Below are 110,285 nucleotides of genomic sequence, written 5' to 3'. Positions count from 1 at the left end.
GACGTCTTCATGGAGAACTACAAGGTCGGCGATCTCAAGCGTTACGGCCTCGACTACGAGACCATCAAGGCGATCAACCCCGGCATCATCTATTGCTCGGTCACCGGCTTCGGCCAGACCGGGCCCTATGCGCCGCGCGCCGGCTATGACGCCATCCTGCAGGCGATGGGCGGCCTGATGAGCGTCACCGGCCACATGGACGGCGAGCCGGGCGAGGGCCCGATGAAGGTGGGCCCTTCGATCGTCGACTACATGACCGGCATGAACACCTCGATCGGGATTCTCTCCGCGCTGTACCATCGCGACGTCAATCACGGGCAGGGCCAGCACATCGACGTCTGCCTGTTCGACACCGTCATCGCGTCGCTGTCGCACTGGCTGCAGATCTACCTCGTCAACGGGAAGACGCCGCCGCGGCGCGGCACCTGGGGCAATGGTGGCATGCCGGCCGGCGTGTTCCGCTGCACCGATGGCGAATTGATGCTGGTGGTGGGCAATGACGGCCAGTTCCGGAAGACCTGCGCCGTGCTCGGCGAGCCGGAGCTGGCGAACGATCCGCGCTTCCTCAAGAACAACGACCGCGTCGTGCACGGCAAGGAGATCATGGCGATCTTCGCCGGCCTGTTCCTGAAGCAGCCGGTCGCCTATTGGCTGGAGAAGCTGGAGGAGGCCGGCGTGCCCTCGGGCCCGATCAACAATTTCGAGCAGGTGTTTTCCGATCCGCACGTGCAGTCGCGCGGCATGCGGGTGAAGACGCAGCACAAGTTCGAGCCCGAGCTGTCGCTGATCCGCAACGCGCTGACCCTCTCGGGCACCCCCATCACCGAATACCGCGCTCCGCCTCTGCTCGGCGAGCACACGACGGAGGTGCTCGGCGGCAAGCTCGGCTATGATGCGGCGAAGATCGACGAGCTGAAGCAGCAGGGGATTATCTAGCCCCTTTCTTCCCCCAAGGCGAAAGGGCAGCGACGCCCGAGCTTGCCTGAGGTATGCGGGCCATCCCCAGATAAGTCCGGTCCGTAGTCGCACCGGCTTCCGCTTTGCGCGCGACTCTGATTCGATCTCTCCACGGAGTTCGGGGAGGGAAGTGCATGTCCTACACGATCGGGTTTCAGGCCAAGAACCAGAAGTCCATTCTGGCGACCGAGGCGGCCACCGCCAATCAGGCCGTCGCCATCATTGCCGCGCTGCGGCAAAGTGCCGACGAAATAAAGTTCATCCGCTCGCCGCAGGAAGGCGAGATGGGCATCGAGATGCTGCTGCTGCTCGCCAAGGAAGAGGCCGACGAGATGCCGCAGCGGGCGTGATCCCGCGGCTGCCACCATACTTCGATCGAAAGCGAACCATGCCGGCTGCGAGATGAGGTAGCCAGGTATCGTTCTCGCCTCGAGCCGAAGGTGGCCGCATGAAACGCGAAGCGCTCCGCGTCGAACCGATCTCGACCTTTCTCCACCGCCGCAACGCCCCGGTCTCGCCGGTCACGCGCGCCGGCGGCATGATCTTCGTCTCGGGTCTGCCGCCGTTCGATCCCGAGACCGGCGAGATCATCTCTATGCCGATCGAGCGCCAGAGCGAGCTCGTCATGGAGCAGCTGAAGCTGTGCCTTCAGGCGGCCGGCGCCTCGCTCGACAACGTCATGAAGTGCAACGTCTACTGCACCTCCACAAGACACTTCGCCGCGTTCAATACAGTCTATGCCCGCTATTTCCCTGACGATCCGCCGGCGCGGATCTTCGTCTGCACGCCCGAATGGTTCGGCCCGTTCGACGTCGAGATCGACTGCATCGCGATGATGTGAGGTCAGCGCGCCGCGACCTTCGCCGCCGGCTTGGTCTCCGCCTTGCCCGCCGTCAGCGCCATCGTCGCCACGCTGACCACGCGCGCGACCACGTCCTCGACGTCGTCGAGGTCGCATTTGCCTTCCGACAGCTTGGTCAGCCGCTCGCTCTCGCGGATGGTGTGATGCGCCATCGCGAGCGCGAAATTGAGGCCCCAGTAGATGTCGACGTCGCTGCGCTCGGGCAGGGCGCGGCGCATGGCGCCGGCGAATTTCCGCAAATGGTCGATTTCGCGGTTCTTGATGCGGCGGATCGGCGGCACGGACTCGATCGAGGCGCGGATCATGAAGCGTGCGGCGGTCGAGCGCTGGTTCTCAGGGCCGAGGCAGCCGCGCAGCGTCGGCCCGACCAGCGCGCGCAGGATCACCTCGATCGGCGCCCGGCCGCCGCCTTGCTCTTCCGCCGCCTTCAATTCGCGCAGGCGCTCGCGGTTGGTGGCGATCGAGCGGGTGACGAATAATTCCGCGATGAGTTCGTCCTTCGAGCCGAAATGATAGTTCACCGCGGCGAGGTTGACGCCGGCCTCCGCGACGATGTCGCGCAGCGTCACGTCGCTGAAGCCGCGATCGGCATAGAGCCGTTCGGCGGCGGTCAGAATGGCAGACCTCGTATGATCGCTGGCCATGGTTCTTTTCCCGTCGTTCCGGGTGACGCGCGCCGTCGAGTCCGGAATCTCGCGCCACATTTCGAGATTTCGGGTTCAGCCCTGCGGGCTGCCCCGGAATGACGTCGTGAGCGAGGGAGTTGCAATTCAAACGCTTGTATGAAACTATCGTTTGAAGGCCGGAGATGTCAATCCGCAATCGGGACTCGTTCGCAACTCGAGTCTGGTTCCGAAGCGTCCGCGAGCCCGCGCTTGCGGACCGCACGCAACGGGAGGACAGTCCGGCGCAAACAGCCCCGCGAAGCAGCAGGCTCGCACAAGAGAGACGAGGAGCGTCCCATGGATTTCGATCTGTCCCCCAAGCAGAAGGAATGGCTCGACCGCGTGCGGTCCTTCATGGCCAAGCACGTGCGCCCGGCGGTGCCGATCTACGACCAGCAGGATCACAGCGGCGAGCGCTGGAAGGTGATCCCGATCCTGGAGGACCTCAAGAAGAAGGCGAAGGCCGAAGGCCTCTGGAACATGTTCATGCCGCCGTCCGAGCATGAGGACGACGAATTCCGCGGCGCGGGACTGACCAATCTCGAATACGCGCTGCTGTCGGAGGAGATGGGCCGCATCAGCTGGGCCTCGGAAGTGTTCAATTGTTCCGCGCCCGACACCGGCAACATGGAAGTGTTCATCCGCTACGGCAGCAAGGAGCAGAAGCGCAAATGGCTGCGCCCGCTGATGGACGGCGAGATCCGCTCGGCCTTCCTGATGACGGAGCCGGCAGTGGCCTCGTCGGACGCCACCAACATCGAAACCCGCATCGAGCGCGATGGTGACCACTACGTCATCAACGGCCGCAAATGGTGGTCGTCCGGCGTCGGCGATCCCCGCTGCAAGATCGCGATCCTGATGGGCAAGACCGATTTCAAGGCGGCCAAGCACCAGCAGCAGTCGCAGATCCTGGTTCCGCTCGACACGCCCGGCATCAAGGTCGAGAAGATGCTGCCGGTGTTCGGCTTCGACGACGCCCCGCACGGCCACGCCCAGGTGCTGCTCGAGAACGTGCGCGTGCCGAAGGAGAACATCCTGCTCGGCGAAGGCCGCGGCTTCGAGATCGCGCAGGGCCGGCTCGGTCCCGGACGTATCCATCACTGCATGCGCACCATCGGCAAGGCCGAGGAGGCACTGGAGAAGATGGTGAGGCGGCTGTCCTCCCGCACCGCGTTCGGCAAGAAGATCGTCGAGCACTCGGTGTGGGAGCAGCGCATCGGCGAAGCCCGCACCAACATCGAGATGACGCGCCTGCTCTGCCTCAAGGCCGCCGACATGATGGACAAGGTCGGCAACAAGACCGCGCAGGCCGAGATCGCCATGATCAAGGTCGCAGCGCCCAACATGGCGCTGAAGATCATCGACGAGGCGATCCAGGCCTTCGGCGGCGCCGGTGTCTCGGACGAGGCGGGGCTTGCCAAGGACTACGCCCACATCCGCACGCTCCGTCTCGCCGACGGTCCGGACGAGGTGCACAATCGCGCCATTGCCAGACTTGAGGTTCGGAAGTATGCCAACTCTCCCAATCACTAAGCGGGGGAGCCCTGCGGTGCTCCTGACTTGAAGAAACGACGGGACATGATCCAATTGCGGTAACCGCTTGACGCAAGTGCGTCAGCGGTTACCGATTAGGATCATGTTCGGACTGAAGAGGGAGCGTCATCGTGGCTGACGGCGTCAGGAAAGACGAAGAGTTTTCGGGCACCAAGCCGGTCGAGGAGCGGCATCGTTTCGACGAGCTGCGCCTCGAAGCGTGGATGCGCGAGCACGTCGAGGGTTTTGAGGGGCCGCTGGTCGTGCTCCAGTTCAAGGGCGGTCAGTCCAACCCGACCTATCGCCTCAACACGCCAAACCGCTCCTACGTGATGCGCCGCAAGCCGTTCGGCAAATTGCTGCCGTCGGCGCACGCGGTCGATCGCGAATACCGGGTGATCGCGGCGCTCGGCAAGCAGGGCTTTCCGGTCGCGCGCGCCTATGCGCTGTGCCAGGACGACGGCGTCATCGGCGCCGCCTTCTACATCATGTCGATGGAGGAGGGGCGCGTGTTCTGGGATCCGACGCTGCCGAGCCAGACGCCGGACGACCGCCGCAAGATCTTCACCAGCAAGATCGAGACGCTGGCGAAACTGCACATGTTCGATCCCACCGCGATCGGCCTCGGCGACTTCGGCAAGCCCGGCAATTATTTCGCGCGCCAGATCGACCGCTGGACCAAGCAATATCGCGCCTCCGAGACGCAGCACATTCCGGAATTCGAGAAGGTCGCCGAATGGCTGCCGAAGACGGTGCCGGAACAGGCGCGCGTCTCGATCGTGCACGGCGATTATCGCCTCGACAACATGATTTTCCACGCGACGGAACCGCGCGTGCAGGCGGTGCTGGACTGGGAGCTGTCGACGCTCGGCGATCCCATGGCCGACTTCACCTATCTCTTGATGCAGTGGATCATGCCGGGCCTCGACGGCGCCGATCTCAAGGCGCTCAACATCCCGAGCCTGGAAGAGGCGGCGCAGATCTATTGCAACGTCACCAGGATGACGGTGCCTGATCTCAACTGGTACTTCGCCTACAATCTGTTCCGTCTCGCCGGCATCACCCAGGGCATCGCCGGCCGCGTCCGCGACGGCACCGCCGCCAACGCCAAGGCGCTGGAATCCGCCAAGCGCACCGTCCCGCTGTCGCAGGCGTCGTGGCAATACGCGCAGAAGGCGGGCGCGGTGTAATGACGACGAAGGCGCGGCTGGTGGCCGCGCCTTTCGCTTTCAGGAGTTCGTCATCCCGCACATTCCTGTCATTGCCCGCGAACCGTCACTCAGCCTGTCACAGGAATTCACCTCGGAACCGCGCGCATGATCGATCACGCCACCCTCATTGCCTACATTCTGATCGTTCTCGGCTTCGTCTTCATTCCTGGCCCCGCGACGCTGCTCACGATGGCACGGGCTGCAAGCTCTGGAACGAGGGTCGGCATTGCCACGGGCGCCGGCATTGCTGCGGGTGACGTGATCCACACCAGCATGGCGATTGTCGGCCTTTCCGCCATCATCGCCACTTCGGCGCTGCTGTTCAGCCTCGTCAAATATGCGGGGGCGGGCTTCCTGATCTACCTCGGCATTCGCGCCATGATCGACAAGACGCCGATCGGCCTTGATGGCGGCGCGCCGGCGATCACTGCGGGCCGCGCATTCCGGCAGGCCATGCTGACCGAGGTGCTCAATCCCAAGACGGCGCTGTTCTTTCTTGCCTTCCTGCCGCAGTTCGTCCGGCCGGAGCACGGTTCGGTCACCATTCAACTGGCGATACTCGGCATCGTCTTCGTGCTGCTCGGCTTACTTAGCACCGTCGTATTTGCCGTTGGCGCCGGCCGTCTCGACAATCTCTTGCGCCGCCATCCGGCCGTCGTGAAATGGCAGGGCAAGGTGGTCGGGACCATCTATTGCGCCGTCGGCGTCCGGCTGGCGTTGCAGGAGCGCTGAGGCGTCGCGCACGCGCTCGCTTGCGTAGGGTGGGCAAAGGCGCGTAGCGTCGTGCCCACCAGCTCTCCGTGATGACAGCGAATCGGTGCGCTCTTCGAGCTACGGCGGACAAGCCGCTTTGCGACCCTACGGCAACCTATGCCGCGGCCTTCGCACAATGCGCGATCAGCCGCTCCACGAAGCCTGCGCATTTCTCCAACTCGGCCATCTCCACGAACTCGTCCGGCGTATGCGCCTGCGCGATCGAGCCCGGGCCGATCACGACGGACGGGATATTGGCCATGCTCGCGAACAGGCTCGCCTCGGTGCCGAAGGCGACCTTGGCGTGGTCGTTGCGTCCGGCCAGGCTCTTGGCCAGCGTGACGATCGCGGCGTCGGCGGCGGTGTCGAGGGCGGGATAGTCGAGGATCTCCTCGAAGCCGATGCCGCAATCCGGATGCCGTGCCTTCATCGCCGGCTCGAGTTCTGCCTTGGCCCAGGCGACGATCGCATCCGTCACCTCGCGCGACTCGGTGATGCCGATGCCGCGGCATTCGAACTCGACCGCGCAAGTGTCCGGCACGATGTTCAGCGCGGCGCCGCCGTGGACGATGCTGGTGAGCAGCGTCGAATGCGGAACGTCGTAGAGGCTGTCCGTCGCGCGCATGGCCGCAAGCTTGTCGGCGCGGCGGCGGATCTCGACGATCAGCTCGGCGGCGTACTCAATCGCGTTGACGCCGTCGGGCGCGATCGAGGAATGGCGGGCAAGTCCGCGAAAGGTCGCGCGCACGCCGTGCTTGCCCTTGTGGCCGATGATCACCTTCATCTCGGTCGGCTCGCCGATGAAGGCGCCGATCGGCCTGATCTTCTTTTTCGCGACGATGCCGAGCATCGGCCGCACGCCGACGCAGCCGATCTCCTCGTCATAGGAGATCGCCAGGTGAATCGGCGTTGCAAGCCTGGCCTCCACCATCTCCGGCACCATGGCGAGGCATACCGCCACAAAGCCCTTCATGTCGGTGGTGCCGCGGCCGTAGAGCTTGCCGTCGCGCTCGACCAGCTTGAACGGATCATGGCTCCAGTCCTGGCCCACGACGGGCACGACGTCGGTATGGCCCGATAGCACGAAGCCGGGACGGTCCTCGGGGCCGATCGTGACCCACAGCGAGGCCTTTTGCCCGGTTGCGTCGACGATGCGCTCGCCCGTGATGCCGAATGCGGCGAGGTAGCTCTCGATATGGGCGATCAGCGGCAGGTTGGTGCGGTCGCTGACGGTGTCGAACGACACGAGGTCGGCGAGGAGTTTTCGAATACGATCGGGTCTTGAGCTCGGCATTGTCTCATTCTGTCAGGGGATATGGAGCACGGAATGCTTGCAGGAACCATACCAACGTGATGGCGGGATGGGCAAATCAACATCTCGACCGTCATTCCGGGGCGATGCTCAGCATCGAGCTATGGTGCGCAATTGCGCACCTGAGAATCCATCGGCCCACATCATCCATCGCGAAATGGATTCGGAATTCGCGCCTTCGGCGCGCCCCGCAATGACGACGGAGGCTACCAGCCCTTGCGGTGCCCGGCGGGCGAAACACCCGAGCCCTAGGTCAACGCCCGTCGCCGAAAATATTCCGCTTTACCGAATTTCGGAAATGGCATATGTGTCGCCGCAACCCGGCCCAAGGAAGAGGGGCGTATCGCGATCGTCACGAACGCGGGCCGGGCGGCGGTGGACGCCGATGGCATCGGCGCGAAGGGTTTTGCAGGGCGGGCAACCGTGAGCAAGGCCGTCGCGCACACGACCGGTGCAATCGGCGTACGGCAAAATCGTGTGGTCCTGGCGCCCGGGGTCTGTGCGCCAAGTGTTGCGGTGATGTGGCGGCCCGACCGGGCCCGCGCATCGATCAGCCGCAAGACGACGGGGGCAATAGTGCAACGCTCCCCGGGGAGAGCACGACATAAGCCGTTCCAACCACTGCGCAGGGAAGGCCGGGATGTCTCCGGTTGCCCTGTTCTCCGCTATGCAGCAGCACACGCAGTCTGCCCTTGGCATGGCGGTCCATGGGAGCCAACCGGCTCCCGGCCTTCCCTGCGCCTTCTTTCAATTCAGAGGGCGAAGCGACAAGCAAAGCTCGGGCGAACAAGCCGCGAGGATGCGATCCCACGTCAATCATTCACCGACGCTCTCATGCCCCGGACGCAGCGCAGCACGAAGTGATGCGCTGCTGAGCCGGGGCCCATGCAGCAGCGAGCCAGCGGCCTGCTGGGTCCCGGCTCTGCGCAGCAGCGCAAGAGCGCTGCAGCGCGTCCGGGACACGAGACCTGGGCTATACCGGCTTGCCCGTATACGGCATCGACGCGGTGAGGCCGCCGTCCACCGGGAAGGCCTGGCCGTTGACATACGAAGCCTCGTCGCTGGCGAGGAACAAGCCCATCGCGGCGAGCTCGTGTGGCTGGCCGGGGCGCTGAAGCGGGTTGAGCTGGCCGATCTTGCCCTGGGTGCCGCGCTCCTTGGCGCGGTCGAAGATCGGCTTGGTCATGCCGGTCTCGATCAGGCCAGGGCACACCGCGTTGATGCGCACGCCGGTGCCGGTGAGCGAATAGGCGGTGGTCTGCACCAGGCTGATCACGCCCGCCTTGCTCGCCGCATAGGGATGCCCGCTGGCGCCGGCCTTGAGGCCGGCGACGGACGCGGTCAGCACGATCGCGCCGGACTGCTGCTTCACCATGTGCGGCATCGCATGTTTCACCGCGAGGAACGGCCCGATCAGATTGATGCGGAGGATCTCCTGCCAGTGCTCCACGGTCTGCTCGGCCAGCGGAACGAGCCCGCCCGAGATGCCGGCATTGGCCCAGATCACGTCGAGCCGGCCATGCGTCTTCACCGCCTTGTCGATCATCGCCATGACGTCCTTTTCCGAGCCGGCATCCGCGATCATGGCTTCCGCGACGCCGCCGGCCCTCTTGATCTCGTCGACGGTCTCCTTCACCGCCTCGGTGCGATCGACCGCGACCAGCTTGGCGCCTTCCCTGGTGAACAGCGCTGCGGCGGCGCGGCCGATGCCGCTGCCGGCGCCGGTGATGATGACGGATTTGCCTTGCAGGCGGCCCATGCGATTCTCCCTCGTGGTGCCTCGCGCGGCGCTTGCCGCGCGATGGAATTTCAAACAAGATTTCAAACGGTAAAGTGTATTGAGACAGGTTCGCTCCTGACGTACAGCGACATCAGACGGGATGGAAGGGTTTCGATGGCAGGTGCAGACAAGCCCAATGTGGTCGTCACGCGATGGTGGTGGGTCCGACACGCGCCGGTGCGCAGCGACGGCGGCAACATCTACGGGCAGAGCGACATCGCCTGCGACACCAGCGATACCTACGTGTTCAACGCCGTTGCCAAGGTGCTGCCGCGCAAGGCGGTGTGGTATTCGAGCAATCTGATGCGCACGCATCAGACCGCCGAGGCGATCTGGGCGGCGGGTTATCCGAAGCCTGCGTCGATGCCATGGGAAGCGGATCTCGCCGAGCAGCATCTCGGGAAATGGCAGGGCATGAACCGCGCCGCGTTCATCGCCAGCCGCCCCGTCGGGTCGAGCTGGTTCGCCGACATCAACGAGCCCGCGCCCGGCGGCGAAAGCTTCATGGATCTCTACAACCGTACCCGTCGCACCATCGAGCGGATCAATAATGAGGCGGCCGGACAGGACATCATCGCGGTCGCCCATGGTGGCACGATCAAGGCGGCGCTGGGACTCGCGCTCGACGGCCAGCTGGAGAAGGCGCTGTCGTTCGACATCGACAATTGCTCGATCACCCGGCTCGACCATTTTGCCAGCCCCGAGCGCACGCTCTGGCGGTTGCCGATGGTGAACCAGCAGCCGTGGATTGCGGATGCTGCGCACGCGGCGATGCACCAGCCGGCGGGGCCGGAAGTCAAGAAGCTGGCGTGAGTTAAGCTGTCATTCCGGGGCGGTCCGCAGGACCGAACCCGGAATCTCGATACCAAGATCAATCTGGGAGAGACACATGACCTTGTTCGACATGAAGGGGAAAGTCGCCGTCATCACGGGATCGACGCGCGGCATCGGGCTTGCGATCGCCGAGCGCATGGCCGAGCATGGCGCCAAGGTCGTGATCTCCTCGCGCAAGGCCGACGTCTGCGAGCAGGTCGCCAAGGGCATCAACGACAAGTTCGGAAAAGGGACCGCGGTCGCGGTCGCCGCCAACATCTCGTCGAAGGAGAACCTGCAAAACCTCGTCGACGAGAGCAACCGCGCCTTCGGCAAGATCGACGTGTTGGTCTGCAACGCCGCCTCCAACCCATATTACGGTCCGCTCGCCGGCATCTCCGACGATCAGTTCAGGAAGATTTTGGACAACAACATCGTCGCCAACAACTGGCTGATCTCGATGGTGGTGCCGCAGATGATCGAGCGCAAGGACGGCTCGATCATCATCGTCTCCTCGATCGGCGGATTGAAAGGCTCGACCATCCTCGGCGCCTACGCGATCTCGAAAGCCGCCGACATGCAGCTCGCGCGCAATCTCGCCTGCGAATATGGCCCGCACAACATTCGCGTGAACTGCATCGCGCCCGGCCTGATCAAGACGGACTTCGCGAAGGCGCTGTGGGACAATCCGGAGAACCTGAAGGCCTCGACCTCGCGCTCGCCGCTGCTGCGCATCGGCATTCCCGACGAGATCGCGGGCGCGGCGGTGTTCCTGGGATCGAAGGCCGGCGACTTCATGACCGGCCAGACCATGGTGATCGACGGCGGCGCGACGATCAGTTGAGGCGATAGAGCGTCGAGGCGGCACCCCAGCCCACCCAACAACCGGTGTCATCGCCCGCGAAGGCGGGCCATCCAGTACTCCGTAGCTGAAGTTGTGTAAACGAACTGCCGCCGCGGAGTACTGGATGCCCCGGTCAAGCCGGGGCATGACAGTGTTTGTGGAGAAGCAGCGCCGCGCGTTAGCGCGGACCTCACTCCACCGCCGCGTAAACCAGATCCCGCACCAAGGTCCGCGTGTAGTCGCGCTGTCCCGGTCCCTGGCTCATGAACACCGCGAACAGATCCTCCTTCGGATCGATCCAGAAGAACGTGCCGGCGATGCCGCTCCAGAAATACTGGCCGACGCTGCCGGGGAACGGCGCGATGCCGGCCTCGCGGCGCACGGCGAAGCCGAGACCGAAGCCGTGGCCGGGCGAGAGCAGGGTGCCGTTGGTCTGAACGTGCGGCCCGAGGTGATCCGATGCCATCAGCTCCAGCGTCTTGCGCCCGATGATCCTGTTGCCGTCGAGCGTGCCGCCGTTGCGCAGCATCAGGCAGAAGCGGGCATAGTCCATCGTCGTTGAAACGAGACCGCCGCCGCCGGACTCCATCACCGGCTGCTCCAGCATGTTGAACAGCGCGACCTTGTCGCCGGTCCAGGGATCGGCCGCGAACGGCTCGGCGAGCCGGCCGGCATTGGCCTCGGAGGTCGCAAAGCCGGTCTCGGCCATCTGCAACGGGGCGAGCACGCGCTCGGTGAGGAAGGCGCCGAGCGACTTGCCGCTGACGACCTCGATGATGCGGCCGAGGATGTCGGTGGAGCGGCTGTAGTTGAACTCCGCGCCGGGCTGGCAGACCAGCGGGAAGCTCGCCACCAATGCGGCATGCTCGGCGTTGCTGATCTTGCGGCTGCGGACGCGGGACTCCTGATAGAGCTTGTGCACGGGGCCGTCGCCCTGGTGCTCGTAGGTGAGGCCCGAGGTGTGGCGGAGCAGGTCCTGCACCGTCATCGGCCGCGCCGGCGGCACCAGATCCAGCTTGCCGTCCTTGACGATGCCGACCTGCTGGCTGGCGAATTCCGGGATGAACTTGGCGACGGGATCGCTGAGCAGGAGGCGGCCGTCCTCGACCAGCGCCATGACGGCGACCGACACGATCGGCTTGGTCATCGAGAAGATCCGGAAGATCGAATCACGGGCCATCGGCGCGGCGGCCGCCGGGCTCTGCCTGCCGAGCGCCTCGAACCAGCCGACCTGGCCGCCTCTCGCCACCAGCACGGTGATCCCGGGAACGGTTCCCTTGTCGATCTCGCGCTTGAAGGCGTCCGACATGGCCTGCAGGCGCGGACGTGACAGCCCGAGCGTCTCCGGGCGGGCCTCCGGCAGGGGCGAGGTCGACGGCGCGATGTTGGCCTGTACGGCGGCTGGAGCGGTCGCTGTGGCGGTCATGGGCACTCCCGGTTGCTTCTTGATTATCGGCAATGGACTGTGGCCCAGAAGCCCCGGCACAAACAAGCGAAGCCGGCGCGGTTCACCCTTGCAATCCGGCCGCTCTCTGTGCTTGAAAGCGCGCCTGATCCCAAGGCGACGCGGGGTCTGTAGGAGTGTAGCTCAATTGGTAGAGCACCGGTCTCCAAAACCGGGGGTCGCAGGTTCGAGCCCTGCCACTCCTGCCAGATAATTCAATGGCTTAAGCGCCTCTTGTCTCGACAGAGGCCGACCTGGACCTCAGCCCTCGCCCAAATGGGTCAACCTCCCCAAGATTCCGGCAAAGCGGTTGTTGACGATGGCCGCGATCGATGTGTCCGCTGCCCCCTTGTCCAAGGAGCAAGTTGAGCTGGTGCCCCGAGCGAGGCCCGCCGGCTCTGGCGGGCCTTATCCATGCGGACGCAGACCCTAGTAGCGGTCGTAATAGCCTGGCGGGTACCTGTGCCGGTGCGGCCGGTAATAACCCTCGGGGGCATAATGTCTCGGCGTCGGCCTCACATAGAGGCCGGGGGCGTGCTGGCCGTTGGGATAGCAATAGCCGTTCGAATAGTTGAAGTCATAGCCCCGCGGACACCAGCCGTTTCTTCCCGGGAACTGGACTTGTTGAACCAGAGGCTCCTGGGCGGGCGCGGCCGATACTGGTCCAAGGGTACTCATCGCCAGCACCACGGCTTGAATAAGCACAGTTTCTCTCCCTCTTTGGTCGATCCTGTAACGAAGGGCCAGGACGCGAGTTCCGGTAAGGGAGCTTATAGCGCCCTCACGCGCAACGGCTGTTGAACGGTATATTCACCTGCCGTTCAGGCGAGGAGCGCGGGCGAGGCGTCGCCTAGCGCGCCGGGACCCGCCCTGCGCCGCGGGGAAGCTGGCTGAGATCGACGTCCCGGATGGGAACGCGGCGCAGCAGCGAGACGATGGTGCCGCCAAGCTCGAAATAGGTGCGCAGCCGCAGCGCACGGGATGACCCCTTCAACTCCGCGTTCAGGCTCACGGGCACCTGCACGTAGCTGAGGCCGAGCTGGAGCAGCGAGATCAACGCGCAGATCTGATAACCGTAGCCGTCGGTCTTCACCGCGATCTGGCGCAGCCATTTCACGGGGTAGACGATCATGCTGTGGTAGTCGGACAGCCAGAAGCCGAACAGGCAATTCAGGATGAACCGCAGCGAATGCGATTGCAGCGAGCGGTTGACCGAGCGGTCCGACTGGTTGTCGCGATGGGTAATGACGAGGTCGGCGGCGCCCGCTGCCTTGAACATCCGGGCAATACCTTCGTTCTGGAAGGCGTGATCGCCGGGAATGAGCGTGATGGCTTCGAATTTCGCGCGCGACAGGGCGTATTCGAAGCCTGCACCGACGCCCCGCCTTTCGGCGTTGTGCTGCACGATGATGCGCGGATCGCCGGCGGCGAATTCGTCCATGATCGCGCCGGTGGCATCGGTGCTGCCGTCGTCGATCAGGAAGATTTCGAAGTCGTCGAGCAGCTCGCAGGCGAGCGGCAGGACGCCGCCAATGGTGTCGGCGATCTTGTCCTGCTCGTTCAGAGCAGGGATGACGATGGTAAGCCGCTTTGCCGCCCTGGAAGGTGTCATCTCTAGCTGCCTGTTGCCGGCCCCTTTCGACCGGCGGCCCCCTGACGCAACTCTAGGTCATAAGGTCTGGGCGAACAATAAGGCCCCCGCAGATTAGACCTGCACAACCGGCACGAAACCGGTGATGTGTGTATTTCCCGCAACTAGTCGGAAAAATCGTAGAGACTGGTGTCGCCGATGCCGAAAGCGCGGCGCAGATGCCCGACGCGGGCTGCCATGGCCCGGCCGGCGGCCGTCGCGGCGAAGTGCGAGTCGAGCGGCTCGACCAGGCCGCCGTCGACCAGGTTCCCTATTCGTCCCTGGAACAGAGCTGGAACCTGCCGTTCGGCGATGTCGGAAAGCGGTGCGCTCCGCCGCGGCCGGTCGACGAGACCAAGCAAAATCTCCAGGGACACCGATTTGTACACTGCGCCAAAAGCGAAGACGTAAGCCATGACGCAAAACCCGAAGATCGACGCAGCGTCCCAATACCTGAATTGCGCGACGACGAAGATTCCGAGCATGACGCCCAGACCATGCGTGACGATTGCGGCGATCGCGAGCAGGGTTACGGGTGCAACCGTCCAACCGCGCGCGCGGGCTATCAGCTGCAAGGCGGGCGACAGCAGGGCGAAGCTAACCGCGGCGAGGAGTCCGACAATGAAGGACATCGTGGTTGCTCACCCAAGCCCGGTCGACAGGCGAACCAACTTGACGAGGCGCGCGACGGCGACACCTCTTGCCGTCGGAGCCAACTTGCCGTCCGCGGTGATCACCAGCCTCGCACCGACCAGGAGCTTCAGGCGATTGTGCGTGAAGGTGCCGAGATCGCCGCCCTGCATGTAGGCCACGGCCCATTGCTCGAGGGTTAGTGGACGGCCGGCCTTGACCAGTGCCGTGAGCAGCGTCAGCGTGAAGCCCCAGGCCAGCAGGCTGAACAGGATGTAGAAAAACATCATCGCAGTCGCCAGCAGGAACAGGCCGCCAAGCACGTCGTCGAAATGGCGTTGCCCGGGAAGCGCGATACAGGCGATCGCGTAAAGGGCCATGACACTGAGGCAGCCGAGCCGGAAGCGGCGACCTGATCCGCCGGTGGCGGCGATGCGCGCATAGCACAGCAGCAACAGCGGCAGCGCAAGACTGAGACCAATCGCAGCGGCTTGCGCGGGGCCCGGTAGCATGTTCATTGCGGAAAATCGTCCCGGACGCCTCTCGGTCCAGCCAGTGCGAAATTCTATAGGAGGTCGCATTTTTCCGGTCAAGGGAGCCCGTCGGCGCGCCCTTGCGGACCTCACCCGGGCATGCGAATCCTTGTCGGCGATACCGTTCCTCCCTCCGAGATGCCCCATTGCCGCGTGCGATCGTCGTCCTCCTTGCCGTCTTGTTGGCTGCGCATGCACCGATGCTCCTGAACGACGGTCTCTTCATGGACGATTGGCTGGTGCTCAAGCCGCGTCCGGACTATTTCATCGATATCGACTTCCTGCTGAACGGCGCCGGTCACCCGATCTTCTACAGCTACGACAGGTTCGCGAACTGGACGGGAGCACCGGTCGCCGTGATGGTCTCGCTGGCGTTTGCCGGGATTGTCTTCGGTGCGACATCGCTGGCGTTGACCGCAAGGCGTCTCGGTCTGCTCGACCGCGCCGAGGCGGTCGGTTTCGCGTTGAGCGTCTGGACCTATCCCGGCTACCAACTCTGGGCCGGCAAGGCGAACGCGGTCTACGTTTTCAGCTTCGGGCTCCTGTTCGTCGGGGCCTGGTTGTTGACGCTGGCCTTCAGTGCCCGTGGTCCGCGGCGCGTGCTGCTTCGCCTCGCCTGTGCGCTCGCGTTCCTGCTCGGTTTCGCGCTCAACTCCACGATCGTGCTTTTTGCCTTCGTGATGCTGGGCCTCTTCGTTGCGATCTGGCGTGGCGGCAACGCCGCGGACGGCTTCGTTCGCCGCAGCTGGCTCGCGGGATGGCGTTGTGCCGCAGGTTATCCGGAGTTGATCGCGCTTCCCTTGATCTACTGGGGCACGCTCAACATCTGGTTCAAGCGGATGGGCGTGTACGCGCAGCACTATGACGCGCATTTCCCGACTCTCGGCGAATTGGCGAGGGGATGGTGGGCATTTTTCGTCGCGGGTTACCGGGACGTTATGGCGAATGCGGTGCGCGCGGCGATCACGATCCCGACGCTTTTCATTGCGGCGGCGGTGCTCGCCGGCATCGTTGTGCTGTTGCTGCGTTCCGACACGAAGCCGGCTGCATCCAGGCTCGCGATCTTTCTGCCGCTCATGCTTGCCGTCATGCTGTTCCTCGCATTGGCATCGCCCTATCTGATCGCCGGCCTGCGGCCGTCGTCCATGCATTTCTACGAGAGCCGTCATCTGCTGATGTTCGGCGTGCCGTCGGCGCTGGCGCTGCTCGCAGTCAAGCGGCTGGTCGAACGCTGGACCAGCCCTCGCTTGGCCTTTGCGGCCGTATTCGGGGCGGGGCTGATCGTGTCGATCGGCATGCTGTGGACCAACTACATCTTCATGCAGGCGAGAACGCTGAAGCAGGAGGCTCTGGCGCGCGATCTTGCCGGTCGGGCCCAGCCCGCGGCGACGGTCTATGCGCTCGACGACGGTTTCTTCGACTACCCCTCACGGCATGTGCCGTTCGGCCTCGCCGAAGTCACCGGCATGCTCCGCCTTGCCTGGGGAAATCAGCCGTTCTTCGGATTTGCACTGCGCGCCGAACGGCCCGACATCCTGCGCAGCATGGACGAAGCGCGCAAGGCTCCGGGAAGCGCCTTCCATCATTTTGATCCGTCGGGACCGCAGGCGACGATCTCCTTCCAGCCGGGGCCGGGAGCAGCACCGAACCCGGTCCTGGTGCGGAAGTACTACGCGTGCCGCTTGCTGGCGCGCTGCGACGTTCCGGAGTTCCTGGCGCAGCTCGCGCAGGTCACCATCAAGCTTGGGCCGATCCCGGGGATCCTGCCGATCGAGAAGAATGCCGCGCCTGAAGCGCGATGAGGATGATTCAGCCGCCAGCCCACTGTTTCCAAACCGTTTCCGCAAGCGCGATGTCGGTGACCGAATCCGCGCCGGAGGCCAGCGGTGTACTTCGCGTGGCGACATCGGAAACGAAGACATCGGCCTGACGCCGGAAGGCCCAGCTCGCACCACCCGTCAACCGCGTGCGTTGACCGTCGCGATCGACAACCACCTCCGCCTCTTGCGCGGCAAAGGGTGGGGGCAGCTCCAGCGTCACCGCGCCGCGTTCGAACTCGATCGTCAGTCCCTCGCGCCAAGCTCCGTCCGACCCGCTGACGAGATCGAGCGTGCAGGCGGTGCCGTCGAAATCGAGAACGATGCGCCCGGCCCCCGAAGCCTCGATCGCGCTTTCGGCGACCGCGGGCGACGATCCCAGAAAATAGCGCGACAGGTTGATGATGTGGCTGAAGACGTTCAGAAAGTTGTCGTAGCCGGGACGTATCGCGCGCGGCATCCAGTCGGGGCCGTCCTGCCAGAGCGCGATTCCGTCCGGTCGCGCTTCGTCCGTCATCACGAAATTATCTTGCGACCGCCCCGTATCGCCGCCGAAGCACCAGCCCTTTGCCCGGACGATGCGTCCGAGCGAGCCGTCATGACGCAAGCGCGTCAGCACCTCAAGCGCCCGTGCCACGCCGGCGTCGTGACGCTTCATGTAGCCGATGCTGTAGACGAGGTCTTGCCGCCGTGCGGCTTCGGCCAGCGACATGGCCTGGGCGGTCGTGTAGGCCATCGGCTTTTCAGAGAGCACGTGCCGGCCGCTGTTGAGCGCGTCCAGCACGATCGGGCCAGTGGCGCGGCGCTTGGTCACGACCACGACGGCGGATACCGCGCTATCGGCGAGCAGCTCCCGGTGCGAGCCGTAAGTTCGCGAGATGCCGAATTTCTGCGCGGCCGCAGCCGCCAGATCCGGCCGGAGGTCAGCGATCGCGACGACGCGACAGGCGGGATTGGCGGCGAAATTGGCGAGGTGGCACATCTGGCCGACCATGCCCGTTCCGATGATGCCAATGCCTGGCCTCAATGGCTGCGCTCCCTCAGCGCTTCCGGATAACGAGGAAATGCGCCGGCTGTCCCCAGATGTTGATGAAGGCCGAATCCGACCGGGCGAGGGCGGCGACGGCGGAGACGTCCCGTCGCCCGATCGCAGCAAAGATGTGATAGAAGCTGTCGAGAGTAGCCGTGATGGCTTCGATGTCGGCCGCGTCGTCGGCGAGAATGTCCGTGGTGCCAATCGTCTCGCGCAAGGAGGCAAGGCCCGCGACGACGCGCGGCAGGCTCTCGCCGAAGGGATCGTCGATCATTGCATCGACGTCACGAACCAGCGCCTCGATCGACGCGGAGATCGCCTGCACGGCATCGGCCTTGCCGACCAGATAGAGCTTTCGCCCGCCGAGGAAGCTCAGGCGGCTGCGATCGAGATGGCGCGCGGCGCGACGCAGCTTCTCGTCACCGGGCAGAACCTTCTTGTGCCAGTAGATGTCGAGGCTGTCGCGGTAGGCCGGCCATGCCGAATGGACGTCGAATCCCCTGTCGTGCGCGGCCGTGCACAACGCGGTCGCATCGAGGAAGTAGCGATGCCGGACGAACGGATTTTCCAGCACATCCATCAGCCAGGATTCGAAGCTGCGGGTGTGCGGAATGCTGTTCCACTTCGCCTCGAACAGCATTTTCGCCGTGTCGAGGGCGGCGTGACCGGTCAACACCTTGCCCGCCGCATGCATCGCCTTGAGCGCGAGCTCGAAGAAGCCGCCATAGCGCTCGTAGTAGGAGACGACGGCGTAACCGTCGGGATTGAGCAGGCGGTGAAAGACGGCAAGCCACTTTTCGCTCGGCTGCACGGTGTAGATGAAACCCTCGGCATCGATGATGTCGAAACGGTGGTCGCTGGTGAAGCCCTCGACGTCGGCCAGCGCGAGTTCGCGAAGACGTCCGGTCAGGCCGAAACGGGTGAAATAGGCCTCGATCTTCGGGTGCGCGAGCCGGTTCGGTTCGGCGAGCGTCATGTTCGCGCCCCAGCCGGCGAACACCAGCGCATTCTCGCCGGAATCGGGGCCGAACTCGAGCACCTCGGCATCGCGAAACAGTCGCGGCGGCAGCACCAGCTTGTCCGAAAACAGCTCGCGCCGCTGGGTGGCATAGGCCTCGAGCTCGCTGGACGATTTGAAGTTCCCGAACGTCGGCAGGACGTCCTGACGTTCGTAATAGTTGAAGAGCTTGTCGTCAGCCATGCCGCGACCCTGCGGCCGCCTCGAGACGGTCGAGCTCGCTCCAGATGTCCGAGGGTGCGAAAATCGAAACGATCTGCAGCGGTCGCTTCACAGTCTCGCGCAGCCGGCTGCTGACCTTGGCCTCGTTCTCCTCGTTCACGGCGAGAAGACAGACCAGCGGCCCGGACTTGCCTGCGAGCTCCTCGGGCGCACGGATTGGAATGCCGGTGCCCGGCAGGAACAGTCCCTGGCGCTCCTTCTGGTCGTCGACGGAGAGATCGACGAGATCGGCCAGCTCGTGGGCGTTGGTGAAGGTGCAGGCGCGGCAGCCGGCGCCATAGATGGCGATCTCCGCGCCGTTGGCGCGGGCCTTCGCCAGAATTGGGCGGAGACGCGCGCCATATTCTCTCGCGCGCTGACCGAATTTCTCGCCGACCCCGGATGGCGCAGGCGGCGGCGTCACTGCGCCCTTGGCACGGCGGGCCGCGACGGCGAGGCTGCCGCCGCTGAAATTGTATGTCTTCACCGACACTGCCTCGAAACCGTGGCGCGCCAGCAGGGCGAGGAGGGTCGGTTCGGTGAAATAGCTGACGTGCTCTTCCCAAAGCACCGAGAGGTCACCCGCGGCTGAGCCGGGCGCGAAATCGGGCACGTCGATGAACAGCAGCCCATCCTCCTTCAGCGCGATCTTCACGCAAGCGAAGAAGTTCTCGAAATCGACGATGTGCTCGAGCACCTGGCGCGATATGACGAGGTCGAACTTGCCGGACTGAGCGACCGCGTCGTGGGCCATGTCCGGGCTGAGCATGTCGGCATAGACCTTGATGCCGCGCTCGCGGGCGATCTTGCCCGACACCGGATTGGGCTCGACACCGACCATGATCTTGGTGCCGCGCTCGCGCAGCTTGTCCATGAACAGGCCGTCGTTGCAACCGATCTCGAACACGGATTGATGCTTGGAGAATTTCGCAATGGTGTCGAGCTCGTCGGCCTGATGCGGCTCAGGCTTCCAGCTGCTGAAGTTGTAGTTGAACTGGCGATACAGAATTTCTGGATCGATCGGTTTGACGATCTGAGGCAGGCCGCAATCGCCGCAGGCCAGCACTTCGAACGGATACCGTTCCTCCTGCTCGTTTCGGCTATGCCGAAGGCGATGCGCGATCGGCATCAATCCGAGGTCGATGACCGGACGCAGGTTGGTCGAGTGGCAAAGGCGGCAATGGTCGGTCACTGGTCTGGCTCTTTGCAGGAACAACATGGGGGCAGAGCCCCGGGTGAAACTCCGAACTGGCTGAAGGCTATATAGTGGCTCAGCCTGCGCCACAATTCCTAAGTTGCCCTGTCCCTGCGCCACCAGCGGCCGGGACAGCGCCGCGCCACAGCAGGGGCGGCTTCGATCGATGGCATCCGGCTCGTCGGGTTGCCGCGGCAGTTCCGTGCGGTTGCACCTCCTTCAGCTCCGCGCAATTACCGCTGATGGAGCGGTGGAGCAGTATCATCCGGTTCGGCGCCGTAAGTCGTACGCTCGGGCGCAAGCAGCCACACAGCGCCCCCGATGAATCCGACAATGAGATTGCCGAGCCCAAGCAGGATGGATATTGCGAGCGCCTTGTCGGATGCGATGCCGACAAGCCCGAGCGCGCCGACCATCGCTCCTTCACGAATGCCCCATCCTCCGATGGAAAGCGGGACGGCGGCCGCCATGATCACCAGCGGTACGAGGACGAATGCGTCGAGTGCGGACAACCCGGCGTCCAGCCCGATCGCCAGGGCATAGGCCGCCGCGATGGTCAGGAGATGAACGACAATAGCCGAACCGAACAAGGCTTCACGTCCTGCTCTCGCGAGTAGCGGAGCCTCGAGCAGCGCCGCAAACTGCATGACCCGGACGGGAAGAATGGCGGTCACTCGGGCCGACAACCGGCTCAACATCATGAGGACAATTGCGCCGGAATATGCGGCAGCGACGATCGCTGCGATGGCAAGCAGCAAGACGTTGTCATGGATGCGCGACATCAGGAACGGCATTCCCGCCAAGATGAGGAAGCCGAGGGTCAGAAGGCCGATGAACCGATCTGCGACGATGCTGCTCAGGGTCTGCGACCACTTGATTCCATGGCGCCGCAACATCCATATGCGGATCGCTTCGCCGCCGGAGGGCAACACCTGATTGAACCAGGCGCTGGCAAGTACGATGCGCCATCCGGCCACCCAATCCAGGGACACGCCGATCGCGCGGAGGATGAGAATCCAGCGGTTGCACAGGGCGAACGTCTGCGCGAACAGCAGCACCATCGCCAGCGCGAGCATGTGTAATTCAACGGCGAGAAGGTCGGCCTTGAGTGACGAGAGATCGAGGTCGCGTGCGACCAGAACGATAATGCCGGCTGAGACCATGAACTTGGTCAGGACAATGATCGTCTTCTTGCCAGGAGGCATCGTCAGCCCGTTCCACCCGTCAGCAGCGAGTCCTTCCCGGCGTCGCGCATCGGCTGGATGCGAGCGGCCGGAGGAGAGCGATCGGGAGCCATAGTATGAGCATTGCTTTGCCTATCGAGCCCCAAGGCCCGACTCTTCGCAGGACGGCGCGGGTAACGCCAGCAGCCAGGCGGTTCCACGTACTCCGGGCCGGCGGCAAGGTGGCCGGTATTCAGCCCTTGCCAAAGGAATCGGCAGATTGTCCTTCAATTGCACGAGCTCGCCGCGACCTTGCGTGGCCGACGGCGCATCCTCGAGGACGGCCCTCATCAGTTCGAGGAATCTGATGCGATCGGGCGGCGGAATGCCGGGCGCAGCGCGGTAGCGCCAGGTCTCTCGGCGTGGAGGGCAGGGAAAGAACTCGAGGTAGGAGACCGTGCAGGCGTCGTTCCGGATAGCCCCGGAACTGTCGAAATCCCCACAATGATCCGTGTACACGAACGACCGCTCTCGATTTTCATCCCGCAGCATCATCTGAGCGACATTCATGTCGGGGGCGCCCAGGCAGCGGGAGCGATACGAGAACAGATGAGGATTCTCTATATGGAGCTTGACGACCTTTGGTTCGGGGTCAGCAAGCAAGGCTGCCCGAACTTGCCGCTGGAGATCCGAGTTGATCAGCCCGTCGTAGAGAAGCCGTTTGGAGTCCTGCACCATGGACAGCGCGAACACGGTGAGCAGGCCGCCAGCCAACCCGGCGCGCAATCGTGCTCCCGGAACCAGCTGGATGAACGTCGCCATCAGCAACAAGACGCCGACCTGCGAGGGAAAGAGCAGTCTGGATTCCCCCCGCATCACGTCGCCATAAATTCCGGTGATGGCGTAAGGCATTGCCCCGAGGAGGGCGATTGCGGCTCCGAGCACCAACAGCAGCATCGCGTTGGCGGACGAGACTAAGCTCCTCAGCAGCCATGGTGTCCAGAACGCGCTCGCGGAGAGCAGAGCGGAGCCGACCATGGCGGCCAATGCCAGAACTGTGGAATTGCGGCTTCCCAGCAGCCCGAACCCGTGGGAATAGGCGTATTCCAGGCCGGTCCGAAAGGCCATGAAATGGGCAACCAGCGCTCTCCGGATGACGACAGGGTCGGACACGAAACTATATTGTCCGGCGTAGTGACCGCTCTTCCCCAGGATCGTCATCCGCAGCACGATGATGGTCGCGACGGCCAACCAAAACGGAGCGAGCCGCGCGAGTGTCCGCGTCCAACGTTCGCCGGGAGATCGCGCCAGCACGACCCGGAGCGGCTCGAGGGCGATCAAGGTCTCCAGCGACAATGAGAAGAACAGGCAGAACGGCGCGGCCCATCGAAGCGCCCGCACTTTCGAATAGGTCAACTCGTACGACAACAAATAGAAGAGCAGGAAGACGTCGTAGACGGCGTTCTGCGTGAGGCGAATGACGTAAAACGGGCTGAGCAGGAAGAGAGCCGCAAACAAGGCAGCTATCGGCTTCGTGTAGGGTGATCTTTGGAGGATGGAGTAGAGCAACACGCCGTTGGCGAGGTGGCAACCCAGACCCGCGAGACGCGCAGCGACGTCCGGCATGTCGGGCAAGAGAACGACGAGCAGCGACATCGGCACGATGAAGCCGGCATGGGCCGCTTCATACAGCACGCGGAAAAGTCCGGGGAGGCCCTCGGTCCAGTAGGTGTAGTAAACGCTCCAATCGTCGCCGAAGACCTCGCGTGCGAACAGTGCGGGCAAGCTCGCACCAAGGGCCAGAACCGCACCGACCCAGACATATCCGATCCCCATTCGCTCGCGCATGTAGGAAAGCGCGGCGTGTGGGATCGTCTTCCAGCGGAAGCCGTTGGGACTGGCCGGCTCGATCATGGCCTCAGGCCCTCGCATCGCGGCCTTGATGTTCGATGACGAGCCTGCCGATCTGCGTGACGTAGTCGCGCACTTCGGCGGCGTTGCTGCCATCGGGCGCCCAGTCCGGAAAAACCGTCCGGGAGGGATCGAACGGACCGGCGGTGGTTTCGTGGAACACCAGCCATTCCGAGGTGATCAGGATCGAATGAAAGACCTTTTCCGGCATGCGGTAGTAGCAGCGCTTGCCCTGGCCGTAGGGCGCCATCTCGAGCACGTCGCGAATGCGGCCGTCATCCTCGAAGATCACGACCTGCGCGGTGCCCTCGATGACGTGAAACGATTCCGGTTTGCCGAGATGCTTGTGGGGCCGCACATAGGCCTCCCGATGGTGCACGATCAGCATCTCGTGCAGGCCGGATGAGGGATCGGGGTGCGTGCACAGCCGGCTGCGCAGACGCGGATTGCCGGCGGCGATGCGTTTCAGCTCCGCGATCGTGGCGTCATCCGCCGTGACGATGGCATCGTCAGAATAATACACTTCGGGATTCTGCGCGCGCAGCGAGGTCGGCCGGCGCAGGCCCGTTGCCTCATTCGAAGAAGATGAACCCATGGTCGCCCCGGTACCCGCATTTGTCGTAGATCCACGCCCAGGTTTCCGGGCCGTGGAAGCTCAGGCAGGTGAGCTGCCAGTAGAGCAGATTGGCCTTCTCGCGCTCGTTGCGGAAGGATTCCACCATCAGGTATTTCGAGGCGCCGCGTCCGACGCGCTCGATCTCGGGCACCGCGCGGAACACGTCCTCGAGCGGAAGGTTGTGCAGCACGCCGAGCGACACCACGAGATCGAAGCTGTGACCGGGGTAGGGCAGCTCGACGGCGTTGCCGACCTGGAGCTGCGGCCGGATCTCCTCCTTGGCATTGGCGATGCCGTACTCGGAGATGTCGATGCCGGCGATGGTAAGGTCGGGGACGAGCTGGGTGAACTCGTAGAGCAAATAACCCTTGCCGCAGCCGACGTCGAGCACGCTCATGCCGGGCTCGATGCCGTAGCGATCGATCAGGGTCTGGGCGAGCGGGCGCCAGCGTCCGTCATAGCGATAGCCGCCATAGCCGTAGCGCCGGTCGCCGTCCCAATAGTCGCGGCCCCATTGCCGCGCGACGGTGGCGGATTCCGCCTTGTCGTGCTCGACCACGCGCTGGACGTAGTCCCGCCTGGTCGAAGCGTGCATCGGCTGGAGCAGGTTGATCTCGCTCATGGGGCTCAACCGGTCCGCGGCATCGTCACAGGATGGTCGCGTATTTGTTGACCAGCAGGATGTCCTCTACGGCCTGGATGTCCTTCGGCGAGGCCAGCGTGATTTCCTCGACGGCTGCGTGGAGGTCGCAGCCTTCGCGCAGCACGCGGTCGTAGATTTCCCGCCGGCGAGCCTCGTCGGGCGGCAGCATGAAGATGCTGTAGAGAATCATTCCGCGCAGCTGCGGCAGCTCGTCGAGAATGTCCTCGAGCACCATGTAGCTGCCGGGCATGATGTGCTCGACGGCGCTGAGCAGGAATTGCAGGTTCTTCCGCCGCGCATAGTCGCGGATCACGATGTTCTGGACGTGCTGCGGGGTGCGGCTGCCGTTCAGCGGCCGGGCGCCGATATAGCCGCGATGGCCGGCTCGCTCAGCCATGGAAGCCTCCCGGCAGCTTGTACTGCATGCCGACCCGGGTCGCCGGGCGCAGCAGGATCGGCTCGAAGAACTCGCCGAAGCGCTTGTCGGCGTAGGGCGACATGATGCTCTTGAAGCGGCAGTTCATGCTCCACCGCGTGCCGGGCTCTTCGTTGACGCGGTTGCCGTGCATCAGGGTCTGGTTGAACAGCATCACGTGACCGTAGGGAATCTCGATGAAGGTCGCGTGCGGCTTGATCGTCTTGTAGAGTTCCTCGGCGCTGCGCAGGCTTGCCATCCGATCCTGCATCTCGCCGTTCAGCGACGGCGGCAGCAGATACATCGCTTTGGTGCGGTGCACGTCGACCAGCGGCACCCACACCACGACCTCGAACGGCGAGTCGCCCGACCAGACGTCGGAATGGGTGGCGAGCAGCGACGAGCTGTCCCCTGGCATCTGGATGCTGAGATTGACGCGGCGCTGCATGCAAAGCTCGTTGCCGACGATGGTCTCGATCGTCGAGCGCGCCAGGCGGAAATAGGTCGGCCGGAACCACGGCTCGGCATTGAGGCCGTTGAAGACGTGCAGCCGCAGCCCGTTGAGATCGTCCACGCTGACCCGCGTATGGATGCCGTCGAGCATCGCATAGGGATCGTTGCTGTGCGGCAGCTTCAGATAGTCCGCCGCAAGCTCCGCAGCGCGCCGCTGGATGCGGTCGAGCCCGGCGCGATCGTCGGCCGGCGTGGTCACGAAGCCGTCGTCGATGAAGCGCTGCGCCAGCTCCTGCTCGTCAGCCTGAAGGAAGTCCGTATCCGTCATGCAAAGTACTCCCGGGCGGTCGCGCAGATATAGCTGATATCGGCGGCCGACAGGAACTGGTTGATGGGAAGCGTGAGGATCTGGTCCGCCTGCCGCTCGGTCACCGGGAACGCGCCGCGGCCATGACCCAGATGCGCCGCCGCCGGCTGCAGGTGGATCGGGATCGGATAGTGGATGGCGGTCTCGATGCCCTTGTCGGCCAGATATTTCTGGAAGTCGTTGCGCCGGTCGGTCTGCACCACGAAGGTATGGAAGGTGTTGAACTCGATGTTGCGGCAGGGCGGAATGAACAGAGGCAGGCCTTCCAGCTCGGCGCGGTATTGCGCGGCGTTGCGCCGCCGGCGTTCGATCACCGAGGGCAGATGACGCAGGCGCACGCGCAGCACCTCAGCCTGCAGCGTGTCGAGCCGTGAGACGATGCCCCATTCCTGGACGTCGCTGCGGTTGATCAGGCCGTGGTTGCGCAGTCTGCGGATTCTGGCCGCGAGATCGGCGTCGGCGGTGACGAGGAAACCGGCATCGCCGGCCGCGTTGAGATTCTTCAAGGGATGGGCGGAGAAGCAACCGAACGTGCCGATGGTGCCGCTCATCCGGCCGTCATATGTCGAGCCGACCGCCTGGGCGCTGTCCTCGATCACCGCGAGCGCGTGCTTGTCCGCGATCGCCATCAGCGGGGTCATGTCGGCCATGCGCCCGGTCAGATGCACCGGCATGATCGCCTTGGTGCGCGCCGTGACCGCGGCCTCGACCGCGGCCGGATCGATGTTCTGGTCCGGCAGCACGTCCGCAAACACCGGCGTGGCGCCGACCGCGATGATCGCGGCGGTCGAGGCCACGAACGAATTCGGGGGCGTGATGACCTCGTCGCCGGGGCCGATGTCGAGCGCCCGCAAGGCCAGGATCAGCGCGTCGGTGCCGGAATTCAGCGTCACCACATGCGGCGAGCCGAGATAGGCCGACAATTCCTCCTCGAGCTTGCCTACCGCCGCGCCGCCGATGAAGTCGCCGCGCTGGAATACACCTTCCACCGCCTGCATGATCTCGGCGCGCTCTTCCTCGAATTGCGCGGGAAGATTGACGTAACCGATGCGCCGGCGGCCGGTGTCAGCGTCCATGGCAGAACTTCCTGACGGTCTCGATGACGCGGTCCTGCTGCGCGCGCGTCAGATGCTGGTCGACGGGGAAGCTGATGACCTCCTTGGCATGGCGGTCGGTGACCGGGAAGGTGCCGGGCGCGTAGCCGAGATGCTTCAGGCCTTCCTGCTGATACAGTGGGATCGGATAGTGGATCTTGGCCTCGATGCCGTTATCCAGGCAGTACTTGTAAAGCTCGTCGCGGCGTTCGGCGAACACCATGTAGAGATGGTAGACGTGCTTCACGTTGGGCCGGCGCGGCGGGACGCGCAGGCCAGGCAGGCCGGCAAGGCCCGCGTCGTAATAGGCGGCATTCTCGATCCGGCGCCGCGTGATCTCGCTGGTTTGACCGATCAGCCAGTTGCCGACGACCGCCTGGAGGGAATCGAGCCGCGAATTGCAGCCGAGGATCGCGATCTCGTCGCGGTTCTTCATGCCGTGGTTGCGGATCAGGCGGAGCTTCTCGTTCATGCCGTCGTCATTGGTGACGACGACGCCGGCATCGCCCCAGACGTTGAGGTTCTTGAGCGGATGCAGGGAGAAGCCGGCCGCGATGCCGTGCGTGCCGGAGCGCTTGCCCGCAAACTCCGACAGGATGCCCTGGCAGGCGTCCTCGACCACGGGCACGTTGCGACGCTTGGCGATCGCCATCAGCTTGCCCATATCGGTGACCTCGCCGGTCAACTGCACCGGCATGATCGCCTTGGTCTTCTCGGTGATCGCGGCCTCGACCTGGTCGACGTTCATGCAGAAGGAATCGTCGCAATCGACCAGCACCGGCCTCGCACCGGTTTCCGCGATCGCACCGACGGTGGCGATGAAGGTGTTGGCGGCGGTGATGACCTCGTCGCCGTGACCGATGCCGAGCGCCTTGAGCGGCAGCTTGAGCGCGTCAGTGCCCGATCCGACGCCGATGGCGTGGCGCACGCCGATCAGCTCGGCAAAGCGCTTCTCGAATTCGGCAACGGGCTTGCCAAGGGTGAAGTCACCGGTCGCAACCAGCCGGCCGATCTCGGCCAGGATCGGAGCGGGGTCGGAGAATTGCTCGAGCAGATAGGAATATCGAACGTCGTACATGTGACCCGTCAGGTGGAATGAAGTTGAGGAGCGGAGCTGCGCGACGCCGCGAGCGCGTGCTCGATCGACGTCGCGATGGCGTTGGCGGACAGTCCGTGCTTCTTCAGCAGCGAATCCTGCGAGCCGTAATTGTGCATGAAGCGGTCCGGCAGCGAGAGCCGGAGCATGGCGGGAAAGCCGGAGCCGAGCCTGTCGATCAGCGTTTCGGCGACGGCGCTGCCGAGGCCGCCGGAGGGCACGTGCTCCTCCAGCGTCGCCACGAGCTTGGTGCCGCGCACCGCCTGGAGCAGCGCCTCGGCGTCGAGCGGCTTCACCGTGTGCATGTGCAGGATGCCGGCGCGAATGCCCTGTGCGGCGAGCTGGTCGGCGGCGGCGATGGCGCGCTGGAGCATGATGCCCGTGGTCACCATGAGAACGTCGCCCGGCGGCCGCATCAGGATGGCCTTGCCGATCTCGAAGCCGTGCTCGGCCTTCGAGACGATGGCGTCGCCGCCCTTGCCCAGCCGGATGTAGATCGGCCCGGTCCAGTCGAGCGTCTTGTCCATCATGCGCGCGGCCTCGTCGGCGTCGCATGGGCAGATCACCGTCATGTTCGGCAGCGCCCGCATGATGGCGATGTCCTCGATCGCCTGGTGGGTGGGGCCGAGCGGCGCGTAGACGAGACCGCCGCCATTGGCGATCAGCCGTACCGGCAGGTTGTGCAGGCAGAGATCGACGGCGACCTGCTCGTAGCAGCGGCGGGTGAGGAATGTCGCGATGGTGTTGACGTAGGGCACGAAGCCCTCCATCGCCAGACCGGCCGACATGCCGATGATGTGCGCCTCCGAAATGCCCTCGATCAGATGGCGCTTGGGAAACTCCTTGCTCATCGCGCGCAGCGTGCCGGCGCCGGGATCGGAGCCGATGTAGAGCACCCGCTCGTCGCGCGCGGCGAGCTTGTGGACCATGTTCATCGCGGTGTTGCGCATGGGGAGCCGATCAAAAATCGCCGACGGCGACGCGAATGGCGTCGAGTTCGCTGTCGGTCAGCTTGTTCTTGTGATGCCAATCGGCGTTGGATTCCGCGGGCGGCAGACCCTTGCCCTTGACGGTATGGCAGATGATCGCGGTGGGTTTGCCCGGAACGGCCGGGACCTGCTTCAAGACGGTGCGCAGCGCGCCGATGTCGTGGCCGTTGAGCTCCTGCACGGCAAAGCCGAAGCTGCGCCATTTGTCCGCGAGCGGCTCCAGCGGCAGGACGTAATCGGTCGGTCCGTAGCTCTGCAGCTTGTTGTAGTCGATCATGGCGACCAGGTTGTCGAGCCCGTGCTTGGCCGCGCCCATGGCGGCTTCCCACACCGACCCCTCGTTGATCTCGCCGTCGCCGAGCAGGACGAAGGTCCGGTAGCTGCGCTCGCGCATGCGGGCGGCGAGCGCAAGGCCGACGCCGATCGACAGGCCGTGTCCGAGCGCGCCGGTCGAGGCCTCGACCCCCGGCACCATGCCGTATTCGGGATGTCCGCCCAGGATACTGTCGGAGCCGCAGAAGCCCTCGAGCTCCGACAACGGGAAGAAGCCGCGATCGGCGAGCAGGGCATAGAGCGCGAGACAACCGTGGCCCTTGCTCAGGATGGCGCGATCGCGATTGGGATCGCGCGGATTTTGCGGGTCGATCCGCAGCACGTCGTCGTAGAGCACGCGGACCATCTCGATCAGCGACAGGGCCGGGCCGACATGGCCGCGTCCCGCGGAGCGGACAGAACCGAGGACCAGGCGGCGCAAGTAGAGACTGCGCTCGTCCAGCGTGCAGGTGAGGGCGGCTTCAGCGTGGGGTGAGATCTGGATCACGTTGGCAAATCGTTTGATGAAGCCGGCGGGCTTTGTCGAGCTGACCGGCAAGGCGGACCGTCAGATCGCCACCTTGCGCAGCCAGAGCGCGCCGGGAGCGGCTTTCGGGCAAATAGGCATTCAGGACAATCAGGCACCAAATCGCCCCGAACACAGGATACAGCACGTCACGGCGGATCGCAAACGCGTCATCCCCGGCTTCGAAAGCGCGCGAGAGCCTCTCGATCAATCGGTTCGCGCTGGCCGCGGGCAGATCGCTGCCTGGGTGAATTGCGGTGTCGGACACGAGCTTGACCGGATCGTCCCACCCGAAATATTCGAAGTCGATGAAGCGCAGCCTGCCGTCTTCGGCGCGCAGCGCGTTGTGCAGCCCGAAGTCCGAGGGGCTCAATGCGCGATGAGCGGGCAAGAGGTCCGCTGCGGGATTCCGGCCGAGTTCCGCATAACGTCGACGGAGGCGTCGAACGGCGGCAGCGGTGGTGGGAACCAGGCTGCCGTCGATGAACGCACGCAGATCCGGATCATGGTCCGCGGCCTTCCTCAATCCGTCGAGGCGCTGCTCGTACTGGGCGACGGCTTGCTCGGGCGAGAAGATGCTGGCCGAGGCGTTCCGCAGGGTCTGCGCACCCTCGGCATCGCGCAATTTCTGCAATTCGATCAGGAAATCGGCCAGCTGGTCGGCATCGTTCTCCTGGGGACGCAGCACCGCCGCGTCACCGTCGAACCATTGATACAGCGCGCAGAATGCATCTGCGTCCTTTGCGATGGGCCGCGGCGTCGACGAGATGCCGTGGCGCGACAGAAACGTGAGCGCGTCGTATTCCTGTCCCAGGCGATCGCGCCCGTCGGACGGATAATGCTTGAGGGCGAGGGGCGGTCCCTTCGCCATCTCCAGCCGAAACACCCGGTTGTTGCCGCCGGACCGCGCCGGTTGAGCGGCAACGACCTGCGCGCCGGCCAGGCGGCTGCCGATCGAAATTGCATCCAGCGCGTTCAGGTCCGGCTCGCTCATGGCGCGAACACCCCGCGGCTGATGTCCGCCCAGCTCGCGATCGGCTCGCAATGGGCGGGATGAGGCGGCCGCGACTGCGTGAACAGGATCGATCGCGTCGCCTTCGGAAAATGCGGCTGCTCGAAGACATCGACGAGATCGTCGATGAAGATATCGAGCTTCAGGCTCGCGAGCCGCTCGACCTTGGCCGCCAGCGTGTCCTCGAAATAAACATTGCCCGCCGCCAGCGCCGTATCGGCGGTATCGACGAGGCCCGCGGCTTTCAACCAGCCGCGCGCGGCCTCGCGCAAGTCGACGCGATCGGGGTCCTGATGGCCGAACTGCGTCTTGTGGCTGACGATGAAGACGCTCGCGCCGGCCCTGCGGCAGCTGGAGAGAAACTCACGGACCCCAGGATAGATCTCGGCGCCGACGATGCCCTTGCCGTAGACGAAGCCTTGCAGCCCCTGCCAGGCCAGCTCGCCGCCGGCGCGGGACCGCAGGAAATCCCGCACTTCGGTCTTCAGCCCCACCCAGCCCTCGGGCACCAGCCCGCGCTGGCGCGCGGCGGCGGCAAAGACCTTGTCGTAGCAGATGATCGTGTTGTCGAAATCGATGCCGATCCGCACGCCGCTCACTTCAGGCTGATGTTCTGCATCATCTTGATGTTGAAATATCGGGGATCGTTGAGCGAGTTCGGCAGGCGGCCGGCCTTGAAGGCGTCCACGAGACCGGACACGGCCTGCTCGATCGTGTGGGTCGGCGCAAATCCGAGCTCGCGGCGGATCTTCTCCGAAGAGACGTGGTAGGAGCGCAGATCGTCGGTCGGCTCGACGGCGACGTCGACGTTGTCTCCGACCACCGACTTGACGATGTCGGCGATCTTCATCAGCGAGTGGTTCTCATAGCCGATGTTGTAGGTCTTGCCGTCGATCTTCGCGTCGTCCTGCTGCAGCAGGAACAGATAGGCCGCCGACATGTCCTGGATGTGCAGGTTGGGCCGCTTCTGCGTTCCGCCGAACACGCGGATGCGGCCGGTGTTGACCGCGAGGTTGGTCAGGATGTTGACCACGACGTCGAGCCGCTGCCGCGGAGCGTAGCCGCAGACGGTGGCGGGACGAACCGTGCAGGTGACGAAGCCGGGCGCCGCCTCTTCGGCGAGGTCGGTCTCGCACATCGCCTTGAACTTGGAGTAGTCGGTGAGCGGCTCGCAGGACAATTCCTCGGTCACCTCGGCCTCGTCCTTGATGCCGTAGACGCTCGACGAGGAGGCGTAGATGAAGCGCTTGATGCCGGCCTTCTTCGCCGCGCGCACCATCGGCCGGAAGCAGTCGTAGTTGATGGACTTGCCGAGCGCCGGGTCCAGCTCGAACGAGGGGTCGTTGGAGATGCAGGCGAGGTGGATCACCGCGTCGTTGCCGCGCAGGGCCTCGTTGACCGCCGCCTCATCGCGGATGTCGCCCTTGATCAGGCGCAGGTTCGGATTGTCGCGAACGGCGTTGAAGACGTCGTCACCGTACATGAAGAGGTCGAGCACCGTGACCTTGTGGCCGGCCGCCAGCAACTGGGGAACCAGCACGCTGCCAACATAGCCGGCGCCACCGGTGACCATCACGTTCCATTTCCGATCAATCACTGTCGTTCTCCAGATTTTCCGTTCGCGCTACTTCAACAACGCGGTGACGAACTTGACCAGGGGTGCCTTTTCGACCGAGTTGCGGTGACCGACGATGCCGACCTTGATCGCGCCCGCCGCATTGCCGATGAAGGCGACGTCCTCGATGTTGCCGCCAGCCGCCACCAGCGGCGCCGTGATCGTCAGGAAGGCATCGCCTGCGCCGACCGTGTCGACCACGGTCTTGGTGAAGGCGGGCACGCGCGCGACGCCGGTCTTCGACGAGAACGGGTAGCAGCCGAAGGAGCCGTGCGTGATGATCATGTTGTCGCAATCGATCTTGCGGTGCAGGCCGTCCTCGATCACCGATGCGATGTCGCTGAACTTGTCGGTGGCGGCCAGCCGCGCTTCCGGCGCGTCGATGCAGATGTAGTCTGCCCGCGGATATTTCGTGATCAGGTTGTAGCCGTGGTTGCCGCTGTTGCTCTGGGCGTTGACCGCCAGGAACTTGGAGTTCGCGATCAACGCCTCGATCGTGCTGGACGCGATCATGCCGTGACCGAAATCGGTGACGATCACGACGTCCGCGGCGCGCACGCGCTCGGTGGTGACGCGGTCGATCTCCTTGCGCGTGGTCTCGTCGAGCGGCGTGTCGTCCATCGTATAGACTTCGAACAGCTTGTGCAGATAGCCCATCTCGACGTAGCGCAATTTGCGGGTCGTCGGACGGCCCTGAATGCGGATCGGCGTCAGCGTGACGTTCGGGCGGACATGCGCGCGAATGAACTCTTCAGGGTAGTCGTTGCCGCCCAGCGTCGTGACGATCTCGACCGACTTGCAGAAGCTCGCGACGTGGTTGGCCGCGGCGATGACGCCGCCGGCAAATTGCTCGCCGTTCTTGAGCAGGGTGGCGACGATGTTCTCCTTCGACGCCTTCCCGAGCGCCGTGACGTATTGGTATTCGTCGATGATGGTATCGCCGACCAGCACGACGTGCATGTCCTGGATCTTGTCGATCAGCTTCAGCAGCCGCTCGGCGCCGCCGCCTTCGCGCACCTTCTGCAGGTAGTCGCGCAAAGGAGGATCGTAGATGTCGAAGTAGCGGTTCAGCAGCGACGACGAGCTGAAGGTCACGTCGCGCGTGAAGACGATTCGTCCGCCATGACGTTCGACGGCCTCGCGCTCGATGGCGATCTTGCCGGTGACGTCGTCCTCGGGATTCTCGTAGTCCGAGCCCTTCACGTAGATGTCGGGGCGCACGGTATCGAGCACCGGTTCGGCACTGGAGGTCTGGTTGATGCCGACCCAGTCGACCGTGCCGAGCGCGGCCAGCATCTCGGCACGCATGTTCTCCGGGAAGATCGGCCGTCCCGGGCCCTTGTTGACGAAACGGTCGGCGGTGATGGTCACGATGACCACGTCGGCCTCGTTGCGCGCCGCCAGGATGTGCCGGACGTGGCCGAGATGCACCAGATCGAACACGCCGTGGCAGAGCGCGACGGTCAGGCCCTTTGCCTGCGCGGCACGCGCCATCTCGCCGAGCTCTTCGATCGTCCTGATCTTGTCGTGCGGTGCCGGATGGACGGCCGGCTTGTCTGTCTGAGGATGAGCCATATGAATTATCCAAAGCGCCGGTAGGTCTCAGATGGCCGCCCGGAAATGATCGAATCGCGGCAACGATATCCCGCGCACCTGTTCAAGAGCTTGCCTTCTGGGCCGAGCCGCTGTCGTCACCGAGATATTTGAACCAGTCCTTGGTGGCGTCGGCGATCTTGTCGACCGTCCACAGCGGCGCGTCCTTGTACTGATCCATCGATTTCAGCATCGTCGCAACGCCGTCCTCGAATTTCACCTTCGGCGTCCAGTTCAGGACCCGTTTGATCTTGGTAATGTCGGCGTAGGTGCAATCGGGCTCGCCCGGACGTTTGGGGATGTGGACCTTCTCGCCGCCGAGAAGCTCGACCAGCCGGTTGACGCTGTAGGTGTTGTCCGAGCCGACGTTGAATATCTCGTGCGAGATATCGGAGTGCGCGGCGGTCACGAAGGCGTCTGCGACGTCGCTGACGAAAGTGAAGTCGCGCGTCTGTTCACCGTCGCCAACCACCGTGAACGGCTTGCCGGCGAGCTTCTGCGCCATGAACACGCCGAACACGGCGCCATAGGTGCCGGTGGTGCGATGGCGCGGCCCGTACACGTTGAACAGGCGGAGCGCGACCGCGGGCAGCTTGTAGACCTGGCACCAGTGCATGACGCACTGCTCGCCGAGATTCTTGGTAAGCGCGTAGGGGTACATCGGCCGGATCTCGGCGCTCTCCGGCGTCGGGTAGGCGTCGGGAATGCCGTAGCAGGACGACGATGCGGCATAGACGAAACGGCGGACGCCGGCGTGCCGTGCCGCCTCGAGAACGTTGACCGTGCCGTCGACATTGGCGCGATGATACGGGATCGGGGACTCGATCGAGGGAACGATGTCGGCCAGCGCCGCAAGGTGGAAGACCCAGTCGACACCGTGGAAATACGGCCTGATCGAGTCGAGGTCGGTGACATCAGCCCGCACCACCTTCAACCGGCTCGAACTGGCGCGCGAGGCCAGGTTTTCCGGGCGACCGATGACGAAGTTGTCGAGCGCGACGACCTCGTGGCCATCGTCGAGGAGGCGATCGACGAGGTGACTTCCGATGAAACCTGCGCCACCAGTGACAATGCATTTCATGGGGAACATCCGTGACGCGAATGCCCAGCGAAACAGGCCGGCCAATGTTGAGTGAAACCCGAAAGCCGACTATCAGCCGCTCGCCGACTTTGCAAGCATTATACCTTTGCAATCCCTGGTGATAGCCGGTATCAGGGCATCATGTTGCAGTCGAGCCGCCAGCCCATGCCTGTCGAGTCCGTCGATCCCGATCACAAGGCTTTCCTCGTCGATTATGTCGGGCGCCTGCATCGCGCGACGGCTGTCGACGACGGCGTTTTTGCCAGCATCTCCGCCACCCGCGCCGTCTGGTTGCGCACACGCGAGCAGGGCGGCCGCGTCATCTTCATCGGCAACGGCGGTTCGGCGGGCATCGCCTCGCATCTGGCGATCGATCTGGCGAAGAACGCAGCGGTGCCTGCGCTCTGCTTCAGCGACGCCAGCATGATGTCGTGCCTCGCCAACGATTACGGCTTCGAGGATTGGATCGCGCACGCCGTGAGATTGAGCGCGCGTGCCGGCGACTGCCTCGTCGCGATCAGCTCGTCCGGGCGCTCGAAGAACATCCTCAACGCGGTTGCGCAGGCGCGGACGATGAAGCTCGACGTGATCACGCTGTCGGGCATGAATGCGGACAATCCCCTGCGCAATCTCGGCGACATCAATTTCTTTGTCGACAGCCGCAGCTACAACATTGTCGAGACGACGCATCAGTTCTGGATGATGGCCGCGATCGACCTTGTCATCGGTCGCGCGGAATATCCGGCATCCTGAGGCGGGCACCCGATGCAGTCGCGGTTCAAGCAGGCGGCCCTGTTTTCGGTAAAGCTGCTGCTGTCGATCGCGGTGCTGGTCTACATCGCGCGCGGTCTCGACCTGCAACAATTGCGCAGCCATCTTGTCTCGGTCGATCCTTTCCTGTTCGTTCTCGCGCTGACGCTGATTTTCTTCCAGACCTTCGTGCTCAACGGCCGGTGGGAGCTGATCATGCGTGCGCTCGGCGTCTCGCTGGACTGGCTCGCGGGCTGGCGCATTCTGATGATCAGCCTCTGGTTCAATCAGGTGTTGCCGTCGTCGGTCGGCGGGGACGCGGTGCGGATCTGGCTGCTGCGCCAGCGCGGCGTGCAGTGGCCGGAGGCGGTCAAGGGCGTCGCGGCTGATCGTTTCACGGCCCTGATCGGACTGATCGTGCTGATGGTCGCCGGATTGCCGTTCCTCACGTCACGCGTGTCCAATCCGGCCGCGATCCTGGCCATCGCCGGCCTGACGCTGGCGGGTGTCGCCGGCACTACTGTCCTGTTGACGCTCGACCGTCTGCCCAAGCGCCTCGTTGCGCATCCGGCGATCGCAAGCTTCGTCCGGTTCGGAGCACTGGTCAGGTTCCTCCTCCTGCAATCGAAGAGTCGCGCTTTGCTGTTCGGATCGGCGCTCCTCATCCATCTCGTGACCGCGGCGGCCTGCTACGCCTTGGCGCGCGGTGTCGGCGCCCAGCTCTCGGTGACGGACGCCGGGGTCCTGATTCCGCCGGTGGTGCTGTTGACCGCGGTCCCGATCTCGATCAGCGGCTGGGGCGTTCGGGAGGGGACGATGGTCGCCTGCCTCGGTCTGGCGGGCGTCCCTTCCGAGCAAGCGCTGTCGGTTTCGCTTCTGCTGGGCGCCATCAGTGTCATCATCGGGCTTGTCGGAGGTGTGATCTGGCTCGCAAGTCCGGAGCGCGGATCGTATTCCGCGGACAACGCCGCCAAGGCGGCGGCGGAGGCCCCCAGCTACGACGGGCTGGGCAGGGAAGTCTCGAGCCAGCCATGACCCGCTCGAGGTCATTGCTGCCGATGTGGTTTTCACGGGGTGGGATTGCCTCACCCGATCGCTTGTCTCAATTTTCGGTTCCACGATGAAAAATCTGTTCTACGTCCGCCAAACCTGCCGCCTCTGCCATTCGGACAAGCAGGAGCTGGTCGTCCCGATGGCCGGCATGCCGATCGGCACACCGAACTTCCAGGTCCCCGACGCCAGCGTCGACGATCCCGTGTTCCGCGCCGCGGTACCGATGGCACTGCATCTGTGCAGGGATTGCGGCCATCTGCAGATTCTCCATGTCGGCAATCCGGAGATCCAGTACCGCAACTACGTCTACACCACCTCGCTCTCGCTTGGCCTGCGAGAGCACTTCGCGGGCTATGCCAACGACGTCGTCAGCCGCTTCGCCATCGCGCCGGGCTCGCTAGTCGTCGAGCTCGGCAGCAACGACGGATCGTTGCTCGGCTTCTTCAAGGAGCGCGGGATGCGCGTGCTCGGCGTCGATCCCGCCGTCGAGATCGCGCGGCGCGCGACGGAGGCGGGGATCGAGACCATCGGCGATTTCTTCACCGATGCGATCGGGCGTCGCATCCTGCAGAGCCACGGTGCGGCGAGCGTCGTGATCGCCAACAACATGATCGCCAATGTCGACAATCTCGATCCCCTGGTGATCGGCGTTCGCGACGTGCTCGCGCCGGACGGATTGTTCGTCTTCGAAACCCAATACGGCGTCGACGTCACCGAGAAGAACCTGCTCGATACCGTCTATCACGAGCACCTGTCGTATTTTAACATCAAGCCGCTGATCCGTTTCTTTGCCCGGCTCGGCATGGAGCTGATCGACGTCCAGCACATCTGGACCAAGGGCGGCTCGATCCGGGTGACCGTGCAGCGCGCCGGGGGCGCCAAGAAACCGTCTGCGGAGGTCGCGCGCTTCGTTGCCGAGGAAGAGCGGCTCGGTGTCGATCAGCCGGCCTATTATGCGCCCTACGTGAAACGGATCGCCGCCATCCGCGACGAGCTGGTCGCGATGGCCGACGCCGCCCATGCGAGCGGTCAGCTCGTCGCCGGCTACGGCGTCTCGGTCGGCACCACGACCCTGCTGCCGCAGTTCGGCCTGGAGAACAAGATCGACTTCCTGGTCGACGACGACCCCAAGAAGGGGAACGTGATGGCCGGCCCGGGCTATGACATCCCGATCCTGCCGCCTGCCGCGCTTTACGAGCGCAAGCCGGCGTTCGTGGTCGTCTTCGCCTGGCGCTATGTCGACCCGATCCGGGCCAAGCACGCCCGCTATTTCGCTGAGGGCGGAAAGTTCGTGGTGCCGCTGCCGGGCGTTTCGACGGTCGACCGGGCCGACTGATACGCTGCGGGAGCCCGCGGTCTCGCCGTGCCGGGGCAGGGCGGATAGGTGGGGACGGACAAGCCTTTGATCCGGCTTGGCTCTGCTCTCCCGCCGGGGGAGATCGGCTCGCCTGGGGCGCGCCCTCTATATCTTGACCTTTGGGCCTATCCGCAGTAGATACCCCGCACTCGCAGCCGGCCCGTTAGACGCGGATCTCCGGCGCGGCTTTGAAATCCCCGAACAATCGAGCCCGGTTTCCGGCTCATCCTTCGAGACAGAGGGCTGGGCCAACGGCGGCTGTTCGGATCCCTGAAATTCATTCGCGTCTGTCGACGGACGTTGGACATCAAAACGATGGCAGTCAGCCCGTTCAAGTTCTTGCAGGAAGTGCGCTCGGAGACCGCCAAGGTCACCTGGCCGACCCGCCGCGAGACCACCATCACCACCATCATGGTGTTCGTCATGGTCGCCGTGGCCTCGATCTTCTTCTTCGCCGCCGACCAGGTCATCCGCGTTCTCATCACCTTCCTTCTGGGCATTCAATGATGGCAACAGCAACCGCTCAACTGTCCGACAAGCGCTGGTACATCGTCCACGCCTATTCGAACTTCGAGAAGAAGGTCGCCGAATCGATCCGCGAGCAGGCCAAGCAGCGCGGGCTCGAGGAGCTGTTCGAGCTGGTGCTGGTGCCGACCGAGAAGGTCACGGAAGTGCGCCGCGGCCGCAAGATCGACGCCGAGCGCAAGTTCTTCCCCGGCTATGTGCTGGTGAAGATGAAGCTGACCGACGAAGCGTTTCATCTGATCAAGAACACGCCGAAGGTCACGGGCTTCCTCGGTGCGGAAAACAAGCCGATGCCGATCTCGGAGGCCGAAGCCATGCGCATCCTGCACCAGGTGCAGGAGGGCGTGGAGCGGCCCAAGGCGTCGGTGTCGTTCGAGATCGGCGAGAATGTGCGCGTGGCCGATGGCCCGTTCGCCTCGTTCTCGGGCGTCGTCGAGGAAATCGACGAAGCGCGCTCGCGCGTGAAGGTCGCGGTGTCGATCTTCGGTCGCGCAACGCCGGTCGAACTGGAATTCGGTCAGGTCGAGAAGGTCTGACCGGGTATTGCGCAAGACTTCGGTCTTGCGCAGCAAGAGGCGTGGGAGGACGAGGGCGGTTGCCAGCCGCCGTTGATCCCGACCACGAACCTGAAACCGCCGGCGATGTGCCGGCACAACAGGAGTGATACATGGCAAAGAAGGTGACCGGATACCTGAAGCTTCAGGTCCCGGCCGGTGCGGCGAATCCTTCGCCCCCGATCGGTCCCGCGCTCGGTCAGCGCGGTCTCAACATCATGGAGTTCTGCAAGGCGTTCAACGCCCAGACCCAGAAGGAAGAGAAGAACACCCCGATTCCCGTGGTGATCACGATCTACGCCGATCGTTCGTTCACCTTCGAGATGAAGACGCCCCCGATGTCGTTCTTCCTCAAGCAGGCTGCCAAGATCCAGTCCGGCTCGAAGGCGCCGGGCCGCGACAAGGCCGGCAAGGTGACCAAGGCGCAGGTGCGCGAGATCGCCGAGAAGAAGATGAAGGATCTCAATTGTGATTCCATCGAATCGGCCATGAAGATGGTCGAGGGCTCGGCCCGTTCGATGGGCCTGGAAGTTGCGGGGTAAGCGGTCATGGCAATCGGAAAGCGTTTGAACAAAGCCCGCGAAGGTGTTGACCGCGAAAAGCTTTACCCGCTCGCGGACGCCATCAAGATGGTCAAGGAGCGCGCGAAAGCGAAGTTCGACGAGACCATCGAGATCGCGATCAACCTCGGCGTCGATCCGCGTCACGCCGACCAGATGGTTCGCGGCGTCGTGACCCTGCCGAACGGCACCGGCCGTACGCTCCGCGTCGGCGTGTTCGCCCGCGGCGCCAAGGCCGATGAGGCCAAGGCTGCGGGTGCCGACGTCGTCGGCGCCGAAGACCTGGTCGAGAAGGTGCAGAACGGCTCGATCGATTTCGACCGCTGCATCGCCACCCCCGACATGATGCCGCTGGTCGGCCGTCTCGGTAAGGTGCTCGGCCCGCGCGGCCTGATGCCGAACCCGAAGATCGGCACCGTGACCATGGACGTCACCGGCGCGGTGAAGGGTGCCAAGGGCGGCTCGGTCGAGTTCCGGGTCGAGAAGGCCGGCATCCTGCAGGCCGGCGTCGGCAAGGCCTCGTTCTCCGAGGAAAAGCTGGTCGAGAACATCAAGGCCCTGGCTGACGCCGTCTCCAAGGCTAAGCCGGCCGGCTCCAAGGGCACCTACATCCAGCGCGTTGCGGTGTCCTCGACGATGGGCCCTGGCGTGAAGGTCGAGCCAGGCACCATCCTCGGCTAAGCCTGAAAATTGCATGAGGTGAGGGGCGGAATTGGGCAACCGATTCCGCCCCTCGTCGTTTGTGGCGGCGCTCACCGGAAGCAACAACAATGGCTGACAAGGTCCTGATCTATTCGCGCTTTCCCAAGACGATGATGACGCCCTTCGCCGAGCGCTTCGAGCTGCTCGACACCGGTGGCAAGCCCGCGCGAGACGTGTTTCCAGCCGAGGAGCTTGGCGGCATCCGCGCGCTGCTGACCGCCGGCAGCTCGCTACTCGGCGCGGAGGCGATGGACCTGTTCCCCAAGCTCGGCGCCATCGTCTGCTACGGCACCGGCTATGACGGCGTCGACCTCAAGGCGGCCGCCGCCCGCAACATTGCGGTCGGCCACAGTCCCGGCGCCAACGCGGCCTCGGTCGCCGACATCGCGATGACCCTGATGCTGGCGGCGACGCGGCGGATCCTGGTCGCGGACCAATATGTCCGCAGCGGCGACTGGGCCGCCGCGAAGCCGTCACCGATGATGCGCCCGCAGGCCGGCATGCCCGGCCGCCGCATCGGCGTCTACGGCATGGGTGAGATCGGCCGCAAGATCGCGGCGCGCTGCGCCGCTTTCGAGAGCGAGGTCGGCTATTTCAGCCGCACCCGATACGATCTGCCCTATCGATATTTCCCGTCGCTGGAGGCACTGGCCGACTGGTGCAGCGTGCTGATGATCGCGGTCCGGGCAGGGGCCGAGACCGAGCACGTCGTCAACGCCGACATCCTCAAGCGGCTCGGCGCGGACGGCTATGTCGTCAACATCTCCCGCGGCTCGGTGATCGACCAGAAGGCGCTGGTGGCGGCACTCACCGACAAGACCATCGCCGGCGCCGGCCTCGACGTGTTCGAGAAGGAACCGCACGCCCCCGACGCGCTGACCGCGCTGCCGAACGTGGTGTTCGCCCCTCATGTCGGCGGCCACACCCTCGAATCGCATGTTGCGATGCGAAATTGTGTGCTGGCGAACCTGACCGCGTTCTTCGCGGGCAAGCCGCTGCCTTACGCGGTCAAATCGGCCTGAATCGGCCCGTTCCAAGCCCGTCCGGCAGCGGATTGGAACTGGTGTGAATTTTGCTCTTGGCAAGCAAGCCCGGAGCGGTTAAAGAACCGCTTCCGGACGTGCCGGCCTCGGCTGGCGCGTTCGTGCACGCATTCCGAAAACCCGACACAGGAGATCATTCCTTTTCAGGACGTCCGTGAGGATTTGCCCGAAAAGGAAGGAGAACCCGTCTGTTGGTGGAATGTGGGCAAGGGTCGGGCGGTTCGCCGGCTGACCCTGTCCTGTCCAAGACTGCAGGCGCCTGGGGGAAATCTCGATTTCTCAACGGCTTAATCGCATGGCCTGCATAGACGGGTGAAGACCGGATTTCACTTCGTATCCAGCTTTAAGGGCTGGTCGCGAAACGGGTCTGGTTCGGACCTCGACACGCCGTGGGCGCCCTCAGGTGCTCCCGGAGGGCAGGCTTTGAATGTCGTCTCGCCCGGCGCGTGTCCGAAGGGGATTTTGGCCCCGAGGTTCAGGTTTTGGGTGGGACGATGGGTGCAACCCGGCGGTCCCACTTTCGCGATGACCGCCAACCGGAGAGAGCTTGCTGTGGAACGAGCGGCAAAAAAAGAGGCGGTCGAACAGCTCAATGAGGTCTTCAAGACCACGAGCGTCGCGGTCGTTGCTCAATATTCCGGCCTCACCGTCGCCCAGATGCAGAAGCTGCGCCAGCAGATGAAGCAGGCGGGTGCCGCGGTGAAGGTCTCGAAGAACCGTCTCGCCAAAATTGCTCTTGAAGGCACTGACGTCGTTGCCATCGGCCCCATGCTGAAGGGACCGACCGTGATCGCCACTTCGAACGATCCGGTAGCGGCGCCAAAGGTCGCCATCGAATTCGCCAAGGCGAACGAAAAGTTCGTCATCATCGGCGGCTCGATGGGGAAGACCGTCCTGAATGTCGACGGCGTGAAGGCTCTTGCCTCGCTGCCGTCGCTTGATGAACTGCGCGGCAAGATCGTCGGCCTCATCGTGGCCCCGGCGACCAAGCTGGCTCAGCTCGCCAATGCGCCCGCGGGCAAGCTCGCGCGCGTCATCCAGGCTCATGCCTCAAAGGGCGAAGCGGCCTGACGCCCTTCGCAAAACTCAAACCCGAACCAGACTTACAGTTAAGGAAACTGAACAATGGCTGACTTGCAGAAGATCGTTGACGACCTCTCGAGCCTCACCGTGCTCGAAGCTGCTGAACTGGCGAAGCTCCTCGAAGAGAAGTGGGGCGTTTCGGCTGCCGCGGCCGTCGCCGTGGCCGGCCCGGCTGGCGGTGGCGCTGCTGCCGCCCCGGCGGAAGAGAAGACCGAGTTCACGGTCGTTCTCGCCAGCGCCGGCGACAAGAAGATCGAGGTCATCAAGGAAGTCCGCGCCATCACCGGTCTCGGCCTGAAGGAAGCAAAGGACCTCGTCGAGGGTGCTCCGAAGCCGCTGAAGGAAGGCGTGAACAAGGAAGAGGCCGACAAGATCAAGGCCCAGCTCGAGAAGGCTGGCGCCAAGGTCGAGCTCAAGTAGGCACTGCTTACTGGCGGGATCCCGGGCGCGCGTCCGGGATCCTGGCCCGTCCTCGGATGGCGGGCCGGATGCAAAAGGCGTGCGACGGAACATTCCGACGCGGGCCGAACACGAAAAAGTGTGGGGATTTGCGGGCTTGACCCTCGAATCTGCACTATTGTCGCCCCATATCGGGTCGGCAGCACGAAAGCGCGGTGGGCAGGGATGCCGGATTTCCCTGTAAGCCGTTGGGAGAGCAGGCTATTTCGGGCTTTTGCAGTCCGTGAACACGATCGTTGTGACGGGCGGGCGCGCAGCAGCGCCCCGCGCGTCGTTTTGCGTTTTGAAGGTCTGAAGAACAGATTCAGGACATTCTCGCCTGAACCTGAGTCTGCGGCCCCCAAAACGGGTTCGAAAAATTCAACCCGGGGAGCGGTGGCAGCCGCGTCCTGGACGGCGCGCCCAGATCGGGCGACGAAAATGAGAGGCCACGATGGCGCAGCAGACATTCACCGGTCGCAAACGCGTTCGCAAGTTCTTCGGACACATCAAGGAAGTTGCCGAGATGCCGAACCTCATCGAGGTTCAGAAGGCGTCCTATGACCAGTTCCTGATGGTCGATGAACCCCAGGGCGGCCGTCTCGACGAGGGTCTGCAGGCGGTGTTCCGCTCGGTGTTTCCGATCTCCGATTTCTCGGGCACCTCGATGCTGGAATTCGTCCGCTACGAGTTCGAGCAGCCGAAATACGACGTCGACGAGTGCCGTCAGCGCGGCATGACCTTCGCGGCTCCCCTCAAGGTGACGCTGCGCCTCATCGTGTTCGATATCGACGAGGAAACCGGCGCGAAGTCGGTGAAGGACATCAAGGAGCAGGACGTCTACATGGGCGACATCCCGCTCATGACGATGAACGGCACCTTCATCGTCAACGGCACCGAGCGCGTCATCGTCTCGCAGATGCATCGCTCGCCCGGCGTGTTCTTCGACCACGACAAGGGCAAGACCCACTCCTCGGGCAAGCTGCTGTTCGCCGCCCGCGTGATCCCGTATCGCGGCTCCTGGCTCGACATCGAGTTCGACGCCAAGGACATCGTCTATGCGCGTATCGACCGTCGCCGCAAGATTCCGGTGACGTCGCTGATGTTCGCCCTCGGCCTCGACGGCGAGGCGATCCTGTCCACGTTCTACAAGAAGATCCTCTACAAGAGGACCAAGGAAGGCTGGCGCGTTCCGTTCGACGCTAACCGTTTCCGCGGCTACTCGACCGTCAACGACCTGATCGATGCCGACACCGGCAAGGTCGTGCTCGAGGCCGGCAAGAAGCTCACCGTCCGTGCCGCTCGCCAGCTCCAGGAGAAGGGGCTGAAGGCGCTGCGCATGTCCGACGAGGAGCTGGTCGGCAACTACGTCGCCGAGGACCTCGTCAATCCGAAGACGGGCGAGATTCACGCCGAAGCCGGTGAGGAGATCACCGACAAGCTGATGAAGTCGCTCAACGAGCAGGGCTACAAGGAGCTGCCGCTGCTCGACATCGACCACGTCAATGTCGGCCCCTATATCCGCAACACGCTCTCGGCCGACAAGAACATGACGCGCGAGGACGCGCTGTTCGACATCTACCGCGTGATGCGTCCGGGCGAGCCGCCGACGCTGGATTCGGCGCAGGCCATGTTCCAGTCGCTGTTCTTCGATGCCGAACGCTACGACCTCTCCGCGGTCGGCCGCGTCAAGATGAACATGCGCCTCGACCTCGATGCGCCGGACACCCAGCGCACGCTGCGCAAGGAAGACATCCTCTCCGTCATCAAGACGCTGGTGGACCTGCGCGACGGCAAGGGCGAGATCGACGACATCGACCATCTCGGCAACCGCCGCGTGCGCTCGGTCGGCGAGCTCATGGAGAACCAGTACCGCATCGGCCTGTTGCGCATGGAGCGCGCGATCAAGGAGCGCATGTCCTCGGTCGACATCGACACGGTCATGCCGCAGGACCTGATCAACGCCAAGCCGGCGGCTGCCGCCGTGCGCGAGTTCTTCGGCTCCTCGCAGCTCTCGCAGTTCATGGACCAGACCAACCCGCTCAGCGAGATCACCCACAAGCGCCGCCTGTCGGCGCTTGGACCGGGCGGTCTGACCCGCGAGCGCGCCGGCTTCGAGGTGCGCGACGTGCATCCGACGCATTACGGCCGCATCTGCCCGATCGAGACGCCGGAAGGTCCGAACATCGGCCTGATCAACTCGCTCGCGACCTTCGCGCGCGTGAACAAGTACGGCTTCGTCGAGACGCCGTACCGCAAGGTCAAGGACGGCCGCGTCACCGACGAGGTCGTGTACCTGTCGGCGATGGAAGAGGGGCGCTACACGGTCGCGCAGGCCAACGTGCCGCTCGACCCGAAGGGCCGCTTCACCGAAGACCTCGTGGTCTGCCGTCATGCCGGCGAAGTCTTGCCGGTGACGCCGGACAAGGTCGACTACATGGACGTGTCGCCGAAGCAGCTGGTTTCGGTCGCCGCGGCGCTGATCCCGTTCCTCGAGAACGACGACGCCAACCGCGCGCTGATGGGCTCGAACATGCAGCGCCAGGCGGTGCCGCTGGTTCGCGCCGAGGCGCCGTTCGTCGGCACCGGCATGGAAGGCGTGGTTGCGCGCGACTCGGGGGCTGCGATCGCGGCGCGTCGTTCGGGCGTGATCGACCAGATCGACGCCACCCGCGTCGTCATCCGCGCCACCGAGGATCTCGATCCGACCAAGTCGGGCGTCGATATCTACCGCCTGATGAAGTACCAGCGCTCCAACCAGTCGACCTGCATCAACCAGCGTCCGCTGGTGAAGGTCGGCGACATCGTCAAGAAGGGCGACATCATCGCCGACGGTCCGTCGACAGATCTCGGTGAGCTCGCTCTGGGGCGCAACGTGCTCGTCGCGTTCATGCCGTGGAACGGCTACAATTTTGAAGACTCGATCCTGCTCTCTGAGCGGATCGTGAAGGAAGACGTCTTCACCTCGATTCACATCGAGGAATTCGAGGTGATGGCCCGCGACACCAAGCTCGGACCCGAGGAAATTACCCGCGACATCCCGAACGTCTCGGAAGAAGCGCTCAAGAACCTCGACGAAGCCGGTATCGTCTACATCGGTGCGGAAGTGCGCGCCGGCGACATCCTGGTCGGCAAGATCACGCCGAAGGGCGAGAGCCCGATGACGCCGGAAGAGAAGCTGCTGCGCGCCATCTTCGGCGAGAAGGCCTCAGACGTCCGCGACACCTCGCTGCGCGTTCCCCCGGGCGTGCAGGGCACCATCGTCGAAGTGCGCGTGTTCAACCGCCACGGCGTCGACAAGGACGAGCGTGCGCTGGCGATCGAGCGGGAGGAGATCGAGCGTCTGGCCAAGGACCGCGACGACGAGCAGGCGATCCTGGACCGCAACGTCTACAACCGTCTTGCCGAGCTGCTCGAAGGGCGGCAGGGCATCGCAGGCCCCAAGGGCTTCAAGAAGGACACCAAGATCACCCGTGCGGTGCTCGAGGAGTACCCGAAGTCGCAGTGGTGGCTGTTCGCTTCGCCGAACGACAAGCTGATGGCCGAGATCGAGGCCATGCGGAAGCAGTACGACGAGTCGAAGAAGGGGCTTGAGCAGCGCTTCCTCGACAAGGTCGAGAAGCTTCAGCGCGGCGACGAATTGCCGCCCGGCGTGATGAAGATGGTCAAGGTCTTCGTCGCGGTGAAGCGCAAGATCCAGCCCGGCGACAAGATGGCCGGCCGCCACGGCAACAAGGGCGTGGTGTCGAAGATCGTGCCGATCGAGGACATGCCGTTCCTCGAAGACGGCACGCATGCCGACATCGTGCTCAATCCGCTCGGCGTGCCCTCGCGCATGAACGTCGGGCAGATCCTCGAGACCCATCTCGGCTGGGCCTGCGCCGGCCTCGGCAAGCGGATCGGCCAGACGGTCGATGCGTACCTGTCGAAGCAGGACATCAAGCCGCTGAAGGAGACCTTGAAGAAGGTCTACGGCGACGACGAGACGATCAAGTCGCTCAACGACAATGAGCTGATCGAGCTCGGCCACAACCTGAGCCGCGGCGTGCCGATCGCGACGCCGGTGTTCGACGGCGCCAAGGAAGCCGACATCGAGGAGATGCTGAAGCTTGCCGGTCTCGACGCCTCGGGCCAGTCGACCGTCTATGACGGCCGCACCGGCGATCCGTTCGATCGCAAGGTGACGGTGGGCTACATCTACATGCTCAAGCTGCACCATCTGGTCGACGACAAGATCCACGCGCGTTCGATCGGTCCGTACTCGCTCGTCACCCAGCAGCCGCTGGGCGGCAAGGCGCAGTTCGGCGGCCAGCGCTTCGGCGAAATGGAGGTGTGGGCGCTCGAGGCCTACGGCGCGGCGTACACGCTCCAGGAGATGCTGACGGTGAAGTCGGACGACGTCGCCGGCCGTACCAAGGTCTACGAGGCGATCGTGCGCGGCGACGACACGTTCGAGGCCGGTATTCCGGAATCGTTCAACGTGCTGGTCAAGGAAATGCGCTCGCTCGGCCTCAACGTCGACCTGCACAATTCCAAGGTGGGACCGGCGCCGACGTCGGAAGCGGCCGAGTAATTCGACCTGTCATGCCCGGCCTTTGCGGCCGGGCACCGGCGCCCCGCCCGAGGCCTTGAGGGCAGGGCGCCTGCTTGAAGTGATTTTCGAATTTGCGGCCGGAGGCGACCGGCACGCGAGGAGAAGACGATGAACCAAGAAATTATGAATCTCTTCAACCCGACGACGCCGGCTCAGGTCTTCGACCAGATCCGGATCTCGATCGCGTCTCCAGAGAAGATTCTGTCCTGGTCCTACGGCGAGATCAAGAAGCCGGAGACCATCAACTACCGCACCTTCAAGCCCGAGCGCGACGGCCTGTTCTGCGCCCGCATCTTCGGGCCGATCAAGGACTACGAGTGCTTGTGCGGCAAGTACAAGCGCATGAAGTACAAGGGCATCATCTGCGAGAAGTGCTCGGTCGAGGTCACGCTGTCGCGCGTCCGGCGCGAGCGCATGGGCCATATCGAGCTCGCAGCCCCGGTCGCCCACATCTGGTTCCTGAAGTCGCTGCCCTCGCGCATCGGCCTTCTGCTGGACATGACGCTGAAGGATCTCGAGCGGATCCTCTACTTCGAATATTACGTCGTGCTCGAGCCGGGTCTCACCGCTCTCAAGGACCGTCAGCTGCTGTCGGAAGACGAGTATCTGAAGGCGCAGGACGAATACGGCCAGGACAGCTTCACCGCCATGATCGGCGCCGAAGCGATCCGCGAGCTGCTCAAGGGCATGGACCTCGAGAAGCTGGAGGCTTCGCTCCGCGTCGAGATGCAGGAGACCGACTCCGACATCAAGCACAAGAAGCTCGCCAAGCGCCTCAAGATCGTGGAAGCGTTCCGCCACTCCGGCAACAAGCCGGAATGGATGATCATGACCGTGGTCCCGGTGATTCCGCCGGACCTGCGTCCGCTGGTGCCGCTCGACGGCGGCCGCTTCGCGACCTCGGACCTCAACGACCTCTATCGCCGCGTCATCAACCGCAACAACCGCTTGAAGCGGCTGATGGAGCTGCGCGCGCCCGACATCATCATCCGCAACGAGAAGCGCATGCTTCAGGAAGCGGTCGATGCGCTGTTCGACAACGGCCGCCGCGGCCGCGTCATCACGGGCGCCAACAAGCGCCCGCTGAAGTCGCTCGCCGACATGCTCAAGGGCAAGCAGGGCCGCTTCCGCCAGAACCTGCTCGGCAAGCGCGTCGACTATTCGGGCCGTTCGGTGATCGTGGTCGGTCCCGAGCTGCGCCTGCATCAGTGCGGCCTGCCGAAGAAGATGGCGCTCGAGCTGTTCAAGCCGTTCATCTATTCGCGGCTCGACGCCAAGGGCCTGTCCACCACGGTGAAGCAGGCCAAGAAGCTGGTCGAGAAGGAGCGGCCCGAGGTCTGGGACATTCTGGATGAGGTGATCCGCGAGCATCCGGTGCTGCTCAACCGCGCGCCGACGCTGCATCGCCTCGGCATCCAGGCGTTCGAGCCGGTGCTGATCGAGGGCAAGGCAATCCAGCTTCACCCGCTGGTCTGCTCGGCGTTCAACGCCGACTTCGACGGCGACCAGATGGCCGTCCACGTTCCGCTGTCGCTCGAAGCGCAGCTGGAAGCGCGCGTCCTGATGATGTCGACCAACAACATCCTGCATCCGGCCAACGGTCAGCCGATCATCGTGCCGTCGCAGGACATCGTGCTCGGCCTGTACTACGTCTCGATCATGCGCGAAGGCCTGCCCGGCGAGGGCAAGATCTTCGGCGACATGGCCGAGCTCGAGCACGCCCTGCACGCGAAGGTCATTCACCTCCACACCAAGATCAAGTACCGGTGGCAGGGCATGGACGAGACCGGCAAGGTCTCGACGCGCTGGATCGAGACCACCGCCGGTCGCGTCATGCTCGGCAACCTGCTGCCGAAGAACCCGCGGATTTCGTACGAGATCATCAACAAGCTGATGACCAAGCGCGAGATCTCGGGCGTGATCGACCAGGTCTACCGTCACTGCGGTCAGAAGGAGACGGTGATCTTCTGCGACCGCATCATGGCGCTCGGCTTCTACAACGCGTTCAAGGCCGGTATCTCGTTCGGCAAGGACGACATGGTCGTGCCGCACGGCAAGTGGAAGATCGTCGACACCACCCGTACGCTGGCGAAGGATTTCGAGCAGCAGTACAACGACGGTCTGATCACCCACGGCGAGAAGTACAACAAGGTCGTCGACGCCTGGTCGAAGGCCACGGAAGAAATCGCCAAGGCGATGATGAAGGAGATCTCCTCGACCAAGAAGACGGCGAGCGGGGCCGATGCCGACATCAACTCGATCTACATGATGGCTCATTCCGGTGCCCGCGGTTCGCCGGCCCAGATGCGCCAGCTCGCCGGCATGCGCGGCCTGATGGCCAAGCCGTCGGGCGAGATCATCGAGACGCCGATCATCTCGAACTTCAAGGAAGGCCTCTCGGTGCTCGAGTACTTCAACTCGACCCACGGCGCCCGCAAGGGCCTCGCGGACACCGCGTTGAAGACCGCCAACTCCGGCTACCTGACCCGTCGTCTGGTCGACGTCGCGCAGGACTGCATCATCACGCAGAGCGACTGCGGCACCAAGCTCGGCATCAAGATGCGCGCCATCGTCGATGCCGGCACCGTGGTCGCTTCGCTGGGCTCGCGCATCCTCGGACGCACGGCCTGCGAAGACATCCGTGACAGTTCCGGCAAGGTGATCATCAAGCGCGACACGCTGATGGAAGAGAGCCATCTGGACGCCATCCAGCAGGGTGGCGTGCAGGAGGTGAAGATCCGCTCGGCGCTGACCTGCGAGCTCGTCAACGGCATCTGCGGCAAGTGCTACGGCCGCGACCTCGCCCGCGGCACGCCGGTCAACCACGGCGAAGCCGTCGGCGTCATCGCGGCGCAGTCGATCGGCGAGCCGGGCACCCAGCTCACCATGCGCACCTTCCACATCGGCGGTGCGGCGCAGCTCAACGAGCAGTCCTTCGTCGAAGCCAACTTCGACGGCAAGATCGTGATCAGGAACAAGGCCATCGCCCGCAACAGCGAAGGCCACCTGATCGCGATGGTGCGCAACATGGTGGTGGCGATCGTCGATGCCGACGGCACCGAGCGTGCGACGCACCGCGTCCAGTACGGCTCGCGCCTGCACGTCGACGAGGGCGACATGGTCAAGCGCGGCCAGCGCATCGTCGAGTGGGATCCCTACACCCGTCCGCTGCTCACCGAAGTCGAAGGTACCATCGGCTTCGAGGATCTGGTCGAGGGGCAGTCGATCTCGGAAACGCTCGACGAGGCCACCGGTATCGCCAAGCGCGTGGTCATCGACTGGCGCTCGACCCGCGGCGGCTCGGACCTGCGTCCGGCCATCGTGGTCAAGGGCAAGGACGGCAAGGTGCTCAAGCTCGCCCGTGGCGGCGATGCCCGCTACATGCTGTCGGTCGACGCCATTCTCTCGGTCGACGTCGGAGCCAAGGTCAATCCGGGCGACATCCTCGCCCGTGTCTCGACCGAAAGCGCCAAGACGCGTGACATCACCGGCGGTCTGCCGCGGGTGGCGGAGCTGTTCGAGGCACGGCGTCCGAAGGATGCGGCGATCATCGCCGAGATCGCGGGCACCATCCGGTTCGGGCGCGACTACAAGAACAAGCGCCGCATCTCGATCGAGCCAATGGACAAGACCGACGAGCCGCGCGAGTACCTGATCCCGAAGGGCAAGCACATCCACCTTCAGGACGGCGACGTCGTCGAAAAGGGCGACTTCATCGTCGAAGGCAACCCGGCGCCGCACGACATTCTCGCGGTCAAGGGCATCGAGGAACTCGCGGCCTATCTGGTCAACGAGATCCAGGAGGTCTACCGGCTCCAGGGCGTGCTCATCAACGACAAGCACATCGAGGTGATTGTCCGTCAGATGCTACAGAAGGTGGAAGTCACCGACCAGGGCGATACGGACATGATCTCGGGCGAGCAGGTCGACAAGATCGAGTTCGACGCCTTGAACGAGAAGGCCAAGGAAGAGGGCAAGAAGCCCGCCACGGGAACGCCGGTTCTGCTCGGCATCACCAAGGCGAGCCTGCAGACCCGTTCGTTCTTCTCGGCGGCCTCGTTCCAGGAGACCACTCGCGTCCTCACGGAAGCGGCGGTCAACGGCAAGGTTGATCCGCTCGAAGGCCTCAAGGAGAACGTCATCGTCGGCCGGCTGATTCCGGCGGGCACCGGCGCCTCCATGGCCAAGATCCGCGAAGTCGCCATGAAGCGCGACAAGCTGATCCTGGACGAGCGCGAGAAGCAGGCGGCGGTCGTGTCGCCCGCGCCGGAAGCGGAGCTTCCCGCGCTGCCGCCCGCGGAATGATCGTTCATCCGTAGGACTACTGAGATAATGAAAAGGCCGGCGCAAGCCGGCCTTTTTGCTGCATTCCTTGTTTGCTTGCTGCGATGCGAGATCAGCCCTTGTTCATCTTTCCTTCAGGCGTAAAAGCGCTTCTGCTAGGAGAGTTTAGACCGGTGGTCCCGTCACGGGGGGCGGACCGGAGACCACGGAACTCATATGCTTGATCTCGCAATCGTAGGCGGCGGCCCCGGCGGGCTGATGAGCGCCTGGTACCTGAAGCGCAAGCTCGGCGATCTCTGTCGCGTCACCATCTTTGAGGCCTCCGACCGGCTCGGCGGCAAGATCGTCACGCGCAAGTTCGATGCCGCGCCCGCGATGTACGAGGCCGGCGTGGCCGAGATCTACGATTACTCGATGACGGGTCCGGATCCGCTGCGCGAGTTGATCCAGCATTTCGGGCTGCAGACCATTCCGATGGACGCAGAGCAGGTGCATCTCGGCGGCGAGCTGCTGAACGATGTGCCCGGCATGCGCCGCAAATACGGCGCCAAGACCGCCGCTGCGATCGAGGCCTTCCGCAAGCGCTGCGCCGAGATGTTGTCGCCGGTCGAGTATTACGAGGGCGTCGGCGCGCACGACAACGAGAATCCCTGGGCCTACAAGACCGCCGAGCAGGTGCTCGACGAGGAGGTCGAGGACGAGACAGCCAAGCGCTTCTTCAAGGTGATGGCGCGCTCCGACATCGCGACCGAGAGCCACAACACCAACGGCCTCAACGCGCTCAAGAACTACCTGATGGACGTCGACGGCTATATCGGCCTCTATTCCATCCAGAACGGCAACGAGCAGCTGATCGAGTGCCTGCAGTCGGAGGTCAACGCCGACATCCAGCTCAATCATCGCGTGCTCGCCGTGGGCAAGGCGCCGACCGGCCGCTATCAGCTCAAGATGATGAACGGCAAGGGACCGGAGATCCGCGACTTCGACCTCGTGCTGGTCTGCCTGCCGCATTCCTGGCTGGCCACGCTCGGCTGGGAAGGCGAGCAGCTGCGCAAGTCGATGGTCAAGCACGTCTCCTATTTCGACCGTCCCGCGCATTACCTGCGCGTCTCGATCCTGTTCGACACGCCGTTCTGGGGCGGGAAGATTCCCGGCGCCTGGTTCATGTCCGAAGCTTTCGGCGGCTGCTGCGTCTACAACGAGGGCGCGCGCCACGACGTCGGCAAGCACGGCGTGTTGAACTGGCTGATCCCCGGCTCCGACGCGCTGGCCTTCGCCAATCTGTCGGATCAGGAGCTGATCGACGCCGCGCTGAAGTCGCTGCCGGCCTCGCTCGGCGATGCGCGTTCGCATTTCATGGAAGGCAGGATCCACCGCTGGCTGTCGTCGGTGAACGCCATACCGGGCGGTCTGCCCGTGCGCGACGTCATGACCAACCACCGGCCGGAGCCGAAGCAGCATCCGGGCATCGTGGTGGTCGGCGACTATCTGTTCGACTCCACGCTGAACGGCCTGCTCGACTCCTCCGACGCCGCCACCGACATCATCCTGACCGAGATGATGCGCCTGCGCCGGCAGCGCGCGCAGGAGGACAAGCCGCTCTCCGACAGGATCGATCGCGATTATTTCGAGAACTATCGCGGTCTCGGTCCCTACCACGAGGCGTGGCGCCACTTTACCGACCCCGATTATCTCACCAAGCTGCTCGGCATCGTCTGGGGAAAGACGAAGGGCTTCAAGCTGCTCGTCGCGGGCTCCGCCAGCGGCGAACTGGTCGGCGCGCTGCGCGAGCGCGGCATCGATGCCTTCGGCATCGAGAACAACCGTGCCATCCACGCCAAGACGCCGAAGGCGCTGAAGAAGTACAACAAGCTCGGCTCGATCACCGACATGCCGTTCAAGGACGGCGCGTTCGACTTCGTGTTCGAGACCAGCCTCTGCCACGTTTCCCCGAAGCAGGTGGTCCGCGCGATCCGCGAGCTCAACCGCGTGGTCAGGACCGGCCTCGTGTTCGGCTCGATCACCTCGGATATGGCTCCCGCCCTGATCGACCGCTACGACCTGCTGCGCGGGGTCAAGAAGCTCGGCACCTGGTGGGAATGGTCCGAGCTGTTCTTCGGCAACGGTTTCGATCTCTCGATGCACCGCAAGGACTGCACCGATGCGCTCTGGGAGGCGACGCTCGCTGCCAACAAGGGGCCAGGGCAGTGGTACGCCGACGCCGACAGCTTGCGCTATTCCTTCTTCGACAAGGTCGAGGACGAGGACGAGGAATAGCCGCGGGACGCATCGAATTCGTCCAATTGTTTTGCCGAATTCATCTTGATCGCATAGAATCGGGGCCTTAGCAGTTGCCGCTATGTCCTGCGTTCTCTGCGGTCATGCCGGCCGTCAGCATCGGTTGGTTTCATGGCATCCAAGCCTCTCTCGCCCGACGACAAGCCTCTCTCGCCCGACAAACAGAAGCTCGCCGCGGACAAGGCGGCCGGGCTCGACGACAAGCTCGCCGCTTCTGCCAAGCCGGATCTCGACGACGAGGAGGACGACGAGGACGAGGCGGATGACGGCCCGGAACTCGACGACGACGATGAGGACGAGGACCTCGTCGTCTTTACCGCCCGCGAGGCCGCCGGCGCGCTCGCGACCATCCTCGGCTTCGTCAAGCCCTATCTGACGAACTACAAGCGGATGCTGTCGTTCGTCGCGTTCGGCGTCTTCGTCGAGACGCTGTTCAACGTCATCATGCCGCTCAGCCTCAAGTTTCTGATCGACGAGGCGCTCGGCGAGGAAGACTTCCAGGCGCTGTACAAGATCCTCGGCGTGCTCGCCGTCGCCGGCATCTTCACCTCGATTGTCGCGGTCTGGTACGAGCGCTGGGATGCGCGGCTGGCCGCCTGCGTCATCTCGGACGTCCGCAAACGCCTGTTCGAGCACGTCCAGGACCTGCCGGCGGCCTATTTCGGCCGCACCAAGCGCGGCGAAATCCTGTCGCGCTTCTCGGTCGACCTCTCCGCGTTCGAAGGCTCGGTGAAGACCTTCGCCAACAGCGCCGCGCTGCCGTTTCTGGAACTGGTCGCCGGCATCGTCCTGATGGTGTTCCTGAACTGGCAGCTCGCGGTGGTCGCGCTGCTGGTGTTTCCGATCACGCTGATCGGCCCGCGGATCCTGACGCCCAAGGCCGTGCAGGCCAACTACGAGCAGAAGCTCAACGAGAGCGCGCTGCTCGGCATGGTGCAGGAGAACGTGGCGGCGCAGGCCGTGATCAAGGCGTTCAGCCTGCAGCGCAAGATGTTCGGCTTCTTCGCCTTCCGCAACGACGAGACGCGCAACAAGATCGCCTCGGCCGCGTTCCTGTCGACCATGGTGGAGCGGACGGTCACCATCTCGGTGCTATTGCTGCACCTCGTGGTGCTCGCGATCGGCGCGTATCTGGCGACCAAGGGCCAGATCACCATCGGCACCTTCGTCACCTTCGAGAGTGCGTTCTGGGAGGTCTCCTACAACATCGCCCATCTGATGCATTTCATCCCGGTGTCGATCTCCTCGGCCGCCGCGATCCGCCATATCCAGGAGCTGCTGGACGAGCCGACCCGCGCCGCCGATCGGCCCGGTGCGCCCGATTTGCCGCGCATCACCAACGACATCACCTTCGACCGCGTCACCTTCCGCTACGAGGGCAGCCAGACGCCGGTGCTGGACAATCTCAGTCTCAAGCTCGACGCCGGCAAGCGCATCGCGATCGTCGGCCCGAGCGGCTCCGGCAAGAGCACGTTGCTCAACCTCATCTTGCGGCTCTACGTGCCCGACGAGGGACGGCTCACCATCGACGGTGTCGACGTCCGCAAGGTGACGCTGGATTCGCTGCGCCGGAGCATGGCGGTGGTGTTCCAGGAGAACATGCTGTTCAACATGTCGATCCGGGAGAACATCCGGCTCGGCAAGGAGGGCGCGACCGACGAGGAGGTGGAGGAAGCCGCCAAGAAGGCCGAGATCCACCGCTACATCATGAGCCTGCCGCAGCGATATGACACGCCGGTCGGCGAGCGCGGCGACACCCTGTCGGGCGGCCAGCGCCAGCGCATCGCGATCGCGCGCGCCATCATCCGCAATCCGTCGGTGCTGCTGCTGGACGAAGCCACCTCGGCGCTGGACCAGACCACGGAAGCTGCGATCAACCGCACGCTGCTCAAGGTCGCCAAGGGCCGCACCATGATCTGGTCGACCCACCGTCTGACGTCGGTGGTCGAGATGGACGAGATCATCGTGATTTCCGGGGGCAGGGCGATCGAACGCGGCTCTCATGCCCAGCTGCTCGCCAAGAACGGGACCTATCGCAAGCTGTGGAACGACCAGATCCACCAGCCGCACGGCGCGGCCGCGCCCGTCGACGATGGCAGAGATGACGACGACGACGAGGACGACGAGGAGTGACCGGACCGCGATTCGGTGATTCCGGTGATCGGCATCGGCGCGGTCCGCACCTGACGACCAGTTTTCGATTCGAGAACTCGATCGGATAGCTCTCATTCGAGTTGGTCGTGAGCGTCGAAAGTCCGCGCGGCCGACGTCGCGGATAGTGGTCGTGCGCGACTTCGGCTGCTCCCGGCGGCGCCGATGACTGCCGAAGCGGAGAGATTAATGACCCTTAACGCACTCCCGGCAAGAAAAGGCCGTGCCGATTATCATAAAATTGCTTTTTACCCGGGCATTAAATTCAGTCAGGCTGGCAGAGTGAAGGCTGCCGTCCCATATCGAGGGAGCGCGGCAAACGGCGATTTTGACAGGCTGCTGAAGCGCTTCGTGACTGTCGTTTCGCCTTGACTTGAGCGACTCTCACTTATAGAAAGCGCCTCACTTAACGACAGGCGGTGAGCATCGCCAGCGTCGGAACGGGCCACCCGTTAGATCTCCAAGGACCAGCTCCGCAAGGGATCGCTCAGACGGGCACCAACCTCGACGAATGCCGCTCAAACGCTGTCGATCATAGCTAGGCAATGCCAGTGCGATTCTAGGTCTCTTGAGCAAGTTCTCTTGAGATCGAATTCGGATGCATGACCTCAGTGCGCAGGCCCTGGCTTACCGCCGACGGCCTCAATACTGCGGTCCTCTGTGGCGTCGAAGCGCTTTCCGCCCGTTGATGGGGTGGTTGGCGCGATTTCGCTTTGTGCGGATTGTTCCGCGGAAGGCAGCCTCGTCGGGCAGGTAGCTCGAAAGAATTTGCAGTTCCGGCAACGGGCTGCGGCAAGACAGCGGATCCGCAAGGGGCCGCGACAGAACAAAGGGTAAGGCCAGGATGCCGACGATCAACCAGCTGATCGCTCAACCGCGTGAAGTGCAGAAGTCGCGCAAGAAGGTGCCGGCGCTGCAGCAGTCGCCGCAGAAGCGTGGTGTTTGCACCCGCGTCTACACCACGACCCCGAAGAAGCCGAACTCGGCGCTTCGTAAGGTCGCCAAGGTGCGCCTGACCAACGGCTTCGAGGTGATCGGCTACATCCCCGGCGAGGGCCATAACCTCCAGGAGCACTCGGTGGTCATGATCCGCGGCGGCCGCGTCAAGGACTTGCCTGGCGTGCGTTACCACATCCTCCGCGGCGTTCTGGATACCCAGGGCGTCAAGAACCGTAAGCAGCGTCGTTCGAAGTACGGCGCGAAGCGTCCGAAGTAAGCGGGAACCAGCTCTATGTCTCGTCGCCATTCAGCGGAAAAGCGCGAAGTCCTTCCCGATCCGAAGTTCGGGAACATCATCGTCACGAAGTTCATGAACTCGGTGATGTACGCCGGCAAGAAGTCGGTCGCCGAGGGCATCGTCTATGGTGCGTTCGGCATCATCGAATCCAAGACCAAGCAGAACCCGCTCGGCGTGTTCGAGCAGGCGCTCGAGAACGTCATGCCGACGATCGAGGTTCGCTCCCGCCGCGTCGGCGGCGCGACCTACCAGGTTCCGGTCGAGGTTCGCTCGACCCGCCGGCAGGCGCTGGGCATCCGCTGGCTGATCTCGGCCGCGCGCGAGCGCAACGAGAAGACCATGACCGAGCGGCTTTCGGCCGAGCTGCTGGACGCATCGAACAACCGCGGGAACGCCGTCAAGAAGCGTGAAGACGTGCACCGGATGGCGGAAGCCAACCGCGCCTTCTCGCACTATCGCTGGTAACGGCGACACACTCGGACTCGCAAGGAACCACCCATGCCCCGCCAACATGCCATCGAGGACTACCGTAACTTCGGTATCATGGCGCATATCGACGCCGGCAAGACCACGACGACCGAGCGCATCCTCTATTACACCGGCAAGAGCCACAAGATCGGCGAAGTGCACGAAGGTGCCGCGACGATGGACTGGATGGAGCAGGAGCAGGAGCGTGGCATCACGATCACCTCGGCTGCGACCACCGCGTTCTGGGCCGGCAAGCGCCTGAACATCATCGACACTCCCGGCCACGTCGACTTCACCATCGAGGTCGAGCGCAGCCTGCGCGTGCTCGACGGCGCCGTCTGCGTGCTCGATTCGAACCAGGGGGTCGAACCCCAGACCGAGACCGTCTGGCGCCAGGGCGACAAGTACAAGGTTCCGCGCATCGTCTTCGCCAACAAGATGGACAAGACCGGCGCCGACTTCTTCAAGTGCCTGGCCGACATCGTCGACCGCCTTGGCGCCAAGCCGATCGCGATCCAGCTTCCGATCGGCGCCGAGAACAACTTCAAGGGTCTCGTCGACCTCGTGAAGATGCAGGGCATCATCTGGAACGATGAATCGCTCGGCGCGAAATTCGACTATGTCGACATTCCCGAGGATCTGGTCGAGCAGGCCAAGGAATACCGCGAGAAGATGGTGGAAGCCGCCGTCGAGCTCGACGACGACGCCATGGCCGCCTATCTCGACGGCAAGGAGCCGGACGAGGCGACGCTGAAGCGGCTGATCCGCAAGGCGGTGCTGACCGGCGCCTTCTATCCGGTGCTGTGCGGCTCGGCCTTCAAGAACAAGGGCGTGCAGCCGCTGCTCGACGCCGTCGTCGACTATCTGCCGTCGCCGATCGACGTGCCCGCGATCAAGGGCACCGACGACCGCGGCAACGAGGTCGTGCGCAAGGCGGACGACAAGGAGCCGCTGGCGCTGCTCGCGTTCAAGATCATGGACGACCCGTTCGTCGGCACCATCACCTTCTGCCGCATCTATTCCGGCGTGCTGCAGAGCGGCACCGGCGTCGTGAACTCGACGCGCGAGAAGAAGGAGCGCATCGGGCGCATGCTGTTGATGCATGCGAACAACCGCGAAGACATCAAGGAAGCCTATGCCGGCGACATCGTCGCGCTGGCCGGCCTGAAGGAAGCGCGCACCGGTGACACGCTGTGCGATCCCGACAAGCAGGTGATCCTGGAGAAGATGGAATTCCCCGAGCCGGTCATCGAGATCGCGATCGAGCCGAAGTCCAAGGCCGACCAGGAAAAGCTGGGCGTGGCGCTGGCCAAGCTCGCCGCGGAGGATCCGTCCTTCCGCGTGTCGACCGACCAGGAGTCGGGCCAGACCATCCTCAAGGGCATGGGCGAGCTCCATCTCGATATCAAGGTCGACATTCTCAAGCGGACCTACAAGGTCGACGCCAACATCGGCGCCCCGCAGGTTGCGTTCCGTGAGCGCGTCACCAAGAAGGCCGAGGTCAAGTACACCCACAAGAAGCAGACCGGCGGCACCGGTCAGTTCGCGGAAGTGTCGATCGTGGTCGAGCCGAACGAGCCCGGCAAAGGCTACGAGTTCGAGTCCAAGATCGTCGGCGGTGCGGTTCCGAAGGAATACATCCCCGGCGTCGAAAAGGGCCTCAACAGCGTGATGAGCTCCGGCGTGGTCGCGGGCTTCCCCGTGGTCGACGTCAAGGTTCAGCTCGTCGACGGCAAGTATCACGACGTCGACTCGTCGGCGCTCGCCTTCGAAATCGCATCGCGCGCGGCATTCCGCGAAGCCTTGCAGAAGGGCAAGTCGGTCCTGCTCGAGCCGATCATGAAGGTCGAAGTCGTGACCCCGGAAGACTACACCGGCTCGGTCATCGGCGACCTGAATTCCCGGCGCGGTCAGATCCAGGGTCAGGACATGCGCGGCAACGCCAACGTCATCAACGCGATGGTGCCGCTCATGAACATGTTCGGTTACGTGAACAACCTGCGCTCGATGAGCCAGGGTCGCGCGACCTTCACCATGCAGTTCGACCACTACGCAGAAGCGCCGGCCAACGTGTCGGCAGAAGTCCAGAAGAAGTTTGCCTGATTGTCGTCGGTCTAAAGCTGACGATTGAACGGAGAGTCAAATGGCCAAAGCAAAGTTTGAACGTAACAAGCCGCACTGCAACATCGGCACCATCGGTCACGTCGACCATGGCAAGACGTCGCTGACCGCGGCGATCACCAAGGTTCTCGCCGAAGCCGGCGGTGCGACGTTCACCGCGTACGACCAGATCGACAAGGCGCCGGAAGAAAAGGCGCGCGGCATCACCATCTCGACCGCGCACGTCGAGTACGAGACGCCGAACCGCCACTACGCCCACGTCGACTGCCCCGGCCACGCCGACTACGTCAAGAACATGATCACCGGCGCCGCCCAGATGGACGGTGCGATCCTGGTCGTGTCGGCCGCTGACGGCCCGATGCCGCAGACCCGCGAGCACATCCTGCTTGCCCGTCAGGTCGGCGTGCCCGCGCTCGTCGTGTTCCTCAACAAGTGCGACATGGTCGACGATCCGGAGCTGCTCGAGCTCGTCGAGCTCGAAGTCCGCGAGCTGCTCTCCAAGTACGACTTCCCGGGCGACAAGATCCCGATCATCAAGGGCTCGGCGCTCGCCGCCCTCGAAGATTCCGACAAGAAGCTCGGCCACGACGCCATTCTCGAGCTGATGAAGAACGTCGACGAGTACATCCCGCAGCCGGAGCGTCCGATCGACCAGCCGTTCCTGATGCCGGTTGAAGACGTGTTCTCGATCTCGGGCCGCGGCACCGTCGTGACCGGCCGCGTCGAGCGCGGCATCGTCAAGGTCGGCGAGGAAATCGAGATCGTCGGTCTGCGCGCCACGCAGAAGACCACGGTCACCGGCGTCGAGATGTTCCGCAAGCTGCTCGATCAGGGCCAGGCCGGCGACAACATCGGTGCGCTGCTCCGCGGCACCAAGCGCGAAGACGTCGAGCGCGGCCAGGTGCTGTGCAAGCCGGGTTCGGTCAAGCCGCACACCAAGTTCAAGGCTGAGGCTTACATCCTCACCAAGGAAGAGGGCGGTCGCCACACCCCGTTCTTCACCAACTACCGTCCGCAGTTCTACTTCCGCACCACCGACGTGACCGGTGTCGTGCATCTGCCGGAAGGCACCGAGATGGTGATGCCGGGCGACAACATCGCGATGGAAGTGCACCTGATCGTGCCGATCGCGATGGAAGAGAAGCTCCGCTTCGCGATCCGCGAAGGTGGCCGCACCGTCGGCGCCGGCGTCGTCGCCTCGATCATCGAGTAACAAACGAATAGGGAATGGTGAGTGGCGGATAGGACCTATTCGCTACTCGCTACTCGCCACTCTACTCAAAGAAAGCACGGCAATGAACGGCCAAAACATTCGTATCCGTCTCAAGGCGTTCGACCATCGTATCCTCGATACGTCGACCCGCGAGATCGTGAACACGGCGAAGCGCACCGGCGCGCAGGTCCGCGGACCCATTCCGCTGCCCACCCGCATCGAGAAGTTCACCGTCAACCGTTCGCCCCACGTCGACAAGAAGAGCCGCGAGCAGTTCGAGATGCGCACTCACAAGCGCCTGCTCGACATCGTCGATCCGACCCCGCAGACCGTCGATGCTTTGATGAAGCTCGACCTGGCCGCCGGTGTCGACGTCGAGATCAAGCTCTGAGCATGCCCCGAGAAGTGGGCACCGGTCTTCGGATCGGGTCGTGCTCACTTACGAAGATTAGCTAGTCCGCAAGGACAGAAAGAACAGGAAGCAAGCCGATGCGCTCCGGAGTGATCGCACAAAAGGTCGGGATGACGCGGGTCTTTACGGAGGCCGGCGAACATATCCCCGTGACCGTGCTGAAGCTCGGCAATTGCCAGGTCGTAGGCCACCGTACCGAAGAGAAGAACGGTTACGTCGCGCTCCAGCTCGGTTCTGGCAGCCGCAAGACCGTTTACATGCCCAAGGCGGAGCGCGGCCAGTTCGCGGTCGCCAAGGTCGAGCCGAAGCGGCGGGTCGAGGAATTCCGCGTCTCGCAGGACGCGATGATCCCGGTCGGCGCCGAGATCCTTGCGGATCACTTCGTCGTCGGTCAGTTCGTCGACGTCACCGGCACCTCGGTCGGTAAGGGGTTCGCCGGCGGCATGAAGCGCTGGAACTTCGGCGGTCTGCGCGCCACACACGGCGTGTCGGTCTCGCACCGTTCGATCGGCTCGACCGGCGGTCGTCAGGACCCCGGCAAGACCTGGAAGAACAAGAAGATGCCCGGCCACATGGGTGTCGACCGCATCACCACGCTCAACCTTCGCGTCGTCCAGACCGATGTCGAGCGCGGCCTGATCCTCGTCGAAGGTGCCGTTCCCGGCTCCAAGGGCGGCTGGATTCGCGTGCGCGACGCCGTCAAGAAGCCGTTGCCGAAGGAAGCTCCGAAGCCCGGCAAGTTCAAGGTTGCTGGCGACGCGGACGCCGCTCCGGCTGCGCAGGAGGCGTGAGATGGAATTGAAGGTCACCACCCTCGAAGGTAAGGAAGCCGGCTCGGTCCAGCTCTCCGACACCATTTTCGGCCTCGAGCCGCGCCAGGACATCATTGCACGTTGCGTGCAGTGGCAGCTCAACAAGCGCCAGGCCGGTACGCACAAGGCCAAGGGCCGCGCCGAGATCTGGCGCACCGGCAAGAAGATGTACAAGCAGAAGGGCACCGGCGGTGCTCGTCACGGCTCGGCCCGCGTGCCGCAGTTCCGCGGCGGCGGTCGTGCCTTCGGTCCGGTGGTGCGTTCGCACGCCACCGACCTGCCGAAGAAGGTCCGCGCGCTCGCTCTGAAGCATGCGCTCTCGGCCAAGGCCAAGGACGGCGATCTCGTCGTGATCGACAAGGCCGCGCTGGAAGCCGCCAAGACCAAGGCGCTGCTCGGTCACTTCTCGGGTCTGGGCTTGACCAACGCGCTGATCATCGACGGTGCCGAGCTCAACAACGGTTTTGCCGCTGCGGCCCGCAACATCCCGAACATGGACGTGCTGCCGATCCAGGGCATCAACGTCTACGACATCCTGCGCCGTCAGAAGCTCGTTCTGACCAAGGCCGCCATCGATGCGCTGGAGGCGCGCTTCAAATGACGAAGAACATCGAGGCTCGCCACTACGACGTGATCGTCGCGCCGGTCGTGACCGAGAAGGCGACGATCGCCTCCGAGCACAACAAGGTGCTGTTCAAGGTCGCGGCGAAGGCGACCAAGCCGCAGATCAAGGAAGCGATCGAGAAGCTGTTCGACGTCAAGGTCAAGAGCGTCAACACGCTGGTCCGCAAGGGTAAGACCAAGGTCTTCCGCGGCAATCTCGGCTCGCAGTCGAACACCAAGCGCGCGATCGTGACCCTCGAAGAGGGTCACCGGATCGACGTCACCACCGGTCTGTAAGGTCGTACGACGATGGCACTGAAGAAATTCAACCCCACGACGCCGGGCCAGCGCCAGCTGGTCATGGTCGATCGTTCGGCCCTCTACAAGGGCAAGCCGGTCAAGGCGCTCACCGAGGGCAAGCATTCCTCGGGCGGCCGCAACAACACCGGCCGCATCACCGTGCGCTTCCGTGGCGGCGGTCACAAGAAGACGCTGCGCACCGTCGACTTCAAGCGCGAGAAGGTCGACGTTCCCGCGACCGTCGAGCGGCTCGAGTATGATCCGAACCGCACCGGCTTCATCGCGCTGATCAAGTATCAGGACGGCGAGCAGGCCTACATCCTGGCGCCGCAGCGCCTGGCCGTGGGCGACACCATCGTCGCCGGCAACTACGTCGACGTGAAGCCGGGCAACGTCATGCCGCTGGGCAACATGCCGGTCGGCACGATCATCCACAACATCGAGGTCAAGATCGGGAAGGGCGGCCAGCTCGCCCGTTCCGCCGGCACCTACGCGCAGCTCGTGGGCCGCGACCAGGACTACGTCATCATCCGCCTGAATTCGGGCGAGCAGCGCCTGGTGCACGGCCGTTGCCGCGGCACGATCGGCGCGGTGTCGAACCCGGATCACATGAACACCTCGATCGGCAAGGCCGGTCGCAAGCGTTGGATGGGCCGCCGCCCGCACAACCGCGGTGTCGCGATGAACCCGATCGACCATCCGCACGGCGGTGGTGAAGGTCGTACCTCGGGCGGCCGCCACCCGGTCACGCCGTGGGGCAAGCCGACCAAGGGCAAGAAGACCCGCACCAACAAGTCGACCAACAAATTCATTCTCCTAAGCCGCCACAAGCGGAAGAAGTAAGGAACGCCGGACATGGTTCGTTCAGTCTGGAAAGGCCCGTTCGTCGAGGGTTCTCTGCTCAAGAAGGCAGATGCCGCGCGCGCGTCCGGCCGTCACGACGTCATCAAGATCTGGAGCCGTCGCTCGACGATCCTGCCGCAGTTCGTCGGCCTGACCTTCGGCGTTTACAACGGTCAGAAGCACGTGCCGGTGGCCGTCAACGAGGAAATGGTCGGTCACAAGTTCGGCGAGTTCTCGCCGACCCGGACCTTCCATGGCCACTCCGGCGACAAGAAAGCCAAGAAGGCTTGAGGATTAAACGATGAGCAAACCTAAGCGCGAACGGAGCCTCGCCGACAACGAGGCCAAGGCGGTCGCCCGGATGCTGCGGGTGAGCCCGCAGAAGCTCAACCTGGTCGCCCAGCTCATTCGCGGCCGGAAGGCTGCTGCTGCGCTCGCCGATCTGCAGTTTTCGCGCAAGCGGATCGCGGTCGACGTCAAGAAGTGCCTGGAATCGGCCATCGCCAATGCCGAGAACAACCACGACCTCGACGTCGATGATCTCGTCGTGGCGCAGGCCTTCGTCGGCAACGGTCTCGTGATGAAGCGCTTCGCCGCTCGCGGCCGTGGCCGCTCGGGCCGGGTCTACAAACCATTTTCGCAGCTGACGATCATCGTTCGTCAGGTCGAAGCTGAAGCCGCCGCTTAAGGGCGCAGGAGAACACGATGGGTCAAAAGATCAATCCGATCGGTCTGCGCCTCGGCATCAACCGTACCTGGGATTCCCGCTGGTTCGCCGGCAAGCAGGAATACGGCAAGCTGCTGCACGAGGACGTCAAGATCCGTGAGATCCTGCACAAGGAGCTCAAGCAGGCGGCCGTCGCCCGCATCGTGATCGAGCGTCCGCACAAGAAGTGCCGCGTCACCATCCACTCGGCCCGTCCGGGCGTGGTGATCGGCAAGAAGGGCGCCGACATTGACAAGCTGCGCAAGCGGGTCGCGGACATCACCTCGTCCGACGTCGTCATCAACATCGTCGAAATCCGCAAGCCGGAGCTCGATGCGACGCTGGTGGCCGAATCGATCGCCCAGCAGCTGGAGCGCCGCGTGGCGTTCCGCCGGGCCATGAAGCGCGCCGTGCAGTCGGCGATGCGTCTCGGCGCGGAGGGCATCCGCATCAACTGCTCGGGTCGTCTGGGCGGTGCGGAAATCGCGCGTATGGAATGGTACCGCGAAGGTCGCGTGCCGCTGCACACGCTGCGCGCCGACATCGACTACGGCGTTGCGACCGCGTTCACGACCTTCGGCACCTGCGGCGTCAAGGTCTGGATCTTCAAGGGCGAGATCCTCGAGCACGATCCGATGGCCCAGGACAAGAGAATGGCCGAAGGCGAGACGGGCGGTAGTGGTGATCGTGGTGGCCGTCAGCGCCGCGACACGGCTGCAGCCTAAAGCCGCACAGGAATTTGAGGGCTCAAAGCCATGATGCAACCTAAGAAAACGAAGTTCCGGAAGGCGCACAAGGGCCGCATCCACGGCGTTGCGTCTTCGGGCGCGACGTTGGCGTTCGGCCAGTTCGGCCTGAAGGCGACCGAGCCTGAGCGCGTCACCGCGCGCCAGATCGAAGCCGCTCGCCGCGCGCTGACCCGCCACATGAAGCGCGCCGGCCGCGTCTGGATCCGCGTGTTCCCGGACGTTCCGGTGTCGAAGAAGCCGGCCGAAGTCCGCATGGGCTCCGGCAAGGGTTCGCCGGAATTGTGGGTCGCGCGCGTCAAGCCGGGCCGGGTGCTGTTCGAGATCGACGGCGTCAACACCCAGACGGCGCGTGAGGCGCTGACCCTGGCGGCCGCCAAGCTGCCGATCAAGACGCGCTTCGTCGAGCGCATTGCGGAGTAATGGCCATGGCCCAGATGAAGATCGAAGACATCCGCGCGATGAGCCCCGACCAGCAGGATGACGCCATCCTGAACCTGAAGAAGGAGCGCTTCAACCTGCGCTTCCAGCGCGCCACCGGGCAGCTCGAGAACACCTCGCGCCTGCGCGAGGCCCGCCGTGACATCGCCCGGATCAAGACTGTCGCCGCGCAGACGCGCGCCAAGAAGAAGTAAGAGGCTTACGAAGATGCCGAAACGTACTTTGCAGGGCGTGGTCGTCAGCGACAAGCAGGCCAAGACCATCGTGGTGCGCGTCGACCGCCGCTTCACGCACCCGATCTACAAGAAGACGATCCGCCGTTCGAAGAACTACCACGCGCACGACGAGAGCAACGAGTTCAAGCCGGGCGACATGGTGTGGATCGAGGAATCGAAGCCGATTTCGAAATTGAAGCGCTGGGTCGTGATCCGGGGCGAGCACAAGAAAAGCGCCTGATCTGTTGGCTTTAGCCGACTGACTTCAGGGAAATGTTGAGCGCCGGCTGGGCTGGCGCAAAGAGAAGAGGACGAGGTGCATCAATGATTCAGATGCAGACCAACCTCGACGTGGCCGACAATTCTGGCGCACGCCGTGTCATGTGTATCAAGGTGCTCGGAGGCTCCAAGCGCCGCTACGCCACGATCGGCGACATCATCGTCGTCTCGATCAAGGAAGCGATTCCGCGTGGCAAGGTGAAGAAGGGCGACGTGATGAAGGCCGTCGTGGTGCGCGTCCGCAAGGACATCCGCCGCGCCGACGGTTCGGTCATCCGCTTCGACCGCAACGCCGCCGTTCTGATCAACAATCAGTCCGAGCCGGTCGGCACCCGTATCTTCGGGCCCGTGCCGCGCGAGCTGCGCGCCAAGAACCACATGAAGATCATCTCGCTCGCGCCGGAGGTGCTGTGATGGCTGCGAAGATCCGCAAGGGCGACAAGGTCGTCGTGCTGACCGGTCGCGACAAGGGCCGGACCGGCGAAGTGTTCGAGGTGCGTCCCGACGCCGGCACGGCGCTGGTGCGCGGCATCAACATGGTCAAGCGTCACCAGAAGCAGACGCAGGCCCAGGAGGGCGGCATCATCTCCAAGGAGTCGCCGATCCAACTGTCCAACATCGCGTATGTCGGCAAGGACGGAAAGCCGACCCGCGTCGGATTCAAGATTCTGGCGGACGGCAAGAAGGTCCGCATCGCCAAGAGCTCGGGAGCTGAGATCGATGGCTGAGGCCGCTTACACCCCGCGCCTGCGCGCGGAATACGACGCGAATATCCGCACGGCTCTGACCGAGAAGTTCGGTTATGAGAACGTCATGCAGGTTCCGCGCCTGGACAAGGTCGTGCTGAACATGGGCGTCGGCGACAGCGTCAACGACCGCAAGAAGGCCGAGACCGCCGCTGCCGAATTGACCCAGATCGCCGGCCAGAAGGCGATCGTGACCTATTCGCGGGTCGCGATCGCGACCTTCAAGCTGCGCGAGAACCAGCCGATCGGCTGCAAGGTCACGCTGCGCAAGGCCCGGATGTACGAGTTCATCGATCGCCTGGTCACGGTCGCGCTGCCGCGCGTCCGCGACTTCCGCGGCCTGAACCCGAAGAGCTTCGACGGCCGCGGCAATTACTCGCTCGGCATCAAGGAGCACATCATTTTCCCCGAGATCGACTTCGACAAGGTCACGGAAGCCCGCGGCATGGACATCACCGTCTGCACCACGGCCAAGACCGACGAAGAGGCGAGGGCCTTGTTGACCGCTTTCAATTTCCCGTTCCGGCAGTGAGACGCTGACCTAAAGCCTCTCAAACGCGGATACCCAGGAGCCAAGCATGGCAAAGAAGAGTTCAGTCGAGAAGAACAACCGGCGCAAGCGGATGGTGAAGAACGCCGCCGCCAAGCGCGAGCGGTTGAAGGCGATCATCGCCGACAAGACGCTGCCGATGGAGGAGCGGTTCGCCGCGACCCTGAAGCTGGCGGAAATGCCGCGCAATTCGTCGGCGACCCGCATCCGCCTGCGTTGCGAGCTGTCGGGCCGTCCGCGCTCGAACTACCGCAAGAACAAGCTGTCCCGTATCGCGCTGCGCGAACTTGGCTCCAAGGGCATGGTCCCGGGCCTCGTGAAGTCCAGCTGGTAAGGAGGGTCGTTTAGATGTCGACGCACGATCCAATCAGCGATCTGATCACCCGTATCCGCAATGCGCAGATGCGCTCGAAGAGCAAGGTCTCCACGCCCGGCTCGAAGATGCGCGAGAACGTGCTCGAGGTCCTCAAGACCGAGGGTTACATCCGCGGGTACGCCACGCTCGAGCATTCCTCGGGCCGCAGCGAGATCGAGATCGAGCTGAAGTATTTCGACGGCGAGCCTGTCATCCGCGAGATCGAACGTGTCTCCAAGCCCGGGCGCCGTGTCTACGCCTCGGTGAAGAACCTGCCGCGGGTCAACAACGGGCTCGGCATTTCGGTGTTGTCGACGCCGAAGGGGATCATGGCCGACCACAGCGCGCGCGACGCGAATGTGGGCGGTGAAGTCCTCTTCACGGTGTTCTGAGAAGGATTTTTCATCCATGTCACGTGTTGGCAAAAGGCCTGTGGCGGTGCCGTCGGGTGTTACCGCGACCGTCGATGGGCAGACCGTCAAGATGAAGGGGCCGAAGGGCCAGCTTCAGTTCGTCGTCCATGACGACGTCGAGGTGAAGCTCGAGAGCGGCCAGATCAAGGTTCAGCCGCGCTTCGAGACCAATCGCGCGCGTGCGCTTTACGGGACCGCTCGCGCCCAGGTCGCGAATCTGGTCGAAGGCGTCACCAAGGGCTTCGAGAAGAAGCTCGAGATCACCGGCGTCGGTTACCGCGCCGCGATGCAGGGCAAGAACCTGCAGCTCGCGCTCGGTTACAGCCACGACGTGGTCTACGCGATCCCGGAAGGGATCACGATCGCGGTGCCGAAGCCGACCGAGATCACGGTGTCGGGCAGCGACATCCAGCGTGTCGGCCAGGTCGCGGCCGAGATCCGCAGCTATCGCCCGCCGGAGCCCTACAAGGGCAAGGGCGTGAAGTATGTTGGCGAATTCATCTTCCGCAAGGAAGGCAAGAAGAAGTAACGGAGCCGGTCATGTCCAAAGCCAAGGTTACCAATGCCCGGCGCAAGCGGAGTGTGCGGCTGAAGCTGCGCCGCTCCGGTGGTGGTCGTCCGCGTCTGTCGGTGTTCCGCTCGTCCAAGCACATCTACGCCCAGGTCATCGACGACCTGAAGGGCGAGACGCTGGCCTCTGCCTCCTCGCTCGAGAAGTCGATGCGCGACGGCGGCAAGACCGGCGCCGACATCGATGCGGCGAAGGCGGTCGGCAAGCTGCTGGCCGAGCGCGCCGCCGAGAAGGGTGTCAAGGAAGTCGTGTTCGATCGCGGCAGCTACCTCTATCACGGGCGCGTCAAGGCTCTTGCCGACGCTGCGCGTGAGAGTGGGCTGAGCTTCTAACGGAATTTGAGGATTGAGGCGTAAGCCTCTGAAGGATTGGAAAAACCATGGCAGCTGAACGCGAACAACGTGGTGGACGCGATCAACGCGGCGGCGGACGTGAACGCAGGGAGCGCGAGGAGCGCGACAGCGAGTTCGTCGACAAGCTCGTCCACATCAATCGCGTGGCCAAGGTCGTCAAGGGCGGCAAGCGCTTCGGTTTCGCAGCGCTGGTTGTGATCGGCGACCAGAAGGGCCGCGCCGGCTTCGGTCACGGCAAGGCGCGCGAAGTGCCCGAGGCGATCCGCAAGGCCACCGAATCTGCCAAGCGCAACCTGACCCGCGTGTCGCTGCGCGAGGGCCGCACGCTGCATCACGACATCGCCGGCCGTCATGGCGCGGGCCGCGTCTACCTGCGCGCGGCGCCGGCCGGTACCGGCATCATCGCCGGCGGTCCGATGCGCGCCGTGTTCGAGACGCTCGGCGTCCAGGACGTGGTGGCGAAGTCGATCGGCTCGTCGAACCCCTACAACATGGTTCGTGCGACCTTCGACGCGCTGAAGCACCAGGACTCGCCGCGCTCGGTCGCTGCCCGCCGCAATATCAAGGTGTCCACCCTCCAGTCCCGCCGTATCGGTGGCGACGCCGAGGCGGCTGCCGACTAACGGAAGCTTTTCGGAGTAGACTCCCATGGCCAAGGCCGCAAAGACGATCAAGCTCGAGCAGACTGGCAGCGCGATCCGCCGCCATCACTCGCAGCGCTCGACGCTGATCGGGCTCAAGCTCAACAAGATCGGCCGCACCAGCGAACTGCCCGATACCCCGGCGGTTCGTGGCATGATCGAGAAGGTTCACCATCTCGTCCGCATCGTCGACGAGAAGTAAGCAAAGGCGCACGATCCCGAACAGCGGGCTACCCGTTTTCGGCGAAGATCAGGCGCAAGACACAAGGAGAAGGGCGATGAAGCTCAGCGATATCGCCGACAACGCCGGCTCGCGCAAGAAGCGTATGCGCGTCGGCCGCGGCATCGGTTCGGGCAAGGGCAAGCAGTCCGGCCGCGGCGGCAAGGGCCAGACCGCGCGGTCCGGCGTGCGCATCAAGGGTTTCGAAGGCGGCCAGATGCCGATGCATCGCCGTCTGCCCAAGCGCGGCTTCAACAACATCTTCCGCGTCGAGTTCGCCGAGATCAATCTCGATCGGCTCCAGGAAGCGGTCGATGCCAAGAAGATCGACGCCGGCAGCGTCGTGAACGTCGAGGCCCTGGTGAAGGGCGGCGTGCTGCGCCGCGCCAAGGGCGGCCTGCGGTTGCTCGGCCGTGGCGAGCTCAAGTCCAAGCTCAACATCGAAGTCCACGGCGCCAGCAAGACCGCGATCGAAGCGGTCGAGAAGGCCGGCGGATCGGTGAAGATTCTCGCCCCTGCCAAGGAAGAAGGCGAGGCGGCGTAACAACTGCGTCATCGGCCCGCGGCGCGCGGGCCTTTACGTATGTGGGACGATGGACTTATCGAAGCCGAGCCCCAGATAATGTCCGGTGTCCGGTATAATGTAGCCCGGCCGCGGGCATGACGGCGCGATAGGCGGCGGGAGAAAGTCCAAGATGGCCTCTGCAGCGGAACAACTGGCAGCCAATCTCAATTTCAGTGCGTTCGCCAAGGCCGACGAACTGAAGAAGCGCATCTGGTTCACCCTGGGTGCGCTGCTCGTTTATCGGCTCGGGACCTACATTCCGCTGCCCGGCATCGACCCGAGTGCCTGGGAACAGGTGTTCCGCTCGCAGGCCGGCGGCATCCTCGGCATGTTCAACATGTTCGCGGGCGGTGGCATCAACCGCATGGCGATCTTCGCGCTGAACATCATGCCGTATATCTCGGCCTCGATCATCATCCAGCTTCTCACCACCGTCTCGCCGCAGCTCGAGGCGCTGAAGAAGGAAGGCGAAGCCGGCCGCAAGACGCTGAATCAGTATACCCGCTTTCTCACGGTGATTTTGGCCGCGTTCCAGTCCTACGGCATCGCGGTAGGACTTCAGGGCGCCGGCAATGTCGTCAGCGAGCCCGGATTGTTCTTCCTGCTCTCGACCTCTGTCACGCTGACCGGCGGCACCATGTTCCTGATGTGGCTGGGCGAGCAGATCACCTCGCGCGGCATCGGCAACGGCATCTCGCTGATCATTCTCGCGGGCATCGTCGCCGAGCTGCCCGCCGCGCTCGCCAACATGCTCGAGCTCGGCCGTCAGGGCGCGATGTCGACCGGCCTGATTCTGGTCGTCATCATCATGGCCGTCGCCGTGATCGCCTTCATCGTGTTCATGGAGCGCGCGCAGCGCCGCCTCCTGATCCAGTATCCGAAGCGCCAGGTCGGCAACAAGATGTTCGAGGGCCAGTCCTCGCATCTGCCGCTCAAGCTCAACACTTCCGGTGTGATCCCGCCAATCTTCGCGTCCTCGCTGCTGCTGCTGCCGACGACGGTCGCGAATTTCAACGCCGGCAGTGGGCCGGAATGGTTCCAGTGGATCACCACCCAGCTCGGTCACGGCCGTCCGCTGTTCCTGTTCATGTATCTGGCGCTTATCGTGTTCTTCGCCTTCTTCTACACCGCGATCGTGTTCAACCCGACCGAGACCGCGGACAATCTGAAGAAGCACGGCGGCTTCATTCCGGGCATCCGGCCCGGCGAGCGCACCGCGGAATATATCGACTATGTGCTCTCGCGCATCACCGTGCTCGGCGCGATCTATCTGGCGATCGTCTGCTTGATCCCGGAGATCCTGATCTCCTATGCCTCGGTGCCGTTCTACTTCGGCGGCACCTCGCTGCTGATCGTCGTCAGCGTCACCATGGATACGGTGGCACAGGTGCAGGGCTATCTGCTGGCGCACCAGTATGAAGGCCTGATCCGGAAGTCGAAGCTGCGCGGCCGCCGCCGCTAAAGGCGTGCTCTGAAGGCGGCGCGACCGCGCCGCCGATTCGCCGCGCGAGCAGCGCGCGGCCCCTGAGGCGATCGTTCGGTCGCTTCGGCAGAGCTGCTCCCACTGGCTCTGCAATCACTGATTTCAAAGCCCTTCTTGGCGTCCACCCATCTGCTCCTCTATGGTAGGGTAGCGGTGCAGCGCCGATTGTGGTTTGCACTGTTCGCGATTTTTCAAACACAGGTGCGCGACGTATCGCTCACCAATCCGGGGGGCGTACGCCGATGAGAATTATACTTCTGGGACCGCCGGGGTCGGGCAAGGGGACGCAGGCGCAGCTGCTGGTGCAGCGCTACGGCATCGTCCAGCTCTCGACCGGCGATATGCTGCGTGCCGCGGTTGCGGCCGGAACGCCGGTCGGGCTGAAGGCCAAGGAGATCATGGCCAGCGGCGGCCTCGTGCCCGACGAGGTCGTGGTCGGAATCATCTCCGATCGCATCGATCAGCCGGATGCCCAGAATGGTTTCATCCTCGACGGCTTCCCGCGCACCGTGCCGCAGGCCGAGGCGCTGGACGAGCTGCTCAAGGACAAGCGCCTCAAGCTGGACGCCGTGATCGAGCTCCGCGTCAACGAGAGCGCGCTCCTGCACCGTGTCGAGACCCGCGTCGCCCAGATGCGGGAGCGCGGCGAGGAGGTCCGGCTCGACGACACGCCGGAGGTCCTGACCAAGCGGTTAGCCAGCTACCGCAGCCAGACGGAACCGCTGATTCACTACTATTCCGAGCGCCGGAAGCTCTCCACCATCGACGGCATGATGGCCATCGACGAGGTCACCCGCGCCATCGATCGCCAGCTCCAGGCATTGGGCGCGGCTGGCGCCAAGATGCAGGCCAAGGAAGCCACCAAGGCAAAGACCAGGAGCGCGGCCAAGGCCGCCCCGGCCAAAAAGACCAAGGCGGCGAAGAAATCGGCCAAGAAGGCGGTGAAAGCAGCCAAAAAGGCCGCCAAACCAGCCAAATCCGTCAAAAAGGCGGCCAAGAAGACCGTCAAGCGTTCCAAGACAGCAGCAAGGAAGACCGTCAAGAAGACGGTCAAGAAGGCCACCAAGAAGGCCGCCAAAAAGGCGGTCAAAAAGGGTGCCAGGAAGGCTGCAAAAAAGGTCACGAAAAAGCGAGCCAAGCGCTAGCAGCGGTTGACGAAAGCCCCCGGAATCCCCTAATAAGCCCCGCATCCAAGTCGGATAGTTTCAGACGATGCCGGGCCCCAGGAAGACCGGGGGAGGGCGTCGTGTTCGCGTTTGTGAACACCTGCCCGAGAACACAAGCACTTAAAGCCCGATCCTGACGAGGATCGGCAACAGGAGAGAAGGCCGTGGCCCGTATTGCCGGCGTGAACATTCCCACCAACAAGCGCGTGCTGATCGCGCTCCAGTACATCCATGGCATCGGTCAGAAGATCGCCGGTGAGATCCTGGAGAAGGTGAAGATCCCCGTGGATCGTCGCGTCAATCAGCTCAGCGACGCTGAAGTGCTCCAGATCCGCGAAGTGATCGACCGCGACTATCTCGTCGAGGGCGACCTGCGCCGCGAGGTCGGTATCAACATCAAGCGTCTGATGGACCTCGGCTGCTATCGCGGTCTGCGTCATCGTCGCGGTCTGCCGGTGCGCGGCCAGCGCACCCACACCAATGCGCGCACGCGCAAGGGTCCGGCGAAAGCCATCGCCGGCAAGAAGAAGTAAGTTTTCGAATCTAGTCGCGGCGTGCGGCGAACCGGGGATGCCCGTTCGCCGCGCGCCTTTCGTTCCACAGGTGTAGCCGCTGGCATTACGGCGGCGTTTGAGATCTTCAGGAAAGGGACTCAATGGGCAAGGAAGCCACCCGCGTTCGTCGTCGTGAGCGCAAGAACATCGCCTCCGGCGTCGCGCATGTGAACTCGTCGTTCAACAACACGACCATCACCATCACCGACGCGCAGGGCAACACGATTGCCTGGTCCTCCGCCGGCACGATGGGCTTCAAGGGCTCGCGCAAGTCGACCCCGTACGCCGCGCAGGTTGCCGCCGAGGACGTGTCCAAGAAGGCGCAGGAGCACGGCATGCGCACGCTGGAAGTCGAAGTCGCCGGTCCCGGTTCGGGCCGCGAATCGGCGCTCCGCGCGCTTCAGGCCGCCGGCTTCACCGTCACCTCGATCCGCGACGTGACCACGATCCCGCACAACGGTTGCCGTCCGCGCAAGCGTCGTCGCGTTTGATTTTTACGAGTTGCGGGCGCATCGGCGCCCGCAATGACTTTGCAAGAAGCCGCGGGTGCGACCTGCGGCCTTTCTCCAACGCCAGTGTCTGCAATGGCAGTTCGACTGGCCTGTATGGGTGAAACAGTGACGATCCAGAAAAATTGGCAAGAACTGATTCGGCCGAACAAGCTCCAGGTTACGCCCGGCAGCGACTCCTCGCGTTTCGCGACGATCGTCGCCGAGCCGCTCGAGCGTGGCTTCGGCCAGACGCTCGGCAATGCGCTGCGCCGCATCCTGCTCTCCTCGCTTCAGGGCGCGGCGGTGCAGTCGGTGCACATTGACGGCGTGCTGCACGAGTTCTCCTCGATCGCGGGCGTCCGTGAGGACGTCACCGACATCGTGCTCAACATCAAGGACATCTCGATCAAGATGCAGGGCGAAGGCCCCAAGCGCATGGTCGTGAAGAAGCAGGGCCCCGGCGTCGTCACCGCCGGTGACATCCAGACCGTCGGCGACGTCGTCGTGCTCAACCCGGACCTGCAGATCTGCACCCTCGACGAGGGCGCCGAGATCCGCATGGAGTTCACGGTCGCCACCGGCAAGGGCTACGTGCCCGCCGAGCGCAACCGTCCCGAGGATGCGCCGATCGGCCTGATTCCGGTCGACAGCCTGTACTCGCCGGTCCGCAAGGTCTCCTACAAGGTCGAGAACACCCGCGAGGGCCAGATCCTCGACTACGACAAGCTGACCATGACGATCGAGACCAACGGCGCCATCTCGCCGGATGACTCGGTGGCCTACGCTGCCCGCATCCTGCAGGACCAGCTCAACGTCTTCGTCAACTTCGAAGAGCCGCGCAAGGAAGTCGCCCAGGAGATCATCCCGGACCTCGCCTTCAACCCGGCCTTCCTCAAGAAGGTGGACGAGCTCGAGCTGTCGGTGCGTTCGGCCAACTGCCTGAAGAACGACAACATCGTCTATATCGGCGACCTCGTGCAGAAGAGCGAAGCGGAAATGCTCCGCACCCCGAACTTCGGCCGCAAGTCGCTGAACGAGATCAAGGAAGTGCTGGCCCAGATGGGTCTGCATCTCGGCATGGAAGTGCCGGGCTGGCCGCCGGAGAACATCGACGAGCTCGCCAAGCGCTTCGAGGATCATTACTGAGCGAATGGCGAGCAGGGAGTGGCGAATAGGGGAAGAAGATCTATTCGCTACTCACCATCGCCACTCGCTGACTTGGGCGAACGCAGGAAGCCCACCTGAAACCAGTCGCTGAACCACCGCGACACAATCGAGAAGGACTACTCACATGCGTCACGGCAAGGTTCATCGGAAGCTCAACCGCACGGCCGAGCACCGCAAGGCGATGTTCGCCAACATGGCGGCCGCGCTGATCAAGCACGAGCAGATCGTCACCACGCTGCCGAAGGCCAAGGAGCTCCGTCCGATCGTCGAGAAGCTCGTCACTCTCGGCAAGAAGGGCGGTCTGTCGCTGCGCCGCCAGGCGATCTCGGAGCTGCGCGACGTCGACATGGTCAAGAAGCTCTTCGACACGCTGGCGACCCGCTACAAGGACCGCCAGGGCGGCTACACCCGCATCATCAAGGCCGGCTTCCGCTACGGCGACAACGCCGCGATGGCCGTGATCGAGTTCGTCGATCGCGACGTCGATGCCAAGGGCCAGGATTCAGGCCCGGTGCAGGAAAAGGAAGCCGAGGCGGCGTAAGCCACTCAGCGGATATGGATTGAAGACGGCGCCCTCGGGCGCCGTTTTTGTGTCTGGGACCGGCGCAGATGCGCGGGACTGACTATTCCTCCTTGATCCCCGCTTTTTGCGCGATGTCCTTCATGTCGGCGGTCTCCTTGCCGATCGCTCCCGCCCAATCGCTGTAGCGCGCGAAGCCGGGCTCGAAGCCGACCTTGGCGAAGCGCTCGGCCACGGCGGGATTTTTGATCGTCTCCTCCAGCGTTGCCGAGAGCTTGTCGCGAACGGCCGGCGGCAGGCCCTTGGGAGCGACCACGGCGCCCCACGAGGCGAAGTCGATGTTGCCATAGCCGAGCTCGGCGAGTGTCGGCACGTCAGGCAGGAACGGCGTGCGCTTGGCCGAGAACGCCGCGAGCACCTTGACGGTACCCGCCTCGACCTGCGGCTTGACCGCGATCACCGTGTCGACGTGGTACTGGATGTGCTTGCCGATGAGGTCGTTCATCGCCGGCGCGCTGCCCTTGTAGGGCAGGTGGACCATCTTGATCCCGGCCGCCGATTTGAACAATTCGCCGGCAAAGTGCGAGACGGTCGCGACGCCGAAGGATGCCAGCGAGAGCTTGTCGGGATTGGCCTTGGCTTCAGCGACGAGCGCAGCCACGTCCTTGACCGGATTGTCCTTGTAGGTGACCAGCACCAGCGTGATCTTGCCGACCTGGCCGAGCGGCTCGAAATCCTTGGCCGCGTCGTAAGGCACGGTTTCCTTGACGGCTGCCGGCAGCGTGAAGCTCGAGTTCGAGCTGAAGAACAGGGTGTATCCGTCCGGCGCCGCTCGCGCGACTTCCTTGGCCGCAATCGTGGTGCCGCCGCCGGGGCGGTTGATGATGATCACGGGCTTGCCGAGCCGCGTCTCCAGCTCGCCGCCGATGATGCGCGCCACCACGTCGGAGGCGCCGCCGGGCGGGAAGGGGACGATCAATTGCAGGGCCTTGTCCGGATAGACCGCTTGCGCTGGCGCGAGCGAATTGCTGCCCATCAGGCCGAGCAACCCGAGCGCAACAGTGAGGGCGGTTCTCTTCATCGCTTGGTCCTTCCGTGTTCGCATGAGCGAAGATGCTCGGGTTCCGGTTTAGCAATAATCATTCCACCTGCGGTCGAGCCGGGCGCGGGACCCATTGCTGCCGGAACGGCGTCCGAGCGTCTCACTGATTGGTGAGCTCCGATTGCGGGCCGGTCCACCGCGACCGATATCCCCGTCATCGATCTGATGGAGATATGACATGAACATCGACCTTTCCGGAAAAACCGCGCTGGTGACCGGCTCGACCGCCGGCATCGGCCAGGCCATCGCCAAAGGCCTGGCGGCCTCCGGCGCCAGCGTCGTGATCAACGGCCGCGGCCAGGACAAGGTCGATGCCGCCGTGCGCAAGCTGGAAGGGACGGGCGCCAGGGTCCGCGGCATCGCCGCCGACGTCTCGACCGCCTCGGGTTGCAAGGCGCTCGTTGCGGCGCTGCCGGACGTCGACATCCTCGTCAACAATGCCGGCATCTTCGAGCCCAAGGACTTCTTCGACATTCCCGATGAGGACTGGAGCCGCTTCTTCGAGGTCAACGTCATGAGCGGCGTGCGGTTGTCGCGGGCCTACATGAAGGGCATGCTCCAGCGCAATTGGGGCCGCATCGTCTTCATCTCCTCGGAGTCCGGCCTCAACATTCCCGTCGAGATGATCCATTACGGCATGACCAAGACGGCGCAGCTGTCGGTCGCCCGCGGCCTGGCGCAGCTCACCCGCGGCACGGGTGTCACCGTCAATTCCGTGCTGCCGGGCCCGACCATGTCGGAGGGCGTCGAAACTTTCGTGAAGGATCTCGCCAGGCAGAACGGCCAGTCGGTGGACGAGGCCGCCACCAATTTCGTCAAGCAGCATCGCCCGAGCTCGCTGCTCCAGCGCTTTGCCAGCGTCGACGAGATCGCCAACATGGTGGTCTACGTCGCCTCGAAGCAGGCATCCGCCACCAACGGCGCTGCGCTGCGCGCAGAAGGCGGCATCGTCAACACCATTGCCTGAGGCCGCGCATGACGGCCTATGTGGTCTCCGAAGTCGAGATGCGCGACGCGGGCGGATTCGAAGCCTATCGCACGCTCGCCGCAAAGACGATCGCGCTCTACGGCGGACGCTATCTCGTCCGCGGCGGCAAGGCCGAGCTTGCCGAAGGTAACCTCCCGGCGAAGGCGATCGTCATTGTCGAATTTCCGTCGATGGCGAGGCTGAAGGAATGGTACGCCTCGCCGGAATATGCCGAGGCGCTGAAGTTGCGCCAGACAGCGCTCGAGAGGCGGCTGCTGTTCGTCGAGGGCGTGCCGGAAGCGTGACTGCCGTAGGGTGGGCAAAGCGAAGCGTGCCCACGCACTTCTTGCGGCCGAGTGAGCTGGTGGGCGCGGCGCAAGTGCGCCTTTGCCCACCCTGCGAAGCCTTCGCCTACCACCCCTCCAGCACGATCTTGCCGCGCGATTTGCCGCTTTCCAGCAGCGCATGCGCGCGCTTGAGGTTGGCGGCGTTGATCGTGCCGAAGGTCTGGTCGAGCGTGGTGCGCAGCACGCCCTTGTCGATGAGGTCGGCGACGTCGTTCAGCAGATGATGCTGCGCGATCATGTCCGACGTCTGGAACGAGGAGCGCGTGAACATCGATTCCCAGTGCACCGAGATTGCCTTGCCCTTGAACGTGCTCATGGTGAATTCCGGCGGATCGTCGATCAGGCCGAACCTGCCCTGCGGCGCCATGAAGTCCGCGATCGCCTTGTAGTGCTGATCGGTGAAGGTGAGGCTCGCCACCAGCGCGACCGGCGGCAGCTTGAGCTTCTCGATCTGCTCCTTCATCGGCTTGCCGTGGTCGATCACGGCATGCGCGCCGAGCTCGAGGCACCATGTCCGCGATTCCGGCCGCGTCGCGGTGGCGAGCACCGTGAGGCCGGTGAGGCGGCGGGCAAGCTGGATCAGGATCGAGCCGACGCCGCCGGCGCCGCCGGTGATCAGCAGCGTGCGCGGATCGACGCTCTTGCCGGGCACCGCGCCGAGCCGGTCGAACAGCAATTCCCAGGCGGTGATGGAGGTGAGGGGAAGGGCGGCTGCTTGCGCGAAGGACAGGCTCTTCGGCTTGTTGCCGACGATGCGCTCGTCGACCAGATGGAATTCGGCATTGGTGCCCTGGCGCAGGATCGAGCCGGCGTAGAACACCTCGTCGCCCGGCTTGAACAACGTAACCTCGGGCCCGACGGCATCGACCACGCCGGCTGCGTCATAGCCCAGGATCTTGGTCTCGCCCTCGGGCGGGGCTGCGCGCTTGCGCACCTTGTAATCGACCGGATTGGCCGAGATCGCCTTTACGGCGACGCGGATGTCGCGCCCCTTGGGCTCCGGTTTTGCGGTCTCGAAATCGAACAGCGAATCCGCGTCCTCGATCGGAAGCGATTTCTTGTAGCCGACGGCCTTCATGGCTTGTCTCCATCAGATGGCATGCTCGCCTGCCGTCCTAACTGTCGCTCTGGCTCCGATTTGGCAAGTACTGTAAATTCGGGGATATAGTCCCTATTTGGATACTATTGGGAAAGACGCATGAAACGGCGCAATTTTGCCCGTCGCCCCGGCTGCGCGGTCGAGGCGACGCTGGACCTGATCGACGGCAAGTGGAAGGGCGTGATCCTCTATCACCTGCAGAGCGGCACGCAGCGCTTCGGCGAATTGCGCCGCCGGATGCCCGGCATCACCCAGCGCATGCTAACAAAGCAGCTGCGCGCTCTGGAGGAGGACAAGCTCGTCATCCGCAGGGTCTATGCCGAGGTGCCGCCGCGCGTGGAGTACTGCCTCTCCGAGCTCGGCGAGAGCCTCAAGCCGGTTATCGACACCCTGAAGACCTGGGGCGAAAGTCATCAGGAGCGGCTGTCCTGCGCGCCTGAGCCGGTGGTGGTGAGGAAGCCGAAGCGCGCGGCGTGAGTTGTAGGAGAAGCGGCGCGTGTTCGGTGTCGTCCCCGCGAAGGCGAGGACCCATAACCCCAGGGTGAGGTTGTGGTGCGCAGCGGCAACTCCGAGTCTTCGCAACCACTTCCGCCTGTGGTTATGGGTCCCGGGTTCGCGCTTCGCGCGCCCCGGGACGACAGCTCTGCCTAGAACGCAAACTGCGTGCGCATCGCGACCGCGTCGAACTTCGAGCCGACATCGGCGGTCGAGACCGGCGAGGCCTGTCGCGACACGGTGCCGTGCAGATAGTCCAGCATGAAGCGGACATTGCCGTTGACGTACCAATTGAGCGCCAGCGTGTAGACGGTCTGCCGGCCGCCGGCGACGCCGGTCGCGGTTGCAAGCTGATCGTTGAGGTCGATCGTCGAGAACCGTCCCGCGATTTCCCACGCGCCCCAGCCGCCGCCGTCGAGCGAGAACGGATGGGCCGGCTTGACGCCATGATAGGCGGCATTTGCCGCATTGTAGGTTCGCCCTTCGCCCGTCAGCACGTAGCCGGCCTGCGCATAGCCGCCCTGGAATTTCAGGCTCGGTGCTCCCACCAGCGGCACGCCGGTGTTGGCGGTGCGGTCGACATTGTACCAGAAGTACTCGCCCTGGACGATGAGGGGTCCGTAGGTCGCCGCTGCCTCCACGCTGTAGACCTGCGCGCCAGAGGCATTGGCGATGGCGCCGGTGGAGATCAGCGTGGTCGGATCGAGGCGCAATTCCGGACGATCGCTGAGCGTGACCGTCTGGGTGTTGGCGATCAGATTGCGCGGCGGCTGAATCAGCCATTGCGCATTGGCGCCGATATGCACGGAGTAGTCCTTTGCGCTGATGGGATTACCGGCCACGCGGGCGACCGCGCCATATTGCTCGCTCGTGCCAGGGGGCGAGACACTCGAGGCGGAGTGGATCGCGCCGGTCGACGGTCCCGTGATGTAGCCGCCGATCCAGAGCTGGTCGTTGTACCAGCGCGCACCGGCTGCGGAACGGAAGTCGCCGGCAGCGATGTTGGTCGCGATCACGCCGGGGGAGGCACGCTCCATGAACATGATGTCGTTGGAGCTGGTGGCCTCGTCCATGGTGTAGGGCAGGTCCATGATGCCGGCCTCGATCGCCATCCGCCCGCCGAACGGTTTCAGGCCGGTATAGCTCAGATAGGCGTTCTCGACGCCGGAGAGGCCGCCGCCCGGCAGCGAGCCTGGCGCGGCGCCGCCAAATCCGTCGGAGGAGCCGCCGAAATCGTAGACCAGCGCGAAGTTCCAGTCGTTGAAGAACTTGCCGGTGACGCCGATGCGCGCACGGCGGACGTTCTGGCCGCTGTCGAGCTTCTGCGGCACGGTCGCCGCCGTGTTGGGGCGATAGTCGTAGCCGCCCACATCCCAGTGCAGGCGGCTGGTGATGCCGACGCAATTGGCCTGGTCGGCGGTGCAGATCGTCGGGCGGTTGTTCGGCATCGTCACGACGACGCCGGATGCCGGGGCCGGCCCCTTGACGGGAATCGCCGCATTGGCGTTGGCAACGACCGCCTTTGCCTCCGAGCGCGCCTCGGCCTTTGCTTCGGTTCTGGCCTTTGCCGCAGCCGCAATGTTCGCGGCGGTTTGACTCTGGAGCTTGTCGAGCTTCTGCTCCAGCAGCTTCAACTGCTGCTTCAGCAGCGCGATCTCCTGCTCGCTGCTGCTTGCTGATTGGGCCTGGGCCTGCGAGGCGGCCAGTGCGCCGGCGAGGCCAATCGCCGTGGCTGCAATTCTTGTCCTGCTCACGTCATCACTCCATCGGTTGGACCAACTTCCCCAAGTCGCGAGCCTAAGAGCGCTCGATGACTGCCCCGCGACGGCAAGCCTCGGTTGCGCTGGTTCCCGCTGATGTAAATTCGTCGCAACCGAATCCGCCGAGAGCGAGCATGCAAGATGATGCGTGTCATGCCAATCGACCCCGCCGGCAAGTTGCTGTTTCGCACGCCTGGCTCGGGCCCGAGCCGTCGGAATGAGGCCGAATATTGCCACCCCGCGCCCTTCTATTGAGGGGCGAACGCGCCTATATTCCGGCGTCTTTTCCAAGAGGTAGGAATGTTTCGATCGATCTGGACCGCCGCCGTCACGGCCTTGTGCATAGCCTTTTCCGCCCAGTTCAATCCGGCCTCAGCGCAGGACCGCCGCGTCCCGTCTTCGCAGGCCGAGCTGCGGCTGTCCTATGCGCCGATCGTGCAGCGCGTTCAGCCGGCCGTCGTCAATGTGTATGCCGCCAAGGTGGTGCAGAATCGCAATCCGCTGCTCGACGATCCGATCTTCCGCCGCTTCTTCGGCGTGCCGGGCCAGCAGCCCGAGCAGGTGCAGCGCTCGCTCGGCTCCGGTGTCATCGTCGATACGTCCGGCCTCGTCGTCACCAACGTCCATGTCATCGAAGGTGCCGACCAGGTGAAGGTGTCGCTGTCGGACAAGCGCGAATTCGAGGCCGAGATCGTGCTGAAGGATTCCCGCACCGATCTTGCGGTGCTGCGCCTGAAGGATTCGAAGGAGAAGTTTCCGGCGCTCGAATTCACCAATTCCGATGAGCTGCTGGTCGGCGACGTCGTGCTGGCGATCGGCAATCCCTTCGGCGTCGGCCAGACCGTGACCCACGGCATCATCTCGGCGCTTGCGCGCACGCAGGTCGGCATCACCGACTACCAGTTCTTCATCCAGACCGATGCGGCGATCAATCCCGGCAATTCCGGCGGTGCGCTGGTCGACATGAATGGCCGGCTCGCCGGCATCAACACCGCGATCTACTCGCGCTCCGGCGGCTCGCAGGGTATCGGCTTTGCAATTCCCGCCAACATGGTGCGCGTCGTCGTCGCCTCCGCCAAGAGCGGCGGCAAGGCGGTGAAGCGGCCATGGTTGGGCGCAAAGTTGCAGGCGGTGACGCCCGAGATCGCCGAGAGCCTCGGCCTGCGCTCGCCGACCGGTGCGCTGGTCGCGAGCGTGGTGTCGGGCGGCCCTGCGGCGAAGGCCGGCCTGAAGTCTTCCGATCTGATCACCGGGATCGACGGCCAGACGGTGGACGATCCCAATGCGTTCGATTATCGCTTCGCCACCCGTCTGCTCGGCGGCACCGCGCAGATCGACGTGCAGCGCGGCGGCAAGCCGCTGAAGCTGACGGTGACGCTGGAGACTGCGCCCGACACGGGCCGCAATGAGCTCGTCGTCACCGCGCGTTCGCCGTTCCAGGGCGCGAAGGTTTCGACCATCACGCCGGCAGTCGCCGACGAGCTGCGTCTGGACGCCGACACCGAAGGCGTCGTGATCACCGAGCTCGCCGGCGACAGCGCGGCTGCGAATGTCGGATTCCAGAAGGGCGACATCATCCTGGCCGTCAACAACCAGAAGATCAGCAAGACCGGAGACCTCGAGAAAGCCGCAGCCGAGCGGGCGCGGATCTGGCGCATTACGCTGGTGCGTGGCGGCCAGCAGATCAACGTCACGCTGGGCGGATGAGTCCGAAGCGACCACAAGAGACGCCAACGCTCTTTGCCGCGGCGGGGCTCGACCACGATGCGCCGCATCCGCTGCCGGATCGCTTGCGCCCGCGCCTGTTGTCGGAGGTCGTCGGCCAGGACCATATCCTCGGCCCCGACGGCGCGCTGACGCGCATGCTGGAGACGCGCACGCTGGGCTCGCTGATATTCTGGGGACCGCCCGGCACCGGCAAGACCACGGTGGCGCGGCTGCTGGCGGATGCGACGGACCTGCATTTCGAGCAGATTTCCGCGGTGTTCTCCGGTGTCGCCGACCTCAAGAAAGCCTTCGACGCGGCGCGCGCCCGCCGCGAGATGGGCAAGGGCACGCTCTTGTTCGTCGACGAGGTCCACAGATTCAACCGTGCCCAGCAGGATTCGTTTCTGCCGGTGATGGAGGACGGCACGGTGGTGATGGTGGGCGCCACCACCGAGAACCCGTCCTTCGAGCTCAACGCCGCGCTTCTGTCGCGCGCGCGCGTCCTGGTGTTTCGCTCGCTCGATGCGGCCGCGATCGAAAAGCTGTTCGCGCACGCCGAGGCGGTCGAGGGCAGAAAGCTGCCGCTCGACGCGGAAGCGCGCGCCGTGCTGGTGCGCATGGCCGATGGCGACGGGCGGGCCTCGCTGACGCTCGCCGAAGAGGTCTGGCGTTCGGCGCGGGCGGACGAGATCTTCAATGCCGCGCAATTGCAGGACATTCTGCAGCGCCGCGCGCCGATCTACGACAAGTCGGCGGACGGCCATTACAATCTGATCTCGGCGCTGCATAAGTCGGTGCGTGGCTCCGATCCCGATGCGGCGCTGTATTATCTCGCGCGGATGCTGGACGCCGGCGAGGACCCGCTGTTCCTGGCCCGCCGCGTCGTGCGCATGGCGGTGGAGGACATCGGACTTGCCGACCCGCAAGGCCTCGTCATCGCCAACGCGGCCAAGGATGCCTTCGACTTTCTCGGCCATCCCGAGGGCGAGCTCGCCATCGCGCAGGCCGTGGTCTATCTCGCCACCGCGCCGAAATCGAACGCGGTCTACACCGCCTTCGGCACGGCGATGCAGGTTGCCAAGCAGGCCGGCTCGCTGCTGCCGCCAAAGCACATCCTCAACTCCCCGACCAAGCTGATGAAGTCGGAAGGCTACGGCGCAGCTTACGAATACGACCACGACACCCCCGAGGCCTTCTCGGGCCAGGACTATTTTCCGGAAGCCCTGGGCCGCCAGACCTTCTACGACCCGCCGGAGCGCGGCTTCGAGCGCGAGATCCGGAAGCGGCTGGATTACTGGGCCAAGCTCAGGAAGGAGCGGGGCGGGAAGACCTAGAACCGGCCATTTCGCCGTGACGACAGCCGGCTTTTAGGCTAGGCAGGCAACCATGAGCCGCCGCATCAAGAGAACCGATCCCAAGCCACGTTCGCGCGACGAGCGCAAGGAGGCGCGCCCGTTCAAGGCGCGCAGCGCCAAGCCCGGGCTGCGCCCAGCCGCAAAGGCCGCCGGCAAGCCGCCGCGCTTTGCGGGCGAACGGGCCGAGCGGCGCCCACCCAAGCGCGAGTTGGAGAGAGCTGAGCCGGCAAAGCCCGCCGAGCCGCTGCTGCCGACCAAGGTGCAGACCGTCAAAGTGACGGCGGACGAGAACAACATGCGTGTCGACCGTTTCCTCGAGGCGCGCTTTCCCGGCCTGTCGTTCTCCCATATCCAGCGCGTCGTCCGCAAAGGCGAGCTGCGCGTCGACGGCAAGCGCGTCGATAGCAAGGACCGCCTCCAGGAGGGGCAGAGCGTCCGCATCCCGCCGTTGAAGCTCGATGCGCCGAAGGCCGTCGGCGAGCTCTCGGACGCGGCGCAGAAGACGCTCAAGGCGCTGAAAGAGATGACGATCTACGAGGACGACGACGTCCTCGTCCTCAACAAGCCGGCTGGCCTTGCCGTGCAGGGCGGCTCGGGCATGACGCGGCACATCGACCAGATGCTCGAGGTGATGCGCGATGCCAAGGGCCAGAAGCCGCGCCTCGTGCACCGCATCGACCGCGAGACGTCGGGCTGCCTCCTGGTCGCCAAGACGCGCTTTGCGGCTTCACATCTCACCGGCGCTTTCCGCTCCCGGTCGGCGCGAAAAGTCTATTGGGCGCTGGTGCCGGGCCTGCCGAAACCGAAGCAGGGCCGCATCTCGACTTTCCTCGCGAAGGAGGAGAGCGAGGACGATACCATCATGCGCATCGCCCAGCACGGCGACGAGGGCGCCAGCCACGCGGTGACTTATTACGCGGTGGTCGAGACCGCCGGCAACAAGCTGACCTGGGTGTCGCTGAAGCCGGTGACGGGCCGCACCCACCAACTGCGCGCCCACATGGCCCATATCGGTCATCCCATCGTCGGCGATCCCAAATATTTCAACATCGAGAATTGGCAATTGCCGGGCGGCCTGCAGAACCGGCTGCATCTGCTCGCGCGCCGCATCGTCATTCCGCATCCGCGCGGCGGCGTGATCGACGCCACCGCGCCGCTGCCGCCGCACATGCAGCAGTCATGGAACCTGCTCGGGCTCGATGCCAGCCGGTTTGATCCGATCGAGAACGCGCCGGAGGAATAGCCGGGTTGAATCGGGGCGGCGGAGGCACGACATGTCGCCCATGACACGGCTCTCGATCAGTCTTGTGGTGTTGGCCGCGCTAGGGGCGGGGCAGGCTGTCCACGCGCAATATGTGCTGCCGGGCGCCTCACGGCTCGCTCCACCGCTGCCGGCGCCGCCACCGCCGCCGAAGATCGAGGTGCCCAAGGTTCCGCAGTTCGACGCACCGCCGCGCTACAACTACCAGCCGCTGCCGCGCAATTCGTTCAGCGACCGCGTCACAAAATGCCTCGACGACGCCGCAGCCGCGGGGCTGGGCCCGGCCGATCGCGGCACGTATGCGCGAAGCTGCGCGAACTAGCAGCACTGATGGACGTCCTGGCGAAGCCATTACGACACAGGTAACGTGACGAACGACAAGGATCGAAAGACCGATGCGCGAATTGTTCGAAGAAGCAGCAAGCCAGCCCCCGCCGGACCCGCGGGAATCGGCGCGCGCGTCCGCGCGCACGCCGCTGCGCAAGCGCTTCTACAAGGAGGCCGGTGTCACTGACGCCGAGGGCGGTTTTGCCATCACGCTCGATGGCAGGCCGATCCGCACGCCGTCCGCCCGCCAGGTGGTGATCCCGGCACGGACGCTCGCCGATGCCGTGGCCGCGGAATGGGCGGCCCAGGGCGAGAGCATCGATCCGGTGAGCATGCCGCTGACGCGGATCGCCAACAGCGTGGTGGAGGGCGTCGTCGACCGCGTTGGGCTGGTCAGCGATGATCTCGCCAAATACTTCGAGTCCGACCTGCTGTTCTATCGCGCCGGCCACCCCGAAGGGCTGGTCGCCCGCGAGGCGGCGCATTGGGACCCCGTGCTGTTCTGGGCGGCGGAGGCGCTGGGGGCGCATTTCATCCTGTCCGAGGGCGTCATGCACGTGAAGCAGCCGGATGAGGCGCTCCGGATCGCACGTGCCGCGCTGCCCGAGGACCCCTGGTCGGTCGCCGCGCTCCATGTGGTGACGACCCTGACCGGTTCGGCGCTGCTCGCCTTGGCACTGGCCCATGGCGTGCGCGATGCCGGCCAGGTCTGGGCCGCCGCCCATGTCGATGAGGACTGGAATGCCGAGCAATGGGGCGTGGACGAGGAGGCGGCCGCCCGCCGGGCCACGCGCCTGCGGGATTTCGAGGCCGCCGTGACGGTCTTGGCGGCGGTGAAGGCGCCCGCGGCCAGAGGTCCTTAACGAGAGGTTTACGACGCAGGCGTTAGGGTGGCGGTGTTCCTTCCCGTGCTCCCTTGGGCCCCCTGAGATGCCGACGCCGGTCACTTCCATCGTACGCGTCAGTGCCGCCAGCCCTGTAGCTGATGCGACGACGCCTGACCTCGCGCTTCAGGCCGGCAGCGTCGTGAACGCACGGGTCGTCAGCGTGATGGCCGACAATCTGGTGCGGATCGCGATCGCCAACCTCTCGATGGACGTGTTGTCGGAAGTGGCGCTGACACCGGGGCAGAATCTGCAACTCGCGGTGTCGAAGAGCGACGGCACCATCCGCCTTGCGATCATGAGCGGCGTAGGCGAGGCATCTCCCGATCAGGTCACGCTGACGCCTCGCGCTGCCTCGCTGGTGGAAAGCCCGCCGCTCGCGCCGTCCGCGACGCGCAATACGCTCACGCCGTTGGAGCAGGTCGCCGTCAGCGCAGCCTCGGCCGAGGCTGCGGCCAAGCAGGGCAGCCAGGCGCCGCTGTTCGCCAATCTGGCGGCCGTCGTCACCGGCAGCGATTTGCCGGCGGGCCTGAAGCAGGCGGTGCTGAACGTGCTGGCACAGCAGACGCCGCTCGACCCCGCCCTCGATGGCGGCGGCATCGAATCCGCCTTCCAGAAGTCAGGGCTGTTCCTCGAGGCTTCACTGGCCGCAGGCACGGCGCCGTCCTCCGGGGCCGTTCCGGATTTGAAGGCGGCGCTGCTGGTGTTGCGCCAGACCTTGGCCACGATCGGGACGGCGGCGCCGCAGAGCCAGGGCGCCGCGATCCCGGCCGGCTCCACGGCGACACCGCAGGCCGCCGCCGCGCCGGCTCAGCCGGCCGTATCGCCGTCGATCGCTCCCGCAAGTGCGCAACAGCCGCGCAACGCCAATCTCGCAGCGGCGATGCTGGGCGACCTGGCGGCCGACGCGCCGCCAATGGCGATGCCGCGCATGTCCGCCGGCCTTGCCGCGAGCCTGCTACAGGAGGTCACGCAAAACCTGCCGCGCCTGACCGGGAATGTGCCCGGCTCCAACAAAGCGGTGCCCGACGGCGAGATCTTCGAGGCGGCAGCGCGTGCGACACCGCCGCCGTTCCGTGGCGCGCTGCCCTCGGCCCAATCCATCGCCTCGCCATCGCTCGCGCCGGATACGCCGCTCGCTGCGACCGTGCATCGCCTGCTCGATGAGACCGACGCCGCGATCGCGCGGCAGACCCTGCTTCAGGTCGCATCGCTCCCCGATCGCACCGACGCCGGCGGTCACCGCGTTGATCCGAATGTGCCGCAGTGGAATTTCGAGATTCCGTTCGCGACGCCGCAAGGCACCGCGATGGCGCAGTTCGAGATCTCGCGCGATGGCGCTGGCGAATCCGCCGATGCCGCCAGGCAAGCCTGGCGCGCGCGCTTCACGCTCGATGTCGAGCCGGCGGGCCCCGTCCACGCGCTGATCACGCTGAGCGGCGACCAGACCTTCGTGCGGATGTGGGCGGAGCGGCCGACAACCGCGCAGCAGCTCCGCGCCGGCATCGGTGAGCTCAGCCAGGCCCTGGTGCGGGCCGAGCTCAAGCCCGGCGAGATCCTGGTTCGCGACGGCACGCCACCGCAACCGGCGCCGGCCCGCGCCGGCCATTTCCTGGATCGCGCCACATGAGCGACCCGTCCAAGCTGGCGATCGCGCTGCATTACGAGAGGGGCTCCGGCGCGCCGGTCGTCGTCGCCAAGGGCAAGGGCACGATCGGCGAGAAGATCGTCGAGATCGCCAAGGCCCACGACATCCCGATCGAGGAGAACGAGGTCCTGGCCGGCGCGCTGTCCAAGGTCGAGCTCGGCGAGGAGATCCCGCCCGACCTCTACAAGGCCGTCGCCGAGGTGCTGGTGTTCGTGCTGCGGCTGTCGGGCCGGGGGCGGTAGCCCGTCATCGTTTCACCACGTGGCGCCGCCATGGTGCCGACGTGCTGCTCAATTCAGGATGTCTCGCTTTGCTGACCCGCCGCTCCACTCTCGGCCTGCTCGCCGCATCTGCCATCCTGCCGCGGCACGCGCTCGCTCACGTCGCGCCGCCGCGCAACGAGATTCGTGACAGTCTCGCAAAGCGCTTCACCGACCTCGGCACATCGGGCACCTTCGTCGGCTACAAGGTGGAGGATTATCTGGTCGTCGCCAGCGACAAGGATCGCTCGGGCGAGAGCAAGCTGCCAGCTTCGACCTTCAAGATCCCGAACTCGCTGATCGCGATCGAGACCGGCGTCGTCGCCGATCCCGACAAGGACGTCTTCCCCTGGGACGGCGTGAAGCGTCCGATCGAGGCCTGGAACAAGGATCACACGCTGCGCAGTGCGATCGCGGTCAGCGCGGTGCCGGTGTATCAGGAGATCGCGCGCCGCATCGGCCAGGAGCGCATGCAGGAATATCTCGACGAGTTCGACTACGGCAATCGCGACATCGGCGGCGGCATCGACCAGTTCTGGCTGACGGGGGCCTTGCGCATCGATCCGGTCGAGCAGATCGATTTCGTCGACCGGCTGCGCCGCCGCGCGCTGCCAATCTCGAAGCGGAGCCAGGACCTCGTCGCCGACATCCTGCCGGTGACCAAGGTGGGCGACAGCGTCATCCGCGCCAAGTCGGGCCTGCTCGGTGCCGAGCGCGGCGAGGCGTCGCTCGGTTGGATGGTCGGCTGGGCCGAGAAGGGCGAGGCGCACACGGTGTTTGCGCTCAACATGGATTGCAAAGAGCCGCGCCTCGCCGCCGAGCGCATGTCGCTGACGCAAGCCTGCCTTGCCGAGATCGGCGCGATCTAGCGCTGTCTTGAGCAGCCCTCGTAGGGTGGGCAAAGGCGCCAGCGCCGTGCCCACGAGCTCTTTCCATCATCCGAAATTCGTGGGCACGCTACGCTTTGCCCACCCTACGACACCGCGGACGGAGCGGCCTGTCTCAACCCAGCTTGAACAGCGCCTGCAAGAACTCCTGTACCGCCTTGCGCGCCTCGGCGGCCGTCTTCGGATTGCCGCCGACATGCGGGTTCAGCTCGACGCAGGCGTCCTTGTAGGTGAAGGGCGCGTTGGTATCGCCGTTCATGAGCACGCCGCCGTCACCTTCCTTGATCTTGCAGTTGCGCACCGTCTGCGAATTGGCCGACACCGCAACGGTGCTGACGCCAAGCAGGCCGCTGTCGAACCCGTGCGCGCTGTCGGGATATTCGGTCAGCACCACGTCGCGCCCTGCGGCCTTGAGCCGTTCGACAAACGCCTTGCAGCTGCTGACGGGATTGTAGTCGTCGGGCGTGCCGTGGAAGATGCGGATCGGGCGTGCGACGACCCCGTCGTCGCCGACATAGCTCGTCGAGCAATCCGGATAGAACGGGACATAGGCGGCGAAGGTGATGCCGGACTTGTTCCAGAGCTTGTTGAAGCGATCGACACTTGCATAGAGCGTCGCTTGTCCGCCGCGCGAGAAGCGATGATCAGATTGAGCCGGCCAAGCAGGGCCTGGTTCGGGCCCACCATCGTCAGCCCGCGGCCGGTGAACCCGTCGATCACGAAGGTCGAGATGCCCATGGCGTTGAAGGCGCGCACCCAGGCCTCGGTGGTGGCGCCGACGCCGCTGGAGCCGTGCATCAGCACCACGACGGGGAGCTTGCCGGTGCCTTGCGCAACACGGAATTCGGCTGCCACCGTCACCGGCTTGCCTGCGGCGGCATCGCCGCTCAGGAATTGCTGGTCGGAGAGTGTGAGAGAGGGGATCGGGTAGATCTCGGTGCGGGTGGCGACTTCCTTGGGCAGGGATTGCGCTTGGGCGGCTGTGCCGGCGACGAATGAACTCGAAACGCACAGTGCGATGAGCACGGCAGCGCGCCAGTTGGTGGCCATCGGATCCTCCCAGATATTTTCATCAAGTAGAACAACCGAGCCGCGCGCTGTCAATTTGACGCAGGCAGGGACGCGCGTGAGTTGGGAGGCTGTTTCCACCACGTCATGGCCGGGCTCGTCCCGGCCATCCACGATCTTCTTCGCCGGCACCAAAGACGTGGATGCCCGGGACAAGCCCGGGCATGACGGCTACTTCGTGGATGGCCTCAGGCCTTGTCGGCCGTCTTCGCGGTCAGCGCCTGGTCGATGGCAAAGCCGCCGATCTCGCTCATCGCCTGCGAGATTACGTCGCCCTTGCGGGCAAAGCCGGTGGAGAGATAATCGAACTGTGTTCGCGCAAGCCGCAGCACCTCGATCGGCACCGAGACCGCGGTCTCGTTGAAGCTGTCGACCGAGGCGCGCAAGGTGTCCAGCTCGGTCGCGAGCTTGACGATATGGCCTTCGGCATCCTGCATCAGGCCGATCAGCCTGCCGCGCTCGGCATCGAAGGCGGCACGCTCTGCTGCGGCTGCCGCGGTGACTTCGGCCAGCTGCGCCCGCAGCACCTCGATCTGGCCGACCATGGCGTCGGAGGCGAGCTCGGCGGCCTCGCGCAGCTCGGCGTTGCGCGTGCTCTCGATCTGCTGCTCGTGATACAGCCGCTCGGCCGACATCGCCCGCTGGCCGAGCTGCTCGATCAGGCTCGCGGCGCGCAGCAGCATCTCGCCATTCCGCCCCGACACCATGCCGGCCATGCGCCGCAGGAAGCCGACGGTCTCTGACGATGAGCTTGGCGGCAGGGGAACGACCGTCGCGGACATGAGGGATGCCTGGGGCAGGGCGTGGTGACCGCCGCCGTACCGACTGGGCTCACGCAACATTCGGCGCCTGATCGCAAGCGCGAAGCAAGCCTGAATCGGCAGCCCCGGTCAACCGGGCCAGGGCACCAATTTCGCGGGCAGCCGGCCGGATCAGGCGCTCGTCTGCGCGCCATCCAGGCCGAGATGGCGAAGCCCGACCGCGGCACGTCCGGTCATTCCCGCCTCCAGCCTCGGCTACCCGGCAAACTCTGGAATTCCTTGCGCTTTCCCGCTGCCTCAGGGCAGCCCTGCGACGCGGAAAGGCGCTTTCCGGCTTGCAAAATGCCGTGTTAGAACCCCCGGCATCGCTGAAGGCTTTAGAACTGGCGGGAGCAAATGAAACACATCCTGGACGCCCTTGAAGATCGTCGTGCCGGCGCAAAACTCGGCGGCGGGGAGAAGCGCATCGAGGCGCAACACGCCCGCGGCAAGCTGACGGCGCGCGAGCGCATCGAGCTGCTGCTCGACAAGGGGTCGTTCGAGGAGTTCGACATGTTCGTCGAGCACCGCTCCACCGAATTCGGGATGGAGAAGACCAAGGTGCCCGGCGACGGCGTCGTCACCGGCTGGGGCACCGTCAACGGCCGCAAGACGTTTGTCTTCGCCAAGGATTTCACCGTGTTCGGCGGCTCGCTGTCCGAGACCCACGCGCTGAAGATCACGAAACTCCAGGACATGGCGATGAAGGCGAGGGCGCCCATCATCGGCCTCTATGACGCCGGTGGCGCCCGCATTCAGGAGGGCGTTGCCGCGCTCGCCGGCTACTCCTACGTTTTCCGCCGCAACGTGCTGGCCTCGGGCGTGATCCCACAGATCTCCGTCATCATGGGGCCCTGCGCCGGCGGCGACGTCTATTCGCCCGCGATGACCGACTTCATCTTCATGGTGAAGAACACCAGCTACATGTTCGTCACAGGGCCCGACGTCGTGAAGACCGTGACCAACGAGGTCGTCACCGCCGAAGAACTGGGCGGCGCCAGCGTGCACGCCACGCGCTCCTCGATCGCCGACGGCGCCTTCGAGAACGACGTCGAGACGCTCTTGCAGATGCGGCGCCTGATCGACTTCCTGCCGTCCAACAATACGGATGGCGTGCCGGAATGGCCGAGCTTCGACGATATCGGGCGGGTCGACATGTCCCTGGACACGCTGATCCCCGACAATCCGAACAAGCCCTACGACATGAAGGAGCTGATCCTGAAGGTCGTGGACGAGGGCGACTTCTTCGAGATCGCGGAAGCCTTCGCCAAGAACATCGTCACCGGCTTCGGCCGCATCGCCGGCCGTACCGTCGGCTTCGTCGCCAATCAGCCGATGGTGCTCGCCGGCGTGCTCGACAGCGACGCCTCGCGGAAAGCCGCGCGCTTCGTCCGCTTCTGCGACGCCTTCAACATCCCGATCGTGACCTTCGTCGACGTTCCCGGCTTCCTGCCCGGCACCGCGCAGGAATATGGCGGCCTGATCAAGCACGGCGCGAAGTTGTTGTTCGCCTATTCCCAGTGCACCGTACCGCTCGTCACCGTCATCACCCGCAAGGCCTATGGCGGCGCCTTCGACGTCATGGCCTCCAAGGAGATCGGCGCTGATATGAACTACGCCTGGCCGACCGCACAGATCGCGGTGATGGGCGCCAAGGGCGCGGTCGAGATCATCTTCCGCTCCGACATCGGCGACCCCGACAAGATCGCGGCCCGAACGAAGGAATACGAAGACCGATTCCTCTCGCCCTTCATCGCCGCCGAGCGCGGCTATATCGACGACGTCATCATGCCGCACTCGACACGGAAGCGGATCGCGCGGGCGCTGGCGATGCTGAAGGACAAGAAGACGGAAATGCCGGCGAAGAAGCACGACAATCTGCCGTTGTGAGAAACGTAGCCCGGATGAGCGCACGACATCCGGGTTTTCGTTTCGGCTCCGCACTTCGCCTCGGCTCAAGCGGCCGGCTAAGAGGAACGTGCTTGCGAAACAGACATCAGGTGTAAGTCGTGTTGCCGTCGCTCCATGACTATTTTCTGATTTCTTATGAAGTTCATTGCGAGGCACGCCGCATCATGTTGCGCGTACGGCGTGATACTAGGTCGCATCCGACATTAGCCCCGTCCTTGAACCGCATCGTCCTGTTTGATGGTGTGGAAGGCTACCATTTTTGGGACGACGCGTTTGGCAATATCATCCTTTCGTTGACAGAAGTTCCGGTCGAAAAGCTTCTGTTCGATCATCAATCTGAAATCAAAGAGTCTTTTCGGATGTCGGGGGCGCCGGGACCATGGGCCGCGGATCTCGATTCGGCTGGCGCAATGCTCGGCGCCAAGGGTATCCGAGGATTCGAACTCTCCTCTTCGTACGGATTGTCCGGCTGGCTCCTCGCGAAGCAGGTAGAGGTGAAGGACGGGCCGCAATCAGCAATCTAGGGACCTTGCAATCGCTGGGTTACGGATTCGCTTGACCCGCACCACATGTAAGTTCAGTTCATGACGCAATGGCCGCAAGCTCATATCCAATGACCGAAGACGATCCGACCGACGAAATCTCCGACATCGAAGATCGGATCGAGACTCTCGCCGAGATCGCCGAGCGCTGCCGGAAGTACATCCTGGCGTCCAAGATCGCCATCGGTGTTGGTGCTGCGCTGCTGTTGGTGACGATCCTCGGGCTGTTCGGCTTCGGTCAGACCGCAGCGCTCGGCTCGATCGCTCTGGTTCTCGGCGGGATCGTTTCGCTCGGCTCGAACGTCAGCACGCTGCGGCAGACGGATGATGCGATCGGTGCTGAGGAGGCGCGGCGCGCGGCTTTGATCGGGCGCATCGACCTGCGCGTCGTCGCCGATGCGCCGCTGAAGCTGGTGTAACGGGTAGGGTGGATTAGCGAAGCGTAATCCAACAAGTTATATGTCACCAGATGGAGAAGTGGCGGATTACGCTTCGCTAATCCGCCCTACGTTTCTCACGCATCCAGCGCCGGCACGCCTCACGCGGCCTGCTTGACTGTCAGCTCCGACAATTCCGTGCGGCATTCGGCGGCGAAGGCTTGCAGCCGCTCGGCGGTCTGGCGGTCGAGGATGGCCTTGGCCAGGCGCTCGGCGCGGGCGATCTGTCGCTTGAGATATTCGATGCGGACCATGGGTCACCTTTCGATTGCTTCCGTCCGGTGCTGGCGACTATAGGCCGGGTGCTGGATCGATTATGTGAGGCGGATCACGTTCCACGGGCCTTATCCGCCGCAGCGAAATGCGCGATCTGGTCGGCGTGCGCCTTCATGAAGGCCGGGCGGCCGGTGGCGCGTGCGACGTAGGCGCGGCAGGCGAGGCTGTCCGCGAGGCCGCCGAAACCATCGACGACCCGCAGCACGTCCGCCATCAGGATGTCGGCGACGGAGAACGAGCCGGCCAGCCATTCGAGCCCCGCAAGCACCGGCTCGAGATGCTTCAGCCGCAGCTTGAGGAAGTCGTCGACGAATTTCCACGCCGCCGTATCGGTCGGATGTCCCATGAATTTCGACATTGCCCAGGGCAGGCTCGCCATCTCCACCGAATTGAGCGCCGCGAACACCCATTCCGTCGTCTCGATGCGGCCGCGCGGACCTGCCGGCATCAGCTTGTCGCTGAGCCCGCCAAGATGCAGCAGGATTGCGCCGCTCTCGAAGATCGAGAGGTCGCCGTCGGTCAGCCACGGCACCTGGCCGAACGGCTGGTGCGCGAGGTGCGCGGGCCCGCGATCGTCGAACGGCGCGCTGGCGACGCGATAGGGCAGGGCGGCCTCTTCGAGCGCCCAGCGTATCCTGAGGTCGCGCACGAAGCCGCGCGGCGGTTCGGGAACCCAAGCGAAGGTGGTCAGGGTGAGGTCGGCCATGTGCTGTCTCCGTGTCCAGGTTCGAAGCAGAGGACGGGCGAAGGGCGCCTATTCCGACACCGCTGCCAACTCTTTTTGTCGCGGGCGCCGCAAGCGGCTAGTCTCGGTCCAAACAAGACAGGAGGAAACCCGATGCCCGCAGCTTACTTCGTCGTCCGCGCCGTCGTCCCTGACGCTGAAAAGCGCGCCGCCTTCGACCAGTGGTACGAGACGGAACATCTGCCCGACGCGATGAAGGCGTTCGGCGTCAGCAAGGCGTGGCGGTTCTGGAGCCTCGATGATCCCTCGCTTCACCAGGCTATGTATCAGTTCGATGACGAGGCCAAGCTCGCGGCGATGCTGAAAGGCGACGCGCTGCAAAAGCTGGTCGCCGATTTCAACCGCGACTGGCCCGACGTGAAGCGCTCGCGCGAGACCATGGTGCTGGCGCAGGAGTTCGCGACTTAGCGACGTCCTGTAGCCCGGATGGAGCGCAAGCGTAATCCGGGTCTTGTATGACGCACGAACCTGGATTGCGCTGCGCTCCATCCAGGCTACGAAATCTTCATCTTGGTGGCTACGAATCTGAACGCACTTTTCAGCTTCGGTTCATGCCGTCACGGCGACACTCCTTCTGCATCACAAGCACGATGATCCAAGAAGGAAGAAGCCATGGAGCGCCGGAATTTTCTGAAACTTGCATTGGGACTGACGGCCGGAGCGGCTGCCTTCGCTGCGACCGCAGCGCAGGCCGTGCCGTTGTCACCGCAGCCGGTCGGCGATCCCAAGCGCATGCCGGAGGGCAATCCCGACGCTCATCCCGCCGTCACCACCAGCGAGGAAGCCGCCGAGCTGAGTCCCGAGCAGGTGCACTGGCGTGGCCATCACCGCCACTGGGGCTGGCGCCGCCGTCATTGGCGCCGGCATCACCGGCGCTGGCACCGCCGCCATCACTGGTAAGCCCGCAGCAGAGAGTCAATTGGACGGGGATCGCAGCCGCGGTCCCCGTTTCGATTTTGAGGCGCTTCAGTTTCGCGGTGAATCCGTCGGCACCATCCAGAAAACGAAAATGGCCGCGCAGGCTTTCGCCGCGCGGCCATCTTGCGAGGAAGAGATCAGTAGGGGCGGCAGCGGCCGGCGTGCCAGTGGAGGCCATAGGGGCACGCGCGGGCGCGGGGCACGACGACGACCGGCGGAGCGACATACACCGGGGCCGGGCGCACCACGACCGCGCCGCGCATCGGGCGGCAATTGCCATAGGGACCGCGGTAGAACCCTCGGCCGCAGCCCTCGGCGGCGCTGGCCGTCTCGCCGAAACCGACGACCGCGCTGGCAAGTATGGCGGCGGCGAACAGATACTTCATTTGATCTTCCTTCTCGTTCTTGGGGCAAGTCTTTTGGGGGGCGGCGCTAGCGGCGCACAAAGAATCAGCAGACGCGATTAGACATGTCGAATCTTGCAACATATCGGCACGACGCGATCCAAACCTGCCAATCATGACCTGAATGCGGCATGAACGTTTCCCGCATGCGGCTTGAGGCGACAGACGTGGCCCCGCCGGCCGGGAAAGCTCCTAACTGCCGTGCGGCTGTAGCGCTCCGGTCCGCAATGGAGCGCGCGGGTCAGTCCTTGCCGCTGCCGAACAGCGCGGCAAACTGCTTCTCGCCGGCGCGGGTGAAATTCACGACGCGGCTGCCGGGCGTCGTGTCGCGTGCCGCCCATTTCAGCTCGGCGAAGCGCTGCATCATGGCGGCCCCCAGCGTGCCGGCGAGGTGATGCCGCCGCTCGCTCCAGTCGAGGCAGGCCTTGCACACCGGGCGCCGCGGGTGGGCGAGCATGTCGGGCGAGATCTGCAGATGCTTGGCGAGGAAGCGCTCGCCCTCGGCGGTCAGCTCGATGTCCTGCTTCTTCTGCCTGATCAGATTCCGCTCGCGCAAGGAATCGAGCATCTGCACGCCGAGATCGCCGGCGAGATGGTCGTAGCAGATCCGCGCGCGCCGCAGCGCCGGATCCTTTGGCCCGGTGCGCACCCGCATATGGCCGGTCCGCGCCGCAAGTCCGGCGAGGCCTTCGAGCACGCCGGCGACGTCGTCGTCGGTGAGGCGATAATAGCGGTGGCGGCCCTGCTTCTCCGGCTCGATGAGACCGCCCGCCTCGAGCTTGGCCAGATGCGAGCTCGCAGTCTGCGGCGTGATGCCGGCCTCCTGCGCCAGCTCGCTCGCGGTCAGCGCGCGGCCGTTCATCAGGGCGGTGAGCATGTTGGCGCGGGCGGGATCGCCGACCAGCGAAGCGACCATGGCGATGTCGGGTCCTGATTTCATGCTTCGATGGTAACCGAAGCATTGAAGTCGGGCAAGCGGGTAGCGTCTCACAGTTCGTCATTGCGAGAAGCGCGCCCGTAGGGTGGGCAAAGCAGCGCAGCGACGTGCCCACCAATCGTCGTTGCGGACAAGGACGTGGGCACGCTTCCGCCTTCGCTCTTCGAGCTACGGCGGACAAGCCGCTTTGCCCACCCTACGCGACCCAGCGCTCGCTATGAAGATGTACAAACAGGAGAGCCTATCATGTCCGTCACCGTCTTCATCCGCTACCAGCTCGACCCGTTCAAGCGCCCGCAGTTCGAGGAATATTCGAAACGCTGGCTCACCATCATCCCGAAATGCGGCGGCGACCTGATCGGCTATTTCATGCCGCACGAGGGCACCAACAACATCGCCTTTGGGCTGATCACGTTCGAGAGCCTGGCCGCCTATGAATCCTATCGCGCGCGGCTGCGGCAGGACGCCGAAGGCATGGCCAATTTCCATTTCGCCGAGGAACACAAATTCATCCTCGCCGAAGAGCGCACCTTCCTGCGCAAGGTGGTATTGTAGCCTGTCAACAGCAGGAGATGCCCATGATCGCCGTGATCTTCGAGGTCTGGCCCAAGCCGGAACACCGCCAGGATTATTTCGACCTCGCCGCGGATCTGAAGCCGCTGCTGCAAACCATCGACGGCTTCATCTCGGTCGAGCGATTCGAGAGCCTGACCGAGAAGGGCAAGATCCTGTCGGTGTCGTTCTGGCGCGACGAGGCGGCCGTCGCCGCATGGCGCAACACGATGGAGCACCGCCGCACCCAGGCCAAGGGCCGCGCGAAAATCTTCGCCGATTATCATCTGCGCATCGCCAGCGTGATCCGGGACTACAGCATGAGCGACCGCGAGCAGGCGCCGAAGGATAGTCGCGCCGTGCACGATGCGCACTAGCGCCGGCGTGAATGCGCGCTTATGTCATCGCGGCAAATAGGGGAGAGAAACATGCATGTGACAACTGCTGACAAGCGCGCGACCTTCAAGAAGATGCACGAGAGCGGGTGCTTCATCCTGCCCAATCCGGTCGACGTCGGCAGCGCCAAGGCATTGCAGCATCTCGGCTTCAAGGCGATCGCCTCGTCGAGCGCGGGCTTTGCCTGGACCATCGGCAAGGCCGACAATCACGTCACGGTCGAGGATGTCTGTCAGCATCTGGCAGCATTGAGCTCGGCCGTCGACATTCCCGTCAACGCCGATTTCGAGGGCGGCTTTGCGGTCGAGCCGGACAGGGTCGCGGACAATGTCGAGCGCTGCGTGCGCACCGGCGTTGCCGGCCTATCGATCGAGGATTCCACCGGCGACAAGGCCAAGCCGCTCTACGATCGCACCCTCGCGGTCGAGCGCATCAAGGCCTCGCGCAAGGCGATCGGCGACAGCGGCACGTTGCTGGTCGGCCGCTGCGAAGCCTATTTGTGGGGCGTCACCGATCTCAAGCTCGTCATCGACAGGCTGACCGCCTATGCCGACGCCGGCGCTGATTGCCTTTATGCGCCGGGCCTGAAGACGCGCGAGGACATCAGCGCCGTGGTGAAGGCGGTCGCACCAAAGCCGTTCAATCTCCTGATCGGCGCGTCCGGCCTGTCGCTGAAGGAGGCCGAGGATCTCGGCGTGCGCCGGATCAGCGTCGGCGGCTCGCTGGCCCGCGCCGCCTGGGGCGGCTTCATGCGCGCGGCAAAGGAGATGGCGGAGAAGGGGACGTTCACCGAGCTCGGCGGCGGCTATCCCGGCGGCGAGCTCAACAAGATGTTCAGCTGAGCAAACGAAAGCGGCGGGACTTTATGCGTCCCGCCGCTCTCTCATCTTCTCGGTGTCATGCTCCGCGCAGGCGGGGCATCCAGTCCACCGCGGCCTTTCGTTACTTCGCGCCCTCAGCCGGCGGCGTCTGCGCCTCCGGGGCCGGCCTGGTCGGCGCCGCGCCCGTGGTCACGCCCGGCGCGGTGTTGGTGCGCGGCGTCACGTCGCGCATGCCGGGAGGCGCGGCCGGATTGGCCGGCTGCGTCTGCGCCGTCTGCGAGGCCGGCGGGTTGCTGGCCTGATTGGTCGTGCTGGTATTGTTCAAGCCGTAGAACACGGCGCCCAGCACTAGTGCGATCGCCACGGCGAACAAGGCCACCTTGCCGCTGGAGGCGGGGCCTTCGCCGAGCTGGGGATCGGCCTGAAGGTCGGCATCCCGGCGCGCCGTGCGAAGATACTCATCGTCGGCGAGGTTCGGGCGGTACGGATCGTTGGGAAAACGGTCGTCAGCCATCGATTGGGTCTCCTCGGTTATGACCCCCGGACAACCCGTGGATGCGAGTTTCTGTTCCGCGCCTCCTTGTGCTTTCGTCGCGTGTTGCTCAGCCACCGGGAATCGGGAACCTGTTGCTTCCGGGAACTAAATGCGAGTTCCGGGGCTCGCGAGGAGGGAACTAGCGATGTGGAGCCTGCCGCCGACCGATAGCGTGCTGCATTTCCTGTCGCTGGTCGCGATAGCCGCGCAGGGCATGACGGCGGCGCTCGCCGCCGGACGCCGCAGCATGGACTGGTTGGGAGTCTGCTTCCTTGGTTGCATCACCGCGCTCGGCGGCGGCACGCTGCGCGATCTCTTCCTGGGACATTATCCGCTGGCCTGGGTGCAGAACCCGATCTATCTCGCGCTGGCCGGCGGCGCGGCGTTCCTCACCATCCTGTTCGCGCGCCTGGTGCACCGGCTGAAGGTCGCCTTCATCGTGCTCGACGCCATCGGGCTCGTCGTCTTTACCATGGCCGGCTGCGACGTCGCCTGGCAGATGGACGCCTCGCTGCCGATCGTCATCGTCTCTGGCATGGTGACCGGCTGCGCCGGCGGCGTGTTGCGCGACGTGCTCTGCAACGACGTGCCGCTGCTGTTTCGCTCCGAGCTCTACGCCAGCGTGTCGCTGGTGACCGGCCTGTTCTACGCCACCGCGTTCGGCCTTAAGCTCAACGCCGAGCTCTCGACCATCCTCACCTTCGTGCTCGGCATCAGCTTCCGCCTGCTGGCGGTGCGCTATACATGGGAGATGCCGAAATTCGTGTTCACCGAGGATGAGCAGAAGTAGGCGCGATCACGCGCGAATAGCGAATGGCGAATGGATCCAGGCTACTCGCTATTCGCTACTCCCCATTCGCCCCCTGCTTCCTCGCCTTCGCGACCCGCGCGGGCGTCACCAGCAACCCCGCATTGCCCCAGGAATTGCGGATGTAGTTCGTCACGGCCGCGATCTCCTCGTTGGACAATTGCCCGGCATAGCCCGGCATCTCGCCGGTGTTCGGCGCGCGTGGCGTGGTTACGGTGCGGGCGCCGTCGAGGATGATGCGCAAGGTGGAGGAGGGGTTGTTGGATTGCAGCAGCGCATTGCCCGGCAGCGGCGGATAGATGCGCGGGGCGCCCATGCCGTCGGCTTCGTGGCAGGCGACGCAGAGTTTGGCGTAGACCGCCTGGCCGGCTCTCATCTCGGCTTCGTCCGGCGGCGTCACGATGGTCTCGCGCCGTGACGGCGGCAGGCTCTTCAGATACAGCGCGATCGCGCGCACATCGGCATCGCTCATCTTCGAGGTCGAGTTGACGACGACGTCCGCCATCGGTCCGCCGGCATGGCTCCTGGCGTTGCGTCCGCTCTGCAGATACTCCGCAATGTCCGCCTCGCTCCACGATTTCAATCCGGTGCGCGCTGCGCCATCGAGCCGCGGAGCGAACCAGCCCGCGACCTCGTTGCCGGCCAGCGCCTGCGCGTCCCTGTCCGCGCCGAAATAATTCTTCGGGGTATGGCAGGCGCCGCAATGGCCGAGCCCGGTGACGAGATAGCCGCCCCGGTTCCAGGCCGCGCTCTTGCTCTGGTCCGGCTCGAACAGGCCGGGCTTGAAATATATGGCGTTCCAGATCCGCATCAGGCCGCGATAGCCGAATGGCCAGCGCAGCTCCGGCGGCTTGTTGCGGCTCACGACAGGCGCGAGCGTGCCGAGATAGGCGCGGATCGCCAGCGTGTCGTCCTTCGTCATCTTCGTGAAATAAGGATAGGGAAAGGCCGGGTAATAGTTCGAGCCGTCAGGGCCGATGCCATAGCGCAGGGCGCGGGTGAAATCGGCATCTTGCCAGGCGCCGATCCCGGTGTCGCGGTCAGGGGTCAGGTTCGGCGCGTAGATCGCGCCGAAGGGGGTGTCGATGCGCTTGCCGCCCGCGAACGGTCTTGCGGGATCGGCCGTGTGGCAGCCGGCGCAGCCGCCGGCCTCGACCAGCGTCTTGCCGTAGGCGATCAGCTCCGGCGACGGCTCGGCGGCGCGGGCTGCGCTTCCAACTGCACTGCACAACGCCAGGCCGACCACAACCGAGCCAGTCAGAATCGTCCGCATCGAAGCCACTCCTGCGACCAAACGCCCGCATCCGGCACGAGTGGGCGTCCATTCGTTTCACGACGCCGGGGGTATGGTGACACAAATTGAAAACGGCACGCGTGTTTCAGGCCACGAAATTGCGATTTTTACCCGGCGCTCGCTTTGGTCCAGATTTGTGGTGCGGATCGTGAAATATCCGACATAGAGTGGCGGAATTGGTCGGCGCGCCCTAGCTAAAAATAACGGGAAGGCAACGGCTTAAGTGAGCAAGACCTGAACAGGGCGGCAAAAGAGGACAGCATGGGCATCAACCAGGGTCCGATCAGTCTCGATCAAAAATATACCCAGGAGACCGGGCACGTCTTCACCACGGGGATCCAGGCCCTGGTGCGCTTACCGATGGCCCAGATCCGGCGCGACCGCGCCAACGGTCTCAATACCGCGGGCTTCATCTCCGGCTATCGCGGCTCGCCGCTCGGCGGCTACGACCAGCAGCTCTTCGCCGCGCGCAAGCATCTCGAACAGTACAACATCAAGTTCCAGCCTGGCGTGAACGAGGACCTCGCCGCCACCGCCGTCTGGGGCTCGCAGCAGCTCAACCTCTCGCCCGGCGCCAAATATGACGGCGTGGTCGGCATCTGGTACGGCAAGGGCCCCGGCGTCGACCGCTGCGGCGACGTGTTCCGCCACGGCAATGCCGCAGGCTCGGCCAAGAACGGCGGTGTGCTGTGCCTTGCCGGCGACGACCACGGCGCAAAGTCCTCGACCGTCCCGCATCAGTCAGATCACGCCTTCATGTCGGCGCTGATGCCGTATCTCTATCCCTCGAGCATCCACGAGATGATCGAGATGGGCCTGCTCGGCATCGCGATGTCGCGCTATTCGGGCTGCTGGGTCGGCATGAAGGTGATCACCGAGACGGTGGAGACCACCGCCGAGATCGATCTCACCGACGAGATGAAGCCGTTCGTCATCCCCAGCGATTTCGAGCTGCCGCCCGGCGGCCTCAATCTGCGCTGGCCCGATGACCGTTTCGAGCAGGACCGTCGCCTACAGGACTACAAGGGCTTTGCCGCCATCGCCTTTGCGCGCGCCAACAAGGTCAACCGCGTCACCATGGATTCGCCGAACGCCCGCTTCGGCATCATGGCGTCGGGCAAGAGCTATGAGGATGTCCGCCAGGCGCTGCGCGAACTCGGGATCACCGAGGAGGTCGCCGCCAAGATCGGCCTTCGCCTCTACAAGATCGGCATGCCCTGGCCGCTGGAGCCGGAAGGCGTGCGCCAGTTCGCGGTCGGCCTCGAGGAGATCTTCATCGTCGAGGAGCGCCGCGAGATCGTCGAGAACCAGGTCAAGCAGGAGCTGTTCAACTGGCGCGACGACGTCCGCCCGCGCATCGTCGGCAAGATGGACGAGCACGACAAGCGCTTCCTGACCTTCGCCGCCGAGCTCAGTGTGGCCTCGCTTGCCACCTCGCTCACCGAGCGGCTGCTTCGACTTAATCTCAACCCGGAAATTGCGGAGATGCTCCGCGTCAAGGCCGACTGGTTCAACGGCCGCCAGGCGACCCAGATGCAGGCGGTCGCGCCTGTCTCCCGCACGCCTTACTTCTGTTCCGGCTGCCCCCACAACACCTCAACGAAAGTCCCCGAAGGCAGCCGCGCGCTGGCCGGCATCGGCTGTCACTTCATGGCGCTGTGGATGGACCGCTCGACCGAGACGTTCACCCATATGGGCGGCGAGGGCGTACCCTGGGTCGGCATCGCGCCGTTCACCAACGAGAACCACATCTTCGCCAACCTCGGCGACGGCACCTACTTCCACTCCGGCATTCTGGCGATCCGCCAGGCGGTCGCCTCCAAGGCCAACATCACCTACAAGATCCTCTACAACGACGCGGTCGCCATGACGGGCGGCCAGCGCCACGACGGCGATCTTTCGCCGCAGCAGATCACCCACCAGCTCCACGCCGAAGGCATCCGCGAGATCTATCTGGTCTCGGAGGCGCCCGATTCCTATCCGGCCGACACCATCGCGCCCGGCGTGAAGAAATATCACCGCGACGAGCTCGACAGCGTCATGAAGATGTGCCGCGAGTTCAAGGGCACGTCGGCGATCGTGTTCGTGCAGACCTGCGCGGCCGAGAAGCGCCGCCGCCGCAAGCGCGGCCTGATGGAGGATCCGGCGCGCCGCGTCATGATCAACCCGGCCGTCTGCGAAGGCTGCGGCGACTGCTCGGTGCAGTCGAACTGCATCTCGGTCGAGCCGCTGGAGACTGAGTTTGGCCGCAAGCGCGCCATCAACCAGTCGTCGTGCAACAAGGATTATTCCTGCCTGAAGGGGTTCTGCCCGTCCTTCGTCACGGTCGACGGCGGCAAGCCGCGCCACCGCGCGCCGGCGGAGCTGGCCGACATCGGTGAATTGCCCGAGCCGGCCTCGCGCCCCACGCTCGACAAGCCCTACAACATCGCGGTCGGCGGTGTCGGCGGCACCGGCGTGCTCACCATCGGCGCGCTGCTCGGCATGGCCGCCCATATCGAGGGCAAGGCTTCGATGATCCTCGACATGTCGGGCCTGGCGCAGAAGGGTGGGGCGGTGCTCAGCCATGTGCGCCTGTCGGATCATCCGGCGGAGGTGACCTGCTCGCGCATTGTCACCGGCACGGCCGATCTGGTGCTTGCGGCGGATGAAGTGGTCGCGGTCGCCAAGGACACCATCTCGCTCTGCGACTCCAGCCGCACCCGCGGCATCATCAATAGCCACGTCATTCCCACCGCCGATTTCGTCCTCAACCGCGACTTCAACTTCCAGACCCGCAAGCTCAACGCGGTGCTGGAGACGGCGCTGCACAAGGACTCCGTGTTCTTCGACTTCACCAAGCCGGCCGAGCAGCTGCTCGGCGATGCCATCGCCACCAACATGATGATGATGGGTTATGCCTATCAGAAGGGCCTGTTCCCGCTGTCGGCGGAAGCGATCGAGCAGGCGATCGAAGTCAACGGCGTCTCGATCAAGATGAACAAGGAAGCCTTCCGCCTCGGCCGCCTCGCGGTGGTGGATCCCCAGCGTCTTGCCGACATGCTGAAGGGTACGGATGAGGTCGTCGCCCCCAAGACGCTGGATGCGATGACGCTCGACGAGGTCATCGAGCATCGCGTCAAGCATCTGACCGCCTACCAGAATGGCCGGCTGGCAAGACGTTATCGCAAGCTGGTGGATCAGGTCCGCGATGCTGCCAAGCAGGGTGGCTACGGCGATGCACTGCCGCGCGCGGTCGCGGTGAACTATGCCAAGCTGCTGTCCTACAAGGACGAATACGAAGTCGCGCGGCTCTACACCAATGGCGCCTTCGAGCAGCAGCTCCGCGACCAGTTCGAGGGCGACTTCAAGTTCAACTTCAACCTCGCGCCGCCGATTCTGGCGAGCGGCGTCGATGCGCTCGGTCGCCCGAAGAAGCGCGCCTTCGGTCCGTGGATGCTGAACGTCTTCCGCGTCCTGGCGAAGTTCAAATTCCTGCGCGGCACCCCGTTCGACATCTTCGGCCGCAGCGCCGACCGCAAGCTCGAGCGCGACCTGATCGCCGGCTACGAGAAGGACGTCGCCACCGTGCTCGGCCTGTTGTCGCCGGTGACGATCGACACCGCCGTGGAGTTGCTGTCGCTGCCCGACCGCATCCGCGGCTACGGTCCGGTGAAGGAGAAGGCGGTGGCCGACGCCAAGGCGCGCTATGCGCAACTTGCAGCGGATCTTGCCAACCCGCCGCCGGCACCGCGGCAGATCGCAGCGGAGTAGGGCGGTCGCGTAGGGTGGGCAAAGGCGCAAAGCGCCGTGCCCACCACCTCGCGGTAGTTGCGCAAAAGACGTGGGCACGCTTCGCTTTGCCCACCCTACGACACCGTTGCTTGTATTGCCGTCGGGAGAAACACCCACGCGTGGGTCAATCCGTAGTCGCCAAAACATTCCGCTTTACCGAAATTCGGAATTGTCGTATCTGTCCGCCACCTCATCCCCCTCGGAGGGGCGTATCGCGATCGTCACGAAACGCGGGGTGAGCGGCGGTGGACGCGGGCTGCGTCGCGCGAGGCATTGTCTCGTGCACGACGGGGCGTGGTCTTGCGTACGGCAAAATCGTATGGTCCTGACGCCCGCAGGCTGGCGTCAAGTCTTGCGAGCAATCGCAAAGCGACGGGGGCAATAGTGCAACGCTCCCCGGGGAGAGCGCGACATAAGCCGTAAAGCCACTGCGCAGGGAAGGCCGGATGTTTGGCCGCACCTGTATGCCGCTGTGCATCTGTTCTTCGCGCAATTCGCGCGCAGCGGACCGTGGGTGCCCAGCCGGCACCCGGTCTTCCCTGCGCCCTCTGTTTCCGGAGGGAGCGAGACGGACGCAAAACTCGGGCGAGGTGCGTCGCGAGAGGGCGGAAGCATGTCCGCAAGATCAGGTCTCGTGCCCCGGACGCGGCGCAACGCGGAGCGGCGCGCTGCAGAGCCGGGGCCCATCTCGCAACGAGAATGCAGCCGCATGGGTCCCGGCTCTGCGCAGCAACGCTGACGCGTTGCAGGGCGTCCGGGACACGACAGCATTGCCACTTGCGCTCACCCGCTACCCTCTCGCGGGGCGGAATATTTCCGCGCTTGCCAATCCGCCCCTCGCGGTTCAGAAAAACGGGGCAAGAAGAAACGCGAGCGGAGACCTGAGTTTGACCATCAAGGGCAAGGCCTACATTGCCGGGATCTACGAACACCCGACCCGGCATGCGCCGGATAAATCCACCGCCCAGCTCCACGCCGAGGTCGCCAAGGGGGCGATCGAGGATGCGGGGATCAGCAAGGACGACATCGACGGCTATTTCTGCGCGGGCGATGCGCCCGGCGGCGCCTGGCCGATGGTCGATTATCTCGGACTGAACACCAAGAACCTCCGCCATATCGATTCCACCGAGACCGGCGGCTGCTCCTACATCATCCATCTCGGCCATGCCGCCGAGGCGATCGCCGCGGGCAAGTGCTCGATCGCGCTTGTGACGCTGGCCGGCAAGCCGCGCACCGGTGCGATGCCGCCGCGCGCCGCCGGCGCCGAGGTCGATTTCGAATCCGCTTACGGTGCCACCACCCACAATGCCTATGGCATGTGTGCCATGCGCCACATGCACGACTATGGCACCACCTCCGAGCAGCTCGCCTGGATCAAGGTCGCGGCCTCGCATCACGCGCAGTACAATCCGCATGCGATGCTCAAGGACGTCGTCACCGTCGACGACGTGCTGAACTCGCCGATGATCTCCGATCCCCTGCATCGCCTGGATTGCTGCGTCGTCTCCGACGGCGGCGGTGCGATGATCGTGACGACGCCCGAGATCGCCAGGAGCCTGAAGAAGCCGCTGGTGCGCCTGATCGGCCATGGCGAAGCGATGAAGGGCCCGCGCGGCGGCAAGGACCTCGACCTCACGTATTCGGCCGGAATCTGGTCCGGTCCGCGTGCGTTCGAGGAAGCCGGCATCACGCCGAAGGACATCAAGTACGCCTCGATCTACGACAGCTTCACCATCACGGTGCTGATGCAGCTCGAAGACCTCGGCTTCTGCAAGAAGGGCGAGGGCGGCAAGTTCGTCGCCGACGGCAACTTGATCTCGGGCGTCGGCAAGCTGCCGTTCAACACCGACGGCGGCGGCCTCTGCAGCAACCATCCCGTCAACCGCGGCGGCATGACCAAGATCCTCGAGGCCGTGCGCCAGCTGCGCGGCGAGGCGCATCCGAAGGTGCAGGTCAAGAATTGCGACCTCGCCATCGCCCACGGCACCGGCGGCCTCCTGGGCGTCCGCCACGCCGCCTCGACGGCCATTCTGGAGCGCGTGTGATGAGCGAGACGAAGAAATATCCGGCCCCGGTGACCAATCCTGAGACCGCTGCGTTCTGGGATGCGGCCAAGCAAGGCAAGTTCATGATCAAGCGCTGCACCGCCTGCGGCGAGGCGCACTACTTCCCGCGCTCGATCTGTCCGTTCTGCTACTCCGACAAGACGGTGTGGGAAGAGGCGTCGGGCGAGGGCACGATCTATACCTGGAGCCTGATGCGGAAGTCGCCGACCGGTCCCTACGCCATCGGCTACGTCACGCTGAAGGAGGGTCCGTCGGTGCAGACCAATTTCGTCGATTGCGATCTCGAGAAGCTCAAGATCGGCCAGAAGGTGAAGGTGGTGTTCAAGCCAACCGACGGCGCGCCGCTGCCGTTCTTCACGCCTGCTTGATGCGAAGCGCGATGTAACCCTCTCCCCTTGTGGGAGAGGGTGGCAGCCGAAGGCTGCCGGGTGAGGGGTCTCTCTCCACACGAGAAGTGTCACTGCGGAGCTAACCCCTCACCCCAGTGAGTTTATTGCAAGGGCGGTGCAGCCCGCTCCCACAAGGGGAGAGGGCACATTAACGAGCGCCGGCGCTTGCTGAGAAATTTGCCGGAGAGGAAACAGAAAAGATGTCCGCCAGATACGACGAGCTCAAATCCCTCAAGAACATCGGCCAGAAATACGCCTACACCGACCGCGAAGTGATGCTCTATGCCTACGGCATCGGGCTCGGCGCCGATCCCATGGACGAGAACGAGCTCGCGTTCGTCAACGAGGGCACGTTCACGCCGCGGCCGCTCAAGGTGGTGCCGACCTTCGCTTCGGTCGCGGCCTGGGGCTCGGGCCCGGGCGAGATGAACCTCAACCGCGTCATGGTGGTCGACGGCGAGCGCGACATCACCTTCCACCAGCCGCTGCCGGTGGCTGCGAACATCACCGCCGATTCCTCCGTGCTCGAGATCTACGACAAGGGCAAGGACAAGGGCGTTGTCATCGTGCACCAGACCGTGCTGAAGAACGAGAAAGGCGAGAAGCTGGCAACGCTGGTCGCCTCGCGCTTCGCCCGCGGCGACGGCGGCTTCGGCGGGCCGAACCTGACCCAGCCCGACCCGCACAAGATCCCCTCCCGTGCGCCCGACAAGACCATCGACATCACGACGCGCCCCGATCAGGCGCTGGTCTATCGTCTCTGCGGCGATCGCAACCCGCTGCACTCCGATCCGGAGTTCGCAAAGAAGGCCG

General features: G+C 64.4%; 114 protein-coding genes, 1 tRNA gene and 1 pseudogene (2 of these 116 only partly in view). 79 read left to right on the top strand and 37 right to left on the bottom strand.

The features are described 5' to 3' along the window. The 3 genes from DCM79_RS15515 to DCM79_RS15505 all read left to right on the top strand — a co-directional run. Positions 1 to 936, top strand: the 3' portion of a protein-coding gene (locus DCM79_RS15515; protein ID WP_257180584.1) for a CaiB/BaiF CoA-transferase family protein. It extends 294 nt beyond the left edge of the window; only the last 936 of its 1,230 coding nucleotides appear in the window; the start codon falls outside the window, past its left edge; the stop codon is at positions 934 to 936. A gap of 155 nt (positions 937 to 1,091) precedes the next feature. Beyond that, positions 1,092 to 1,307, top strand: a complete 216-nt coding sequence (locus DCM79_RS15510) for a hypothetical protein (protein WP_257180583.1) — start codon at positions 1,092 to 1,094, stop codon at positions 1,305 to 1,307. A 98-nt stretch (positions 1,308 to 1,405) separates the two neighbouring features. Beyond that, entirely contained in the window at positions 1,406 to 1,798 is a 393-nt protein-coding gene (locus DCM79_RS15505; RefSeq protein ID WP_257180582.1) for a RidA family protein, read from the top strand. Between the two features lie 2 nt (positions 1,799 to 1,800). Here the strand turns inward: DCM79_RS15505 and DCM79_RS15500 are convergent, their stop codons facing one another. Further along, positions 1,801 to 2,463, bottom strand: a complete 663-nt coding sequence (locus DCM79_RS15500) for a TetR/AcrR family transcriptional regulator (RefSeq protein WP_212068132.1) — start codon at positions 2,461 to 2,463, stop codon at positions 1,801 to 1,803. A gap of 318 nt (positions 2,464 to 2,781) precedes the next feature. On the opposite strand from DCM79_RS15500, the gene DCM79_RS15495 reads away from it, so the two are divergent. The 3 genes from DCM79_RS15495 to DCM79_RS15485 all read left to right on the top strand — a co-directional run bounded on the left by DCM79_RS15495 (position 2,782) and on the right by DCM79_RS15485 (position 5,960). Continuing rightward, positions 2,782 to 4,017, top strand: a complete 1,236-nt coding sequence (locus DCM79_RS15495) for an acyl-CoA dehydrogenase family protein (RefSeq protein WP_257180580.1) — start codon at positions 2,782 to 2,784, stop codon at positions 4,015 to 4,017. Between the two features lie 131 nt (positions 4,018 to 4,148). Continuing rightward, positions 4,149 to 5,207: a phosphotransferase family protein gene (locus DCM79_RS15490; protein WP_257180579.1), complete on the top strand. Its 1,059-nt coding sequence runs from the start codon at positions 4,149 to 4,151 to the stop codon at positions 5,205 to 5,207. Positions 5,208 to 5,333: 126 nt separating this feature from the next. Further along, positions 5,334 to 5,960: a LysE family translocator gene (locus tag DCM79_RS15485; protein WP_257180578.1), complete on the top strand. Its 627-nt coding sequence runs from the start codon at positions 5,334 to 5,336 to the stop codon at positions 5,958 to 5,960. Between the two features lie 136 nt (positions 5,961 to 6,096). On the opposite strand, the gene argE is transcribed toward DCM79_RS15485, so the two are convergent. Further along, entirely contained in the window at positions 6,097 to 7,275 is a 1,179-nt protein-coding gene (gene argE, locus DCM79_RS15480; protein ID WP_257180577.1) for an acetylornithine deacetylase, read from the bottom strand. A gap of 991 nt (positions 7,276 to 8,266) precedes the next feature. Continuing rightward, a complete protein-coding gene (locus DCM79_RS15475; RefSeq protein ID WP_257180576.1) occupies positions 8,267 to 9,052 on the bottom strand; it encodes an SDR family NAD(P)-dependent oxidoreductase in 786 nt (261 codons plus the stop codon). Between the two features lie 135 nt (positions 9,053 to 9,187). Between DCM79_RS15475 and DCM79_RS15470 the strand changes: the two genes are divergently transcribed. Both DCM79_RS15470 and DCM79_RS15465 read left to right on the top strand, forming a co-directional pair. Next, positions 9,188 to 9,886: a histidine phosphatase family protein gene (locus DCM79_RS15470; RefSeq protein WP_257180575.1), complete on the top strand. Its 699-nt coding sequence runs from the start codon at positions 9,188 to 9,190 to the stop codon at positions 9,884 to 9,886. Between the two features lie 76 nt (positions 9,887 to 9,962). Continuing rightward, positions 9,963 to 10,730 carry an SDR family NAD(P)-dependent oxidoreductase gene (locus DCM79_RS15465; protein WP_025037031.1) on the top strand — a complete coding sequence of 256 codons (768 nt, stop codon included), beginning with the start codon at positions 9,963 to 9,965 and terminating at the stop codon, positions 10,728 to 10,730. 190 nt (positions 10,731 to 10,920) lie between these two features. Here the strand turns inward: DCM79_RS15465 and DCM79_RS15460 are convergent, their stop codons facing one another. After that, positions 10,921 to 12,156, bottom strand: coding sequence for a serine hydrolase (locus tag DCM79_RS15460; RefSeq protein WP_257180574.1), 1,236 nt, complete (start codon positions 12,154 to 12,156; stop codon positions 10,921 to 10,923). A gap of 151 nt (positions 12,157 to 12,307) precedes the next feature. On the opposite strand from DCM79_RS15460, the gene DCM79_RS15455 reads away from it, so the two are divergent. Then, a tRNA-Trp gene (locus DCM79_RS15455) sits at positions 12,308 to 12,383 on the top strand. A gap of 220 nt (positions 12,384 to 12,603) precedes the next feature. Here the strand turns inward: DCM79_RS15455 and DCM79_RS15450 are convergent. The 4 genes from DCM79_RS15450 to DCM79_RS15435 form a co-directional block, all read right to left on the bottom strand. Further along, the gene (locus tag DCM79_RS15450; RefSeq protein WP_257180573.1) at positions 12,604 to 12,879 is read right to left on the bottom strand and encodes a hypothetical protein; all 276 of its coding nucleotides are present in this window, start codon (positions 12,877 to 12,879) and stop codon (positions 12,604 to 12,606) included. A gap of 145 nt (positions 12,880 to 13,024) precedes the next feature. Next, positions 13,025 to 13,786 carry a glycosyltransferase family 2 protein gene (locus DCM79_RS15445; protein WP_257180572.1) on the bottom strand — a complete coding sequence of 254 codons (762 nt, stop codon included), beginning with the start codon at positions 13,784 to 13,786 and terminating at the stop codon, positions 13,025 to 13,027. A 143-nt stretch (positions 13,787 to 13,929) separates the two neighbouring features. Then, a complete protein-coding gene (locus DCM79_RS15440) occupies positions 13,930 to 14,436 on the bottom strand; it encodes a hypothetical protein (RefSeq protein ID WP_257180571.1) in 507 nt (168 codons plus the stop codon). A 9-nt stretch (positions 14,437 to 14,445) separates the two neighbouring features. Beyond that, a complete protein-coding gene (locus tag DCM79_RS15435) occupies positions 14,446 to 14,952 on the bottom strand; it encodes a hypothetical protein (RefSeq protein ID WP_257180570.1) in 507 nt (168 codons plus the stop codon). A gap of 215 nt (positions 14,953 to 15,167) precedes the next feature. On the opposite strand from DCM79_RS15435, the gene DCM79_RS15430 reads away from it, so the two are divergent. Then, positions 15,168 to 16,769, top strand: coding sequence for a hypothetical protein (locus DCM79_RS15430; RefSeq protein WP_257180569.1), 1,602 nt, complete (start codon positions 15,168 to 15,170; stop codon positions 16,767 to 16,769). A 7-nt stretch (positions 16,770 to 16,776) separates the two neighbouring features. On the opposite strand, the gene DCM79_RS15425 is transcribed toward DCM79_RS15430, so the two are convergent. From DCM79_RS15425 to DCM79_RS15340, 18 genes are all read right to left on the bottom strand, one after another. Beyond that, a complete protein-coding gene (locus DCM79_RS15425; RefSeq protein WP_257180568.1) occupies positions 16,777 to 17,811 on the bottom strand; it encodes a Gfo/Idh/MocA family protein in 1,035 nt (344 codons plus the stop codon). Between the two features lie 13 nt (positions 17,812 to 17,824). After that, positions 17,825 to 19,018, bottom strand: coding sequence for a class I SAM-dependent methyltransferase (locus DCM79_RS15420; protein WP_257180567.1), 1,194 nt, complete (start codon positions 19,016 to 19,018; stop codon positions 17,825 to 17,827). Beyond that, entirely contained in the window at positions 19,011 to 20,228 is a 1,218-nt protein-coding gene (locus DCM79_RS15415) for a class I SAM-dependent methyltransferase (RefSeq protein ID WP_257180566.1), read from the bottom strand. The genes DCM79_RS15420 and DCM79_RS15415 overlap by 8 nt, the downstream gene beginning before the upstream one ends. Before the next feature lie 236 nt (positions 20,229 to 20,464). Next, entirely contained in the window at positions 20,465 to 21,436 is a 972-nt protein-coding gene (locus DCM79_RS15410; RefSeq protein ID WP_257180565.1) for a lysylphosphatidylglycerol synthase transmembrane domain-containing protein, read from the bottom strand. Positions 21,437 to 21,547: 111 nt separating this feature from the next. Continuing rightward, positions 21,548 to 23,308 carry a hypothetical protein gene (locus DCM79_RS15405; protein WP_257180564.1) on the bottom strand — a complete coding sequence of 587 codons (1,761 nt, stop codon included), beginning with the start codon at positions 23,306 to 23,308 and terminating at the stop codon, positions 21,548 to 21,550. 4 nt (positions 23,309 to 23,312) lie between these two features. After that, positions 23,313 to 23,900: a WbuC family cupin fold metalloprotein gene (locus DCM79_RS15400; protein ID WP_257180563.1), complete on the bottom strand. Its 588-nt coding sequence runs from the start codon at positions 23,898 to 23,900 to the stop codon at positions 23,313 to 23,315. After that, entirely contained in the window at positions 23,878 to 24,543 is a 666-nt protein-coding gene (locus tag DCM79_RS15395) for a class I SAM-dependent methyltransferase (protein ID WP_257180562.1), read from the bottom strand. The genes DCM79_RS15400 and DCM79_RS15395 overlap by 23 nt, the downstream gene beginning before the upstream one ends. Positions 24,544 to 24,568: 25 nt before the next feature. Next, positions 24,569 to 24,961, bottom strand: coding sequence for an LIC12192 family sporadic carbohydrate cluster protein (locus DCM79_RS15390; RefSeq protein ID WP_257180561.1), 393 nt, complete (start codon positions 24,959 to 24,961; stop codon positions 24,569 to 24,571). Next, on the bottom strand, positions 24,954 to 25,760 hold the full coding sequence (locus tag DCM79_RS15385) for a sporadic carbohydrate cluster 2OG-Fe(II) oxygenase (protein WP_257180560.1): 807 nt from the start codon (positions 25,758 to 25,760) through the stop codon (positions 24,954 to 24,956). Before DCM79_RS15385 ends, DCM79_RS15390 begins: the two co-directional genes overlap by 8 nt. Next, positions 25,757 to 26,875 (bottom strand): DegT/DnrJ/EryC1/StrS aminotransferase family protein, encoded by a 1,119-nt coding sequence (locus tag DCM79_RS15380; RefSeq protein WP_257180559.1) that lies wholly within the window; start codon positions 26,873 to 26,875, stop codon positions 25,757 to 25,759. The genes DCM79_RS15385 and DCM79_RS15380 overlap by 4 nt, the downstream gene beginning before the upstream one ends. Then, positions 26,865 to 27,971 (bottom strand): DegT/DnrJ/EryC1/StrS aminotransferase family protein, encoded by a 1,107-nt coding sequence (locus tag DCM79_RS15375; protein ID WP_257180558.1) that lies wholly within the window; start codon positions 27,969 to 27,971, stop codon positions 26,865 to 26,867. Before DCM79_RS15375 ends, DCM79_RS15380 begins: the two co-directional genes overlap by 11 nt. A gap of 8 nt (positions 27,972 to 27,979) precedes the next feature. Beyond that, the gene (locus tag DCM79_RS15370) at positions 27,980 to 28,939 is read right to left on the bottom strand and encodes a transketolase family protein (RefSeq protein ID WP_028137043.1); all 960 of its coding nucleotides are present in this window, start codon (positions 28,937 to 28,939) and stop codon (positions 27,980 to 27,982) included. 10 nt (positions 28,940 to 28,949) lie between these two features. Continuing rightward, positions 28,950 to 29,798 carry a transketolase gene (locus DCM79_RS15365; RefSeq protein ID WP_257180557.1) on the bottom strand — a complete coding sequence of 283 codons (849 nt, stop codon included), beginning with the start codon at positions 29,796 to 29,798 and terminating at the stop codon, positions 28,950 to 28,952. After that, a complete protein-coding gene (locus DCM79_RS15360; RefSeq protein WP_257180556.1) occupies positions 29,773 to 30,810 on the bottom strand; it encodes an aminoglycoside phosphotransferase family protein in 1,038 nt (345 codons plus the stop codon). The genes DCM79_RS15365 and DCM79_RS15360 overlap by 26 nt, the downstream gene beginning before the upstream one ends. Next, entirely contained in the window at positions 30,807 to 31,418 is a 612-nt protein-coding gene (locus tag DCM79_RS15355; protein ID WP_257180555.1) for a hypothetical protein, read from the bottom strand. The genes DCM79_RS15360 and DCM79_RS15355 overlap by 4 nt, the downstream gene beginning before the upstream one ends. A 5-nt stretch (positions 31,419 to 31,423) precedes the next feature. Beyond that, complete coding sequence (locus tag DCM79_RS15350; RefSeq protein ID WP_257180554.1) at positions 31,424 to 32,425, bottom strand: NAD(P)-dependent oxidoreductase; 1,002 nt, start codon at positions 32,423 to 32,425, stop codon at positions 31,424 to 31,426. A gap of 27 nt (positions 32,426 to 32,452) precedes the next feature. Beyond that, a complete protein-coding gene (locus DCM79_RS15345; RefSeq protein WP_257180553.1) occupies positions 32,453 to 34,018 on the bottom strand; it encodes a PfkB family carbohydrate kinase in 1,566 nt (521 codons plus the stop codon). An 82-nt stretch (positions 34,019 to 34,100) separates the two neighbouring features. Continuing rightward, complete coding sequence (locus DCM79_RS15340; protein WP_257180552.1) at positions 34,101 to 35,117, bottom strand: SDR family oxidoreductase; 1,017 nt, start codon at positions 35,115 to 35,117, stop codon at positions 34,101 to 34,103. Positions 35,118 to 35,282: 165 nt separating this feature from the next. Here DCM79_RS15340 and DCM79_RS15335 point away from each other — a divergent pair, with 165 nt between their 5' ends. From DCM79_RS15335 to rplQ, 45 genes are all read left to right on the top strand, one after another. Further along, on the top strand, positions 35,283 to 35,870 hold the full coding sequence (locus DCM79_RS15335) for an SIS domain-containing protein (protein WP_257180551.1): 588 nt from the start codon (positions 35,283 to 35,285) through the stop codon (positions 35,868 to 35,870). Between the two features lie 12 nt (positions 35,871 to 35,882). Next, a complete protein-coding gene (locus tag DCM79_RS15330) occupies positions 35,883 to 36,902 on the top strand; it encodes a lysylphosphatidylglycerol synthase transmembrane domain-containing protein (protein ID WP_257180550.1) in 1,020 nt (339 codons plus the stop codon). Positions 36,903 to 36,987: 85 nt separating this feature from the next. Continuing rightward, positions 36,988 to 38,256, top strand: coding sequence for a class I SAM-dependent methyltransferase (locus DCM79_RS15325; RefSeq protein ID WP_257180549.1), 1,269 nt, complete (start codon positions 36,988 to 36,990; stop codon positions 38,254 to 38,256). Positions 38,257 to 38,592: 336 nt separating this feature from the next. After that, entirely contained in the window at positions 38,593 to 38,784 is a 192-nt protein-coding gene (gene secE / locus DCM79_RS15320; protein WP_028137033.1) for a preprotein translocase subunit SecE, read from the top strand. Next, positions 38,784 to 39,338: a transcription termination/antitermination protein NusG gene (gene nusG, locus DCM79_RS15315; protein WP_007602985.1), complete on the top strand. Its 555-nt coding sequence runs from the start codon at positions 38,784 to 38,786 to the stop codon at positions 39,336 to 39,338. Before secE ends, nusG begins: the two co-directional genes overlap by 1 nt. Positions 39,339 to 39,469: 131 nt before the next feature. After that, positions 39,470 to 39,898 carry a 50S ribosomal protein L11 gene (gene rplK, locus DCM79_RS15310; RefSeq protein WP_006611824.1) on the top strand — a complete coding sequence of 143 codons (429 nt, stop codon included), beginning with the start codon at positions 39,470 to 39,472 and terminating at the stop codon, positions 39,896 to 39,898. 6 nt (positions 39,899 to 39,904) lie between these two features. Continuing rightward, positions 39,905 to 40,597, top strand: coding sequence for a 50S ribosomal protein L1 (rplA, locus tag DCM79_RS15305; RefSeq protein WP_028137032.1), 693 nt, complete (start codon positions 39,905 to 39,907; stop codon positions 40,595 to 40,597). A gap of 89 nt (positions 40,598 to 40,686) precedes the next feature. Further along, complete coding sequence (locus DCM79_RS15300; RefSeq protein ID WP_257180547.1) at positions 40,687 to 41,640, top strand: 2-hydroxyacid dehydrogenase; 954 nt, start codon at positions 40,687 to 40,689, stop codon at positions 41,638 to 41,640. A gap of 573 nt (positions 41,641 to 42,213) precedes the next feature. Then, the gene (gene rplJ, locus DCM79_RS15295; RefSeq protein ID WP_126258098.1) at positions 42,214 to 42,732 is read left to right on the top strand and encodes a 50S ribosomal protein L10; all 519 of its coding nucleotides are present in this window, start codon (positions 42,214 to 42,216) and stop codon (positions 42,730 to 42,732) included. Positions 42,733 to 42,786: 54 nt separating this feature from the next. Beyond that, positions 42,787 to 43,164: a 50S ribosomal protein L7/L12 gene (gene rplL / locus DCM79_RS15290; protein ID WP_100177007.1), complete on the top strand. Its 378-nt coding sequence runs from the start codon at positions 42,787 to 42,789 to the stop codon at positions 43,162 to 43,164. 472 nt (positions 43,165 to 43,636) lie between these two features. Then, on the top strand, positions 43,637 to 47,755 hold the full coding sequence (rpoB, locus tag DCM79_RS15285) for a DNA-directed RNA polymerase subunit beta (protein ID WP_028137029.1): 4,119 nt from the start codon (positions 43,637 to 43,639) through the stop codon (positions 47,753 to 47,755). A 129-nt stretch (positions 47,756 to 47,884) separates the two neighbouring features. Beyond that, positions 47,885 to 52,081: a DNA-directed RNA polymerase subunit beta' gene (gene rpoC / locus DCM79_RS15280; RefSeq protein WP_126258100.1), complete on the top strand. Its 4,197-nt coding sequence runs from the start codon at positions 47,885 to 47,887 to the stop codon at positions 52,079 to 52,081. A gap of 195 nt (positions 52,082 to 52,276) precedes the next feature. Continuing rightward, a complete protein-coding gene (locus DCM79_RS15275; protein ID WP_257180545.1) occupies positions 52,277 to 54,337 on the top strand; it encodes an FAD-dependent oxidoreductase in 2,061 nt (686 codons plus the stop codon). A gap of 132 nt (positions 54,338 to 54,469) precedes the next feature. Then, positions 54,470 to 56,491 (top strand): ABC transporter ATP-binding protein, encoded by a 2,022-nt coding sequence (locus DCM79_RS15270; RefSeq protein WP_257180544.1) that lies wholly within the window; start codon positions 54,470 to 54,472, stop codon positions 56,489 to 56,491. Positions 56,492 to 57,353: 862 nt separating this feature from the next. Beyond that, positions 57,354 to 57,725, top strand: coding sequence for a 30S ribosomal protein S12 (gene rpsL, locus DCM79_RS15265; RefSeq protein WP_007603006.1), 372 nt, complete (start codon positions 57,354 to 57,356; stop codon positions 57,723 to 57,725). A 15-nt stretch (positions 57,726 to 57,740) separates the two neighbouring features. Further along, positions 57,741 to 58,211, top strand: coding sequence for a 30S ribosomal protein S7 (gene rpsG / locus DCM79_RS15260; RefSeq protein ID WP_008136420.1), 471 nt, complete (start codon positions 57,741 to 57,743; stop codon positions 58,209 to 58,211). A gap of 33 nt (positions 58,212 to 58,244) precedes the next feature. Then, positions 58,245 to 60,317 carry an elongation factor G gene (gene fusA, locus DCM79_RS15255; RefSeq protein ID WP_128919614.1) on the top strand — a complete coding sequence of 691 codons (2,073 nt, stop codon included), beginning with the start codon at positions 58,245 to 58,247 and terminating at the stop codon, positions 60,315 to 60,317. 40 nt (positions 60,318 to 60,357) lie between these two features. After that, complete coding sequence (gene tuf, locus DCM79_RS15250; RefSeq protein WP_008136415.1) at positions 60,358 to 61,548, top strand: elongation factor Tu; 1,191 nt, start codon at positions 60,358 to 60,360, stop codon at positions 61,546 to 61,548. An 82-nt stretch (positions 61,549 to 61,630) separates the two neighbouring features. Next, positions 61,631 to 61,939, top strand: a complete 309-nt coding sequence (gene rpsJ / locus DCM79_RS15245) for a 30S ribosomal protein S10 (protein WP_002712302.1) — start codon at positions 61,631 to 61,633, stop codon at positions 61,937 to 61,939. Between the two features lie 98 nt (positions 61,940 to 62,037). Further along, the gene (rplC, locus tag DCM79_RS15240; protein ID WP_257180542.1) at positions 62,038 to 62,751 is read left to right on the top strand and encodes a 50S ribosomal protein L3; all 714 of its coding nucleotides are present in this window, start codon (positions 62,038 to 62,040) and stop codon (positions 62,749 to 62,751) included. A 1-nt stretch (position 62,752) separates the two neighbouring features. Then, positions 62,753 to 63,373: a 50S ribosomal protein L4 gene (gene rplD, locus DCM79_RS15235; protein WP_074116741.1), complete on the top strand. Its 621-nt coding sequence runs from the start codon at positions 62,753 to 62,755 to the stop codon at positions 63,371 to 63,373. Continuing rightward, a complete protein-coding gene (locus tag DCM79_RS15230) occupies positions 63,370 to 63,672 on the top strand; it encodes a 50S ribosomal protein L23 (protein WP_028137022.1) in 303 nt (100 codons plus the stop codon). Before rplD ends, DCM79_RS15230 begins: the two co-directional genes overlap by 4 nt. A gap of 12 nt (positions 63,673 to 63,684) precedes the next feature. Beyond that, entirely contained in the window at positions 63,685 to 64,518 is an 834-nt protein-coding gene (rplB, locus tag DCM79_RS15225) for a 50S ribosomal protein L2 (protein WP_257180541.1), read from the top strand. A gap of 12 nt (positions 64,519 to 64,530) precedes the next feature. Continuing rightward, positions 64,531 to 64,809, top strand: a complete 279-nt coding sequence (gene rpsS / locus DCM79_RS15220) for a 30S ribosomal protein S19 (protein WP_008136357.1) — start codon at positions 64,531 to 64,533, stop codon at positions 64,807 to 64,809. Between the two features lie 10 nt (positions 64,810 to 64,819). Next, positions 64,820 to 65,206, top strand: coding sequence for a 50S ribosomal protein L22 (rplV, locus tag DCM79_RS15215; RefSeq protein WP_028137020.1), 387 nt, complete (start codon positions 64,820 to 64,822; stop codon positions 65,204 to 65,206). Between the two features lie 17 nt (positions 65,207 to 65,223). Beyond that, positions 65,224 to 65,949, top strand: coding sequence for a 30S ribosomal protein S3 (gene rpsC / locus DCM79_RS15210; protein ID WP_018647246.1), 726 nt, complete (start codon positions 65,224 to 65,226; stop codon positions 65,947 to 65,949). A 30-nt stretch (positions 65,950 to 65,979) separates the two neighbouring features. Beyond that, entirely contained in the window at positions 65,980 to 66,393 is a 414-nt protein-coding gene (gene rplP / locus DCM79_RS15205; RefSeq protein ID WP_008136349.1) for a 50S ribosomal protein L16, read from the top strand. A 5-nt stretch (positions 66,394 to 66,398) separates the two neighbouring features. Beyond that, a complete protein-coding gene (gene rpmC / locus DCM79_RS15200) occupies positions 66,399 to 66,605 on the top strand; it encodes a 50S ribosomal protein L29 (RefSeq protein WP_011088144.1) in 207 nt (68 codons plus the stop codon). A gap of 13 nt (positions 66,606 to 66,618) precedes the next feature. Next, a complete protein-coding gene (gene rpsQ / locus DCM79_RS15195; RefSeq protein WP_007603028.1) occupies positions 66,619 to 66,867 on the top strand; it encodes a 30S ribosomal protein S17 in 249 nt (82 codons plus the stop codon). Between the two features lie 83 nt (positions 66,868 to 66,950). Beyond that, positions 66,951 to 67,319, top strand: a complete 369-nt coding sequence (gene rplN / locus DCM79_RS15190) for a 50S ribosomal protein L14 (RefSeq protein WP_007603030.1) — start codon at positions 66,951 to 66,953, stop codon at positions 67,317 to 67,319. Further along, positions 67,319 to 67,633: a 50S ribosomal protein L24 gene (rplX, locus tag DCM79_RS15185; RefSeq protein WP_007603031.1), complete on the top strand. Its 315-nt coding sequence runs from the start codon at positions 67,319 to 67,321 to the stop codon at positions 67,631 to 67,633. The genes rplN and rplX overlap by 1 nt, the downstream gene beginning before the upstream one ends. After that, positions 67,626 to 68,183, top strand: a complete 558-nt coding sequence (gene rplE, locus DCM79_RS15180) for a 50S ribosomal protein L5 (protein ID WP_257180540.1) — start codon at positions 67,626 to 67,628, stop codon at positions 68,181 to 68,183. Before rplX ends, rplE begins: the two co-directional genes overlap by 8 nt. A 46-nt stretch (positions 68,184 to 68,229) precedes the next feature. After that, on the top strand, positions 68,230 to 68,535 hold the full coding sequence (gene rpsN / locus DCM79_RS15175; protein ID WP_028137018.1) for a 30S ribosomal protein S14: 306 nt from the start codon (positions 68,230 to 68,232) through the stop codon (positions 68,533 to 68,535). Positions 68,536 to 68,549: 14 nt separating this feature from the next. Then, on the top strand, positions 68,550 to 68,948 hold the full coding sequence (gene rpsH, locus DCM79_RS15170; protein WP_028137017.1) for a 30S ribosomal protein S8: 399 nt from the start codon (positions 68,550 to 68,552) through the stop codon (positions 68,946 to 68,948). Positions 68,949 to 68,964: 16 nt separating this feature from the next. Further along, complete coding sequence (gene rplF / locus DCM79_RS15165; RefSeq protein ID WP_257180539.1) at positions 68,965 to 69,498, top strand: 50S ribosomal protein L6; 534 nt, start codon at positions 68,965 to 68,967, stop codon at positions 69,496 to 69,498. 11 nt (positions 69,499 to 69,509) lie between these two features. Continuing rightward, positions 69,510 to 69,872, top strand: coding sequence for a 50S ribosomal protein L18 (rplR, locus tag DCM79_RS15160; RefSeq protein WP_007603036.1), 363 nt, complete (start codon positions 69,510 to 69,512; stop codon positions 69,870 to 69,872). 47 nt (positions 69,873 to 69,919) lie between these two features. After that, a complete protein-coding gene (rpsE, locus tag DCM79_RS15155) occupies positions 69,920 to 70,516 on the top strand; it encodes a 30S ribosomal protein S5 (protein ID WP_014494507.1) in 597 nt (198 codons plus the stop codon). Between the two features lie 25 nt (positions 70,517 to 70,541). Continuing rightward, complete coding sequence (rpmD, locus tag DCM79_RS15150; RefSeq protein WP_011088137.1) at positions 70,542 to 70,736, top strand: 50S ribosomal protein L30; 195 nt, start codon at positions 70,542 to 70,544, stop codon at positions 70,734 to 70,736. Positions 70,737 to 70,812: 76 nt separating this feature from the next. Beyond that, positions 70,813 to 71,298 carry a 50S ribosomal protein L15 gene (gene rplO, locus DCM79_RS15145; RefSeq protein WP_028137015.1) on the top strand — a complete coding sequence of 162 codons (486 nt, stop codon included), beginning with the start codon at positions 70,813 to 70,815 and terminating at the stop codon, positions 71,296 to 71,298. Between the two features lie 151 nt (positions 71,299 to 71,449). Continuing rightward, positions 71,450 to 72,781: a preprotein translocase subunit SecY gene (gene secY, locus DCM79_RS15140; RefSeq protein ID WP_257180537.1), complete on the top strand. Its 1,332-nt coding sequence runs from the start codon at positions 71,450 to 71,452 to the stop codon at positions 72,779 to 72,781. A gap of 263 nt (positions 72,782 to 73,044) precedes the next feature. Then, entirely contained in the window at positions 73,045 to 73,947 is a 903-nt protein-coding gene (locus tag DCM79_RS15135) for an adenylate kinase (RefSeq protein WP_257180536.1), read from the top strand. 185 nt (positions 73,948 to 74,132) lie between these two features. Then, positions 74,133 to 74,501 carry a 30S ribosomal protein S13 gene (gene rpsM / locus DCM79_RS15130; RefSeq protein ID WP_008549231.1) on the top strand — a complete coding sequence of 123 codons (369 nt, stop codon included), beginning with the start codon at positions 74,133 to 74,135 and terminating at the stop codon, positions 74,499 to 74,501. A gap of 122 nt (positions 74,502 to 74,623) precedes the next feature. After that, positions 74,624 to 75,013 (top strand): 30S ribosomal protein S11, encoded by a 390-nt coding sequence (rpsK, locus tag DCM79_RS15125; RefSeq protein ID WP_007603045.1) that lies wholly within the window; start codon positions 74,624 to 74,626, stop codon positions 75,011 to 75,013. Between the two features lie 114 nt (positions 75,014 to 75,127). Further along, complete coding sequence (locus tag DCM79_RS15120; RefSeq protein ID WP_049820165.1) at positions 75,128 to 76,159, top strand: DNA-directed RNA polymerase subunit alpha; 1,032 nt, start codon at positions 75,128 to 75,130, stop codon at positions 76,157 to 76,159. 145 nt (positions 76,160 to 76,304) lie between these two features. After that, on the top strand, positions 76,305 to 76,721 hold the full coding sequence (gene rplQ, locus DCM79_RS15115; protein ID WP_025036979.1) for a 50S ribosomal protein L17: 417 nt from the start codon (positions 76,305 to 76,307) through the stop codon (positions 76,719 to 76,721). 82 nt (positions 76,722 to 76,803) lie between these two features. Here rplQ and DCM79_RS15110 read toward each other — a convergent pair whose 3' ends face one another. Beyond that, entirely contained in the window at positions 76,804 to 77,781 is a 978-nt protein-coding gene (locus DCM79_RS15110) for a tripartite tricarboxylate transporter substrate binding protein (protein ID WP_257180534.1), read from the bottom strand. A 199-nt stretch (positions 77,782 to 77,980) separates the two neighbouring features. On the opposite strand from DCM79_RS15110, the gene DCM79_RS15105 reads away from it, so the two are divergent. Together DCM79_RS15105 and DCM79_RS15100 are read left to right on the top strand one after the other, a co-directional pair. Next, positions 77,981 to 78,769, top strand: a complete 789-nt coding sequence (locus DCM79_RS15105; protein ID WP_257180533.1) for an SDR family NAD(P)-dependent oxidoreductase — start codon at positions 77,981 to 77,983, stop codon at positions 78,767 to 78,769. 8 nt (positions 78,770 to 78,777) lie between these two features. Further along, the gene (locus DCM79_RS15100; RefSeq protein WP_257180532.1) at positions 78,778 to 79,074 is read left to right on the top strand and encodes a DUF1330 domain-containing protein; all 297 of its coding nucleotides are present in this window, start codon (positions 78,778 to 78,780) and stop codon (positions 79,072 to 79,074) included. Between the two features lie 106 nt (positions 79,075 to 79,180). Here the strand turns inward: DCM79_RS15100 and DCM79_RS15095 are convergent, their stop codons facing one another. Further along, positions 79,181 to 80,194, bottom strand: coding sequence for a zinc-binding alcohol dehydrogenase family protein (locus DCM79_RS15095; protein WP_257180531.1), 1,014 nt, complete (start codon positions 80,192 to 80,194; stop codon positions 79,181 to 79,183). Positions 80,195 to 80,314: 120 nt separating this feature from the next. Here DCM79_RS15095 and DCM79_RS15090 point away from each other — a divergent pair, with 120 nt between their 5' ends. Then, positions 80,315 to 80,692, top strand: a complete 378-nt coding sequence (locus DCM79_RS15090; RefSeq protein WP_257180530.1) for a helix-turn-helix domain-containing protein — start codon at positions 80,315 to 80,317, stop codon at positions 80,690 to 80,692. 170 nt (positions 80,693 to 80,862) lie between these two features. Here the strand turns inward: DCM79_RS15090 and DCM79_RS15085 are convergent, their stop codons facing one another. Next, on the bottom strand, positions 80,863 to 82,464 hold the full coding sequence (locus DCM79_RS15085) for an OprO/OprP family phosphate-selective porin (protein ID WP_257180529.1): 1,602 nt from the start codon (positions 82,462 to 82,464) through the stop codon (positions 80,863 to 80,865). A 306-nt stretch (positions 82,465 to 82,770) separates the two neighbouring features. Between DCM79_RS15085 and DCM79_RS15080 the strand changes: the two genes are divergently transcribed. From DCM79_RS15080 to blaOXA, 8 genes are all read left to right on the top strand, one after another. Next, positions 82,771 to 84,177: a DegQ family serine endoprotease gene (locus tag DCM79_RS15080; protein ID WP_257180528.1), complete on the top strand. Its 1,407-nt coding sequence runs from the start codon at positions 82,771 to 82,773 to the stop codon at positions 84,175 to 84,177. Then, positions 84,174 to 85,511, top strand: a complete 1,338-nt coding sequence (locus tag DCM79_RS15075; protein ID WP_257180527.1) for a replication-associated recombination protein A — start codon at positions 84,174 to 84,176, stop codon at positions 85,509 to 85,511. Before DCM79_RS15080 ends, DCM79_RS15075 begins: the two co-directional genes overlap by 4 nt. Positions 85,512 to 85,563: 52 nt before the next feature. Beyond that, on the top strand, positions 85,564 to 86,775 hold the full coding sequence (locus DCM79_RS15070; RefSeq protein WP_257180526.1) for an RluA family pseudouridine synthase: 1,212 nt from the start codon (positions 85,564 to 85,566) through the stop codon (positions 86,773 to 86,775). A gap of 31 nt (positions 86,776 to 86,806) precedes the next feature. Then, entirely contained in the window at positions 86,807 to 87,115 is a 309-nt protein-coding gene (locus tag DCM79_RS15065; RefSeq protein WP_257180525.1) for a hypothetical protein, read from the top strand. Positions 87,116 to 87,188: 73 nt separating this feature from the next. Then, on the top strand, positions 87,189 to 87,983 hold the full coding sequence (locus DCM79_RS15060) for an ATP12 family chaperone protein (RefSeq protein ID WP_257180524.1): 795 nt from the start codon (positions 87,189 to 87,191) through the stop codon (positions 87,981 to 87,983). A gap of 67 nt (positions 87,984 to 88,050) precedes the next feature. Further along, positions 88,051 to 89,634, top strand: a complete 1,584-nt coding sequence (locus DCM79_RS15055) for a flagellar hook-length control protein FliK (RefSeq protein ID WP_257180523.1) — start codon at positions 88,051 to 88,053, stop codon at positions 89,632 to 89,634. Continuing rightward, entirely contained in the window at positions 89,631 to 89,894 is a 264-nt protein-coding gene (locus DCM79_RS15050) for an EscU/YscU/HrcU family type III secretion system export apparatus switch protein (protein ID WP_028136997.1), read from the top strand. The genes DCM79_RS15055 and DCM79_RS15050 overlap by 4 nt, the downstream gene beginning before the upstream one ends. A gap of 68 nt (positions 89,895 to 89,962) precedes the next feature. Next, positions 89,963 to 90,781: a class D beta-lactamase gene (gene blaOXA, locus DCM79_RS15045; RefSeq protein WP_257180522.1), complete on the top strand. Its 819-nt coding sequence runs from the start codon at positions 89,963 to 89,965 to the stop codon at positions 90,779 to 90,781. A 133-nt stretch (positions 90,782 to 90,914) separates the two neighbouring features. Here blaOXA and DCM79_RS15040 read toward each other — a convergent pair. Continuing rightward, a pseudogene (locus DCM79_RS15040) lies at positions 90,915 to 91,849 on the bottom strand (dienelactone hydrolase family protein). A gap of 206 nt (positions 91,850 to 92,055) precedes the next feature. Beyond that, complete coding sequence (locus DCM79_RS15035) at positions 92,056 to 92,649, bottom strand: hypothetical protein (RefSeq protein ID WP_257180521.1); 594 nt, start codon at positions 92,647 to 92,649, stop codon at positions 92,056 to 92,058. 375 nt (positions 92,650 to 93,024) lie between these two features. Here DCM79_RS15035 and DCM79_RS15030 point away from each other — a divergent pair, with 375 nt between their 5' ends. The 3 genes from DCM79_RS15030 to DCM79_RS15020 all read left to right on the top strand — a co-directional run bounded on the left by DCM79_RS15030 (position 93,025) and on the right by DCM79_RS15020 (position 95,539). Then, a complete protein-coding gene (locus tag DCM79_RS15030; RefSeq protein ID WP_057751748.1) occupies positions 93,025 to 94,557 on the top strand; it encodes an acyl-CoA carboxylase subunit beta in 1,533 nt (510 codons plus the stop codon). Between the two features lie 236 nt (positions 94,558 to 94,793). Beyond that, positions 94,794 to 95,102, top strand: a complete 309-nt coding sequence (locus DCM79_RS15025) for a hypothetical protein (RefSeq protein WP_257180520.1) — start codon at positions 94,794 to 94,796, stop codon at positions 95,100 to 95,102. Between the two features lie 89 nt (positions 95,103 to 95,191). Beyond that, positions 95,192 to 95,539 carry a hypothetical protein gene (locus DCM79_RS15020; protein WP_257180519.1) on the top strand — a complete coding sequence of 116 codons (348 nt, stop codon included), beginning with the start codon at positions 95,192 to 95,194 and terminating at the stop codon, positions 95,537 to 95,539. A gap of 119 nt (positions 95,540 to 95,658) precedes the next feature. Here the strand turns inward: DCM79_RS15020 and DCM79_RS15015 are convergent, their stop codons facing one another. Both DCM79_RS15015 and DCM79_RS15010 read right to left on the bottom strand, forming a co-directional pair. Beyond that, complete coding sequence (locus tag DCM79_RS15015; protein WP_257180518.1) at positions 95,659 to 95,811, bottom strand: hypothetical protein; 153 nt, start codon at positions 95,809 to 95,811, stop codon at positions 95,659 to 95,661. A gap of 74 nt (positions 95,812 to 95,885) precedes the next feature. Beyond that, the gene (locus DCM79_RS15010) at positions 95,886 to 96,539 is read right to left on the bottom strand and encodes a glutathione S-transferase family protein (protein WP_257180517.1); all 654 of its coding nucleotides are present in this window, start codon (positions 96,537 to 96,539) and stop codon (positions 95,886 to 95,888) included. 132 nt (positions 96,540 to 96,671) lie between these two features. On the opposite strand from DCM79_RS15010, the gene DCM79_RS15005 reads away from it, so the two are divergent. Together DCM79_RS15005 and DCM79_RS15000 are read left to right on the top strand one after the other, a co-directional pair. Further along, on the top strand, positions 96,672 to 96,986 hold the full coding sequence (locus tag DCM79_RS15005; protein ID WP_257180516.1) for a hypothetical protein: 315 nt from the start codon (positions 96,672 to 96,674) through the stop codon (positions 96,984 to 96,986). A 204-nt stretch (positions 96,987 to 97,190) separates the two neighbouring features. Continuing rightward, positions 97,191 to 97,478 carry a twin-arginine translocation signal domain-containing protein gene (locus tag DCM79_RS15000; RefSeq protein WP_257180515.1) on the top strand — a complete coding sequence of 96 codons (288 nt, stop codon included), beginning with the start codon at positions 97,191 to 97,193 and terminating at the stop codon, positions 97,476 to 97,478. Positions 97,479 to 97,633: 155 nt separating this feature from the next. Here the strand turns inward: DCM79_RS15000 and DCM79_RS14995 are convergent, their stop codons facing one another. Together DCM79_RS14995 and DCM79_RS14990 are read right to left on the bottom strand one after the other, a co-directional pair. Beyond that, positions 97,634 to 97,882, bottom strand: a complete 249-nt coding sequence (locus DCM79_RS14995) for a GCG_CRPN prefix-to-repeats domain-containing protein (RefSeq protein WP_257180514.1) — start codon at positions 97,880 to 97,882, stop codon at positions 97,634 to 97,636. A gap of 259 nt (positions 97,883 to 98,141) precedes the next feature. Next, entirely contained in the window at positions 98,142 to 98,840 is a 699-nt protein-coding gene (locus DCM79_RS14990) for an ArsR family transcriptional regulator (protein ID WP_257180513.1), read from the bottom strand. A gap of 243 nt (positions 98,841 to 99,083) precedes the next feature. Here DCM79_RS14990 and DCM79_RS14985 point away from each other — a divergent pair, with 243 nt between their 5' ends. From DCM79_RS14985 to DCM79_RS14975, 3 genes are read left to right on the top strand one after another with little or no spacing between them, the layout of a single operon-like run. Further along, positions 99,084 to 99,392, top strand: coding sequence for an NIPSNAP family protein (locus DCM79_RS14985; RefSeq protein WP_257180512.1), 309 nt, complete (start codon positions 99,084 to 99,086; stop codon positions 99,390 to 99,392). Between the two features lie 23 nt (positions 99,393 to 99,415). Continuing rightward, the gene (locus DCM79_RS14980; RefSeq protein WP_028136985.1) at positions 99,416 to 99,766 is read left to right on the top strand and encodes an antibiotic biosynthesis monooxygenase; all 351 of its coding nucleotides are present in this window, start codon (positions 99,416 to 99,418) and stop codon (positions 99,764 to 99,766) included. 51 nt (positions 99,767 to 99,817) lie between these two features. Beyond that, positions 99,818 to 100,627: an oxaloacetate decarboxylase gene (locus DCM79_RS14975; RefSeq protein WP_257180511.1), complete on the top strand. Its 810-nt coding sequence runs from the start codon at positions 99,818 to 99,820 to the stop codon at positions 100,625 to 100,627. A gap of 100 nt (positions 100,628 to 100,727) precedes the next feature. Here DCM79_RS14975 and DCM79_RS14970 read toward each other — a convergent pair whose 3' ends face one another. Then, positions 100,728 to 101,120, bottom strand: a complete 393-nt coding sequence (locus tag DCM79_RS14970) for a hypothetical protein (RefSeq protein ID WP_257180510.1) — start codon at positions 101,118 to 101,120, stop codon at positions 100,728 to 100,730. A gap of 166 nt (positions 101,121 to 101,286) precedes the next feature. Here DCM79_RS14970 and DCM79_RS14965 point away from each other — a divergent pair, with 166 nt between their 5' ends. Next, positions 101,287 to 101,931, top strand: coding sequence for a trimeric intracellular cation channel family protein (locus tag DCM79_RS14965; RefSeq protein WP_257180509.1), 645 nt, complete (start codon positions 101,287 to 101,289; stop codon positions 101,929 to 101,931). A 55-nt stretch (positions 101,932 to 101,986) separates the two neighbouring features. Here the strand turns inward: DCM79_RS14965 and DCM79_RS14960 are convergent, their stop codons facing one another. Then, positions 101,987 to 103,222: a cytochrome c gene (locus DCM79_RS14960; protein WP_257180508.1), complete on the bottom strand. Its 1,236-nt coding sequence runs from the start codon at positions 103,220 to 103,222 to the stop codon at positions 101,987 to 101,989. A gap of 282 nt (positions 103,223 to 103,504) precedes the next feature. On the opposite strand from DCM79_RS14960, the gene DCM79_RS14955 reads away from it, so the two are divergent. From DCM79_RS14955 to DCM79_RS14940, 4 genes are all read left to right on the top strand, one after another. Next, positions 103,505 to 106,996 carry an indolepyruvate ferredoxin oxidoreductase family protein gene (locus tag DCM79_RS14955; protein ID WP_257180507.1) on the top strand — a complete coding sequence of 1,164 codons (3,492 nt, stop codon included), beginning with the start codon at positions 103,505 to 103,507 and terminating at the stop codon, positions 106,994 to 106,996. A gap of 908 nt (positions 106,997 to 107,904) precedes the next feature. Continuing rightward, positions 107,905 to 109,062, top strand: a complete 1,158-nt coding sequence (locus DCM79_RS14950) for a thiolase domain-containing protein (protein ID WP_257180506.1) — start codon at positions 107,905 to 107,907, stop codon at positions 109,060 to 109,062. Continuing rightward, positions 109,062 to 109,451 carry a Zn-ribbon domain-containing OB-fold protein gene (locus tag DCM79_RS14945; protein ID WP_018322310.1) on the top strand — a complete coding sequence of 130 codons (390 nt, stop codon included), beginning with the start codon at positions 109,062 to 109,064 and terminating at the stop codon, positions 109,449 to 109,451. Before DCM79_RS14950 ends, DCM79_RS14945 begins: the two co-directional genes overlap by 1 nt. A gap of 221 nt (positions 109,452 to 109,672) precedes the next feature. Continuing rightward, on the top strand, positions 109,673 to 110,285 hold the 5' portion of the coding sequence (locus DCM79_RS14940; protein WP_257180505.1) for a MaoC family dehydratase. The gene runs 248 nt beyond the window's last position; the window shows 613 of its 861 coding nt (coding positions 1-613); it begins with the start codon at positions 109,673 to 109,675; its stop codon lies beyond the right edge, outside the window.

Source organism: Bradyrhizobium sp. WBOS07, from assembly GCF_024585165.1.
Lineage (GTDB): Bacteria > Pseudomonadota > Alphaproteobacteria > Rhizobiales > Xanthobacteraceae > Bradyrhizobium > Bradyrhizobium japonicum_B.
The sequence above is the reverse complement of the archived record's forward strand: the minus strand, read 5'-3'. Positions and strand labels throughout refer to the sequence as shown.

What these genes read in the sequence shown, in the direction of transcription:
- DCM79_RS15510 (WP_257180583.1), top strand. Translation starts at nt 1,092, where the DNA reads ATGTCCTACACGATCGGGTTTCAGGCCAAGAACCAGAAGTCCATTCTG.
- DCM79_RS15505 (WP_257180582.1), top strand. Translation starts at nt 1,406, where the DNA reads ATGAAACGCGAAGCGCTCCGCGTCGAACCGATCTCGACCTTTCTCCAC.
- DCM79_RS15500 (WP_212068132.1), bottom strand. Translation starts at nt 2,463, where the DNA reads ATGGCCAGCGATCATACGAGGTCTGCCATTCTGACCGCCGCCGAACGG.
- DCM79_RS15495 (WP_257180580.1), top strand. Translation starts at nt 2,782, where the DNA reads ATGGATTTCGATCTGTCCCCCAAGCAGAAGGAATGGCTCGACCGCGTG.
- DCM79_RS15485 (WP_257180578.1), top strand. Translation starts at nt 5,334, where the DNA reads ATGATCGATCACGCCACCCTCATTGCCTACATTCTGATCGTTCTCGGC.
- argE (WP_257180577.1), bottom strand. Translation starts at nt 7,275, where the DNA reads ATGCCGAGCTCAAGACCCGATCGTATTCGAAAACTCCTCGCCGACCTC.
- DCM79_RS15475 (WP_257180576.1), bottom strand. Translation starts at nt 9,052, where the DNA reads ATGGGCCGCCTGCAAGGCAAATCCGTCATCATCACCGGCGCCGGCAGC.
- DCM79_RS15470 (WP_257180575.1), top strand. Translation starts at nt 9,188, where the DNA reads ATGGCAGGTGCAGACAAGCCCAATGTGGTCGTCACGCGATGGTGGTGG.
- DCM79_RS15465 (WP_025037031.1), top strand. Translation starts at nt 9,963, where the DNA reads ATGACCTTGTTCGACATGAAGGGGAAAGTCGCCGTCATCACGGGATCG.
- DCM79_RS15460 (WP_257180574.1), bottom strand. Translation starts at nt 12,156, where the DNA reads ATGACCGCCACAGCGACCGCTCCAGCCGCCGTACAGGCCAACATCGCG.
- DCM79_RS15445 (WP_257180572.1), bottom strand. Translation starts at nt 13,786, where the DNA reads ATGACACCTTCCAGGGCGGCAAAGCGGCTTACCATCGTCATCCCTGCT.
- DCM79_RS15440 (WP_257180571.1), bottom strand. Translation starts at nt 14,436, where the DNA reads ATGTCCTTCATTGTCGGACTCCTCGCCGCGGTTAGCTTCGCCCTGCTG.
- DCM79_RS15435 (WP_257180570.1), bottom strand. Translation starts at nt 14,952, where the DNA reads ATGAACATGCTACCGGGCCCCGCGCAAGCCGCTGCGATTGGTCTCAGT.
- DCM79_RS15430 (WP_257180569.1), top strand. Translation starts at nt 15,168, where the DNA reads ATGCTCCTGAACGACGGTCTCTTCATGGACGATTGGCTGGTGCTCAAG.
- DCM79_RS15420 (WP_257180567.1), bottom strand. Translation starts at nt 19,018, where the DNA reads ATGGCTGACGACAAGCTCTTCAACTATTACGAACGTCAGGACGTCCTG.
- DCM79_RS15410 (WP_257180565.1), bottom strand. Translation starts at nt 21,436, where the DNA reads ATGCCTCCTGGCAAGAAGACGATCATTGTCCTGACCAAGTTCATGGTC.
- DCM79_RS15405 (WP_257180564.1), bottom strand. Translation starts at nt 23,308, where the DNA reads ATGATCGAGCCGGCCAGTCCCAACGGCTTCCGCTGGAAGACGATCCCA.
- DCM79_RS15400 (WP_257180563.1), bottom strand. Translation starts at nt 23,900, where the DNA reads ATGGGTTCATCTTCTTCGAATGAGGCAACGGGCCTGCGCCGGCCGACC.
- DCM79_RS15395 (WP_257180562.1), bottom strand. Translation starts at nt 24,543, where the DNA reads ATGAGCGAGATCAACCTGCTCCAGCCGATGCACGCTTCGACCAGGCGG.
- DCM79_RS15390 (WP_257180561.1), bottom strand. Translation starts at nt 24,961, where the DNA reads ATGGCTGAGCGAGCCGGCCATCGCGGCTATATCGGCGCCCGGCCGCTG.
- DCM79_RS15385 (WP_257180560.1), bottom strand. Translation starts at nt 25,760, where the DNA reads ATGACGGATACGGACTTCCTTCAGGCTGACGAGCAGGAGCTGGCGCAG.
- DCM79_RS15380 (WP_257180559.1), bottom strand. Translation starts at nt 26,875, where the DNA reads ATGGACGCTGACACCGGCCGCCGGCGCATCGGTTACGTCAATCTTCCC.
- DCM79_RS15375 (WP_257180558.1), bottom strand. Translation starts at nt 27,971, where the DNA reads ATGTACGACGTTCGATATTCCTATCTGCTCGAGCAATTCTCCGACCCC.
- DCM79_RS15370 (WP_028137043.1), bottom strand. Translation starts at nt 28,939, where the DNA reads ATGCGCAACACCGCGATGAACATGGTCCACAAGCTCGCCGCGCGCGAC.
- DCM79_RS15360 (WP_257180556.1), bottom strand. Translation starts at nt 30,810, where the DNA reads ATGAGCGAGCCGGACCTGAACGCGCTGGATGCAATTTCGATCGGCAGC.
- DCM79_RS15345 (WP_257180553.1), bottom strand. Translation starts at nt 34,018, where the DNA reads ATGGCTCATCCTCAGACAGACAAGCCGGCCGTCCATCCGGCACCGCAC.
- DCM79_RS15340 (WP_257180552.1), bottom strand. Translation starts at nt 35,117, where the DNA reads ATGAAATGCATTGTCACTGGTGGCGCAGGTTTCATCGGAAGTCACCTC.
- DCM79_RS15335 (WP_257180551.1), top strand. Translation starts at nt 35,283, where the DNA reads ATGCCTGTCGAGTCCGTCGATCCCGATCACAAGGCTTTCCTCGTCGAT.
- DCM79_RS15330 (WP_257180550.1), top strand. Translation starts at nt 35,883, where the DNA reads ATGCAGTCGCGGTTCAAGCAGGCGGCCCTGTTTTCGGTAAAGCTGCTG.
- DCM79_RS15325 (WP_257180549.1), top strand. Translation starts at nt 36,988, where the DNA reads ATGAAAAATCTGTTCTACGTCCGCCAAACCTGCCGCCTCTGCCATTCG.
- secE (WP_028137033.1), top strand. Translation starts at nt 38,593, where the DNA reads ATGGCAGTCAGCCCGTTCAAGTTCTTGCAGGAAGTGCGCTCGGAGACC.
- nusG (WP_007602985.1), top strand. Translation starts at nt 38,784, where the DNA reads ATGGCAACAGCAACCGCTCAACTGTCCGACAAGCGCTGGTACATCGTC.
- rplK (WP_006611824.1), top strand. Translation starts at nt 39,470, where the DNA reads ATGGCAAAGAAGGTGACCGGATACCTGAAGCTTCAGGTCCCGGCCGGT.
- rplA (WP_028137032.1), top strand. Translation starts at nt 39,905, where the DNA reads ATGGCAATCGGAAAGCGTTTGAACAAAGCCCGCGAAGGTGTTGACCGC.
- DCM79_RS15300 (WP_257180547.1), top strand. Translation starts at nt 40,687, where the DNA reads ATGGCTGACAAGGTCCTGATCTATTCGCGCTTTCCCAAGACGATGATG.
- rplL (WP_100177007.1), top strand. Translation starts at nt 42,787, where the DNA reads ATGGCTGACTTGCAGAAGATCGTTGACGACCTCTCGAGCCTCACCGTG.
- rpoB (WP_028137029.1), top strand. Translation starts at nt 43,637, where the DNA reads ATGGCGCAGCAGACATTCACCGGTCGCAAACGCGTTCGCAAGTTCTTC.
- rpoC (WP_126258100.1), top strand. Translation starts at nt 47,885, where the DNA reads ATGAACCAAGAAATTATGAATCTCTTCAACCCGACGACGCCGGCTCAG.
- DCM79_RS15275 (WP_257180545.1), top strand. Translation starts at nt 52,277, where the DNA reads ATGCTTGATCTCGCAATCGTAGGCGGCGGCCCCGGCGGGCTGATGAGC.
- DCM79_RS15270 (WP_257180544.1), top strand. Translation starts at nt 54,470, where the DNA reads ATGGCATCCAAGCCTCTCTCGCCCGACGACAAGCCTCTCTCGCCCGAC.
- rpsL (WP_007603006.1), top strand. Translation starts at nt 57,354, where the DNA reads ATGCCGACGATCAACCAGCTGATCGCTCAACCGCGTGAAGTGCAGAAG.
- rpsG (WP_008136420.1), top strand. Translation starts at nt 57,741, where the DNA reads ATGTCTCGTCGCCATTCAGCGGAAAAGCGCGAAGTCCTTCCCGATCCG.
- fusA (WP_128919614.1), top strand. Translation starts at nt 58,245, where the DNA reads ATGCCCCGCCAACATGCCATCGAGGACTACCGTAACTTCGGTATCATG.
- tuf (WP_008136415.1), top strand. Translation starts at nt 60,358, where the DNA reads ATGGCCAAAGCAAAGTTTGAACGTAACAAGCCGCACTGCAACATCGGC.
- rpsJ (WP_002712302.1), top strand. Translation starts at nt 61,631, where the DNA reads ATGAACGGCCAAAACATTCGTATCCGTCTCAAGGCGTTCGACCATCGT.
- rplC (WP_257180542.1), top strand. Translation starts at nt 62,038, where the DNA reads ATGCGCTCCGGAGTGATCGCACAAAAGGTCGGGATGACGCGGGTCTTT.
- rplD (WP_074116741.1), top strand. Translation starts at nt 62,753, where the DNA reads ATGGAATTGAAGGTCACCACCCTCGAAGGTAAGGAAGCCGGCTCGGTC.
- DCM79_RS15230 (WP_028137022.1), top strand. Translation starts at nt 63,370, where the DNA reads ATGACGAAGAACATCGAGGCTCGCCACTACGACGTGATCGTCGCGCCG.
- rplB (WP_257180541.1), top strand. Translation starts at nt 63,685, where the DNA reads ATGGCACTGAAGAAATTCAACCCCACGACGCCGGGCCAGCGCCAGCTG.
- rpsS (WP_008136357.1), top strand. Translation starts at nt 64,531, where the DNA reads ATGGTTCGTTCAGTCTGGAAAGGCCCGTTCGTCGAGGGTTCTCTGCTC.
- rplV (WP_028137020.1), top strand. Translation starts at nt 64,820, where the DNA reads ATGAGCAAACCTAAGCGCGAACGGAGCCTCGCCGACAACGAGGCCAAG.
- rpsC (WP_018647246.1), top strand. Translation starts at nt 65,224, where the DNA reads ATGGGTCAAAAGATCAATCCGATCGGTCTGCGCCTCGGCATCAACCGT.
- rplP (WP_008136349.1), top strand. Translation starts at nt 65,980, where the DNA reads ATGATGCAACCTAAGAAAACGAAGTTCCGGAAGGCGCACAAGGGCCGC.
- rpmC (WP_011088144.1), top strand. Translation starts at nt 66,399, where the DNA reads ATGGCCCAGATGAAGATCGAAGACATCCGCGCGATGAGCCCCGACCAG.
- rpsQ (WP_007603028.1), top strand. Translation starts at nt 66,619, where the DNA reads ATGCCGAAACGTACTTTGCAGGGCGTGGTCGTCAGCGACAAGCAGGCC.
- rplN (WP_007603030.1), top strand. Translation starts at nt 66,951, where the DNA reads ATGATTCAGATGCAGACCAACCTCGACGTGGCCGACAATTCTGGCGCA.
- rplX (WP_007603031.1), top strand. Translation starts at nt 67,319, where the DNA reads ATGGCTGCGAAGATCCGCAAGGGCGACAAGGTCGTCGTGCTGACCGGT.
- rplE (WP_257180540.1), top strand. Translation starts at nt 67,626, where the DNA reads ATGGCTGAGGCCGCTTACACCCCGCGCCTGCGCGCGGAATACGACGCG.
- rpsN (WP_028137018.1), top strand. Translation starts at nt 68,230, where the DNA reads ATGGCAAAGAAGAGTTCAGTCGAGAAGAACAACCGGCGCAAGCGGATG.
- rpsH (WP_028137017.1), top strand. Translation starts at nt 68,550, where the DNA reads ATGTCGACGCACGATCCAATCAGCGATCTGATCACCCGTATCCGCAAT.
- rplF (WP_257180539.1), top strand. Translation starts at nt 68,965, where the DNA reads ATGTCACGTGTTGGCAAAAGGCCTGTGGCGGTGCCGTCGGGTGTTACC.
- rplR (WP_007603036.1), top strand. Translation starts at nt 69,510, where the DNA reads ATGTCCAAAGCCAAGGTTACCAATGCCCGGCGCAAGCGGAGTGTGCGG.
- rpsE (WP_014494507.1), top strand. Translation starts at nt 69,920, where the DNA reads ATGGCAGCTGAACGCGAACAACGTGGTGGACGCGATCAACGCGGCGGC.
- rpmD (WP_011088137.1), top strand. Translation starts at nt 70,542, where the DNA reads ATGGCCAAGGCCGCAAAGACGATCAAGCTCGAGCAGACTGGCAGCGCG.
- rplO (WP_028137015.1), top strand. Translation starts at nt 70,813, where the DNA reads ATGAAGCTCAGCGATATCGCCGACAACGCCGGCTCGCGCAAGAAGCGT.
- secY (WP_257180537.1), top strand. Translation starts at nt 71,450, where the DNA reads ATGGCCTCTGCAGCGGAACAACTGGCAGCCAATCTCAATTTCAGTGCG.
- DCM79_RS15135 (WP_257180536.1), top strand. Translation starts at nt 73,045, where the DNA reads ATGAGAATTATACTTCTGGGACCGCCGGGGTCGGGCAAGGGGACGCAG.
- rpsK (WP_007603045.1), top strand. Translation starts at nt 74,624, where the DNA reads ATGGGCAAGGAAGCCACCCGCGTTCGTCGTCGTGAGCGCAAGAACATC.
- DCM79_RS15120 (WP_049820165.1), top strand. Translation starts at nt 75,128, where the DNA reads ATGGGTGAAACAGTGACGATCCAGAAAAATTGGCAAGAACTGATTCGG.
- rplQ (WP_025036979.1), top strand. Translation starts at nt 76,305, where the DNA reads ATGCGTCACGGCAAGGTTCATCGGAAGCTCAACCGCACGGCCGAGCAC.
- DCM79_RS15110 (WP_257180534.1), bottom strand. Translation starts at nt 77,781, where the DNA reads ATGAAGAGAACCGCCCTCACTGTTGCGCTCGGGTTGCTCGGCCTGATG.
- DCM79_RS15105 (WP_257180533.1), top strand. Translation starts at nt 77,981, where the DNA reads ATGAACATCGACCTTTCCGGAAAAACCGCGCTGGTGACCGGCTCGACC.
- DCM79_RS15100 (WP_257180532.1), top strand. Translation starts at nt 78,778, where the DNA reads ATGACGGCCTATGTGGTCTCCGAAGTCGAGATGCGCGACGCGGGCGGA.
- DCM79_RS15095 (WP_257180531.1), bottom strand. Translation starts at nt 80,194, where the DNA reads ATGAAGGCCGTCGGCTACAAGAAATCGCTTCCGATCGAGGACGCGGAT.
- DCM79_RS15090 (WP_257180530.1), top strand. Translation starts at nt 80,315, where the DNA reads ATGAAACGGCGCAATTTTGCCCGTCGCCCCGGCTGCGCGGTCGAGGCG.
- DCM79_RS15080 (WP_257180528.1), top strand. Translation starts at nt 82,771, where the DNA reads ATGTTTCGATCGATCTGGACCGCCGCCGTCACGGCCTTGTGCATAGCC.
- DCM79_RS15075 (WP_257180527.1), top strand. Translation starts at nt 84,174, where the DNA reads ATGAGTCCGAAGCGACCACAAGAGACGCCAACGCTCTTTGCCGCGGCG.
- DCM79_RS15070 (WP_257180526.1), top strand. Translation starts at nt 85,564, where the DNA reads ATGAGCCGCCGCATCAAGAGAACCGATCCCAAGCCACGTTCGCGCGAC.
- DCM79_RS15065 (WP_257180525.1), top strand. Translation starts at nt 86,807, where the DNA reads ATGTCGCCCATGACACGGCTCTCGATCAGTCTTGTGGTGTTGGCCGCG.
- DCM79_RS15060 (WP_257180524.1), top strand. Translation starts at nt 87,189, where the DNA reads ATGCGCGAATTGTTCGAAGAAGCAGCAAGCCAGCCCCCGCCGGACCCG.
- DCM79_RS15055 (WP_257180523.1), top strand. Translation starts at nt 88,051, where the DNA reads ATGCCGACGCCGGTCACTTCCATCGTACGCGTCAGTGCCGCCAGCCCT.
- DCM79_RS15050 (WP_028136997.1), top strand. Translation starts at nt 89,631, where the DNA reads ATGAGCGACCCGTCCAAGCTGGCGATCGCGCTGCATTACGAGAGGGGC.
- DCM79_RS15035 (WP_257180521.1), bottom strand. Translation starts at nt 92,649, where the DNA reads ATGTCCGCGACGGTCGTTCCCCTGCCGCCAAGCTCATCGTCAGAGACC.
- DCM79_RS15030 (WP_057751748.1), top strand. Translation starts at nt 93,025, where the DNA reads ATGAAACACATCCTGGACGCCCTTGAAGATCGTCGTGCCGGCGCAAAA.
- DCM79_RS15020 (WP_257180519.1), top strand. Translation starts at nt 95,192, where the DNA reads ATGACCGAAGACGATCCGACCGACGAAATCTCCGACATCGAAGATCGG.
- DCM79_RS15015 (WP_257180518.1), bottom strand. Translation starts at nt 95,811, where the DNA reads ATGGTCCGCATCGAATATCTCAAGCGACAGATCGCCCGCGCCGAGCGC.
- DCM79_RS15010 (WP_257180517.1), bottom strand. Translation starts at nt 96,539, where the DNA reads ATGGCCGACCTCACCCTGACCACCTTCGCTTGGGTTCCCGAACCGCCG.
- DCM79_RS15005 (WP_257180516.1), top strand. Translation starts at nt 96,672, where the DNA reads ATGCCCGCAGCTTACTTCGTCGTCCGCGCCGTCGTCCCTGACGCTGAA.
- DCM79_RS15000 (WP_257180515.1), top strand. Translation starts at nt 97,191, where the DNA reads ATGGAGCGCCGGAATTTTCTGAAACTTGCATTGGGACTGACGGCCGGA.
- DCM79_RS14995 (WP_257180514.1), bottom strand. Translation starts at nt 97,882, where the DNA reads ATGAAGTATCTGTTCGCCGCCGCCATACTTGCCAGCGCGGTCGTCGGT.
- DCM79_RS14990 (WP_257180513.1), bottom strand. Translation starts at nt 98,840, where the DNA reads ATGAAATCAGGACCCGACATCGCCATGGTCGCTTCGCTGGTCGGCGAT.
- DCM79_RS14985 (WP_257180512.1), top strand. Translation starts at nt 99,084, where the DNA reads ATGTCCGTCACCGTCTTCATCCGCTACCAGCTCGACCCGTTCAAGCGC.
- DCM79_RS14980 (WP_028136985.1), top strand. Translation starts at nt 99,416, where the DNA reads ATGATCGCCGTGATCTTCGAGGTCTGGCCCAAGCCGGAACACCGCCAG.
- DCM79_RS14975 (WP_257180511.1), top strand. Translation starts at nt 99,818, where the DNA reads ATGCATGTGACAACTGCTGACAAGCGCGCGACCTTCAAGAAGATGCAC.
- DCM79_RS14970 (WP_257180510.1), bottom strand. Translation starts at nt 101,120, where the DNA reads ATGGCTGACGACCGTTTTCCCAACGATCCGTACCGCCCGAACCTCGCC.
- DCM79_RS14965 (WP_257180509.1), top strand. Translation starts at nt 101,287, where the DNA reads ATGTGGAGCCTGCCGCCGACCGATAGCGTGCTGCATTTCCTGTCGCTG.
- DCM79_RS14960 (WP_257180508.1), bottom strand. Translation starts at nt 103,222, where the DNA reads ATGCGGACGATTCTGACTGGCTCGGTTGTGGTCGGCCTGGCGTTGTGC.
- DCM79_RS14955 (WP_257180507.1), top strand. Translation starts at nt 103,505, where the DNA reads ATGGGCATCAACCAGGGTCCGATCAGTCTCGATCAAAAATATACCCAG.
- DCM79_RS14945 (WP_018322310.1), top strand. Translation starts at nt 109,062, where the DNA reads ATGAGCGAGACGAAGAAATATCCGGCCCCGGTGACCAATCCTGAGACC.